Genomic DNA, 115,343 nt, shown 5'->3' with positions numbered 1-115,343 from the left:
GAACTTCGCCGACCTGCTCGGCACCGTTCCCGGCATCCAGGTCGAGGCGACCGGGGGCGAGGTCCAGAACATCACCCGCGTCCGCGGCATTCCCACCGACCGCGGCTATCTGATCTTCCAGCAGGACGGCCTGCCGCTCTACCACGAGATCGACGGCGTATTCTTCAATTCGGGTGAAGGCATGAACCGCTTCGATCTGATGACCGAGCGGGTCGAGATCGTCCGCGGCGGCCCCGCGCCGATCTTTGCGAGCAGCGCCGCTGCGATCGCCAACAACATCACCGTGACCGGCGGCCCCGAGGCGCGCGGCCGCGCGCAGCTGACGCTCGGCGATACCGGACTATATCGGCTCGATCTGATGCAGTCGGGTCCGATCGACGACCGGACGACGTTCGCGGTGGGCGGCTTTCTACGCCAGCATGACGGCTATCGCGACAGCGGCTTTCCCAGCGACAAAGGCGGGCAGATCCGCGGCAACCTGAAGCACGATTTCGGCAACGGCTTCGTCAAGGTCTCGGCGATGTACGTCAACGACCACAACCTGTTTTACCTGCCGATCCCGGTCGCCGATCCGCGCAATCCGTCGGTCTCGCTCGACCCCTATATCGACTATCATACGGGCACGCTGAACTCGCCGGCGCTACGCGACGTCAACATCCGCTATCGCGACGGCACGGGCGCGGTGCAGACCCTGAACCGCGATCTCGCCGATGGCCGCCACATGCGCTTCTTCAATGGCGCGGTGGACTGGCAGGCCGATTTCGACGGATGGCTGGTCTCCGGCAAATTGGGCCTCACCAAGGGCAAGAGCAGCTTCGACGCATTCTATTCGACCACCAATCCCGCCGACGCCACCACCTTCGCAGCGGGCTATCTCAACGCCGCGCGCACTGCGTTCGGTGCCGGCGTCTCGCGGCTCGGCTATGCGATTGCCGGCAGCAACGGCGCCACCGCCTATGATCCCGCGGCCGCTTCGGGGCTGATCATGTCCGGCCAGTATCGCGCGGTCGATGCCGATTTCTACTCGAGCCAGGCCGATTTCAGCGTCACCCGGAAATTCTCGACCGGCTTCGGGTCGCACGACGTCCGCGTCGGGGTCTATGGCTCGGCCTATGGCGTCAGCAGCCGGCAGATCTATCAGGACATGCTGATCGAGGTGCAGAGCAAGCCGCGGACGATCGATCTCGTCGCTTACTCGGCCACCGGCGCGGTGCTCGGCTCGGTCACCCAGAACGGCGTGCTGCGCTACACCACCACGCTCAACCAGGGCGACGGCGACGCCAAGATGATCGCATTCTACGCCAATGACACCTGGGACATCACCCGGGGCCTGCGGCTCGACGCCGGCGTGCGCAAGGAATGGTATGACTATGACGGCTATGCCCTGCTCTCGACCGAAGCCAATCTCGGCGACGCGACCACGCTGGCCGACAACACCACGCGCGCCTTCACCGGCGCGTTCGTGTCGCGCACGCTCAAGCCGTCGACGACCAACTGGACGGTCGGCCTCAATTACGACGTGACCGACAGTCTCGGCGCCTATGGCCGCATCTCGAACCTCGAAGTGCCGCCGCAGCTCGGCGTGGTGACCAGCACTGCGCCGACGATCATCAAGACCAGGGCGCGGCAATATGAAGCAGGCGTCAAAGCCAGCTTCGGGCGCAATTATCTCTACGTCACCGGCTTCTACACCAAGTTCGATCCGTTCAACGCCTCGTTCGTCGCGTTCAACCCGGTGACCGGGCGCAACGACCAGTCGGTGCCGTTCGTCGGCGAGGCCGTGGTCAAGGGCGTCGAAATCGACGGCAAGATCGCGCCGGTGCGCTGGTTCGATCTGACCGGCTCGGTCACCGTCGCCGATCCGCAATATCGCAATCTCGAAAACAGCTCGGGCGCCGATCCCAGCGCAGTCAACGGCAACCAGATCATCCGCGAGCCCAAATTCTTCGGCAACGTCCGCCCGGCGGTCCACTTCCCCGTCGGCGAAGGCGAGCTCGAGATCGCCGGCCGCTACGAATGGGTCGGTCGCCGCTATGTCGACCTGTTCAACCTCACCTCGCTGCCGGCCTATCAGACGTTCGGCGCGAGCGCGTCGATCACCTGGGGCCCGTGGCGCGCCCAGATCGTCGGCGACAATCTGACCAATGCCAGGGGCCTTACCGAAGGCAATCCGCGCACCGATCAGCTCGCTGGCCAGGGGGCGAGCGACGCGATCTATGGCCGCCCGCTGTTCGGCCGCAACTTCCGCCTCATCCTGAGCCGGAGCTGGTAAGTTGCGCCGCGCCGTCGCCCTCGCCGCCGCGCTGGTCCTGACGCCCGCGTCGGCATGGGCGCAGGATCCCCGGGGCTATGCCGCGCCCTTCGCCGACACGCTGGAGACGCGGGTGTTCCCGTTCTTCGCGATGCTGCGCGCGGCGGACGGCTGGCCACCGGCGCTGCGCGGCGACGCGGTGCTCGGCAAGCTCGCGGCGGATCGCGCCGCACGGGTGCCGGCGGAGGGATGTGCCCCGTCGCCGCAATGTCTTGCCGACGCGTGGACATGGACCGACGCCGACATCGCCGTGGTGGAGGCCCGGCTGCGCGCGCTCGCGGGCGATCATCGCCGCGGCACCGCGCTGGTCGGCGGCCAGATGCGGCCATCGGGGCGCTTCGCGCGCCACCAGAAGCTTGCCGACGTCGATCTCCTCGCCACGGCGTGGCGCGAGGCGGCGGCAGCGACCAACCGGGTGATCGCGGTCTATGCCAAGGGCGCCGCGCCGCTCTATCCGAAGATCGACGCGATGATCTTCGACACCGCGCGGCCGGAATTCGCCGAGGTGCTGGGCGCGCATGGAGTCGCCACCGCGGCGCTGGTGCACAAGGACGATCTCTTCTTCGATCCGGCGCTGCGCTACGCGATCGGGCTGCTCCAGATGAACGGGCGCACCGAGGCCGGCAGCTTCCGGCCGCTGCTGGGCGGCGAGAATGCCGCGGCGGTGCGCGCGGTCGCGGCGACGGACTGGCAGGCGCAACCTTACACCGCGCTGCTGGTGTTCGGACACGGACCCGAGGACGGGCAATCGCGCACCGGAGTGATGGGGCATATCCGGATGCGGATCGCCGCCGACATGTTCGCCCGCGGGCTCGCGCCGTTCCTCATCGTCTCCGGCGGCAACGTTCATCCCAATCGCACGCCGCTCAACGAAGCAATCGAGATGAAGCGGCTGCTCGTCGCCGAGCACGGCGTTCCGGCCGACCGGATCCTGATCGAGCCGCATGCCCGCCACACCACGACCAATCTGCGCAACTGCGCCCGCCTGCTTCTCGCCGCCGGCTTCCCCGCCGATCGGCCGGCGCTGATCGTCTCCGATCACCGCACGATCGCGTATATCGGCGGCGACGAACTCGCCCGACGCAATCTGCGCGAGATGGGCATTCAGCCCGGGCGTCTCGCGCCGGGGCCGGATCGCTTCAGCCTGCTTTTCGCCCCGGCGCCGGTCGCGTTCCATGTCGAGGCGGCCGACCCTCTCGATCCCTGACGCGGATCGACGGCTTGCCGGAGGCCCGCGGCGCTAGGCGGCACCCGCGGATGCTTCGGCCTGCCCCGGCTGGCCATATTCGGCGAGCGCCTGCGGATAGCCGAGCAGAAAGCCCTGCACTTCGTCGCACCCTTCGCGCCGCAGCACGCCGAGCTGGCGTTCGGTCTCGATGCCCTCGGCGAGCACCGGGATCGCGAGGCTCTTGCCCAAAGCGAGCACCGCGCGAACGATCGCCACTGCTTGCGGGCTGTTCTCGAGCTCGGAGACGAACAGTCGATCGAGCTTGATCTTGTCGAATGGAAACGCGCGCAACGTCTCGAGCGAGGAATAGCCGGTGCCGAAATCGTCGAGCGCGACCCCGATCCCCATCGCCTTGATCTGGCGGAGGACGTGCAGCGCCCGGTCGCGATCGGCGATGATCGCGGTTTCGGTCAGTTCGATCTCCAGCCGGCGCGGCGGCAATCCGGTGTCGAGCAGCACCTGATGAAACAGACGCGGCAGATCGGCATGGGCGAGCTGGACCGGCGAGACGTTGATCGCGACCTTGGCCTCGTGACGCCAGCCGATCGCATCCGAGCAGGCACGCCGCAACACCCATTCGCCGAGCGGCAGGATCAGGCCGTTCTCCTCCGCGATCGGAATGAACAGGCTCGGCGCGATCGGTCCGCGCACCGGATGCGTCCAGCGCAGCAGCGCCTCATACCCGGTCACTTCATGAGTCGCGACCGAGGTCTGCACCTGATAATGAAGCTGGAGCTCGCCCTGATCGAGCGCGACCCGCAGATCGTTCGCCAGCTCCCTCCGGTCGCGGATCGCTTCGTCGAGCGGCGCGTCATAATAACAGGGCGCGGGCGAGCGCTGGCTCTTGGCGCGATACATCGCCAGATCGGCGTTGTTCATCAGCGTCTGGGCATCGCCCGCATCGCCCGGATAGACCGCGACGCCGAAGCTGGCGCCGACACGCGTATCATATTGCCCAAGCGCCAGCGGGGCTTCGAGCGCGGTCTTCAGCCGGTCGGTGAAGGCGGTCAGCTGGCTGCGGTGCTCGAAGCGGATGAGCGCGACGAACTCGTCGCCCCCGAAACGGGCCACCATCTCGTGCCGCCCGAGCTGGTTTGCCATGCGCTGGGCGACCAGAAGCAGCACCTCGTCGCCGGCCTGATGGCCATGAACGTCGTTGATCTCCTTGAAGTGGTTGAGATCGATCGCCACCACGCCGAGCTGGCTCGAGCAGGTGCGCGCCAGTTCGAGCTGGCGCCTGAGCTCCGACTGGAAATTGATGCGATTGGGAAGTCCGGTGAGCCCGTCGTTCATCGCCATATGGTGCAGCCGGTCCATCGCATCCGAACGGGTCCAGCGATCGATCAGCGCGGCGAACACGCCGGCGGCGATCACCACCAGTCCGACCAGTGCCGTGGCGAGCGCGAGCGCCTGCATCTGTTGCGGCTCGAGCGGTGCGGCGCTGAGGCGGAGCGGCGTGATGCGCAGCGCCGTCATCGCCACGAAATGCAAGGTCGCGATCGCCGTGACCAGCAACCCCGTACCCATTGCGACGCGGTAACGCCCGAGCCTAGGCGAGGCGAAAACGCCGAGCGCGGCGCCTGCGAAGACGACCGAGCACAGCACCGATGCCGCGACATAGGGGATCCGCCATTCGACCAGCCCATCGACCCGATATGCTGCCATGCCGGTGAAGTGCATGCCCGAGATCGCGAGCCCGACGACGCCACCACCGACGACCGAGTAGAGGCGATTTCTGCTCCCGGCGGCGATCCCGAACCCGATTCCCGTGCCGATGATCGCGGTGATCAGCGAGACGATGGTGAGCACCGGGTCGAGCCGGACCGGAACGCCCGCGCGATATGCCAGCATCGCGACGAAATGGGTGCACCAGATCGTCGCGCCGGCGCCTACTGCGGTCAGGAACAACCAGGCGACCCGCTGGGCCCCGTGCGTGACCTGCGCGCGACCGAACATCTGCATGATCGCGAAGGCCCCCGTGCAACAGACGAAGACTGCGAGCAGGACCAACCAGGGGTCGTGGTCCCTGCCGATACACATGGCTACATCGATCATAGGGCGCGACCCGGCAGGCTGCGGGCCGACATGTCGACGCCGCTTGAAGACCCTTCCTGCGCAATGCCGGTTAAAACGAAGTGAAGCTTCGAGAAGCCGATCGGGGGTCCGAGGTGGGCGAAAGCCGCAATCAGTTGATGGTCATGTGCTCCCATCCGTCGGCGCGCGTCGACGGCGGCCGCACCTGAGCGGCGATCCGCACCGCCACTGCGTCGCCGGTCTTGAACCGGCTGGCGCTGCGGTTGAGGCCGTCGGCCTCGGTGGCGAGGTTGCGGGCGGCTGCGGAGGTCTGCTCGACCATCGCGGCGTTCTGCTGGGTCGACCGATCGATGTCGTTCACGGCAGTGGCGATCTCGACGATCGTCGTCGCCTGAACGCGATTCTCCTCCGCCATGCCCGATACCAGCGACAGAACCTGCTCGACACTGCCGGAGATGCCGGCAAGCGCGCCATCGACATCCTCGACCGCGCCGACGGCGGTGCCGATATCCTCGCGGGTTGCCGTCAATTGCTCGCGGGCGCGCTTGGCTTCCTCTTCCGAGCGCATCGCCAGCGCCGAGACCAGATCGGCGACCACCGCGAAGCCACGCCCGGCCTCGCCGGCGCGACCCGCCTCGACCGCCGCGTTCATCGCGAGCACGCGGGTCTGGAAGGCGATCTTGTCGAGACCTTCGATCACGCTGTCGATGCCCTTGGCGCCGTTCGACACGCGCGTCATCGCCGCGACCGCCTGATCCGCGGTGCCGCGGCCGGCGACGACGATCGACACCGCCTGCTCGGTCTGCTCGACGGTACGGCCGGCCGCGACGGCAGTCTGGCGCAGCCTTCCTTCCATCTGCGACAGCGACGCGGACGCCTCTTCGAGGCTGGCGGCATTGCCCTCGGTCCGGCGCGCGAGATCGTCGGCGGCGCCGGCGATTTCATCGGAGCCGGTGCGGATGCCGTGGCTTGCCTCGGTCACCGCGGCCATCAGTTCGCGGAGGCGGTCGAGCGCGCTGTTATAGTTGCGCTTGAGCTCCTCGTAATTGGGCGGAAATGCCTGGTGGATCTGCGCGGTCAGATCGCCGTCGGACATCGCCTCGAGATGACGCGACAGCGTGACGACCACCGCCTGTTGCGCGGCATCGTCCGCCGCCTTGACGCGATCGGCCTCGCTTTTGGCGATCGCCGCGTCGCGGAACGTCCCGAGCGCACGCGCCATGTCGCCGAGTTCGTCGTGGCGGACGAGGCCGGGAATGGCGGCGGCGGTGTCCCCCGTCTGCAGCCCGCCCATCCGTGCGGTGAGCGCATTCAGCGGCTGGGTGATCGAGCGGGCGAGGAACCAGCCGAGGCAGCCCATGCCGATGATGCCGAGGAAGGCCAGGCCGACCAGCAAGGAGGCTTCGCGCCAGATCGCCGCCCAGGTGTCGGTCTGATAGGCGCCGGTGCCGATCACCCAGCCCCATGGCGCGAACTTCCGGACGAACGATATCTTGGGCTGCGGCGCGTCGGAGCCGGGCTTGGGCCAGCGATACTCGACGAAATCGCCGGCCGCGGTCCTCTCGGCGGCCTTGACGAACTCGACGAAGGGAAAGCGGCCGTCAGGATCGGTGGTCTGGCGCAGGTCCTTGCCGTCCATCTCGGGCTTGACCGGGTGCATGATCATCCGCGGCTGGAGATCGTTGACCCAGAAATATTCCTCGCCGTTGTAGCGCATCTTCTTGAGAGCGGAGAGCGCCGAGGCCTGTGCCTGGTCGCGCGTGAGCCGGCCGGCAGTCTCCTCGGCATGGTAATGCTCGACGACGCCATAGGCGGCTTCCAAGGTGGCGCGCGTCTGCGCCGCCACGTCGTGCAGCATCACGTTGCCCATGCGGACCAGCGCCATGACGAGCCCGATGGCCATCGCGCACAGTGCCACCAATGTGAGCAGGTTGAGCCGCCCGCCGATCTTCAAACGCATCTGATTACCCTTCGATTTCAGGGTATTATAGGATGCAGGACGCATGCAGTGGGCGATCCTGGCCGCGTGGACGGGCCCGGCTCGCAAAATAGGATTTCCCGTGCGATGCTCGTCGCGAGCTCTTTGAAATCGTCGATCGGGCGTGGGCGTTTCTAGAAATAATATTACATTTTCACGTAGTATAATTGCCTAATCGCCGTGAACACCGTGAATCCAGGTGCACCGAATCCTATTTCGCGCGTTGTGCGCGTCTCGCCTCCAAATCTCCACGGCGATGTTGCACCGGCGTCCAGCCGGTGCGGAGGCTTCCGTGCCGCTTCCGGGAGCGTGAAGCTCTAGCTCTCGGCCACGGCCCGTCCCGCCGCGCGCCCGCTGAACAGGCAGCCGCCCAGAAAAGTCCCTTCGAGCGAGCGGTAGCCGTGCATGCCGCCGCCGCCGAACCCGGCTGCCTCGCCCACGGCGAACAGCCCCGCGACCGGCTCGCCGTCCATGCCGAGCACGCGCGCGGCGAGGTCGGTCTCGAGCCCGCCCAGCGTCTTGCGGGTCAGGATGTTGAGCCGCACCGCGATCAGCGGTCCGTTGGCGGGATCGAGGATCGGGCGCGGCGGCGCGGTGCGCAGCAGCCGCTCGCCAAGGCCCAGCCGGGCATTGCGGATTCCCATCAGCTGGAAATCCTTCGAGAAGCGATTGCCCAGCTCGCGATCGCGCATGACGATCGCATCCTCGATCTTGCGCGGGTCGAGCGGCGCCCCCGCGCCGACCCGGTTCATGCCGGCGACCAGAGCGGCGACGTCGTTCGCCACGACGAAGTCCTCGCCATGCGCCTTGAATGCCTCGACCGGCTCGGGCGCGCGGCTCCGGCTGGTCACCCGGCGCAGCGTCCGGCGCAGGCTCCGGCTGGTCAGATCGGGGTTCTGCTCGGAGCCGGAGAGCGCGAACTCCTTGCGGATGATCGCCTGGTTGAGCACGAACCAGCTGTACGGATTGCCGCCTTCGAGCAGGTAGCGCAGCGTGCCCAGCGTGTCGTAGCCGGGCAGGAAAGGCGGCGGCAGCCGGTCGCCGCGCGCGTCGAACCACATCGACGAGGGCCCGGGCAGAATGCGAATGCCGTGATCCTTCCAGATCGGATTCCAGTTCCGCAACCCCTCGACATAATGCCACATCCGATCGGAATGGATCAGCCGCGCGCCCGCTGCCTCCGCGATGCCGATCATCCGCCCGTCGACATGCGCGGGGACGCCGCGCACCATGAAGGCAGGCGGCGTCCCCATCCGCGCCGGCCAGTTGCGCCGGACGAGGTCGAGGTCGCCGCCGATCCCGCCCGAAGCGACGATCACCGAACGCGCGGTCAGCCGGAAATCGCCGACTGTGTCGCGCGCGCTGGCGCCGCCGCGCTCGACATCATCGGGGACGAGCCGGGTGCCCGATACGCCGGTGACGCGGCCGGCCTCGGTTTCGAGCGCATCGACCCGATGCCGCCACAGGAAGCGCAATTTGCCGTCGCGCTCCGCCGCACGCGCCAGTTCGGCAAAGGGTTTGACCACGCCCGGCCCCGCCCCCCAGGCGATATGAAAGCGCGGCACCGAATTGCCGTGCCCCTCGGCGCGCCCGTCGCCGCGCTCGGCCCAGCCGACCACCGGTACGAACGACATACCGAGCGCGCGCAGCCAGGCCCGCTTCTCGGTCGCCGCGAAACGCACATAGGCCTCCGCCCAGCGCCGCGGCCATTTGTCCTCGCGGCGGTCGAACCCGGCAGTGCCCAGCCAGTCCTGCCAGGCGAGGTCATGGCTGTCGCGGATGCCCAGCCGGCGCTGCTCGGGCGAGTCGACGAGAAACAGTCCGCCCAGCGACCAAAAGGCCTGCCCGCCCAGGCTCTGCTCGGGCTCCTGCTCGACCATGATCACCGAAGCGCCGCGCGCCACCGCTTCGCTCGCCGCGACCAGCCCCGCGAGACCCGCTCCGACCACGATCACATCGGCGTCGCGCGGTGCCATCAGCGCAACTCCCGCCGCAGGATCTTGCCGACATTGGTCTTGGGCAGCGGCGTGTCGCGGATTTCGACGATCGACGGCACCTTGTAGCCGGTCAGCCGCGACCGGCAGTGCGCGCGCACCGCCTCGGCTGAGATTCCCGCTCCGCGCGGGTGCACTACCGCCTTGATCCGCTCGCCCTTCACCGGGTCGGCGATGCCGATCACCGCCACTTCGGCCACGTCGGGATGGGTCGCGATCGCTGCCTCGATTTCGGCGGGATAGACGTTGAAGCCCGAAACGAGAATCATGTCCTTGATCCGGTCGATCAATCGCACCTCGCCATCCTCCCCCATCATCCCGACATCGCCGGTTGCGAACCAGCCATCGTCGGACAATGCCTGCGCGGTCTCCTCGGGATGCCCCCAATAGCCCAGCATCACCTGCGGCCCGCGCACGCACAATTCGCCGGGTTCGTTCAGCTCCGCCCAGCTTCCGTCGGCACGACGCATCCGCACTTCGGTCGACGGCAGCGGCAGCCCGACGGCGCCATTATATCCCATCACCCCGGGCGTCGCGAAATCGACCGGGCGGATGCACACCACCGGCGCGCATTCGGTCAGCCCATAGCCTTCGACCAGCGGCTTGCCGGTGAGCCCTTCCCAACGCGTCGCGACTTCGGCATGCGTCGCCATGCCCCCGGCAATGGTGAGCCGCAGCGCAGAGAAATCGCGCATGCGGAAATCGGGATCGTCGAGCAAGCTGGCGAACAGCGTGTTGACCCCCGCCATCCCGGTGAACCGCTCCTTCTTGAGAATCCAGCTCACGCGTCTGGTATCGCGCGGATTGGCGATCAGCACGTTGCGTCCGCCCACGCCCATGAACATCAGCAGGTTCGCGGTGAGCGAGAAGATGTGGTAGAGCGGCAACAGGGTGACGTTGGTCAGCACCTCGCGCTCGTCGATCTGGGTGAGCACCCAGGCGCGACCCTGCAAGGTGTTGGCGACGACGTTGCGATGGGTGAGCATCGCGCCCTTGGCGACCCCCGACGTTCCGCCGGTATATTGCAGGAATGCAAGGTCGCCCTGCGCGATATCCGGCTTGCGGAATGCCAACCGCCGGGCCCGCCGCATCATTCCCGGCCAGCGGTGCAGGCCGCGTCTCGGATAGGGCGCGGGCTTCTGCCCGGCGAAGCGCAGCATCAGCCCGATCGCCGGGCCCTTGAGCGGGCCGAGCATGTCGCCCATCGAGGTGACGACGACCTCGCGGACCGCAGTCTGCTCGCGGATCGAGGCGAAGGTCGCGGCGAACATGTCCATCACCACCAGCACTACCGCGCCGCTGTCGCGTAGCTGGTGCGCCAGTTCGGGCGCGGTGTAGAGCGGGTTGACGTTGACCACCACCGCGCCGGCGAACAGCGTCCCGAACAAGGCCGCGGGATATTGCAGGCAGTTCGGCATCATCAGCGCGACGCGGTCGCCCTTTTCCACCCCGACGCTCTGCAGCCATGCCGCAAACGCTTTCGCGTCGGCGAGCATCGCGCCATAGGTCCGCTCGCTCCCCAAGCTGACGAACCCGACGCGCTCGGCATAGCGCGCCGCGTCGCGCTCGAAGAGGTCGGCCATGGTTCCCGCCGCATCGAGCTCGGCATCGATGTCCGTGGGGACGCCCGGACGGTAGGATCGCGTCCAGAAGCGTTCGGCCCGGAGCCGATCCGCGTCCCCCTGCGGGATCGGCGCCGCGGTCATTTCTCGACCACCGCCACCACGCCCTGCCCGCCCGCCGCGCAGATCGAGATCAGCCCGCGCCCGCCGCCGCGCCGATCGATCATCTGCGCGAGATTGGCGAGTATGCGCCCGCCGGTCGCCGCGAACGGATGGCCCGCCGCAAGCGAGCTGCCGTTGACGTTGAGCTTGCTTCGGTCGATCGGCCCCGGTGGCGTATCGCGCCCCAGCCGGTCGCGCGCGAATTCGGCGTCCTCCCACGCCTTGAGCGTGCAAAGCACTTGCGCGGCGAATGCCTCGTGCAGCTCGTAATAGTCGAAATCCTGAAGCGCGATGCCGAGCTTGTCGAGCATCCGCGGCACTGCATAAGCCGGCGCCATCAACAGGCCCTCTGCGCCATTGACGAAATCGACCGCCGCGGTTTCGCCGGCGCGCAGCCAGGCGAGGATCGGCAGGCCACGCGCCCTGGCCCATTCCTCGCTGGCGAGCAGCACCACCGCGGCGCCGTCGGTCAGCGGCGTCGAATTGCCGGCGGTCAGGGTGCCGTGCTCGCGATCGAACACCGGCTTCAGCCTGGCGAGCTTCTCGATGCTGCTGTCCGGGCGCAGATTATTGTCGCGCGCCAGCCCGCGCCACGGCACGATCAGATCGTCGAAGTCGCCGCGGTCGTAGGCGGCGGCCATATTATGGTGACTCCGCGCCGCGAGTTCGTCCTGATCGGCCCGGGAAATACCCCAGCGCTTCGCCATCACTTCGCAATGCTCGCCCATCGACAGACCGGTGCGCGGCTCGGCATTGCGCGGCAGTTCGGGTTTGAACAGCATTCCCGGCCGAATCCTCGCGAGCGCCTTGAGCCGCCCGCCCGTCGTCTTCGCCCGATTGGCGGCGAGCAGCGCCTGGCGGAAACCCTCGTTCACCGCGATCGGCGGATCGGAAGTGGTGTCGGCGCCGCCCGCGATGCCGACCTCGATCTGCCCGAGCGCGATCTTGTTGGCGACGAGGATCGCGGCCTCGAGCCCGGTGCCGCATGCCTGTTGAAGATCATAGGCCGGGGTCTCCGGCGAGAGGCTGGTCGACAGCACCGCTTCGCGCGTCAGGTTGATGTCGCGCGCGTGCTTGAGCACCGCTCCCGCCGCCACTTCGCCCAGCCGCGCGCCCGCCAGACCGAACCGGTCGACCAGCGCCTGCAGCGCGGCAGTGAGCATCTCCTGGTTCGACGCATCGACATAAGCCGTGTTCGAGCGTGCGAACGGGATCCGGCTGCCGCCGACGATCGCGACCCGGCGCGGTTCACTGATGCTGAGCATTTGGTCCCTTTTCGAAGACGAGATCGCGGCCGAGCCGGCCGACGAGATGAAGCCGCTCTCCCGCGCCGTCGCGCACTGCGAAAACAGTGCCGTCGGCCACGGGATCGGCGAAATGCGTTACGCGGCCGGGCAGCAGGATCGGCGCACGGAACGCCACCTCGATCGCCAGTCGTTCGACCGGCCCTGCGGGCAGCACCCGCGCCAGCGCACGCGCCTTGGTCCACATCCCGTGCGCGATCGGCCGCTCGAACCCGAACAGCCGTGCCCCGAGCCAGGACATATGGATCGGGTTGCGGTCGCCCGAAAGGCGAGCATAGCGCGCTGCCACTGCACGCTCGATCCGCTCTGCGCCAGTTCGGGTGGTCGCAGCTTCGCTATCTGACAGCGCGGCCACCGGCGCACCGAACGCCGAGCGTGCGCCACGCCGCAAATACATGCTCTCGCTGTGCCATATCCGCGTGCCGCCCGACTGCGCCTCGGCGGAGATCGCGAATGCCTGGCCCCGCGGATGCGACCGGAACCCGCCGAACTCGGCCGCGACGGTGAGCCGGTCGCCGATCGCCAGCGCGCGATGCTGAACGATGCGATTGGCGATATGGACCGTTCCTGCCAACGGCCAAGGGAAATCGCGCCGCATCATCAGCCGAAGATGAAGCGGAAAGGCGAGCAGATGTGGATAGATCGGCGGCACGCCCTGCGCTTCGTCGAAGCCGCACAGGTCGCGATACTCGGCCAGCGGCGCCGCCTCGATCCGCAGGTCCGGACGCACCAGCCGCACATTCGGCAGCACCGGGTGCGTCGGTGCCGATTTCGCCAGGGTCGTCAGCCCCGCCAGCAGCACCGCCGCCGAAGAGGACGGCCGCTCGACGATCAGCGTTTCGGCCAGCACCGCGTCAGGCTCCCAACAGGCTCTGGCCGCAGACGCGGACGATCTCGCCCGAGATGCCCGCGCTGCCGGGCTCGGCGAGCCACGCGATCGTCTCGGCGACGTCCTCGGGCTGGCCGCCCTGTCCCATCGAATTCATCCGCCGTCCCGCCTCGCGGATCGTGAACGGCACCGCGGCGGTCATCCGGGTTTCGATGAAGCCGGGCGCGACGGCGTTGGCGGTGATCCCGGCAGGCGCCACTTCGCGCGCCAGCCGCTGGATCCAGCCGATCACCCCGGCCTTGGACAAGGCATAGTTGGTCTGGCCGACATTGCCGGCGATCCCGCTCAGCGAGGATACCGCGACGATCCGGCCGCCGCCTCGGATCTGCCCGGCCTGGAGCAAGGCGGCAGTGACGCGCATCGGCGCGGCGAGGTTGACCTCCATCACCGAATTCCAGCGATCCGCATCCATCCGCGCGATCGTCTTGTCGCGCGTGATCCCGGCATTGTGGACGATCACGTCATACCCGCCTTTTGCGCGGGCATCCTCGACGATTCGCCCCGGCGCGTCCGGCGCGGTGATGTCGAGCGCGAGCGCGCTGCCGCCGAGCCGCCCCGCCTGCTCGGCGAGCGCGTCCTGCGCCGCAGGCATGTCGAGTCCTGTGACATGCGCACCCGATCGCGCGAAGCTCGCGGCGATCGCCGCACCGATGCCACGCGAGGCGCCGGTGACGAGCACAATCCTCTGCAGATTGGCCGAACCCACGGCGGCCACGCCAACGCGGATTGCTTGTCCCGACACATAAGCCGAGCGTCCCGACAGCAGGAAGCCGAGCGTGCTGCCCAGCGCCGGTTCGCCCTCGACGGGCACATAGACCAGTTGCGCCGCGATCGCCTTGCGCGCTTCCTTGGCGAGCGAACGCACGAAACCTTCGAGCCCGCGCCAGATTGCGGCGGCTTCCTCGCCGGGCGCCTGGTCAGGATCCTGCGCGAGCAGCACGATACGGCCGTTCGGCCGCACCGAACGTAGGCTCTCGTGGAAGATGCGATAGAGTTCGCCGGTCGCTGCCACGGTCGCGCAGCCGGTAGCGTCGACGATCAGCGCGTCGACCGGCCCGTCCGCGCGCCGGGGAACGCCGAGCCGTTCGAGTTCGCGCTCCAACAGACCGCCCAGCCGTCCGCCGCCCGGATCGGCGACCAGCGCCGATCCCGCCACGCGCAGCGGATTACGATCGATCGGCACCGGCTGGGGCAGCCCGAGCGTGCCGGTCAGCCAATGCCCGATCCCCGAATTGGCGAAGTCGAGATAACGGTCGCTCATTCCGCCGCCTCCGCAAGCGCGCCGGGCTTGCCGGCGTCGCGCAGGCCCAGCCCTTCGGCGAGTCCAAGATCGGGCGCGAAATCATCGACCTGGATCGCGATATCGGCATGTTCCGCGAAGCCGGCGATCGCCGCGCGCTCGCTCGCATCGATCAGCCCTTTCGCCTCGGCCTCGGCCGCCCATGCGCCGAGCGCGCGGAAATTCTGCGGCAGCCGCGCGATCTTGCCCGCACGGATCGCAGGACGCAGCCGCGTCTCGATTGCGGCGACCGCAGGATAGAGATCGAAGGCGACATGCGTCGCGGCGATCGAATCGACTTCCATCCGCGGCGTCCACGATCCCGCGAGCAAACGATCCCGCGCCGGCCCGTGCGACTGGACGAGCTGCGCCACGGCAGCGGCAGCGCGATCGTCGGGCGCCGCGAACTGCCCGCCGAAGGGCCGCACCAGCAACCGCAGCGCGAGCGCCGCGGCGCGGCTCGGATGGTTGGCGATCACTTCGCGCAAGGCAGTGTCGGCCCGCGCCAGCGCGTCGCGCGCGGCCCAATGGACGAAGGGCAGGTCCGCCGCCGGGCGCCCCTCGTCCTCGAAGCGCTTGAGCACTGCCGACAGGACGAACAATTGCGACAGGATGTCGCCAAGCCGCCCGGTGACCGTCTCGCGCCGCTTGAGCGTGCCGCCGAGGGTCGCCATCGAAAGATCGCTCGCCAGCGCCAGCGCCGTCGAGAGCCGGGTCGCGCGGCGATAGTAGCACGCCAGCGCGGGCGCCGCGCCGGCCGGAATCGGGATCAGCGCCCCTGCCGGCGTCGCGAACGCCAGCGCCCGCGCCGCATTACGCAGCAGGAAAGCAAAGTAGCCGAACAATGCCCGGTCGAACCGCGCGAGCCCTGCTTCCTCTTCCGCCGCGCGCAGCAAGGTGAGGATATACGGATGACAGCGGATCGCACCCTGCCCGAAGATGATCAGCGTGCGCGTCATGATGTTGGCGCCCTCGACGGTGATCGCGATCGGGATCTGCTGATAGGCGCGCGCGAGGAAATTGCCCGGCCCCATGCAGATGCCCTTGCCGCCGATCAGATCCATCCCGTCATTGACGATCAATCGGGCGCGCTCGGTGACATGATATTTGGCGATCGCCGAGATCACCGAAGGCTTCTCGCCCTGATCGAGCCCGCTCGCCGCGAGCCGCCGCGTCGCGTCGATCGCGTAAAGGTGCCCCGCCATCCGGGCGAGCGGCTCCTGCACGCCCTCGAACATGCCGATCGGCACATTGAACTGGCGCCGGATCGCGGCATAGGCGCTCACCCCGCCTACCGCGAGCTTGGCCATGCCGACATTGGACGAGGGCAAGGAGATCGCCCGCCCCGCCGCAAGGCACTCCATCAGCATCCGCCAGCCATTGCCGACCTGCTCGCGTCCGCCGATCACCATTTCCATCGGCACGAAGACGTCGTCGCCCGAGGTCGGGCCGTTCTGGAAGACGGCATTGAGCGGCCAATGGCGCCGGCCGATCCGGACGCCCGGATGATCGCGCGGGATCAGCGCGCAGGTGATCCCGAGATCCGTTTCGCCACCCAGCAGCCCGTCGGGATCGCGCACCCGGAAGGCAAGCCCCAGCACCGTCGCGATCGGCGCCAAAGTGATGTAACGCTTGTTCCAGCTGGTCCGGAAGCCCAGCGTCTCGCGCCCCTGCCAGGTGCCGCGGCAGACGATCCCGGTATCGGTGATCGAGGCCGCATCGGAACCTGCATAGGGGCTGGTGAGCGCGAAGCAGGGAATCTCCTCGCCGCGCGCGAGCCGGGGCAGATAATGGTCCTTTTGGGCGTCGGTGCCGTAATGGAGGAGCAGCTCGGCGGGCCCGAGCGAATTGGGCACCATCACCGACACCGCCGCCGCCGAGCAGCGCGTCGACAATTTCTGGATCACCTGGCTGTGCGCATAGGCCGAGAAGCCGAGACCGCCATAAGCCTTGGGAATGATCATCCCCAGAAAGCCGTGTTCGCGGGCATAGGCCCAGGCCGCAGGCGGCAGATCCTGCCATACCGCGGTGCTGTCCCAATCGTTCGACAGATCGCAGAGCTTTTCGGTCTCCACGTCGAGAAAGCGCTGTTCCTCTCCGGTGAGCGACGGCGCCGGCGTCGCGAGCAGCCGGCGCCAATCGGGCTTGCCCGCGAAAAGTTCGGCGTCCCACCACACCGTGCCGGCATCGATCGCCGCCTGTTCGGTCGGGCTCATCCGCGGCATGATCTTGCGGAACACGCCGCGCATCGGCGCCGTCAGCACCATGCGGCGCACCGGGCGCAGCGCGACTATCGACAACGGCATCAGCACGACCGCCAGCGTCGCCGCGGCCTGCCAGCCGATCACGCCCAAAGCATAGCCGGCGCCGATCCACGCCGCGAACAGCAGGACGTGCAACCAGGCATGCGCCTGAAACAGGACGAGCAGGAAGCCCGCAACGATCAATGCGCCAATCCAGAACGCCATGGCCAGTCTCCAGCCGCCGGTGATATTGACATTAATGTCAATATTGCTTGGCCGGCGTCAAGTTACAAAATGGCCGCGACGCCGGGAGTATCCCCGGTGCGCGGCGCCTCGGATGTGTTGCGCCGGCCGGCCACCGTCTCGGGGAGGCTGCGCGTGAGCGGGTGAGGAAAAAGAAGGCCGAGCGGCTACCTTGCCTGTACGAAGGTCGGCGTCGGGTCGAAGGACGCTACCGGCAGGTTCGGCGCATTGCCGCTCGGCGAGGTCGGTGGAGTTCGCAAATCAGAATGCGGAGCCGGCCGGCATGCCGGCCGACTCCGGCTACGCGTCAGGGAATCGTGAAGGTCACCTTCGGCGAGAGCTGGACCCGGCCGGTGACGCGGCAAGGGTTTCCGCCAGAGGTCGACGGGATCGAGGCATTGGCGAAGGTGATGATCCCCGTTGACTGGTTGTACGCGCCGGTCAGCGTGCCGGCGCAGCTTCCGGTGATCGCCGTGACGACGACGCCGTTCAGCGTGATCGAGGTCAGCGAGGTCGATGTGACGGTATAGGGCGTGCCCGAAAACGTCACTGAAGGGCACAGGCCGCCGGTGAGGTTGATCGTGCTCACCGAAGCCGCGCCACCCGAAACCGAACCGGTGCCGTTGAGGCCGCAGTTGAGGGTGATTCCCTTGCTGACGGTGATGGTGCCGATACTGGCCAGAGTGATGGGGCCGTTCGGCGAGAAGGTCTGCGCCGAAGCCTGGGGCACCAGGAACGCCGCGGACGCGGCAAGCGCGCCTGCCGCCAGGATTTTCTTGATCATTATTCCTCTCCTCGTTCTTTTAGGCATTGGAATGCCCGTTTCGGAGGCGGCACACCCTGCCTCCCCCGATTAAGAGGACGCGCGCGGTTCAAGACCGGGGGGATAGCGAACACAGTAAAGATCAAGTCAGGACAAATGCGGATCGCGGTTGGCAAAAGTCCGCGCCGGTAAAGCCGGATTTGCCGGCGACGCGGCAAGGATTGCCGTCGCGCGTTGACGGAGGCGCGGCCCGGCGGAAGGTGAGGCCCGCGTCAATTGGTCAATAATCTCCGGTCAGGCTGTTGCAGGCGAGCGTGAACCGTGCCGAAAGCGATCGGGGCGATGCGGGTCGAAATGAAGCGACTGCTCCGCGAAAAGGTCTGCGCCGAGGCATGGGCACCAGAATGCGGTAGATGCAGCGACCGCACTGTCGCAACGATCCTCTCGGCCCTCATCTCATTCTTCATTTTAGGCATTGGCATGCCCGTCTGGAGGCGGCACATCCTTATCCCCGCTTCCAGCGGCGCGTGAAAGTCGCGTCCGGGGAGACATTCGAGAATACAGATCAAGGTTCAGGCAAATGCGAATGAGTTGCGGGAAAGAAGAGTCCCGGACGGGCACAAGTCCTCACATTGCCCGATTTGTCGCAGCAACTTGTTCGACCAAGGCCGGGGCATGACCGTCTCGCACACCAAGAGGCGCAAGCGCAGCGCGACCGAAGCCCGTGACGAAGCGCTCACCGCCGCCCGCATCCTTCTCATCGAACAGGGCCCGGCAGCAGTCACACTCGCCAATGTCGGCCGCGCGATCGCGATGTCGCACACCAACGTCATTCACCATTTCGGCTCGGCGGCGGGGCTTCAGACCGCGTTGATGGAGGCGATGATCCGCGACCTCGCCGACGCGCTCGGCGATGCCGTCAGCGCGCTCTATGTCGATGCCGAGGCGCCGACGCGCCTTGTCGACCGGGTGTTCGACGCCTTCGGCAAGGGCGGTGCCGGCCAGCTCGCCGCGTGGCTCGTGCTCGCGCGCGAACTCGACTATTTCGACTCGCTCGAGCAGGCAGTCGCCGATCTCGTCGCCGCGGTCCGGGCCCGGGTGCCGGACAGCCCCGACAGCGAGGCGCGGATCCGCAACATCGTCCTGCTGATCGCGGTCTGCGCATTCGGCGACGCACTGATCGGACCACATTTGCGCCGGATGCTCGATCAGCAGGCAGGCGCCACGCGCGAACTGGTCGCCCAGATCCTGCCGCTGCTGATCGCGCCGTCCCGCGCCTAGTTCAGCGTGCGCGGCGCCAGGTCTGGGTCTTGCAGAGAAAGCTCGCGATGCAGCCCTGCACCTTGAGCGTGTCCGGGTTGACCAGGGTCAGCGTCCCCGATCCGGCGCCGTTGCCGGTCTCGGGATCATATAGCGGCCCGCCCTTCCACTTGCCCGGCCCGCCGGAAAACCCGCTCAGCACGCGCGCACCCAACACCTTGCGGCCACGTTGTGCCCGGTCGGGGTTGCGCACGTCGCGCTGGTCCGGGTTGACGCGCAGCCGGGCCCCGTCGACCACCCGGCCGCACAGCGCCTGTCCGCAGCGGTGAATCTCGACCACGCCGCCCTCGCGCTCGGTATGCCAGCGGCCGATCAGCGCCTTGTCGCCCGCCTGCCCTGCCGGGGCTGCCGCCGCGGTCAGCGCGACCATCAACCCCGCCGCTGCAGCCGCCACCCCCGCTCCTCGCGCGCCCCTGTGGGACTTCACCATGATCGACTCCTTACTGACACCGATGTTCATACAATCCGCATATGGACATCGATGTCAATATCGCCGCCCCTCAGAAGCGCTTCGCCAGCCGGAAACCGAAGATCCGCGGCTCGAGCGTGAACACGTTGGTCGTCAGCCCGGTATCGTCCGAATTGGTGAAGGCGTCGGTGATCGGCGTGCCGTTGAAGACGTTCTTCACATAGAATTGCGCGGTCATGTCCCACTTCGCATTCTCGAGCGTGAACGCCAGATTGGCATTGTCCCACCCGCGCAACCGATCATAAGCGGTGTTGTAGACGCGTGCGTAGCTCGGCCCCTGACGATAATAATCGCCGCGCAGCGTCAGCTTCCATTCGTCGAGGAACAGGCTGTATTGCGCGCCGACGTTGAGCGTCAGGCGGGGCGAATTCGGCAATTCGTTGCCGCCCAGATCGGCATAGAAGCCGCGCCCGCCATTGGGCGCGCCGCTGCGCGGATCCGTGCTTCCGAACGGCTGGATCGGAGCGCGCGTGGGGTCGTAGGGCAGCAACGGATCATAGAGGAAGCCGTACAAAGCATAAAAAGGGTTCTGCCCCTCGGGCAGATTGGGGTCGAAATCGCCCAGCCGGCTCGACGCGCTGCACAAGGCAGCCAGCGCATAGGTTCCGAGGCCGCCATCGGGGGCCTGCGAAAGCGGAGAGCTCAGGATAGCTTCGACCGCCACGCGCGGCGCCACGCAATTCGACGGCACCTGCACCCAGGGGCGCACCACCACCCAGTCGGGATTGCCCTGGGTGCGATCCATCACGTCGATCGACTGCTCGCCGTCGGCGATGCGGGTGCGTAGATAACCGAGATTGGCGTCGAGCCGAAAGTTGCGAGACGGTTGCCACCATGCCTCCGCCTCGATCCCCATCGACGTCGAGTCGAGATTCTCATTGAGCGAGATGCGGTCGACGATCTGTGACACCTGATAGTTGGTATAATCGTAATAAAAACCGGTCAGGTTGAGGCCGGCCCTGCCATTGGCGAATATGTTCTTGGTCCCGATTTCGAACGCGTTGACATATTCGGGCGCGAAGGTCTGTGCGAGCGGCTGATAGCGAACGATCTCCGGATCGAAATCCACCCGCGGCGGGTTGGAGCCGCCGCCTTTATAGCCGTGCGAGAAAGATCCGTAGATCAGCGTCTCCTCGGTGAAGCCGAGGTCCGGCTTCCAGTCGATTACCGCGCGACCGCTGAAGCGCTGCCACTTCTGGACGATGTCAGGCTGTGGCGGATAGCCGATCGCCACCTTGCCGCCGGTCGATCCAGTCAGCACTGTCCCGATACCCAGCAGCAACTGGCTCGGATACGGCGTGCTGGTTTTGGTATCGTTGGTGTAGCGCAACCCACCGGTGACCTTCAATCGGTCGGTAAGCTTATAATATAGTTCCCCAAACAAAGCCCAGCTCTCGGTCTGCACTTCGTTCTTGCTACGGAAATAATTGTGGCCGTCGCCGTTTATTTTATCGAGCGGGTTGGGATCTACATAGATACAGTCGGCGGCCGCGTCGCCGGGACCGGTCGGCTGGCAGGCGCGTGTACGGATATAGTATAAGGAATTGTCGAAGTCATATTGGTCGTTTACGTCCAGATTATAGAAATATTGCGCACTCAGCGTGAACAGGTTGCTGAATACGTAATAGTCGTCCTTCGATTTGAAATTAAGATAGTTCCCGCCGAGGTTGATGTTGAGCGGGCCGTCCCATGCGGACTGAAGTCGCAGCTCCTGAGTCCATTGCTCGTTGCTCGATTTGCTGAGATCGACCGAGAGGAACCGATCCGACGCGCCGAGCTGTGGATCGGTGAAGATCCCGCCCGGCGTCAGGCCCGGAGCCACCACAGCAAAGCCGAGCCCGCCGCCGGTCAATCCGGCCTGGGTCGAATCGCCGAAGATCGGATTGGAAGCGAACCGGCTGTAATCCTGCGACGAATAATAGCGGTCCCGCGCGAAAGCGGTCTGCGAGATCAGCGTGAGGCCGCCACCCAATCCCACGTCGAGATTGAGCTGGTAGAAGTCGTTTTTGGCACGAAAGACCGGATCGTAGCTGGTCGAGATTTCGCGCAGGTTACGCGACTGGGTGACGCCCTCGAAGGGATCGGTCAGTTGCGGCACCGCGAAGACGGGCGTGAAATCCGCGGCATCGCCGAGGCCGATATTGCTGGCGAGAAAGACATGCGGAAAGCTCTCGGCATTGGGGACGCCGAACGCCTCGTCCGAGAACAGGGTCCGCGACTGGCAGCCCTGGCTGAATCGTGCCCGCAAGGCGTCGGGCACCGGGGTGCTGCCGATCTGGGTGGGGCCGGGATCGCGCGTGCAGAGCTGCTTGCCGCTGCGCGAGCGATTGTCGTCCTCTTCGAAATGCTGCCAGATGACGCTCGCGCGGAAACCGTCCGAGGGCTCCCACAATGCCGAGACGCGGCCGGTCCACAGATCGCGCCCATTCACCTTCGTGTCGTTGAAACTGTTATATTCGAAGCCTTCGCGCTTGGTCCACGCGGCGGCAGCGCGCACCGCGAGCGTCGCGCTGAGCGGCAGATTGACCATCCCGCTCACCCGGCGCGTTTCGAAATTGCCGACCTCGGCCTCGATCTCGGCGCTGAACTTGTTCGATGGCAGCGCCGGCAGCACGTTGACCACGCCGCCGGTTGCGTTGCGGCCATAGAGCGTGCCCTGCGGGCCGCGCAGCACCTCGACGCGCTGGAGATCGAGGAATTCCTGCTCGAACAGCCGGTTGCGGATCAGCGGCGTGTTGTTGAAGCTCACCGCCACCGCCGGATCGGTGCTCGCCGAGACCGCCTTGGTCCCCACCCCGCGGATCGAGAAATTATAGCCCGAGAAATTGCTCTTGGAGAAAGTGACGTTGGGGATCGCGCGGAGCAGTTCGCCGCCCGTCTCGATCTTGAGATTGTCGAGCGCGGCGCCCGAAAATGCCGAGACCGCGATCGGCACGTCCTGGATCGATTCCTCGATCTTCTGCGCCGTGACGACGATCTCGCTCTCGTTGTCCACCGTCTGCGGCGCCGGCTGCTCCTGCCCCGCGCCGACCGTCGTGGCGCGCGCGGCGACGACGACGTACAGGTTCCCGCGCTGGCGATAGGTCAGTCCCGATCCGCGCAGCAGCGTTCCCAACGCGACCTCGACGTCGCTGGTCGCGGCATAGCGCGCAGCCATCTTGCCCTGGGTCAACGTCGAATCCGCGAGGATCGACACGCCGCTTTGTATCGCCAGGTCGCGCAGCGCCGTGGCGAGCGGCTGCGCTTCGATCTTGAAACTCGTTTCCCGTGGTGCCGCCTGCGCTGCTGCCACGCTCGCGACCAATCCCAGATTGGCCACTCCGACAAGCAGAATATGACGCAATTTCGGCGCGATGGCACCCATGAATGTCCCCTCCCTGGTCGAGGCTCTGGCCTCTGTTGTTCGCCACGGCACGCCGCAGTCTAGAACTACGACGCGCCCACAACGAGAGTGGGGGGATCGGTAAAAAAATATCTACATCGATGTCAGCAAGAAGTCTTGTTCGGCATTCGCACCTGCAACAGCCGGCATCACGCCGCACTGCACAACTTGATCCGTTCATCGGATCCGAGACCAAATCTCCCGCTATTGACAAGAATCGGGCGATCATTCCTGTTCCGGCCGGGCGGAGGGGCGTGTGCTTAGGCTTGAAGGCGTGTCCAAATACTATGCAGCGCCGGATCGTGCCATTGCTGTGCTCGAGGACGTCACGCTGTCGGTCGATGGCGGCGAGTTCTGCGCGCTGGTCGGGCCGTCGGGTTCGGGCAAGAGCACGTTGCTCAACCTGATCGGCCTGCTCGACCAGCCGAGCGGCGGGACATTGTCGATCGACGGAGAAATGGTCAGCGGCTGCTCGGCGCATGAAAGCGCGCGGCTTCGCAATCGGCTGATCGGCTTCGTCTTCCAATCGTTCCACCTGCTGCCCCGCCTCACCGCCTGGCAGAATGTCGCGCTTCCGCTGCAATATCGCGGCGTGCCGCGCGACCGGCAGCGCGACGCGGCGGAGGCGATGCTCGCCCGGGTCGGCCTCGCCGATCGCACCGGGCATCTCCCCGGCCAGTTATCCGGCGGACAGAGCCAGCGGGTCGCCATCGCCCGCGCGCTGGTCGGCGCGCCACGGCTTCTGCTGGCCGACGAACCCACCGGCAGCCTCGACAGCAATACCGCGCAGGACGTGATGGCGCTGCTCGCCGCGCTCAATGCCGAGCTCGGGGTGACGATCGTGATGGTCACGCATGATCGCGACCTCGCCGCGGCATGCCCCCGTCAGATCGCGTTGCGCGACGGGCGCGTGCTCGGCAGCGGAGCCGGAACGTGCTGATCGCCCTGCCCGGCGTCCATGCACGGCTTGGCGACACGCTGGCCGAAGCATGGAGCAATTTGCGCTCGCAGGGGCGCCGTTCCGCACTGGCGCTGCTCGGCATCATGATCGGCACCGCCTCGATCATCGCGATGCTCAACGGGGGCCATATGGCCCAGCGTGAATCGCTGAAGCTGTTCGCCAAGCTGGGTGTCGACATGCTGCAGGTCGGGGCGGCGCCCACCGGCGATCGCCCGGCGCTCCTCTCGAAAGCGGCGATCGATGCGCTTCCCCGCACCGACCCCGACGTGGTGGAGGCGGTCCCGCTCGCCGGCGGCCGTGCACCCGCACGGACCGGCGGCAAGACCGTCGACCTCGCCATACTCGCGGCGCCCCCCGCGCTCGCGACACTCGCCAATTTGCGCCTCGCTGCCGGGCGACATCCTGCTGCCGTCGAGGATTGCGCGCTCTCGGCGGTGCTCGGCGACGCCGCCGCACGCGCGCTGTCCGGACCCGCCGCCGCAGTCGGCCCGGGCAGCAAGGTGCTGATCGGCGGCTATGGCTACACGGTCGTCGGCGTGCTCGCCCCGCTCACCCCGGAGACGCTCGATCCGGTCGACTATAATATGGCGGTGCTGGTGCCGCTCGGCTGCGCGGCACGGATCATCCCGCATGGCGGCCCGACCGGGCTGCTCGTCCGGCTGCGTCCCGGCGCCGACACCCAGGCCGCAAGCGAACGGATCACTGCGCGCCTCACCACGCCCGATGCCAAGCTCACCGTGCTCGACGCCCGGTCGATCCTGCGGACGATGCAGGAGCAGAAGGCAGTGCATTCGCGCATGCTGATCGGAATCGGCGCGGTCTCGCTGCTGGTCGGCGGGATCGGCGTGATGAACGTCATGCTGATGAGCGTGATGGAGCGCCAGCGCGAGATCGGCCTGCGCGCCGCCACCGGTGCGACGCCTACCGACATCCGCCTGCTCTTCCTCGTCGAAGCGGTGCTGCTGACGATCGCCGGCGGCACGATCGGCTCGGCGCTCGGCGCCGCGATCGCCTATGCCATCGCCCGCAGTTCGGGCTGGGACTTCGACCTGGCCCCCTGGACGCTTGCGCTGGGGCCCGCCGCCGCGGGCGGCATGGGACTGGTCTTCGGTCTCTATCCCGCGATCACTGCCTCCCGGCTCAACCCGATCGAAGCGCTGCGTGCGGATTAGCCGGGCACTCTTCGCAGGGGCGCTCGCGTGCGCGCCGCAAACCGCCCTCGCCCAGGCACGCGCGGTATCGCCGATCGCCGCCGTGCCCTCGCCTTCGGGCGTCCGCCCTTCCGCGATCGACCGACCGGTCCCGATCAGCCTCGTCGACGCCGTCGCGCTCGGCGTGCGCGACAATCGCGACATCCGCGCCGCCTTTCTCGATCGCGCCGTGCAGCGCTTTCGCCTGCATGCCGCCGAGCAACGCTTCGCCCCACGGCTCGACATTGTCGCCGACCTCTATCGCCAGGATGTCGGCGGGGTCGTCACCAGTCAGGCGAGTCTCGGGGGAACCGGCAGCCTGTTGCTCCCCAGCGGCGCGCAGATCGGCTTCGTCTGGGATCGCCGCCAGCGGCTCGACCGCCGCGGCGACAGCGACGTCGCCACGCTTGCCGTCACGCAGCCGCTGCTGCGCGGCGGCGGCTTTGCAGTAAACCGCGCGCCGCTCCGGATCGCCCGGCTCCAGGATTCGATCGAGCGGCTCGCGATCCGCAACACGCTGGCCGAGGGGATCAGCCGGGTCGTCTTCGCCTATCGGGCGCTTCAACAGGCGCAGGAGCAGGTACGCCTCGCCGAGATTGCGCTGGCGCGCACCGCCGAGCTGATCGCCACCAATCGCGCATTGATCGATGCCGGCCGGATGGCGGCTGCGGACATCGTCCAGAGCGAAGCCGATCAGGCCAATCAGCAAGTCGCTTTGCTCCAGGTGCGCCAACAGCGCAATTCCGCACAATTCGCCTTGCTCCAGCAGCTCGCGCTCGATCCCGCGACCAACATCGTCGCCGCCGATCCGGTCGCAGCCGAACAGGTGCCGGTGGACACCGGGCGTGCGATCGAGATCGCCCGTACCAGCCGGATGGACCTGCTCGCCCAGCAACGCGCCGTCGAACAGGCACAGGAAGGGTTGCGGATCGCCCGCAACCAGCGACTATGGGACCTCTCGCTGGTCGCCACCGCGACGCGCACCGCGGGGCGCGATCCGTTTCTCGGTGCATTACCCTCGCTCACCGACAACCGCGTCGGCGTGCAGCTGGCGATCCCGCTCGGCGATCCTGCACCGAGGCTCGCAGTGGTCGAGGCGGACACCAGCCTGCGCACCGCCGAGCTGCGCCTCGAGGCGCTCGACCAGGCGGTGGAAACGCAGGTCCGCGATTCCGCGCAGCGAGTGGAGGCGGCATGGTTGCAGGTCGAAGCCGCTCGCCGCTTCAAGGCGCTGTCCGCGCGCGCGGTGGAAATCGCCCGCGACAAGCTCGCCGCCGGCCGCTCGAGCAATTTCGAAGTGCTGTCGCTTCAGGACGCGCTGCGCACCGCCGAGATTCAGGAGCTCGCTGCGATGATCGCCTATCTGGACGCGCTGACCACGTTCGACCTCCAGATCGGCGCCACTCTGGAAAGCTGGAAAATCGAATGGAGCGGCGAATGATCCCGGCCGTGCGCAGCCGACGGGCGTTCGCGTTCGGGCTGATCCTGTTGCTGGTCGCCGCGCTCGGCTGGTGGTGGACCGGCGCGGGCGCCGACGAGCCGGCAGTCCCCGCGGAACGCAGCCTGATCGTCCAGCGCCAGCCCTTCGTCGCCACGCTCGCTTTTGCCGGCAAGGTTGCGCCGGGCGAGGCGGTGAGCATCACCGCGCCCTTCGATGGCGCGGTGCGAGCGATCGATTTCACTTATGGCGCGCGCGTCGCCGCGGGCGACACATTGCTCGTCCTCGACACGCAGGAAATAGCGGCGACGCGCAACCAGGCCGAGGCCGCCTGGCTCAAGGCCCACCAGCCCGCCGACGACATCGCCAACTGGTCGCGCGGGCCCGAAGTCGCCGCCGCCCGCCGCCGCGTCCGGCTCGCGGCGCTCGAGCTCGCCCGGCTCGAGCGCGAGGCAAATGAGAGCCGGCGGCTGCTCGACAAGGGGCTCATCCCGCGCAACGAGCATGAGGGAGTCGAGCAGCAGCTGATGGCGCAGCGGATGACCGCCGCCGCCGCGAATGACGAACTCGCCGACACGATGGCGCAAGGGAGCCCCGCCGCCGCGCGCATCGCCGGACTCGAACTCGACAATGCCCGCGCCGCGTTGCGCCGCTCCGAAACCGAGATCGGTCAGGCGGTGGTCCGCGCTCCCGCTTCGGGCGTGCTGGTCGCGCCGCCGGCATCGGGTGCGAAACTGGTCGAGGGCCCGCTGCACCCCGGAACCCGCGTCACCCGCGGACAGCTGATCGGCACCGTGGCGCGCGACGGCGGACTGTCCGCCACTTTCGAAGTCGACGAGTCCGACGTGAACACGCTCGCCGTCGGTCAGCCGGTGATCGTCACCGGCGCGGGGTTTGCCGGCCTCGCGCTCAACGGCAAGGTCGCGGCCATCGCCGCCCCGACCGAGGCCGCCACCGGTCCGACCCGTTTCCTCGCCAGTGCCCGGCTCGATCCCCTGCCCGCCGATCAGGCCATGCGCGTTCGCATCGGCATGAGCGCTGCCGTCGCGGTGATCACCTATCAGGCGCCGGCCGCGATCGTCGTCCCGCCCGAGGCGCTGATCGGCAGCGCCCCGCTCGCCCGGGTCAAGCTTCGCGCCGGCGGCCGCACCATCGAGCGCCAGGTCACGATCGGCCGGGTCACGCCGGCTGGCGTCGAAATTCGCTCGGGCCTCCGCCCCGGCGAAACCGTGGTCTGGACCGACCCGACGACACCTCCGCAGCAGGGAGCCAATTGACATGGCGCATCTGCAATCCCCCCGAGCGCCGCGCCAGCGCGTCTTTGACACACAGACGGGGTTCGTCTGGGACAGGCTGGGGTGGGAAGAATCATGTGGTCGCGCACCACATCAATGCGGGCGGAAAGGGCGATGAGCGGTGCTTCCCGCGCGCAGCCCGAACTGGACGGCTGGGTCCGCCAGCACGGGCCCGCGCTTCGCAGCTATTTCGCCCGCCGCGTCAGCGAGGCCGAAGCCGACGATCTCGTCCAGGAGGTATTTTTGCGGCTGCACGCAATGCGCCGCGATACGCCGGTCGAGAATGTCGACCGCTTCATCTTCACCGTCGCGCGCAACATCCTGATCTCGCGCTATCGCTATCACAAGGCACGTCTGGCGGGCGCGCACGAGCCGCTCACCGAGGCATCCGATCCGGTTGATTCGCTGTCGCCCGAGCGTATCATGATCGGGGTCGACGAATATGAGCGCACCGTCGAGGCGATCCTCGCGCTGCCGCCCCGGGCACGTGCCGCGTTCCAGTTCCATCGGTTCGAGAAAATGACCTATCAGCAGATCGCGATCCGCATGGGCATCTCGCACGAATCGGTGAAGGAATTGATCCATCGCGCGCTGGTGCGGCTCGCCGAACGTCTGGATGTCGGGGCATGATCCGGCTGCTCCGCTCCCGTCTGGACGCCCGCCGCATGCGCGCCGCCGGCCGCCTGCTCGATCGCCATGCGCATCCGGAGGATTTGCCCGACCAGGCCGAGACCGCGCTCGACGAAGAAGCGATGCTCGAAATGGAGCGGCTCTGGGCGCTCACCGGCGCGGTTGCCGACGATCCTCGCATTCGCGCGGCAGTCGAGGATGATCTCGTGCGGTTCCAGCCGGTCTCGGCGATGCGCCGTTTCGCGCCGATTGCCGCCGCACTGGTCCTCGGCGTGACCGGCATCGCCTCGCTCACCTGGTTCGGCAACGACGGCGGGCAGCGGATCGCCGCCGCCCCGGCGCCCAGCGTCTCCACTGCGGTTGGCCAGCGCAAGCGCATGACGCTGTCCGACGCATCCAGCGTGTCGCTCGACACCGATAGCGAGATCGCCGTCCGCATGGACGAAAAGGCGCGCAACGTGATGCTCCGTCGCGGCCGCGCCTATTTCAAGGTGACCAAGGACGCGCACCGCCCCTTCATCGTTTCTGCCGGCGACAAGCGCATACGCGCCGTCGGCACTGCGTTCGAGGTCCGGATCGACAAGGGCGAGGTGATCGTCACCGTCGTCGAAGGCACGGTCGAGGTCACCGAGCGCAATCCGAAGCGCGCGATCGCGAACGCCGCGCGGATCGGCGCGGGGACCCAGCTCGTCACGCTGCCCCACAATGACTGGTCGATCCGTCAGATCGACGCCGGGCAATCGACCACCTGGCTCACCGGCCGGCTGTCCTTCGTCGACGAGCCGCTCGCCAAGGCAGTCGACGAGATGAACCGCTATTCGAGCCAGAAGCTGGCCTTCCGCGACGGCCACGCCCCCGACGAGCGCATCCTCGGCGTCTTCCGCGCCGGCGACACGTTGGGGCTCGCCCAGGCGATCGAGCTCAACGGCTTCGCCCATATCGTCGAGGTCACCCCCGAACGCATCCTCGTCGAGGCCGAATAGCTCAACGCAGCGGCAGATGCGGCTGAAGCGCCATCAGGAAGGCGCGACCGTCGCCATGCGTCCGCAACCGCGCGCGGGCCGCATGGGTCTCGGCCGCGGTCAGCGGACGGCCCGCGGCAATCCCTGAGGCACCGAGCAGCACGCTCTGCTGGACGCTGTTGAGCGGTTCGCTGTCGTCGGGCTCGGGGATCACCGCCAGACTGGCCGGCGGCGTCGGCAGCGTCGGCCAGCTTTGCGCCTCGGTCTCGCTCAGCACGAAAGCGAGGTTGGGCGCGGCGGCGATCCGCGGACTGGGCAGGTTCGCGGCGAACGCGCCGGACAGCCCCTGCCAGTCGCGCAACGTCGCGAGCACGCTGGTATGATCGAGCGGCACCGCGGTATTGCTGCGGAACACCGTTCCCGGGGTCACCCATGACGATACGATGATCGCCGGCACGCGCACCCCGAACCGGTCGAAGGTGAAGTTCTCGCTCGACGAGACCGCTCCCGGCGCGGGCGGCTGCGCTCCCGAGGGCGGCTCGACATGGTCGTACGTCCCGCCATGTTCGTCGAACAGGACGATGAACAGGATATTGTCGCGATACGGGCTCTGCTGGATCGCAGTGTAGATCGTCGCGAGGAATTGCTCGCCGGGGCGCACGTCGTGCGGCGGATGATAGCTCTCGTCGTTTCCGATCACGCCGAAATTGGGCTCGACGAAGCTGAACGCCGGCAATTTCTGGTTGGCCGGTGCACCCGTCGGCTGCGCGCACGCCGCCTGGAATTCGCTGATCCCGCTGAAATTGGTCTTGTTGCCGAGATATTGTCCCAGGAACATCGTCTTGGTCAGCGATTGCAGCGTGCCGTCGTTATAGACCATCCATGACAGATTGTTCGCGCCGAACACGTCGAACACGGTGGTGATGTCCCACGGCAGATAATTGTTGTTGATGTTGCCGTCCGAAGAACCGGTCTGCACGAAGCCGCGATTGGGCCAGGTCTGGCTGGGCACCGAGCAGAACCATGCATCGGACACCGCGAACGAGGTCGCCAGCGTGCTGATGATCGGCAACTGGGCGACGCTGTAGCATTGCATGATCTGCTCGGCCGGCGTGCCCGTCTGCTGGGTGACATAGTCGGTCAGGAAGCCGCCCATATCGTTCGAGATCTGGGTGGTGACGTGGTCGAATTCCTCGCCCGGATCGGGGCTGGGCACGAACCATTCGCTGATCGTCGTACTGCCTTCGGCCCAGTCGGTGGTGCCGTTGCTGACATAGACCGGCTGGCCGTTGTTGACGCTCGGGTCGGTATTCGAAAGCGAACTGTTCAGCCCGTCATAGGTCGGCGACGAGCCCGCCGGCAGCACCTGCGCGGGCGTGGTGCCCGAGGGATAGATCCAGCCGAGCAGATTATCCAGCGAGCGGTTCTCCATCATCAGCACGACGACATGATCGATCTGCGGCAGGATCGTGTCCTGCAGCTGCGAGACCGCGAACACCACGTCGTTATAGCTGCCGTCCGAGACATAGCTGGCAGTGACGTTGTAGGTCAGCCCGTCGCTGGCGACGAACTTGAGCTGCGTGTCGTTCGCCTGCCACCCGGTGCCGTTGCCGTTCGCAACGATCTGTGCGGTGATGTCGCTGCTCGCGAAGGTGCCGACGAGCTGGATCTGCAGCAGCACCGGCGAGCCGCCGATCGTGACCGTCGAGGTGACCGTCCACGTATCGTGATCGGTGATGCCCTCGTTGCGATCGATCCAGTAGAGTTCGGTCTGGCCGCCGCCTGTGGGAAGACTGGTGCTGCCGCTCGGCGCGGACCAATAGTCACTGCTCAGCCCCGGCGAGATCTGGGTCGAGGCCGAGAGGCCGTCCGACAGATCGTTGGCGACATACACGTTGGTGGGCATGGCGAAATCCTCCCTTGGCGCGCGCGATCAGATCGAGATCAGCGAATAGGTGACGTCGTCGTACGAGCCGTTGAGGAAGAAGGTGCCGTTGATCTGGTAATTGGCTCCGTCGCCGCCACTGAACTCGACCGATGTATTGTCTTCGCTCCAGCCGCTGTCGTGCGTCCCCGCGACGATGCGGATCTTGATGTCGCTGCTCACCGCCGTGCCGGTCAGCGATTCCAGCAGCTGGATCTGGACGCCGTCGAAAGTGAAGCTGGTGGTGAATACCCAGGTGTCGCCGTCGGTGATCCCGATGTCGCGGTCCATCCACAGGATCGCGGTTTTCTGATTACCCGGCGCGGTATCGGTATCGATCCCCCAATAGCTGTCGCTCAGCGCTGGCGTGACCGACGTATTCACCGACAACGATGTGTCGGTTCCGTTCTGGATATTGACATTGGTCGGCATGAAACCCTCTCCTGGCAAGATGGCGAACACCCAGATCGATAACTACCGATAGCGGCCAGTCGCGGCCGAAACATAGCTGCACGAAACAACCCCCGCCCGTCGACCGACGGAGCCTTCACAAGGAGCCAATACACTAAATTTCAGGTACGAACCTAAGACGGTCGATATCCAATAGATATAATCTAACTTCAACCGCGCCGATTCGCAACTGCAATTATAACTCATTCCTGATCATCGAATATTATTAGCGTATATTCCAAATTAACTCGTTGCGCATTATTATTTGTTTAAGCCGCAAGTGTTCGGCCTAGCCCGGTTATTTCGAAGAGATTCGACATCTCGACAGACTTGAGAGTGTGCAATTGCGGACGCGCGCCGGGCGGGCACGTTAGAAAACCCGACGCGATCGCAAGCGACCGCACCGGGCGTGAGTGAGGATTAACCGACGCCGGGCCGCCGCTGTCAGCCGCGCCCGGGATCAGCGCTGGAATCTGGACTTAATTATCGTCATCCCGGAAGCCGGTTTTCTTCAAATCTTTGATTTGATAGAAAATCGAGCTGTCCGGGATCCACCGTGCGGCAAGCATCCAGCGGCGCGGTCGATCCCGGACTGCAAGGCTTTCCAGCGTAAAACCTGCGGTTTCCCGGAAGCCTGACATCCGGGACGACCAGATAGGGCTATCGGGTACAGACTCTAGATCGCGCCGGCCTTGATCTGCTTGACGGCATGGTCCGCGGCGCGCGCGGTGAGCGCCATGAAGGTCAGCGACGGATTGACGCACGAGATCGATGCCATCTGGGCGCCGTCGGTGACGTACAGATTGGCGGCATCATGCGCCTGGCTCCATTTGTTGAGCACCGACTGGCGCGGATCCATGGCCATGCGCGCGCCGCCCATTTCGTGGATGGCATCGCCGGGCACGTGCTCGCTGCGCTCGCTGGTGACGTTGAGCAGGCCGGCCTTGCGCAGCATCGCCTCGCCTTCTTTCCGCGCGTCGTCCATCATGCGGATCTCGTTCTCGCGGAACGTGACGTCGAAGCGCATCAGCGGGATGCCGAACCGGTCGACCTTGTCGGCGTGCAGGCTGACGCGATTGTCCTCATAGGGCAGGCATTCGCCGAACGCGCCCATGCCGAACTTCCAGCCGCCATATTGCCGCATGCCCTGCTTCATCGATGCGCCGAAGCCCTGCGGCTTGGCCGGATCGCGCCGCGCGCTGCCCTGATAGCCATAGCCGCGGCGGAAGCCGATCCCTTCCTCGCCACCGACGTTGCGGAAGCGCGGAATGTAGACCCCGCCCGGCCGCCGGCCATATTCGATATATTCGGTCATCCCCGGAATCTCGCCCGAGATGCCGACGCGGAAGATGTGATCCATCACGTAACGGCCGAGCGTGCCGCTATTGTCGAAATGGCTCTTGCCGGTGCCTGGGATCCGCGAGTTCATCAGGATCTGGGTCGACGCCATCGCCGAGGCGCAGAGGAACACCAGCCGCGCGGGGATCACTTCGGCCTGCTTGGTCTTGGTGTCGACCACCCGGACCCCGGTGACCTTCTTGGTCTTGGGGTCATATTCGAGGTTCGACACCACCGCGTCCGAGCGCAGAGTCAGCCGGCCGGTGGCACGCGCCGCCGGCAGGGTGACTGCCTGGGTCGAGAAATAGGCGCCGAACGAGCAGCCGCGTCCGCACTGGTTGCGGAACTGGCATTTGCTGCGACCCTGCGCTTCCTTGTCCTCGGTCATGTTGGACAGGCGGGTGTTGATCAGCTTGCGCCCCGGCGACGTCGCCTCGAGCCGCTCCTTGACCCATTTCTCGGCGATGTTCATCTGCATCGGCGGCTGGAACGCGCTGTCCGGCAGTTGGGGCAGATTCTCGCGTGAGCCCGACACGCCGATATATTTCTCGACATAGTCGTACCACGGCGCGAGATCCTCGTAGCGGATCGGCCAGTCGATCCCGACATTCTCGCGCTTGTTGGCCTCGAAATCCTCCGGCGACCAGCGGAAGCTCCAGCGCCCCCAGATCAGCGACTTGCCGCCGACCGCGCCGGGACGGATCCAGTAGAACTTTTCGCCCTCGTCGTACGCATACGGGTTGAGCCGGTCGTTATTGTAGAATTTCTGGTTCGACGGCGAGACATAGCCGTGCTTGGCGATGAAATAATCGCTCTCGACCAATGCCTTGGGCATCATGTCGCGCGCGGGAATCTCATATGCCGGCTTGCCGTCATAATCGTAATTCTCGCCATGCTCGACCATCACCCCGCGGTCGAGCATCAGGACCTTGAGGCCCTTCTCGGTCAATTCCTTCGCCGCCCATCCGCCGCTCACTCCGGAGCCGATGACGATCGCATCGAATTTTTCAGCCATCACTAAATCCTCGAAAACGGGTTACGCGCGCAGACGGCTGAGCGTCGCGAAGCTGGTCTGGATGTCGGGCAGATAGGGCGCCGGAGATTGATCGTTCTCGACATAGAAATGCTGCACGCCCGCAGTCTGGTTGAGCGTGAAGATGTCCGCGAAATCGACCACGCCCTTGCCGACGCTGGTCATCTTGCCCTCGGCGGTGCGATCCTTGACGTGATAGGCGTAGATCCGACCCGGCAGCCGCCTGATCAGCGCCTTGGGATCCTCGCCCGCGGCGATCGCCCAGAACAGGTCGAGCTCGAGCTTGACCAGCGCCGGATCGGCATCGGCGATCAGCGTGTCGTACAGGCTGGTGCCGCCCGGCTTCACGGTGAACTCGAAATCGTGATTGTGATAGGCGAAGCCGATGCCCTGCTTCCTGAGCCGCTCGGCATAGCGATTGAAATTGGCCACCGCGGCCTTCCAGCCCTCGGCGGTGCGGTGCGCGTCGACCATGTACGGCACGACGAGCGTGTCGGCGCCCAGCGCCTTGGTCATCTTCACCGTGCCGTCGAAATCGGCGAGGAGCGCCTCGTAGCCGACGTGGATCGAGGGCGATTTCAGCCCCAGCCGGTCCATCGTCTTGCGGAGCGCGGCATGATCCATCTTGTCATAGCCGCCGCCGCCATATTCGACTTCGCGATAGCCGATCGCCGCCACTTTCTCGAGCGTGCCCATCGGATCGGGCGCGAACAGCTCGCGCACGGTATAGAGCTGGATGCCGATCGGTTTCGCCTTGAAGGCGCGCGCCATCGCCGGGCCCGCCGCGAGCGTCGTCGCCAGCGCCGCGCCGCCCGCCATCCATTGCCGTCTGCTGATCATCATGACGAGAACACCTTGTTGACTTGGGAATAGGGATAGGCGCCGTCATACCGGCCGGGCACCGGCAGATATTCGCGCTCCTGGGTGATGCCGACCTCCGACGTGAAATAGCCGGTGATCACGAGCTGGCGGAACTTCTCGAAAAAGTCTTTGCCGCCGGGCAATTTGTCTTCCATCGCCAGCGTCAGCAGCGCGTCCTGCTGCGCCGGCGTCGCCTTGTCGCCGGCAACCTTGTACTCGGCCTGGCTGCGCGCCTCGATCGCGTCGAGCCCGGCGAGAATCGGCTTGCGATCGTCGGGCGAGGCCCAGTCGGCGAGCAATTTCTCGATGAAGGCGGGCACGCCGGCGGTGATCGCGCCCGGCGTGTCGGTGGTCGGCATCACCCGCTCGCTGAGCGCGGTCATCAACGCGCGCTGCGGCGCCGTGAACACCGGCGCGCTCGGCGGCCCGCTGCTGATCGGGGTCACCTGCGCCGCCGCCGCACGCGCGATCGGCGCGAACAGCGAGGCGCCGAACATTGCGGCCATTCCGGCCAAAGCGTCTCTGCGATCGATGATCATTTTACACTGCCCTCGAAGTCGTAGCTCGCCGCCGTGTCAGGCAGCGGGCGCACCCAGATGTTACGGAATGAAACCGGTGAATTATGGTCCTGGAGCTGGATCGGCGCGGCATCGCCATGCGCCTGGTAGGTGCCCAGCTTGCGCCAGATCGTCCCGCCCAGCCATGGCTGACGGTTCTGCACCAGCACGCCATTCAGGAACGCGGTGATATAGGCCGGGCGCGACAACTTGCCGTCGGGGCCGAAATGCGGGCGCTCGAACACCACGTCATAGCTCTGCCACTCGCCGGGCTTGCGCGAGGCGTTCACCTGCGGCGGCTTCCAGCCATAGATCGCTCCGACGGTGCCGTCGGCATAGGTCGGGTTCTGATAGCCGTCGAGGATCTGGATCTCGTAGCGCTGCATGAACCAGATGCCGCTATTGCCGCGATCCTGCGAGGTCCTGGTCGGCGGGCTGGGCGAGCGGAATTCGAGGTGGAGCTGGACGTCGCCGAAGCTCGCCTTGCTGACCAACGCATTCTCGCCGCCACCTCCGGCGCGCGGCACCGAGGTGGCCGCGCCGTTCTCGACCTTCCAAGGTGTGGTCTGGGTCTGCCATGCATCGAGCGACTTGCCGTCGAACAGCACCACTGCATCTGAAGGCGCCCCGCCCGGTACCGCGGCCGGCGTCACCACCGTCGGATAGGGCCGGTCGGCATCATGGACCTTCCACTTGCCGTCGGGCAGGGTCGGCGTGTCGGTGAAGCCGGGCCTCTCCTGCGCCGTTGCGGGGCCTCCCGCGGTGAGGACCGCTGCGATGGCGGCGGCCCAGGCGATACGCTTCACTGCTTCCTCCGTCATGCCGCGTCGATTGCGCGATAGGCGGCGATCAGCCGCTCCTCGCCCGCGCGCCCGTCGGTCGAATTGCCGTGCTCCATCCCGATCACCCCGGCGAACTTCTTCGCGCGCAGCCAGCGGACGACGTTCCGATAGTTGATCTCGCCGGTTCCCGGCTCCTTGCGCCCGGGATTGTCGCCGAACTGGATATAGCCGATCTCATCCCAGCAGGTTGTGAGCGTATTAATCAGATTCCCAGCCTGAATCTGCTCATGATACAGATCTGCGAGCACCTTCACCGCGGCACTATTGACACCTTTGGCGACGGCGAAACCCTGCGGGATGGTCTGCAGGAACACGCCGGGATGATTCACGATCGTGTTGAGCGGCTCCATCACCATCACCAGGCCGTGCGGCGCGACGATATCGGCGGCGCGGCGCATCGTGTCGATGATCCGCCCGGTCTGGATCTCGACCGGCAGCTTGCGGTCCAGAAACCCGGTGACCACCGTCATCCATTTGGCATTGAGGCGCTTGGCGACCTCGATCGACGCGCGGATGTCGGCAAGGAACGCCTCGCGCTCGGCATCGTCATTGCCGCCCAGCAGCGGGCGGAACTCGGCCCATTTGGGCATGCTGGCGACGAACACGCCCATCGTCATGTTCCGCTGCTGAAGCAAGCGCGCCATCGCCGTCTGCTCGGCGACGGTGCGGCCGGCCGCCTCATTGTCTTCCCACGCGGTGAAGCCCTGATCCGCGGCATAGGCGATCTGCTCGAGCCGGTTGCCGCGGCTCGCGAAGCTGCCCTCGTGCGGCGCGAAGCCGAGCGAGAAGCGCGCCGCGTTCTGCGTCGCCGCCGCGCGACCCATCGCCGCAGCGCCGGCCGTCACGGCGCTCGCAGCCAATACCGATCGCCGGCTCAGCCTCATGCAGCCTCACCCGCGAGCGCCGCACGCGACTTGCCGCGCTCGCGCAGCCAGATGAAGCCGAACACCGCGAGCAGCACCACCGGCAGGATCGCCAGTCGCTGGAACGACACCGACGCCGCGGCATCCTCGACCGCCAGCTTCGCGGCCCCGGCCAGTTGCGCAAACGCTTCCGGGCCGCCGGCGAATTCGATCTTGGCCTTGTCGAACATCCCGCCGAGCAAAGGCAGCACGAAGAAGCTGGCGAGCGCGCCCGCCGAGCCGACCAGTCCCATCGCCCAGGATCCGCCGCGCGGATAGCGTTCGGCGACCGAAGCGAGCATCGTCGGCCACATCACGCAGACGCCGAGGCCCCACACCGTCGCCGCGAGGATCGCGGTTACCGGCGACTGCGCCTGGCTCAGCATGAACAGCCCGACCGCAGCCAGCAGGCTCGATACCCAGAGCAGGCCGGGATTGGAGATCTTGTTGGCCAGCCGCCCTGCGAAATGGCGGAACACGAACATCAGCGCGTTGACGTATACCAGCAGCAAGATGCCGCGCATGCCCACCCGGTTGGAGAGCGCGACGTCGATCCACTGGCCCGGCGCCAGCTCGGATGCGGCAGTGAGGAACATCGCGCCGAACCAGATGAAGAAGCTCGGCCGGCGGAACACCTCGCTCACCATCGCGCCGAAGCTGACGCCGCTCTCGCTGCGCAGCGGCGGCGGGAAGGTCGTTGTCGCGGCGATCGCCACGGTCGCGACTGCGGGGAGAATCACCAGCGCCATGATGCCCTGCCAGGGCAAGGTCGCCGACAGGAAGAAACCGATCAGCCCGCCGACGATGATCCCGCCCGGAAACCAGGCGTGAAGCACGTTGAGCCGATGGGTGGTGTCCTCGGGGTAGAGCTGCGCGGTCAGCGGGTTGATCGCCGCTTCGGTCAATCCCCAGCCGATCCCGCTGAGCAGCATGCCCAGCCAGACGATCGTGTAGACGGTCATGCCGGTGGCGAGATTGCCCGCAGTGACGATCAGCAACGGGCCGAAGATGAAGCACAAGCCGGCACCGAGCAGGCAGCGCTTCATGCCGATCTGATCGAGCAATGCGCTTGCGACGAACAAGGTGATCGCGAAGCTGAGGAATGCTGCGCCCAGCGCCGCGGCGAGCAGCTCACCCGCCTGCAACGGCGCGATCGGATCGATCCATTCGGCCTTGAGCCCGCTTGCGATCGCGCCGCGGATCGCGAGGCTCGACGCAGCGGTGAACAGCGCGAGCACGCCCAGCCAGAACAGCCGTCCCTTGTTCAGTGTCGTCGTCATCGGCGCTCCCCTCCCCGTTTATTATCAGCTCAGTCCCAGCAGCGCCCGATTGAGTCCCGGATCGCTGCCCCCGGCGAAATCGTCGAATGCCTTGTCCGCCCTGCGGATCATGTGCGCCTCGATGAACGGCGCGCCTTCGCGGGCGCCGTCTTCGGGATGCTTGAGGCAGCATTCCCATTCCAGCACCGCCCAGCCGGAATAGCCATATTGCGTAAGCTTCGAGAAGATCCCGCCGAAATCGACCTGCCCGTCGCCCAGCGAGCGGAAGCGGCCGGGGCGATCGACCCAGTCCTGGAACCCGCCATAGACTCCGGAACGCCCGGTAGGATTGAGCTCGGCATCCTTGACGTGGAACATCCGGATCCGCTCGTGATAGATGTCGATGAATGCCAGATAATCGAGCGACTGCAGCACATAGTGGCTCGGGTCGTAGAGGATGTTGGCGCGCGGATGATTGTCGACGCCGGCAAGGAACCGCTCGAAGGTCACCCCGTCGTGCAGATCCTCGCCCGGATGGATCTCGTAAGCGACGTCGACGCCCTGCGCGTCGAACGCGTCGAGGATCGGGCGCCAGCGCTTCGCCAGTTCGCCGAACGCCTCTTCGACCAGACCGGCGGGCCGCTGCGGCCACGGATAGAGATAGGGCCAAGCGAGCGCGCCAGAGAAGGTCGCGTGCGCGTTCAGCCCGAGCCGCCGGCTCGCTTTGGCGGCGAGATGAAGTTGCTCGACCGCCCATTTCTGGCGCTCGGCCGGCTTGCCCTTGAGCGCGTCGGGCGCGAAGGCATCGAACGCGACGTCATAGGCCGGATGCACTGCGACCAACTGGCCCTGAAGATGCGTCGACAGCTCGGTGATCTCGACCCCGGCCTCGCGGCACGTCCCGGCGAGCTCGTCGCAATAATCCTGGCTCTCGGCCGCCTTGGCGAGATCGATGCAGCGGCTGTCCCAGGTGGGAATCTGGACGCCGACATAGCCTGCATCGGCCATCCAGCGCGCCGCCGAGGGCAGCGTGTCGAACGGCGCGGCGTCGCTCATGAACTGCGCGAGGAAAACCGCCGGACCCTTCATGCCGCCCCTCCCCATGATGCGAAGTTCATTTCGACGTTTCGGCTTTCAGATACGCGATCAGCGCGGCGCGCTTGACCGGATCGGTCACCTTGATCACCATGCGAGTGCCCGGCACCTTCTGGGTCGGCGCCGCGAGATATTGGTCGAGAGTCTGTGCGTTCCAGACGAGTTTCGATGCCTTGAGCGCCGGACTGTAGCTGAATCCGGGGGCCGACCCCGCCTTGCGGCCGAACAGACCGTGGAGATTGGGCCCGATGCCGTTCTTGCCGCCGGCCGGAAGCGTGTGACAGGCGCGGCATGCCGCGAATGCCGCCGCGCCTTGATCGACTACGGGTGGCGCGCCAATGGCCGGCAACGCTGTCAATGTATACGCGCACAATATTGCCCCGGCGGGCACAAGCGCGATCAGAGATTTCATTATCCTCTCCGGTCTGGCAACGATCGGTGCCGCCATCTAAGCGGTTGCCGATGCCGCGCGCAACCATTTATCAGACATAAATCGACAGACGGAGACGCCGATGCAGACGAGCACGCAGCCCAAAATACGCTACGGCATGGTGGGTGGCGGCGAAGGCGCGTTCATCGGCGCGGTTCACCGCATGGCCGCCGCGCTCGATGGCGGCTATCAACTGGTCTGCGGCGCGTTCAGCAGCGATGCCGAGCGCAACCGCCGCAGCGCCGCCGGGCTGGGCCTCGATTCCGCGCGCGCTTACCCAACTCTCGACGCGTTGCTCGCGGCCGAAGCGACACTCCCCGAGGACCAGCGCATGCAGGTGCTCGCAATCGTCACGCCGAATCATCTCCACGCGCCTGCGGCGATCGCCGCGCTCGATGCCGGCTTTCACGTCATGTCCGAAAAGCCGATGGCGCTCGACCTCGCCGAATCGCTTGCCATCGAGGCGGCGATTGCGCGCAGCGGCAAGCTCTACGGCCTCACCTTCACCTATAGCGGCTACCCCTTGGTCGAAGAGGCACGGGTGCGCGTCGCGCGCGGCGATCTCGGCGCGATCCGTCTCGTGCAGGTCGAATATTCGCAGGGCTGGCTCAGCCAACCCATCGACCGGGACGGACAGAAACAGGCCGAATGGCGCACCGATCCAGCCCGCGCAGGACTTGGCGGCTGCCTCGGCGACATCGGCACTCATGCCTTCCAGCTCGTCGAGCATGTCTCGGGGCTGACGGTGGAGGAACTCAGCGCCGAGCTGACCACGCACGTGCCGGGCCGCCGCCTCGACGACGATGTCGCTGCATTGCTGCGGCTGGAGGGCGGTGCGCGCGGCGTGCTCAAGGCGAGCCAGATCGCCGCGGGGGACGAGAACGGTCTCCGCCTGCGCATCCATGGCGAAAAAGGCGGGCTCGACTGGTCGCAGATGGAGCCCAACACGCTGACCCTGCGCTGGCTCGACCGGCCCGCCGAGATCGTCCGCGCTGGCGGGCCCGGCCTCGATCCCCTGACGACCGCGCGGCTGCGCACCCCGGCCGGCCATCCCGAAGGCTATATCGAGGCGTTCGCCAATCTGTACCGCAGCTTCGGCCGTGCGGTGCGGGCAGGCGCAACCGCCCCGCCGCCACGCGGCACCGCCGACTGGTTCCCCGGCATTACCGACGGACTACGGACGATGACCTTCGTCGAGGCGATGATCGCGAACAGCGCGGGCGACGCGAAATGGACTTCGCTCGCCGGCATACTCGCCGCGCGCCGCGCATAGCATCTATCGAAGCAGCGCCGCGATTTGCTCTTCGGCAATCGCGCGCGCCGTTTCGGAATCGAGAACCGCCGGCGACAGGCAGAGCTCGAGCCATAATCCGTCGACCAGTGCGGTGACTGCGATCGCCGCGGATCGCCGCGCCGCCGGCGCCAGCCCGCACGCCGCCAGCAATTGCTCCAGCTCCGCCCGGTAGCGTGCATATTGCTCGTCGTGGAGCGCGGCGATTTGCGGCCGGGCAATCACCAGCCCCCAGAAAGCCGTCCACGTCGCGAGCAGTGCGCGATCGGCGATCGGCGGTGTGAAGCTCGCTCCGACATAGGCGCTGAGCCGCGCACGCGGATCATCGCCCGCCGCGGCGACGGCGGCATCGAGCGCCGCCGAAACCCGTTCGCCGACATGGCCATAGGTCGCCGCGACCAGCGCATCGACGCCGCCGAAATGATGCGCGACCAACCCCGGCGAGACGCCCGCCTCCCCTGCGATCGCGCGTACCGAGGCGCCGCTCGCCCCGTCGCGTGCCAGCACGCGTGCCGTCGCCTCGATCAGCGACAGCCGGCGAGCGTCGGGTTCGGCGCGGGTAAAGGCAGGCTTGCTCATGCCCGAGGCTTATTATACGATCGTTCAACAAGCAATTGCGGAGCCGGCCATGGCGACCCTCGCCTCCCCACCGTCATCGTCCGATCCGGGTCTCGATCCCGATGCCGACTGGTCGCTGCCCGGCTGGATCTACACCGATCCCGAGTTTCTCGAGGTTGAAACCGCCCGCATCCTGCGCCCGTCATGGCAGATCCTGTGCCATCAGAGCGATCTCGCCGGGCCGGGCGACTGGCGGACGATCAGCTATCTCGGCGAGAATGTCGTCGCGCTGCGCGGGCGCGATGGCGAAATCCGCGCCTTCCACAATGTCTGTCGCCACCGTGCGATGCGGATCGTCGAGGGCGATGCCGGCTGCGCGAAGAAATTGGTCTGCCCCTATCACGCCTGGACCTATGAACTCGACGGCCGCCTCTCGGGCGTGCCGATGCGGCGCGACTACCCGGCGCTCGACATGGAGGCGAGCGGGCTGGTCCCGGTCGAGGTGTCGATCTGGCGCGGCTTCGTGTTCGTCCGGCTGGAAGATGACGGCGGTCCCTCTCCCGCCGAGATGCTGGCGCCCTATGACGCCGAAATCGCGCCCTATCGCTTCGAGGACATGCGCCGGATCGGCGACGTCCGCAGCCGCGATCGCGCAGTCAACTGGAAGAATGTCGGCGACAATTACTCCGACAACCTCCACATCCCGGTCGCGCATGACGGGCTGACCCGATTGTTCGGCAAATCCTATGCGATCGAGGCATCGGGCTGGGTCGACAAGATGTCGGGCTACCTGGTCGATCGCCCCTCGGCCAATCCGTGGGAGGCATTCTACCAGCGCCATCTGCCGCGCGTCGATCACTTGCCCAAGGCGAATCAGCGACTTTGGCTCTATTACAAGCTCTGGCCGAACATGGCGTTCGACATCTACGCCGATCAGATCGACTTCATGCAATGGCTGCCGACCTCGCCCACCACCTGCGTCCTGCGCGAGATGGCGTTCGCGCTGCCCGACGACCGCCGCGAGATGAAGCTCGTCCGGTACGCCAACTGGCGGATTAACCGCGTGGTCAATGCCGAGGACACCTGGCTGATCGAGCGTGTCCAGCAGGGCATGGCCTCGTCGAGCTATACCGCCGGGCCGATCGGCGCGAGCGAGGTCTGCCTGCGCAGCTTCGCGGCCAAGGTCCGCGCGATCATCCCCGAGGCAAGGCAGCACCGCGCGCCGGCCCCGGGTTGGTCGCGCCGTCCGCACAGCGTTTGATTTCCGGGGGACAGCGATGAAGAAATACGACGCGATCGTCATCGGCGGCGGGCATAATGGTCTGGTCTGCGCTTTCTATCTCGCGCGCGCGGGGCTGAAGGTCCGCTTGCTCGAACGGCGCCATGTCGTCGGCGGCGCTGCGGTGACCGAGGAATTCCATCCCGGCTTCCGCAATTCGACCGCGAGCTACACGGTCAGCCTGCTCCGCCCGAAGGTGATCGCCGACATGAAGCTGCACCAGCGCGGCTGGCGGATCCTCGAGCGGACGATCAGCAATTTCTTCCCGCACGAAGACGGCTATCTCAAGCTCGGCGGCGGCACCGCGCGGACCCAGGCCGAGTTCGCCCGCTTCAGCCAAAAGGACGCCGAGACCTTCCCCAAATATGAGGAAGCGCTCGAACGCGTCGCCGAAGTGCTGCGGGACATGGCGCTCAAGACCCCGCCCAATGCCGGCGGCGGCATCCGCGCGCTGCTCGCGGCGGCGCTGCAGGGCAAGCGGCTTGCAGGCATGCATATCGAGGCGCAGCGCGACGTGATGGATCTGTTCGTCAAATCGGCGCGCGATTTCCTCAATAGCTGGTACGAGAATCCGTACATCCAGGCCGCCTTCGGCTTCGACGCGGTGGTCGGCAATTATGCCAGCGTCGATACGCCGGGCAGCGCCTATGTGTTGCTCCACCACGTCTTCGGCGAAATCAACGGCAAGAAGGGGATGTGGGGCCACAGCGTCGGCGGGATGGGCGCGATCACCCGGTATATGGCCGAGGCCTGCGTCGAGGCGGGCGTCGAGATCAGCCTCGAGGCACCGGTCGCCCGCGTGCTGGTCGACGGCAACAAGGTCGCCGGCGTGCGGCTCGAATCGGGCGAGGAGATCGCCGCCGGGATCGTTGCAGCCAATGTCGGCCCCGCTCTGCTCTACCGCCAGCTGGTCGACCGCGCCGACATGACGCCCGAATTCGCCCGGCGCATGGATAATTTCAAGGCCGGATCGGGCACCTTCCGGATGAACCTAGCGCTTTCGGAGCTGCCCGATTTCACCGTGCTTCCCGGCAAGCAAAAGGCCGAGCATCACACCGCCGGGATCATCATCTCGCCGACGCTCGATTATATGGACGACGCGTTCACGAGCGCGAAGGCCAAGGGCTGGTCCGACGAACCGATCGTCGAAATGAAGCTCCCCACCTCGGTCGACGACAGCCTCGCCCCGCCGGGGATGCACATCGCCAGCCTGTTCTGCCAGCAATTCGCGCCGGTGCTGCCCGACGGCCGCAGCTGGGACGATGAACGCGAGGCCGCGGCGGACCACATCGTCGATACGGTTACGAAGCACGCTCCGAACTTCAAGGCCTCGATCATCGCGCGCCAGATCCACAGCCCGCTCGATCTGGAGCGCAAGTTCGGGCTGATCGGCGGCGACATCATGCACGGCCATATGTCGCTCGACCAGCTCTGGGCGGCGCGCCCGGTGCTCGGTCACGGCGATTATCGCGCGCCGATCGCCGGGCTCTATATGTGCGGCGCGGGCACCCACCCGGGCGGCGGTGTCACCGGCGCGCCGGGGCACAATGCCGCGCACGAGATTCTGCGCGATCGTTCGCTGATCAGGCGGCTGTTGCCGGTGTGATGCGCCCACGCCGGACCCACAGGAACACCGGCAGCCCGAGCGCAAGCAGTCCCAGCCCCCAAAGGTTCGCGCGCAGGCCGAGACCATAGATCATCCACAGCACGAACCCGGCGGCAAGCGCTGCGGCGAACGACGCCGCGCGGTCGTCGCGCAGCAGCTTGAGCGCCGCCAGCGCGCTGACGAAATAAGCGAGCATCCCCGCGGCAAGGCTGATCGTCGCGATTTCGGCGAACAAGGCGCCGGTCGAGCCGGTATAGTTGAGCGCCATCACCAGCGTCACCAGCACGCCCGAGACGAGATGCGCGCGCGCCGGAGTGCCGTGGCGGTTCTCCTTGCCGAACCATGCCGGGAACACGCCGCCGCGCGCCATCGCCCAAGGCATTTCGCCCTGCAGCAGGATGAAGCCGTTGAGCGTGCCCAGCGCGCTGATCGCCGCGAAGATCGCGACGATGATCAGCGCTCCATTGCCCCATGACCGGCCGAGAAACGCGGCAAGCGGCGAAGGTGAAGCGGCGATCACATCGGCGGGCATCATCAGCGCGATCGCGCCCGCGACGAGCACATAGACCGCGCCGGCCAGCGCCGTGCCGAGCAAGGTCACCAGCGGCACGACGCGCGCCGCATCCTTGACCTTGTCCGCCGGGACGGTCGCCGATTCGACGCCGAGAAAGCCCCAGAAGGTCAACGCCACCGCCCCTGCCACCGCGCTGGGGCCGAGCGGCACCGGCGGGTTGACCGCGATCGCCGCCCCGCCGTCGCGAAGCAGCAGCCACAAGGCCACGAGCACGATCGCCGCGAGCGGGGCGAGCTTGAGCAAGGCGGTGACCAGCTGGATGCGCCCCGCCAGTGCGACCCCGCGGATATTGACCGCGACCAGCCCCCAGATCAGTGCGAGCGCGGTCATGAAAGCCGGCGCGCCGCTCGCCAGCGCAGGAAACGGCACGCTCAGCGCGCTCACCACGGCGATCGCCACCGCGCCATTGCCCGCCCAGATGAGGATCCAGTAGCTCCACGCCACGGCGAACCCCACCGCAGGGCCGAATGCCGCATCGGCAAAGGCATAGGGCCCGCCCGCGCAGGGCAGCTTCGCCGCGAGCCGGGCGAAAACGAAGGCGAGCGCCATCGCGCCGAGGATCGTCACGCCCCAGCCGATCATCGCATTGGCGCCGAGCGGCGCGAGCGTCGCGGGCAACAGATAGATGCCCGACCCGATCAGATTGCCCACCACCAGCGCCAGCGCCGGCCAGAAGCCGAGCACGCGTCGCGGCGAGGATGCGGGGTCGCTCACGCCCCTGTTGTCACCGCAGCGGGCCTTCGCGTCCAGCGCAAAACGGGCGCTTGATCGCACGACGGCCGCGTGGTCACATCGCGCGATGCTCGCGACGCGCTTTCCGCCCGACCTGATGACCGCCGCGCTCGCGCTGCACGACAATCGGCTGCCCGAGGCCGAACGCGCGCTCAAAGACTATCTCAAGCGCGATCCGTTCGACGCCCGCGCGATCCGCATGCTCGCCGAACTCGCCGGGCGGATCGGGCGATTGAAGGATTCCGAGGCCCTGTTGCGCCGCGCCGTCGAGATCGCGCCCGCCTTCACCGCGGCGCGGGCCAATCTCGCGCTCGTCCTCTACCGCCAGAACCGCGCAATCGAGGCGCTCGAAGAGCTCGACCGGCTGATCGCGGCCGAGCCCGACCATCCCGGCCACGCCAATCTCAAGGCCGCGACGCTCGGCCGGCTCGGCGCGTTCGAGGAGGCGATCGCCTTGTACGAGCGCGTGCTCGCCGACGCCCCCGCACAGCCCAAATTGTGGATGAGCTATGGCCATATGCTCAAGACCGTCGGCCGCCAGGCTGACGGCGTGGCAGCCTATCGCAAGGCGCTCGAACTCTCGTCGACCTTGGGCGAAGCGTGGTGGAGCCTCGCCAACCTCAAGACCGTGCGCTTCGACGATTCCGACATCGCCGCGATGCAGGCCGCACAGGCCGATCCCGCGATCGGCGACGAGGATCGTTTCCACCTCGATTTCGCATTGGGCAAAGCATTCGAGGACAGGCGCGAGCCCGACCGCGCCTTCGCCCATTATGCCGCCGGCAATGCGCTGCGCCGCACCCAATTGGTCTATGATGCCGACGAGACCGAGCGCTTCGTCGACGACTGCCGCACGCTCGCCACGCCCGATTTCTTCGCCGAGCGCGCCGGCTGGGGCAGCGATGCGCGCGATCCGATCTTCATCCTCGGCATGCCGCGCGCGGGCTCGACGCTGATCGAGCAGATCCTCGCCAGCCACAGCGCGATCGAAGGCACCACCGAGCTTCCCGACCTCCCTGCCCTCGCCCGGAAAATCCCGAATTACCCGCACGGCCTCGCCGAGCTGACTTCCGAACGCGCCCGCGAGCTCGGCGAGGAATATCTCCGCCGTACCGCGGTTCAGCGACGGACCGACCGGCCGCGCTTCGTCGACAAGCTCCCCAACAACTGGGCGCATGTCGTGCTGATCCGGCTGATCCTGCCGGGCGCCACCATCATCGACGCGCGCCGCGAGCCGCGCGCCTGCTGCTTCTCCAACTTCAAGCAGCATTTCGCGCGCGGACAGGCATTCAGCTACGCGCTCGACGACATGGGGCGTTACTATCGCGACTATGTGCGCCTGATGGCGCATCTCGATCGGATTCAGCCCGGCCGCGTCCACCGGGTGGTCCACGAGGCACTGGTCGCGGATACCGAACTCGAGGTGCGCCGGCTGCTCGACGCCTGCGGAGTCGGCTTCGAGCCCGCCTGTCTAACCTTTCACGAAACCGAGCGCGCGGTGCGCACCGCCAGCTCCGAACAGGTCCGCCAGCCGATCTTCACTGGCGGCGATCGCGCCTGGCGTCCGTTCGCGAAGCATCTCGATCCGCTCGTCGCGGCCTTGGGCGAGGTCGTCGAGCGCTATCCCGACGTGCCGGCGAACTTGTAACGTTGCAGAAACATCACGGTCCGCGAAGATCGCGCGTCCCTCCCCGGCGCAGCGATTGACGACCCATGCGCCGCAGCACAGTCTCCCCGTTACATAGATGTTACGCTGGGGGCCGCGATGATCGTCTCAATGCGCCGTGCCATGATTTCCGGGCTGCTCGCTTCGACCGCCCTCGCTTTCCCGGCCATGGCCCAGACCGAGGATCCGCAAACCCCCACCAGCGATCTGCCCTCGGATCGCGACGAGATCGTCGTCACTGCGCAGAAGCGCGACGAGAATATCCAGTCGGTACCGATCAGCATCCAGGCAATCGGCACCCGCAAGCTCGACCAGCTCAACATCTCGAACTTCACCGAATATACCCAATTGCTGCCGTCGGTGTCCTTCCAGACCTCGCAACCGGGCGTCACCACCGTCTATATGCGCGGCGTCGCATCGGGCGGCGACGGCAACCATTCGGGCTCGCTCCCCTCGGTGGGCTCCTATCTCGACGAGCAGCCGGTGACGACGATCGGCGGCACGCTCGACGTCCATATCTACGACATCGCCCGGATCGAGAGCCTCGCCGGGCCGCAAGGCACGCTATACGGCGCATCGAGCCAGGCGGGCACGATCCGCATCATCACCAACAAGCCCTCGACCACGGCGTTCGAGGGGCGCGTCGATGCCGAGGTCAACACCGTCGCGCATGGCGGGCAGGGCGGCAAGATCGAGGGGATGATCAACACCCCCTTCTCCGATTGGGCGGCGCTGCGCGTCGTCGGCTTCTATCAGCGCGATGCCGGCTTTATCGACAATGTCCCCGGCACGCGCAGCTTCCTGCCGACCCCCGGCGGGATCACCGTCGACAATGACGAATTCGTCGAAAAGGACTATAACGACACCGAGACCTGGGGCGGCCGGGCCGCGCTCAAGGTCGATCTCGACGACGTGTGGACGGTCACGCCGACCGTCCTGTACCAGGAAATGCGCAGCCACGGCACCTATGGCTTCGATCCGCAGGTCGGCGACCTCGAGCTGCAGCATTTCTATCCCGAGTATCGCCGAGACCGCTTCATCCAGGGCGCGCTGACGATCGAGGGCAGGATCGGCAATTGGGACGTGACCTATGCCGGCGCCTATCTCGACCGCAGGACCGCCTCATCCAGTGATTACACCGATTATTCCGAGGCGTACGACAATCTCTACGCGTCAGTCGGCGGGCTCGCGGGCTATTTCTATTATCTCGACAATGCCGGCAATACGATCGATCCGCGCCAGGTCGTGGTCGCCTCGGACCATTTCAAGAAGACCAGTCAGGAGCTGCGCGTCGCCTCGCCGTCCACGGAGCGGTTCCGTGTCGTCGCCGGCATGTTCTATCAGCGCCAGTCGAACCTGATCCACCAGGACTATCAGATCCCCAATCTCGGCGCGGACGTTTCGGTCAATGGCTCGCCGGGCACCCTGTGGCTGACCCAGCAGCATCGCGTCGACAAGGACTATGCGATGTTCGGAGAGGCGAGCTTCGACATCTCGCCCAAGCTGACCTTCACCGCCGGCGCGCGCGCGTACATCTACGACAATTCGCTGATCGGCTTTTTCGGCTTCGGCCGGAATCCGGGAGTCGATCCTGCCGATGGGCGCCCGTACACTGCATCGCCATTCAACGCCGCGGGCAGCTCGCGCACCGGTGTCGCCAGCTGCTTCCTCGCCGACGGCAGGACGTTGCGCGACGCCTATCTCGACGGCAGTCCCACCAACACCCTGCTCCCTGCGGTCGTCGCGGGCGGCCCGTGCACCAATCTGGCGACCTATGTCGGCGGCGAGCTGCGCCCCAAGAAGACCAGCGATCAGGGAGTCACCTATCGCTTCAACCTGACGTGGAAGCCCAGCGACGGGCTGTTGTTCTACGCTTTGGCGTCGAGCGGTTTCCGGCCGGGGGGGATCAATCGCCGCGGCGACGTCGCATCCTATGCCACCGACGTTCTCTACAATTACGAGCTCGGCTGGAAAACCACGCTCGCCGACGGCGCGGTCCGCTTCAACGGCGCGCTCTATCAGCAGAGCTGGAAGGACTTCCAATTCTCGTTCCTCGGCGAGAACAGCTTCACCGTCATCCAGAACGGTCCCGACGCGCGCATCCGCGGCGTCGAGATGGACGTCAACGCCTCGCTCGGCGGGCTCAACCTGACGGTCGCGGGGTCGTACACCGATGCCAAGACCCGCGAGGATTTGTGCGCGACTCAGATCTGCATCGGTGACGGCAGCGACGTGCTCGCGCCCGAAGGCACGCGGCTGCCGATCACGCCGCGATTCAAGATCAGCAGCACTGCGCGCTATTCGGTGCCGATCGGATCGGGCCGCGGCTACGTCCAGGGATTGATCGCGCACCAGAGCTCGGCATCGTCGGACATCCGGGTGGCCAAGGCGGCGGCACTCGGCCGGATCGAATCCTATACCACCGGCAACCTCGCCTTCGGCTTCGAGCTGTCGCGGATGAATTTCGAATTGTTCGCCCAGAATATCTGGGACGAGCGCGGCCAGATCGCGCGCTTCCAGCAATGCGGCGCGTGCGACCAGCGGCATTATGTCGTGCCGATCACACCGCGTGTGATCGGGATCCGGGCCGGAACGAAGTTCTGAACCAGGGGGCCGGGGGCGGCGTTCGCGTCGTCCTCACCCCTTCACATAATCGCGCGACTGGACGATCATGATGCGTCCGCCGACGACCAGCCATTCCACATCCTGCGGCCGGTTGCCGAAGCGTTTCTGGATGGCGAGGCCGATCCGGCCGAGCTGCCGGACCAGATCGTCCGAGAGGACTGCGCGTTTCGGGTCGATCTTCACTTCCTCCACGCCTCCGTCGGGCGCGAAGTGGAGCATCACATCGTCCTGCGAACGGGTGAGGATCTGGATCGAATCGAGCTCGGGCCGGTAGAGCAATTGCTCGGCGATCTTCCTGCCCTCGACCACGCGGATGCCGATGCCGCGCTTGGCGGCGATGAAGATGCGCTGCTCGGCCGAATGCTCGTCGAACGGATCGATCGTCGTCATCACCCCGGCCGCGTCGGCGTCGACACCGACTTGCATCAGCACCGCCGCGCGCACCGCGCGGTGGTCGATTCCGGCCCGCTCGCGCGCGGCGAAGGCGCGCTCGTTCCACAGCGAACCCCACACCGTCTTGAGCGCCGCCTCGAGCGCAGCTGGCGCGGCGACGTTGGGTACGGTGTCGTAGAGTCCGGCGCCGTTGAATCCCGGCAGGTCCTCGGCATTGGTCGAGGATCGCACGAACACGCCCTTGTCACCGAGCAGGCTGTGCCGTCGGGCAAGGATCGCGGCGAGATCGGCGCCGGGCATGCTGCCGGCCGCGAAGCGCGCGCGCAATGCCGCCAGCGCCGCGCGGCGCCACGCGGGATCGTGACGCTTCGGATCGTTCAGCAGCGCCTCCACATCGGCGGCGAGGCCATTGGCGGCGACGAAGCGCTCGTAGAATGCGAAGGGCACGCTGAAGCCCGGCGGGACCGCAAACCCGAGATCGGGGCGCTTCCGCGCGAGCGAAGCCGCTTCGGCGAGATTGGCCGCCTTGGCGCCGGTGCGCGGCGCCCACTCCGCGTCCTGCTCGGTCAGCGCCGGAAGCCCGGAATAAGCGAGGTCGGAACGCGGCGCCCGGACCCGGCGTGTCGCACGGGTGCGTTCGGCCGCCCGTATTTCCGCTTCGGAAGCGAGCCGAACCGTGACCGCCCGGCCGCTCGTGTCGAGCACGACCTGCCGCCCGTTGAATTCGCCCCATAAGCGATCGGCCTCGGCACGATAGGCATTGGGGATTTGCCAGGTCTTGGCGAGCAGGCTGACATGATTGATCGGCGTGGTGAAGGTCGAGGAGACGATGCCCGCGACCGGCGGCATACGGATCGGCATCGCCTTGAGCAAGGCGATGTCGCCGGGAAGCAGGTCCGCCTCAGCGCCATCCTCGACCACGACGAGGCGCCCGACCGCGCGACCGCCGTTCAGGACGAGCTGCTCGCGCGCACCATAAGCTTCTTCGATGCCGATGACGGGCAGCCCGACGCGTTTGGCTGCCGCTGCCTGCTGATCGGAATTGGGCTTGAAGGTGAGCGGCGCGTGGAAGCTGGCCTCGAGCTGCGCCATCATCGCCGACAGCAACTCCGGCTCGATCACGTCCCCTTCCCAAAGCTCGACGCCATAGCGGCCCAGCCGTGGATAGCGCGCGACCGCGCCGAGCACGAAACGGCGGTCCGGCCGCGAATAATTGGCCGCGTTGAAGCTGTCCGCATCGGCGAGCGTGAGATAGCGCGCCTGCAGAAAGTCGAAGTGATAGAGATAGCGGCGCGTGTCGATCCAATAGACGCGCGGCGACGCGCCGCCGCGATCGATCGCGAACATCACGCGTGGGAGTTCGAAGAAGCGCCCGCCGCCTTCGGTTCGTGCCATCTTGTCGAACGCCGCATCGCTCGCGATCCGGTCGCCATCCGTGGACGCGCGATGCCCGACACTCGCCCTTTCGGGATAGGGCCCCGCGACGGAGGCCAACAATATCCCCGTGAGCGCGGCGATGGCCGGCAGCTTGCCCATCTCGCGGCTACTTCGCCCCGAGGCGTAGCTGATCCAGATCGAGCGTCGCGACCGGGATCACTTCGAGCTGCGGATATTGCTGGCGCAGCTTGCCGACGAACTGCTTTGCGTCCCCGACGACCACGATCGTGGCACCGTCCCCGGCGATCGTCCGGCGCGCCGCGGCAGCAGCGGCTTCGGGCGTGACGGCGCCGATGCGATCGCGCAGCTTCGCCGCATCGCCCGGCGCGACTCCCTGCAGCACCAGCCCGGCCAGCGCATTGGCGAAACCCGCGCTGGTTTCCGACTGGCGCGACACGCCACCCTGGACGAACGCGATCCGCTGCGCGACGGCCTCGGCATCGAGCGGCTCCCCGGCGAGCCGCTCGAGCTCCGCGACGAAGATCGCAGCGACCTCGGGCGCGCTTTCGTTCTTGGTCTGCGCCGTGGCGCTCATCATCCCCTCATCGGCGCGGGGAGAGAGCGCGCTATAGGCGCCATAGGACAATGCGCGCTTGACGCGGACTTCCTGGAACAGCCGCCCGTTCGATCCGGCGCCGAGCACTGCGTTGGCGATCATCAGATCGGGATAGGCCGCGTCGCGCCTTGCCGGGATGCGCAGTCCCGCCGCGACCGCCGCCTGCCCGGCGCCCGGCATGTCGACCACGATCACCCGCGGCTTGCCCGCGCCGCCCGCCAGATCGTTCGGGGCGGCCGGCGCCGGCCCGATGGGGTGCCAGCTGGCGAAAAGGCGATCGCCGATCCGTCGCGCCTCGGCCGAGGTGATCCCGCCGGTCACGATCAGCACGGCGTTGTCCGGCCGCCACCAAAGGTCGCGCTGCGCCACCAATGCGTCGCGGCCGATCGCGCCCAGCGAGCGTGGCGTGCCGACGCCGCCATAGGGTGCAGCGCCATAGAGGGCGCGCTGCATCACCATGTTGGCCAGCGATCCCGGATTTTTCATCGCGACCTGGAGCCGGTCGATCGTGCGGCGGCGCTCCTGCTCGAACTCGTCGGCAGGAAAGGACGCGTTGCGCGCCACATCGGCGAGGACGGCGCCCGCCGCATCCAGCGCGGCGACCGGCGCCGTGACGCGCAGCACCGTGCCGTCAGGCGCGGCATCGGCATCGATCGTCGCGCCAAGCGCCTCCAGCTCGGCGGCGATCTGCCTGCCCGAACGAGTCGTGGTGCCTTTGGTCGCGACAAGCGCCGCCATTTCCGCAACCCCCGCTTTGCCCTGCGGATCGGTGGCGGTGCCGCCCCTGAACACCAGGGTCAGCGTCGCGATCGGGACGTTCCCCGTTCGCGCCGAGACCAGCCGCATGCCATTGGCCAGCCGCGCTTCCTCGATCACCGGATTGGTCACCGGCACCGCCGCCGAAGGCGCCGGCGGCTGCTCGCGCTCGGCTTCGGGCGCCAGCGTCAGCGGCGTGCGCGCCGCCGGCGGCACCGTCGCCCAATGCGGCATCGGCGCCGGATTCCGCCAATTATCGGTTTCCCCCGCAGGGCGCTTGCTCTCGTCGAGATAGCGGAAGTCGACACGCGCCTCGGGGGCGAGGTATCGCCGCGCGACGCGCTGCACATCCGCGGCAGTCACGCGGTTGATCGCGGCGAGACGCTTGTCGGCCGCCTTGGGATCGCCGGTGCGCACCAAAGCCTCGCCGAGCGCGAAGGCGCGGCCCGACGCCGTCTCGCGATCGGCCAATGCCTCGGCCATCAGCTCGTTCCGCGCCTCGGCCAGTTCCGCGGCGCTCACCGGCGCGTCGCGCAGCCGTGCGATTTCGGCCGCCAGCGCCGCTTCGGCCTGCTCCACCGTCGCACCGGTGGCGAGGGTAACCGTCGGTGCGAGGAAGCCATTGTCCTCGACGTCGTTGAAATTGGTGCTGGCGGAGCTGGCGATCGGCCGGTCGAAGACCAATGCGCGTTTCAGCCGCGAATTGTCGCCATTGGCGAGGATCGCGTCGAGCACCGCCAACGGCGCGACGTCCCGGTGCGCCGAACCCGGAATGCGCCAGCTGCTCGCGATCAGCGGCAGGGGTACGTTGGGCGCATAGACCGTCACCGTACGCGGCGTGGTGCGCGGCTTTTCGCGCGAATCGATCGCCAGCGGCAGCATGGATTTGCGCCGCGGAACTGCCCCGAAATAGCGGTCCACCAGCAAATCGAGCCGCGCGGGATCGAAATTGCCGGCGACGATCAAGGTCGCGGTGTCGGGCCCGTAATAGGCTTCGTGAAAGGCGAGCGCATCCTCCAGCGTCGCGGCGTCGAGCTGCTCCAGGCTGCCGATCCCCGAGCGCCGCGCCGGCACATTATCATGGCTGTTGTCGTCGAGCGCCAGCCGCAGCCGGCCGTAAGCGGGCGCGAGCACGCGCTGGCGGAACTCCTCCTTCACGACGCTGCGCTCGGTGTTGAACACCTCCGCATCGATCACCGGCCGCGCCATGCGCTCGGCATGGCTCCACAACATCGTCTCGAGATATTGGGCGGGGACGGTCTCGTAATAATTGGTGCGATCGAACCAGGTCGATGCGTTGCGCACCCCGCCGACATTCTCGGTCAGCCGATTGATCATGTTGTAGGGCATGTTGCGCGTCTTGCGCGACAATATGTGTTCGAACAGGTGCGCGAAGCCCGAGCGGCCGTCGGGATCGTGCTTGGATCCGACATCGTACCAGACCTGGACGCTCACGCTGGGCGTCGTGGTGTCGCGAATGGCGATCACCCGCAGCCCGTTGGGCAAGGTGCGCTGGGTAAAGGCGATGGGCGGAACGACGATGCTGCGCGTCGATGCCGCAGTCTGGGCCTGTGCGATGCCGGGAACGGCGACAGTAGCGAACAGGAAGGCCGCAAACACGCGGCGGGCCGTTGTAGCGCGCAACACAATATCCTTTGAAACCAGCTGCGCCGAGGTAAGCCGATCCGCGACGCGGCCGCAATGCACGATGATGCGCTGGCCGGATTGTCGCGCGATATCCGTTCGACGTTTCAGGGCATCGCTGGCTATAGTGGCACGCCGTTACCGAGGGGCGGACGGGCGGAGGGCTATTTGGAAGGCGAAGCGGATCTCCGCGCAACGCTGGAGGTGATTCTCTCCTGCGAGGCCGAAGTCGCAGCCGCGCTCTTCGCGCAAGGGCGGGTTCGCGGGTTCGGACGGCGCGGCTATGTCGTACGCCAGGGCGATCTGCTCAGTACGATGTGGCTCGTGCTCGAAGGCCGGATCAAGATCGAGTCCAGTTCCTCCAGCGGCCGATCGAGCCAGCTCGCTTTGTGCGGGCCCGGCGACTGGATCGGCCAATATGCGCGGCCGGCGACCTATCTGGCGGATATCGTCGCGCTGGAGCCCTCGATACTGCTCGCTTTTGGGTCGGGCGATCTTCCCCGGCTCGCCGCGGCGCATCCCGGGCTCGGTGCCACGCTGGCCTCGTCCTTCGCACGTCAGCTCGAGAACATCACTGCCAGACTCGACGCACGCTCGACGCTCACCGCGAGAGGGCGGATCTATTCCGAATTGCTGCGCTGTGCCGGCGACACGCTTTCGATCGCGCCGCCTCCGATCGTCGCCGAACTGGCGCATGTCGCGCAGACCACGCGCGAAACCGCCTCCCGCGCGATCGCCGAGCTCGAGCGGCGCGGCATCGTCGCGCGCACCGCCGAAGTGCTGCGGATCAATTCGCCGCGTCTGCTGGCGGAGCTGGTGATCTAGGCCGCGCCGTTCCACAGGCTGAAGAACTCCACCGATCCGGCCAGCCCCGAGCTGGCCCCGGCAAGAGCGAGCCGGAAGGGCGCCCCCTTCGCCTCGAGCGCGAGCGACGCCGATCGGGTCGCGATCGGATAGCCGCGCGCCGGGATAGCCAGCAGGGCGTCGAGAGCCGCGACATCGGCCGATCCGTCCGGACAGGCGGGAATATAATCGAGTACGACATGGATATCCGCGTCCGCGCCGGCGACGAGCGCCACGGCCGTCTCCGCCGCGGCATCGAGCCTGTCCAGCATCGTGAACACCCCCCAGGGCGTGATCTGAACGGCGCTGCCGGTGAGTGCGCCGAGCCGCTCCGCGGCGGCATGTCGGCAACCGAGCAGCGCCACCGGGCGGTTCGGCGGCCCCAAAGGCAATCCGCCCGACCCGACCACACCGCCACGCACGTCCAGCCGGCGCAGGCCCGCGCGCGCGGAAGCGTCGGAATCGGCCTCGCTTCCAGCGAGGCGCAGCATGACTGCGTCGACACCGAACTGCCGCGCGCTGCGAACCGCGCATCCCAGCGCCATCTCCTCGGCGAGCGTCGTCGCGCCCATGCTAAGTCCCCCGGAGAGATCGAGAATGTCCACTCTCGCCGCCGCGGCCAGCAACGCCTCGAACCGCGCGCGCCAGGCGTAGCCCGCGGGCATCACCGAAGCCTCCACGAACAATTCCGGCGCGGCGGGCAGCACCACGTGAAGCTCCGCGCCGCGGCGAACGAACAATTCGGCGACGACGATATCGAAGCCGGCGGCCAGCGCACCGACGGCGATACCCGCCCCGGTGGTGGCGATCGCCGCCTCGATCGCTGCCTCCAGCTGCGTGTCGCCGGCCGCGACGCCAATCGGCCCGGCGAAGTGGACCGGCGACGGCGGACGCCACGCATCGAGCCATTCGGCCGCCCTGCCCTGCTCTGCCAGGATCATGCGAAACTGACGGATCGTGACCGCATGATCTTCCCATGCGCGTGGCGTACCCGTAACCGCATCGCGCAACGCCGCCTCCGCCGCGTCCTTGCGATCGAGCAGCAGCAGCGCCTCCGCGCGGGTGGCGCCGAGCCAATAGGGCGTGTCGGGCTCGTGCAGGCCGCTGTCGAGAAGCTCGAGCGTCTCGACAGCAAGGCGTGCCGCACGATCCCGCCGGCCGCCAAGCAGCGACAGAGTCGCGGCATTAATCAGCGGATAGGTCGCGGGCGAAAGCCGCGCCGCCGCCTCGTAAGCCTTGGCCGCCTCTGCCAGCAGCGCGCTCCGCGTCGCGCCGGCGGCCGCGCCGGCGGCATCCTTGAGCAGGCGGCCCTTGAGCGTCAGCGCGGACGGGTCATCGGTCCGCCGATCGAGCCCCGCGGCGGCGAAGGCCGCGCGCGCCGGTGCAACGGCTCCGGCACGCGCCAGCGCGAGAACGTCGGCAATCGAGTCGGTCAAACCGAACACCTTCCCCTGGGACCAGATACGCCCCGTATCAGCATGAACATAACCGTCTCGAGCCGCAGAGTCTCGCGGCCGCGCTCTATCAGGTGCAAGCGGAACATCGTCCGCGTCTCCGGGATCACGGTATCGGCGGCCCCAGATTCTCGCCGGTCGGATCGATGATGACCGTCAGGCCGTCGGTCGAACCGGCATATCGCACGCGCATGACCAGATCGAAGCAATATTCCTCCCTGTCATCCTGTCCGAAGGGATCGCCATTAGCTTTTCGCATACAATTGATCATGACCAGCGCCTCGCGCTCGGTGACGCGCCCTCCGCTGGTCATTGCGATCTTGAACTTCGAAGGCTTGGTGAACGCGAAATCGTGTTTGGCGTATTGCTTGCCGTTCTTTTCGGCGTGGAAAGGCACGATCGGCATGCCGGATGGGTCTTCCAGATACGGCCAGTGCACATCGTCCATGTAGAAGACGATATAAGAATAACGCCGGGGAAACTGGAAGCCGGAGAGTCCGTAGCCCAGATGCTCGTATCTGCCGTCGCGGTCCGGCTCATCGATGCGGCCATAGCCCGCCATATCCCGGGCGTACCAGCCGAGCGAGCCGGGAATGTCGGGATTAGTCTCAGGACTGATCGGCTGACCTGCCGTGCCGCGGTGGAAGAAGCGTTCCGCGACAAACGCCCCGTTAGTATTGATGCGCATGTAAAAGAACGCAATATGCAATACATCCTTCGCGGCGGCGAAATCCGTAAAACTCTCGGGGTGCACTACCGGCGGCTCGATGGTCAATCTTGCGATCGCCTGCTCATCAGTTTCTATAGTCATTATTTGCCTCCATTAGCCATCGCACTTTCGATACGCAGGAGAACCGTACGCCACTGCTGATTGTCCGGCTCGATCGTCATGAGCCTGGTCATCGCCCGGTGCGCCGCCGTTAGTTGCGGCCGCGCTTCCGCTGGTCGGCGGAGCATCACGAGATTCCAGCCGACTCCGAGTTGCGCCTTGGCGACGCGGAAGCGGGCGGCGTTGCTGGCGGGATCGAGCGCGGCAATCTTTTCGCGGCTCGCCAGCTCGCGCCGGCGCTCCTCGAGCGATCGGGCATAATCGCCGGCAAGGTAATGGCTGTCGGCGAGCCAGGCGCGCGCATTGGCGATCTCGCCGATTATCTCCGGATCGTCGGGGCGCTTCGCCGCCGCCTTGCCGAACCAGTCGAGCGCAGCCACGATCCGGCTCCGGCCGAAATCGGGCCCGGCCTTGCGGAGCGACTGGAGCTGGCCGAGATTCATCTGGCCATATCCCGCTTCCATCAGATATTTGGGATTTTCCGGCGCGACTGCGACCAGCCGCCGGGCCAGCGCATCATATTCGCGGTAACTGGCCAGCGCCTGCCGCCATGCCTTGCGACGTTCCCAGACCCGCCCGACCCAATATTCGCTCTGCGCATGTGCGAAGATCGCGGCGGGCTGCTGTGGCCCGCGCGTGAGAGTCGCAGCAGTGGTGCGATGCGCTTCGTCGAACTTCGCGAGCGCCGCATCGAGCCGGTCGCGCTTCTCGTCGTCCTCGCCCATCGCCAGCAGCACGCGCGCACGCCGCTCGAGGCTGGCATCGGGCAGGCGCTGCAGATCGCCCTGCGCCGAATAATATTCGAGCGCACGGCTATTGACCGCGTCCATGACGCGGAAGCGGCCATCGCCTATCAGCTCCTTTCTCAGATCGGTGAGCATGAACTCGATCAACCTTTCCGCGTCCGCTCGCTGGCGCTCGGTCTCGGCCTGGGCCCGGAGAGCGACGACCAGCAGCGCACTCATGGCTAGCGCAAGCAGCACGGCGCCGAGCGTGACGGCGGTCACGCGACGCAATTGCCGCTGCGCGTCGCGCTGGACGAGCGCATCGAGCGGCAAGCCGGCGAGCCCTGCGACGATCTTGAGGAATGCCAGCCGCGGACCGTCGCCCTCGCGCCGGAAATCGGCGGCGAGGGGTTCGGAATCGCCGGCGCGCAACGCTGCCGGCAATGCTTCGCCCGGTTCGCCGCGCACGTGCGCGACGAGGATCGGCGAAGCGGGGTGCAACGCGCGAAACAGGGCGATCTCGCGATCGACCCAGCGCGAGCGCACCGCGTCGGGGGAAGCGACCACCACCAACGCCGACGAAGCCGCGATCGCGTCGCGCACCGCCTGCGACAGATCGACCGCCGCGGACAGATCGGCGCGGTCGCGGAAGATCGGACCGATCCGACCCGTCGGCTGCCCGGGCAAAGGCGAAACCTGATCCGCCAGCCGGCGCGGCAACCGATAGGCCTCGAGCCGCCGCTGGAGCCGCGCGGCAAAGGCGCGATCGGCGTGACAATAGCTGACAAATGCCCGAAACGGCTTGATCGAAGTCATCGAAAGTCCCCCCGGTCCTGGCCCCCGGCAAGACGATGCTCTGAAATCCCGGCTCCTTAAATATTAAATTTGGCAGGGGCGCCGGTCGACCGGGTTCGCTCCCGAACCCCGCCGCTTCGCGCTATTCCGCCAAGGCCTTGCGTCCGCGATCGACATGCATGCGGTGGGTGCCGGCGAGCTGGACGGTGCGGGTCTTGATCGTCTGCAGGAACGTCCATTCGCCGGTGACCCGGCGCGGGGTGATGTCGATCACCATATAGCCACGCCGGCTGGTATCCGCCCATTTGAGCTCGGGATTGGCGGCGACGAAGCCTTGGGCGACCAGCTTCGGATCGGCCGCCATATTACCCTCCATCCCGCTTGAGGTGACGGCGTGACCGGCGAACTCGACACCGGCGGGACGGCCGTCCTCGACCAGCGAATATGCCCAGGCATTATGGCTGTCGCCCGAGAGCATCACCAGATTGGCATCGGCCTGCTGCGCCGCCGCAAGGAGCCGCGCGCGTGCCGCGGGATAGCCGTCCCAGCGATCCATCCACATCGGCAGGCCGAGCCGCGCGGCGCGGGCGTTGTCGCGGAAGCTGGCGACGGTCTTCGCGCTGGCATCGGGACGGAGCCAGTCGACGGCGTTCTGCGGCATCACCGTCCGTCCGAGGATCGTCGCCATGCCGAGCAATTGCCACGCCCCCGAGCGCGCATCGGCCTTCATCGCATGCGCCAGCCAACTCTCCTGCGCCGAGCCGAGCATCGTCGCCGAAGGGTCCTGCCAGATGCCGTCGCGGAACGCCTTGAGCGCGGCATCTGGATCCGCGGCACGGAAGGCGGTGCCGATATCCGCCGGTCGAGTGCGTCCCAACAAGCGGGATTCGGTGCGGTAGAGCGTCGCGAGCGTACCGATCGGATAGGCTTTCCACGGCTCGTCCGAGACCGGCATCCATTCGCGATAGACCTGCATCGCGGCGGCGCGGCGCAGATTCCACTCGCCTTCCTTGGCCGGCTGATGGTTCTGCGCGCCGCCTTCCCAGCTGTCGTTGCTCGATTCGTGATCGTCCCAGAACGCGACCATCGGCGCCATCTGGTGCAACCGCTGGAGATCGGCATCCGCACGGTAGCAGGCATAACGCATGCGATAATCGGCGATGGCGAGGATCTCGCTACCCGGCGCCAGCACGCGCCCGGCGAGCACCCGCACGTCGGTCGCGGCCGGCGTGCCATATTCGTAGATATAGTCGCCGACATGCATCCAAAGATCGAGATCCTCGCGCGCAGCGGCATGGGCATAGGCGTTGAACCAGCCATAAGGCAGGTTCGAGCAGGAGAAGACGCCGAGCCCGAAACGCGCAACATTGCCTGCCGGCAAGGTTTTGGTGCGTCCGACCGGGGACTTGCTGCCGTCGGGGGCGACGAAGCGATACCAATAGACCGTTCCCGGCCTGAGCCCGTCGAGCGTGATCTTCACGGTCCAGTCGCGCCACGGACCGGTCTGCACGCTTCCGCCCGACACGATCCTGGCGAAACCCGGATCGAGCGCGATTTCCGCATCGAGCCGCACCGCGCCGTCGCCGGCCGCGGGCACGTAGCGCGTCCACAGCAGCATCGAATCCGGCCCCGGCTCGCCGCTGGCGACGTTGTGCGTGAATCCCTGCGCGCCGAGCAGCTGCGCGGCGAGCCCGCGTCCCGCCGGAAGCGCGAGCCCGGCCAGCCCGAACCCTCCGGCGATCAGGCTGCGACGATCGATATGCAGAACCATGTTGGGGTTTCCCGTCGCGTTCGAGTTCAGAAGCTGCCCTTGATCCCGACGTTCCACATCGAGCCGTAGATGCTGTATTGCTGCACCCGGCCGGGGACGTTCGAATAGATCACGTCGGGCGCATTGAAGAGGTTGCGGCCCGCGATCATCACTTCGAAATTGCGGTCTATCTTGTAGCTGGCGCTCAGGTTCCACAGCTCGCGCGGCGCGTGATAAAGGATGCCGTTGTTCGCCGTGGTGGGCGTGTTGCTCAGCGCGCTGGTGCGATATTTGTCCTGCCAATTGCCGGTGAGCTGCAGGTCGAACCCGGCATAGCTGTAGCGGAAGCCCCAATTGGCCGCCTTTTTGGGCATGTTCACCCGCTCGCCATCGGGATCGATCACGGTCAGCGAGGCCCGCATGCCGAAGCCCTTGAGCGCGCCCGGCAGGAAGCTGAACTGCTGGTCGTATTCGAGGACCACGCCCTCGTTGGTGCTGATCCCCGGGGCGTTCTGGGCGCTGCGGAAGATGTAGCCGGGATAGTCGCCCGAACTATAGCCGACATCTTCGGGATCGACGGTGATCCCGGTGACCTGCATGTCCTTGATGTCGAGCCGGTAATAGGAGACCCCGAGCACGCCCGAAGGCTCGAGGAAATATTGCAGCCCGGCGTAATATTTGGTCGAATGCTCGGGCTTGAGCAGGGTGTTGGGCACGCTGACGATCTGGGTGTCATCGTTGACCGAGACGACCCCGCCGAGATTGCCGTAATCGGGCCGCAGGATCGATTGGCTATAGGCGAACTGGCCGACGAGATTGTCGGTGAAATCATATTTGATCCCGCCGCTCAGGAACCAGTCGTCATATTCGCCCCGTCGGGTCGAATAGGTACCCCCGTTATACTGGTAGAGCAGGCCCTCGACCGTGCCGACCGATAGCCCGGCGGCAGTGACGTCCTTGACCGGGCGGATATTGGCGACCCGTGCCCCGGTTTTGGTCTTTTCGTAGCGCAGGCCGAGATCGAAGCGCGCCCGGCCGGTGCGGGCCTGAAGCTCGAAATAGCCGGCGAACACATCCTCCGTGACGCGCTTGTTGTTGTCGAGATCGCGCTTGAGGTTGCCGACGGTGTCGGCGACGAAATATTCCGGGTGCGCCGCGAAGATGTCGTAGACCGCGTAGTTGCTGTCCGCCCGCCAGTTCTGGTCGTTCATGTTGCCGGCATCGAAGCCGTGAATCTGGAATCGATAATTCTGCGTCCACGGGATCACCGCTTCGGGCGCCTTCTGGGTGATGTCGCCGGTGGGGCCGACATATTGAAACTGGTTGAACGAACCTTCGTTGGTGCGCCAGTCGTTGCGACGCAGTCCTGCGCCGGTAAGCGCAATGAACGGCACGCCGGCCAGGTCGAACTTCTTCTTCACGTCGAGATTGCCGCCATACATTTCGTTGACGGCGTTGGATTCGGACGTGCGGATGTTGTTGCCGATATCGTCGTCGCGGTTGAAGCTGGTCGGGTCGCTCCATGGGCGGCCGGCGGTCTGGGTCAGCGTCCATGCGTTGGAATCGGTCGACGGGCGGTCGAGCGTGAAGCCTATCCGGGTCAGATAGCTGTCGGTGCGCTGGAAGAAGCCCTTCGAATTGTCGCGGAAATTGAATTCCGAGCTCGAATAGCTGCCGCGCAGCACCGCCTCGAGGCTGTCGTCCTTATATTCGAGCTTGGGCGCGATCAGCCACGCGGGCGTGCCGGCATAACGGTGCGAATACTGAGTGTGCAGCCGGGTGTTGGTCCCGTTCGGATTGACCACGATATGCGTTCCGGTCGAATCCGCAGTGGCGCGGGTCGTCGTCGTCGTGCCGAAGATCAGGTACGTGTACTGGTTGAAATATTCGACGTCGTAGAACGAATAATTGCTGCGCAGCGACAGCGTGATCTTGTCGCTGGCCTTATAGTCGAGGCTCAGATTGGCCGCCCGGCGGCTGGTGAATTTCGGGCCCGGCCGCCACATCACCTGATAGGGAATGACGCGTCCGCCCGGCAAATACGACCAGTCGGTCTGGATGCGGTCCTGCTGGACGTAATTGGCATTGTAGCTGGCGTTGAACGCCACGCCGAGCGTGCCGTCCAGAAACACGTCGGCATAGCCGATCTGCGCCGAGGGATAGATGCGGGCATGTTTCTTGTCGTCGGGGAAATAGGCCGATGACAGGCCCGAATCCGACGTGCCGACCCCGCCGAGCTGGAAGCGTAGCAGCCGACCCTTGCGCTGAAACGCGTATTTGCTGCGCAGATTGATGCTGCCGCCGGGGGAATCGGCATCCATGCTCGCGGTCAGCGTGTTGTTGAGCTCGATCGAATCGATGCCGGTGATCGACATCTGCTCGAACGAATTCTGGCGGCCGTTATTGTTGTTCGACGTCGCGGTCGCCATCCGGGCGCCGTCGGTGGTGAAGGTCGAATATTTCGGGTCGAGCCCGCCGATGCGCACCGCGGTGGCGTCGACCTCGGTATAATCGAGCGAAATGCCCGGCATGTTCTTCATGAACTCGCCGACATCGCCCATGGTGAGCGCGCCGAAATTGTCGGCTGCGACGACGTTCTTGGCGTTGGGCGCGGCGCGGCGCTCCATGATCGCGCTGGCCTGGCCCGAGCGCACCGCGGTGACCACCAGCTCGTTCTCGTCGGCCAGATCGGCGGTGTCGGAAAATGCCTGGAGCTGGACGTCGAGCATCGCGACTTGCCCGGCCACCACGTTGGCGACCAGCCGGGTCTCCTGCAGGCCGGTGTAGCGCACCACCACCGTCGCTTCGCCCGCCGGCACGCCGGTCAGCCGAAAATCGCCGTCATCCTCGGACAAGGCGTCGATCGCCGTGCCCTCAATGCGAATCTCGGCGTTGCGGACATATTCGCCGGTCGCGGTGTTGAACACGCGGCCGCGGACGCTGCCGGTGCCCTGCGTCTGCCCTGCCCCGGTCGAGGCGCCGGCGGACGAGCGCAGGGTGATGATCTGGCCGTCGTCGGAGTCGATCCGCAGCGGCGTCCCGGCGATAAGGCGGCGAAGCGCGGCGCGAACCTCCATCCGACCCTTGACCGCAGGCGTCGAAATGCCCTGCAGGTCGCGCGCAGGCGCGACGATCTGAACCTGCGCCTGCCGCGCGAGTTCGGGAATGGCGCGTACCGCCGGCTGCGCCGGCACATCGAAAATGCGCTCCTGCGCGGCAACCGGCGCCGCGATGACGAGCGCGACCATGGCTGCGCCGCAGCGAAGGACAGGACGAGATTGCATTTGGCGGACCCCCAATGTGTCGCGCTGTTCGCGACGTTCGCGGTTGAGAGCCGCCTGCGAATTGGTTCCGCTATCGGTTGAGAAAAAAATCTACCGCGGCGCAGCGCGCGTCAGCACGATGGTATCGCCCTGCTGCTCGAACTCCGCATCGAATACGCGCGCGACGGCGCGGCTGAACCCGACAGGATCGCTGGCGGCGAACAATCCGGTCACCGGCTCACGCGCCAGCGCGGGATCGCCGATCTGGATGCGGATGTCGCTGTAGCGCGCAAACGCATCCGCCGCCTGCTTCAGCGTTTCGCCCTCGAACGCCAGCTTGCCCTCGCGCCACGAAAGCTCGCGGGCTACCACCTCGGGCGCGATCGGTTGCGGGCGCTCCGCAGCGCGATCGGACAGCAGCAGGCGCATATTGGCAGTGATCGGATAGGCGCCGTCCAGATCGATCCGTCCACGGTCGACCAGCACGTCGACTGGGCTGGCGGCCAGCTTGCGGATGCGGAATCCCGCCTGCGCGGTGCGCATGCGGCGGCCGTTCACTTCGACGATGAAGGGACGCTTCCCATCCCGCGCGACCGAAAAATAGGCTTCGCCTTCGAGCAAGGTGACGAAACGCGCCTCCGCATTGCTGCGGATCCGGATACTGCTCCGGGTGTTCAGCAGCACGGTCGAGCCATCCTCGAGCGGCACCAGACGGATCTCGCCCCGCGCAGTGCGGATCACCGCGCCGGCTGCGGGAATCGCGATGCCCAAGGCCGCCAGCGCGGCGGCGGTCAGCGCCCCGCCTGTCCAGATCAACGCCTTGCGGCGGGAAGCGCCCCTCGGCAGCGGAGGCTTCGGCCCCTCGAACGCCGCCGGATCGAAGTTCGGCCCCAGTGCCTGCGCGGACTCGCTCCGCATCGAAAGCGCCTGCGCGCGCAGCAGCGCGCCTTTGCTGCGCGGATCCCCGTTCAGCCAGGCGTGATATGCGTGTTGCTGCTCCGGTGTCAGCGGCCCACGATCCAGTCGCGCCGTCCAGTCGGACGCCGCCTGATCAATGTCGCGACTGGTTTCTCGCTCGGCCATCTATCGAGGCAATCTCCGAATCCAAATGCCTAGAGGTTTGAGACGGCGTCTTTCCGCCACGGCCAAACCAATCAATCAAGAATCGGATGCCTCGTGAAATATGCGTTTCGACCGTATTCTCCGATATCCCCATCTGCGCTGCGATTTCGCGTTGTGGCAAGCCTTCGACCCGGCGAAGGATGAAGGCCTCGCGGGTCTTGAGCGGCATTGCCGCGATCGCGTGGGCAAGCTGACGCAATTCGTCGCGGTCGATCGCGACCTGCTCGGGAGACGCTGCGTCATCGGGCGGATCGAACCGCTCGAGGTCGTCGACTGCATGGATCGGGACGATGCGCGTGCGGCGAACATGGCGGGTGATCACCGAACGCGCGACCTGGAACAGATAGGCGCGCGGATAATGGATGGTGTCGACGCTCGTCAGCTCGGCGAAGATCGAATACGCCTCCTGGATGATGTCGTCGGCATCGAGGCCCGGGAGCGCGCGTCGCGACAGCCAGCCGCGCAATGCGGGCTCGTGCGGCAGGATGTTGCGCAGCAACCAGCGCGCTCTTTCCCTGTCGCTGCCGTCGATCCCTGATCCGTTCACCGGACATTGCCCCGTTTCGATTCGAGGCGTTGCCTAGGGTCCGAATGTGACAGGCAGGCTTCGGAAATGCTGCGGTTCAGCGCGGGCGCAGCCTCTCCTCCTGCGCCTCTTCCGTCACCGGAACGAAAGGTCTCCGCGCGTCGCCGGTCCAGCGCATCAGCGTGAGCTGGGCGCTTTGCCGGCCCTTGCCGCCCGAATTCACTGCGAAATAGAACAGCCCTTCACTCACCGGCTGCGATCCGACATCGGCTTTCTGGTTCCATCCGCGGATGCCCGTCGCCGGATCCTGTAGCCCGTCGTCGGCGAGGCCCAGCACCATGCCCTTTTCCCAGCCGCGGCCGCCGCGACCGGGCACACCGATCAGGTCGCGTCGCACCGGCCGCTCGCGCGCATCGACGGCGAACAGCAGATAGTTGGGAAAGGCCGGCTTCTTGCCTGGATACACGCCCAGCCACCAGCGCTGCAGCGTCGCGTCGTACGACAGGTTCTGCACGCCGTAATGGGTGTTGCCGGTGCGGACGAAATATTTGCCATGCGCCTTCGCGGGGCCCGAACGATGGGGTGCCGCTTCGGTGAGCGGACGAGCATAGCGCGCCCAATCGCGGATATCGTACTGGAGCAGCACCTGGTGGTCGTTGTCGGCGCGCGCGACATTGCCGTAGATCCCATAGGCGACGGTCAGATAGCGTCGCCCGTCGGTCCGCCCGAACGCCGGGCCGAAGGCGACGCCGTCGATGCCCGAGCAGGCGTATCGGTGATCGGGCGAGGCGGCGACGTCGCCCCGATATTTGCCGTCGTCGCCGTCGAACCGGCCGTCGCCGTTCACGTCGGCGGAATAGTCGTCGACGACTTCGGGCAGATAGACGGTGCGGAAGATCTCGCTCCCGCTCGCGACGCCGACGCGATCGAGCCGCGCCACGTCGATCACTGCGACGTAGAACGCCTTGTCTTCCTTATATTCGAGCGAGCCGTAGACCTTGCCGTCGGCTGGATTGAAGTCGAGATCGCCGAGATGCCCGGTCCAGCCGACAAGGGTGCCGATCAGCTTGCCGCTGAAATCATATTTCGCGAGCAGGTTGGTGAACGAATAATAGATGTAGCCGCCCTTGCGGTCGACGGCCACGCCCTGGACATGCCCCGAACGCCAGGTGCCGCCATTTTGGACAAGCGGAAGATCGCTGCGCGGCGGCGGCGAGGCCTGGCCCGCGACGAGGGCAAGGGCGAGCAACGAGAGCATCTTCATCCGGGCGGACTGGCGCGCGATGATTGCATCTCGAAGACAATGGGGTCTCAGCTGTCCGAGCGGCGCGCGTCCTTCGCTTCTGCCGGGCAACGGATAATCGGTGCGTGCTCGGTCCTGCCGGCCACACTGACGCGCTGGACCTTGCAGCCGCGTGCCAGCGCAGCGGAAACGTCGTAGGAACGATACTGGATCTCGGCCGGCGCGGGCTGGGCGGAGATCACTACGGCGAGCAACGTCACGAACATGGCAAATCCTTTCGCATGTGCCCGCTCGCTACGCCGCGCGCGTTGCTGCCCGCTGCCGTTTCCGTAACGAAATGTTGCTGGGGCATTTTTTGTGCGCTGCGGCGCGTCCGCCGCGTTGACCGTTCTGCGGAGGGTTCCTAGGTCCGTCCGCGATGTTACAGTATACGGCGATGACGACCACCTCCGCCCCGATCATTGTCCTGGTGGAAGACGATCCGCCGTTGCGGACGCTGACTGCCCGGGCGCTTCAGGAAAACGGCTTCGTCGTGCGGCCCGCCGCGACCGGCGCGGAAATGTGGCTCGCGCTGGAGCATGGCGAGCCGGACCTTATCATCCTCGACATCATGCTCCCCGGCACCAACGGCATCGATCTGTGCCGGATGATCCGCGAGAAGAGCCAGGTGCCGATCATCTTCATCTCGGCGCGCGGCAGCGAGACCGATCGGGTGGTCGGGCTCGAGCTCGGCGCCGACGATTATCTGACCAAGCCGTTCGGCACGCGCGAGCTGATCGCCCGGATCCGCGCGGTGCTCCGCCGCGAGGGCGGCAAGCAGGAAGGCAAGCAGCGCAGCCTCGGGCTGCTGCGTTTCGACGGCTGGACGCTCAATCTGCCGCGCCGCGAACTGCTCTCCCCCAGCGGCGCCGTGGTCGACCTCACCGGCGCGGAATTTGATCTGCTGGTCAGCCTGTGCGAGCATACCGGCCGGGTGATCGCGCGCGAGCGGCTGATCGAGCTCTCGCGCACCCGCCTCGGCGACAGTTCGGACCGCAGTGTCGACGTGCTCGTCAGCCGACTGCGGCGCAAGCTCTCCTCGACCGGAAACAAGGCACCGATCGTCACGGTGCGCGGCGTCGGCTATATGTTCAATGCGCCCGTGACGCGCGAGTGATGCGAATGGTGCGGGCCCCGCTCGGCCTGATCGGGCAGATCTTCGCGATCCTGCTGCTGGCGATCCTGATCGAGTTCGGTGCGAGCACCTTCTTCTACGAGCGGGCGAGCCAGCTCTCTGTGCGCGACGACGAGGCGCGTCGCCTCGCCGAGCATCTGGTCATCGCCCGCAAGCTGCTCGCCGAGCATCCCCCGGCCGAGCGCCCTGCGCTGGCCACCGACCTCACCACTTCCCGATACAAGATCGTGTGGAACCACGATCTGCCTCCGGCGATGCGCGTGACCCCTTCGCTCGACCGGATCCATCGCCAGGTGATCACCTGGGAGCCGAGCCTCAATTCGGCCAATATGAGCCTGCGGCTGGTGGGATCGCCGCGCAACGCGGTGATCGTCGGGAGCACCACGTTGCCCGACGGCAGCTGGATGAAGTTCGCGACGCGCGAGCCGGTCCACGACCTCAGCTTCTCGCCCGAGCGCATCTTGCTGGCGCTGGCGCCGGCGGTGGCGATCATCCTGATCGGCGGCGTTCTGGTCCGCCAGACCCTGTTGCCGTTGCGGCGTCTCGCGCTCGCGACCGAGCGGGTCGGCGCGGGCACGACGCAGGAAGTCGCCGAAGGCGGGCCGCGCGAGGTGCGGCGGGTGATCCACGCGTTCAACCGGATGCAGGCGCGCATCCATCGCCTGCTCGTCGATCGGACCCAGGCGCTGGCCGCGGTCGGCCACGACCTGCGCACCCCGCTGGCGCGGTTGCGGCTGCGCGCCGATGCGATTCACGACGCGGATCTGCGCGAGGAAATCGAGACCGACATCGTCGAGATGCAGACGATGATCGATTCGCTGCTCACCTATCTCGCCGGCGAGACCAATGGCGAGGCCCGGCAAGCGGTGGATCTCGCCGTGATCTGCACCACCATCGCCGATGGCGCGCGCGACCAGGGGCATCATGTCGACTATGCCGGCCCCGATCATCTCGAGCGCCAGCTTTATCCGGTCGCAATGAAACGCGCGTTGACCAATCTCGTCGAGAACGGGCTCCATTATGGCGAGAATGTCCGCATCACGCTCGAAGCGCGGCCCGACTGCGCGGTCATCCGGGTGGAAGACGATGGACCCGGCATCCCCGAGGAAAGCATCGCTCAGGCGCTCCAGCCCTTCGTCCGGCTCGACACCGCCCGGGCGCGCGACACGGTCGGCTTCGGACTGGGACTGTCGATCGTCAGCCGCGCGGTCGAAGCCGAGGGCGGAACGCTCACGCTGTCCAACCGCGTCGAAGGCGGATTGCGCGCGGAAATTCGCCTCCCCGCGGTCTGAGCACGTCTCCGCGCTGCAGCAATAATTCCTTACAGAAGCGCTGCGCCGCAGCAAAGTCGCGTCCGTAAGTCTCCACTGCCCGCTTCCCCCCGCGGGCCAGTCACGGAGCAAGACACGGTGAATGAGCTGATCGGACGGGTCTATGGCTTCGCGAAACAAGTGTTTCCGGACCAGAGCGACCTCTATTCCAAACTCGCGACGCACGGGCAGAATCCCAAGGCACTGATGATCTCCTGCGCCGATTCGCGCGTCGTGCCCGAACACATCATGCAGGCGGCGCCGGGCGATCTGTTCGTCTGCCGCAACGCGGGCAACATCGTACCGCCTTATGCGATGCAGAATGGCGGCGTCACCTCGACCGTCGAATATGCCGTGATGGTGCTCGGCATCCGCGACATCATCGTCTGCGGCCATTCGGACTGCGGCGCGATGAAGGCGGTCGCCAATCCCGCCGGCCTCGAGAAGATGCCCAACGTCGCCGCGTGGCTCAAGCATAGCTGCGCCGCCGAGCAAGTGGTCAATGAAGGCTATCCCGAGATGGAAAGCGCCGATCGCGTCCGCGCGATCAGTCTCGAGAACGTCGTCGCCCAGCTCAACCATCTGCGCACCCATCCCTCGGTCGCCGCCGGCATCGCCCGCGGCGAGATCGCGCTGCACGGCTGGTTCTTCGACATCGGCGCCGGCCAGGTGCTCGCGCTCGACGGCCGCACCGGCCGTTTCCTGCCGTTGACCGAAGGCGAAGAGCTGCCCGTGGCACTGCCCGCGACCCAGCGCCTCGCCGGCGAAGTCCTGCTGGAGGCAGCGGAATGAGCAGCGCCACTGCCGCCGCCGGCGGCACCGGTACGGCCGATGCCGGCCGGACGAACGGCTGGATCATGCGTGACATCACTGCGTCGGTCGTCGTGTTCCTCGTCGCGATGCCCCTGTGCATGGGCATCGCGATCGCCTCCGGGGTCCCGCCCGAGAAAGGCCTGATCACCGGCATCATCGGCGGCCTCGTCGTCGGCGCGCTGGCGGGATCGCCGCTTCAGGTCAGCGGCCCCGCCGCGGGCCTCGCGGTGATCGTCTTCGAACTGGTTCGCGATCAGGGCCTGTCGGCGCTCGGCCCGATCCTGATGCTCGCCGGCCTGATTCAGGTCGTCGCAGGGATCTTCCGCCTCGGCGGCTGGTTCCGCGCGATCTCGCCCGCGGTCGTGCACGGCATGCTCGCCGGCATCGGCGTGCTGATCGTGATCGGCCAGTATCACGTGCTGTTCGACGCCAAACCGCTGTCAAGCGGGATCGAGAATCTGATGGCGATGCCGGGCCGCCTGCTCGGCCTGTCGCCCGATCTTCGCGCCGCCGAGCTCGCCTTGATCCTCGGCCTCACCACCATCGCGGTGATGCTGGGCTGGGAGAAACTGCGCCCCGCCTCGCTCAAGCTGGTGCCCGGTGCCCTGCTTGGCGTGGTCGCGGCCACGGCGGTCGCGTGGTTGCTCGGCCTCGACGTCACCCGCGTCGCGGTCCCCGAGAACATCGCAGCCGCGGTCACGCTGCCCCAGAATGGCTTCCTCAGCCAGTTCCTCAATCCCTCGGTGCTTACCGCGGCATTGGCGATCGCTTTCATCGCAAGCGCCGAGACCCTGCTCTCGGCGGCGGCGGTGGACCGCATGCACGACGGGGCCCGCACCGATTACAACAAGGAACTGCGCGCACAGGGCGTCGGCAATCTGCTCTGCGGCGCGGCGGGTGCGCTGCCGATGACCGGCGTGATCGTGCGCAGCTCGGCCAATGTCCAGGCCGGCGCCACCTCGCGCCTGTCGACGATCCTTCACGGCGTGTGGATCCTCGGCTTCGTCGCATTGCTACCGTGGCTGCTGCGCGAGATCCCTATGGCGGCGCTCGGCGCAGTACTCGTCGTCACCGGCGCGCGGCTGGTCAATTTCAGCCATGCGAAGCATCTGTTCAAGGACTACGGCGTCCTCCCGGTGCTGATCTGGGCGGTTACGCTTACCTTGGTGGTGGCGGAGGATTTGCTCACCGGCGTGCTGGTCGGCATCGCGCTGTCGCTGCTCGAACTGCTGCCCCACGTCCGCCGGCTCAAGCTCAAGGTCAACGAGCAGGACGACGACGCGGGCCGCACCATCTCCCTTGTCGGCGCGGCGACCTTCGTGACCTTGCCCAAGCTGTCGGCGAAGCTCGACGCCGTCCCCGGCGGCGCGCCGGTCCGGCTCGACCTGACCCGCTGCTCGGCGGTCGACCATACCTGCGCCGAATTGCTCCGCGACTGGTGCTCGCGCCGACGCGCGAGCGGCTCGGAAGTGGCGCTCGACGGCGCCAGCGGACGACTGGCGGCATTGGCCGCCTGATCCAGGCGGGAGTGCGCCACACGCGCACTCCCGCTTGAATTACAACGGGATTGGAGCCATGGCGGCGACCCGGCCAGACGCGCCGGCAGCCCTGGACCCCGTCATTCGTCAGATCGCCGCCCTTCCCTATCGCACCGAAGACCCGGCAGCCGATGCCGCGGTCCGCATCCTTTTGGTCACCTCGCGCGGCACAGGCCGCTGGGTGATCCCCAAGGGCAATGCGATGTCCGGGACCGCGCCGCACGTGGCCGCCGCGCAGGAAGCCGAGGAAGAGGCCGGCGTGCTCGGCCCGGTATGTCCCACCCCCCTCGGCTCCTATCGCTACCGTAAACGTCGCGGCAGCGGGGCATCGCTGATGATGGATGTAGACGTCTTTCCGCTCGCGGTGACTCGCGAGCTTCCCCGCTGGAAGGAACAGCAGGAGCGCGAGCGCCGCTGGTTCACGCTGGCCGAGGCGGCCGATGCCGTCGAGGAGCCCGACCTGCGCGATCTCATCCGTTCGTTCGGCGCGTCCGAGTTCAAAGCTGCAACCCAGCGGATCGGCGTGTTGGGCGCCGTCGCTGAAAAATCGAGGTTAGGTCCGATGTTCGCCTGGTTTCAGCGGCTGCTGCCCCGCACTGGCAATTTCTTCGAGCTGTTCGAGGCGCATTCCACGACGGTCGTGGCCGGAGCCGACGCGCTCGCGCGTCTCCTCCAGGGCGGGCCGGCGGGCACCGAGCATATCCGCGAAGTGATCGAACGCGAGCACGACGCCGACAACATCACCCGCGAAGTGCTCCAGACCGTCCGGAAAACCTTCCTGACGCCCTTCGATCGCGGCGCGATCACCAGCCTGATCAACGCACTCGACGATTCGATCGACGAGATGCAGGCAACGGTCAACGCGATCGCGCTGTACGAGGTCGACAGCTTCCAGTCCGAGATGAAGGACATGGCGGGGATCATCGTCGATGCCGCGCGGATCACCGCCGAGGCGATGCCGTTGCTCCGCAACGTGGCGCAGAATGCCGGCCGCCTGCACGAGCTGACCGAGCGGCTCGTCCGCATGGAAGGCCATGCCGACGACATCCATGCCGCCGGCCTCAAGCGCTCGCTCAAGGAGCATGGCGCGAGCGACACGCTGAAATTCGTCGTCGAGCGCGAGCTCTACAAGCATCTCGAGCGGATCGTCGACGCGTTCGAGGATGTCGCGAACGAGATCGACGGCATCGTCATCGATCACGCCTGAACGCCCGGGACATGCACGAACTTGCTCTGCCCCTGCTGATCGGCCTGATCGCCGTCGCGCTGGCGTTCGATTTCCTCAATGGTCTGCACGACGCCGCCAATTCGATCGCCACCGTAGTCGCCACCCGGCTGCTGTCGCCGGTGCAGGCCGTGGTGTTCGCCGCGGTGTTCAACTTCGCCGCCTATTTCCTCACCATCGCGGTGCCCTCGCTTCACGCCGTCGCCGAGACGATCGGCAAAGGGCTGGTCGACAAGGACGTCGTCACCCCAGCGGTGATCTTCGGCGCACTCGGCGGGGCGATGTTCTGGAACGTGCTGACCTGGATGAAGGGCATTCCCTCGTCGAGCAGCCACGCTTTGGTCGGCGGATTGATCGGCGCCGGCGTCGCGCATGCCGGACTGACCGGCATCCACTGGGGCGGGCTCAACAAGACCCTGCTCGCGATCGTGCTGTCGCCGACGCTCGGCATGCTGCTCGCGATGCTGGTGATGCTGGTCAGCTCCTGGCTGCTGATGCGCGCCACTGCGCGCGGCGCCGAGCGCAGTTTCCGGGTCCTGCACCTGATCTCTTCCGCAGCCTATTCGCTCAGCCACGGCCTCAACGACGCGCAGAAGACGATGGGCATCATCACCGTGCTGCTCTATTCGACCGGCCACCTGACCGGCGAGTTCCACGTGCCGCATTGGGTGGCGATCAGTTGCTATGTCGCGATCGCATTGGGCACGATGACCGGCGGCTGGAAGATCATCGAGACGATGGGCTCGCGGATCACCAAGCTGTCGCAGCATCAGGGGTTCAGCGCGTCGCTGGCGGGATCGATGGTGCTGTTCACTGCGTCCGCGCTCGGCATCCCGGTCTCAACCACCCACACCATCACCGGCGCAATCATCGGCGCCGGAACCGCGCGCCGCGCTTCGGCGGTGCGCTGGGGCGTCGCGCAGAATGTAGTGATGGCGTGGGTGATCACGATCCCCGCCTCGGCGCTGGTCGGCGCCGCTTTTTACGGACTGACGCGATTGTTCTGACGCGCGACGGCGTTCTTTCTAATTGTCACCCCGGACCTGTTCCGGGGTCCACCAGGCAGCTGGGTAATGCCATCGAAAGTCTTGGCAGGCGCGTTCGGCATAGTGGACCCCGGAACAGGTCCGGATGACGAGAAGAGCGCGGCAGCGGCTCAGACCTCTGGGGGCCGGTCCCCCTACCCCTTCCGCCCCGCCCTGCACTGGCTCGGCGTCTCGCCGAAACGCGCGCGGAACAGCCGGCTGAGATGCGCCGCATCACTGAAACCGAGCCGCTCGGCGATCGCGCCGATACGCTCCTCATTCTCCGCGTCGAGCAGCGCGATGCGCGCGGCGTTGAGCCGGCAGTTGCGGATATAGGTCTGCACCCCGCCCTCCTTGTCGAACAGCCGGTGGAGCGTGCTGCGCGACACTTTGAGCCGTCGGCAGAGGCTGGCCACGCTGAGCGAGGGCGATTCCAGGTTGGCGTGAATCTCTTCGCGCGCACGCGCCGCCATGCCGAGCGCGAGTTCGGGTGTGCGCCGCTTGCTTCCCGCCGAAGCATGGACCGCGACCACCAGCAGATCGAGCAAGGTCCGCGCGAGCCGCGGCGCGTCCTCGGGGGCGATCAGGTGGAACGCTTCGCTGAGCTTGTGCAGATGGGTGTGGAACAACGCCGCCTCGTCACGACCGATGACGAGGCCGTGGAGTTCGGCCACCGGCCCCAGCTCCGCTTCGGCGAGCGGCCGCGGAATCGCCAGCTGGATCGATCGGGCGATCGACATGGTCATGGTGATCGGCTGGGCGATGTCGAACAACAGGATCTCGCCGGTGCGCGTCTCGAACTCGCGCGTCCCCGCGACGCCGTGCATCTCGCCCTCGAGGAGCAGTCCCACGCCGAGAATGTCGATCCCGTCGCTGGCGATCCGCTTGGGCGTTCGCTCGAGCAGCCTCGCGGTCCCGGTCGAATAGGACACGGCGATCCCGTCGAGATAGACATTCTGGGCCGAGGTCGAGAACGGCCCGATCGGCGTCGACTCGAACAACGCGGCGACGCTGGGCCAGCCGCGATCGGACCATGCTTCATGACGCTCGGCGGGTGCGATGCCCGAGGTCGAGTAACGGACGGGCTCGATGCCCCGCCTGTCCCCCATATTATGCTCCGAATCTTTTAAGAATGCAGCAGGACGCATGCGATTCCGGTTAGTTAGCCGGCGGTTCTACATTAAATTGTGATTCAGGAAAGCGGTCTGGGACACCCGTTCCATGTTTTTGGAGCAGCGAACCGAACTTGCCTGACCATGCAGCTTTTCGTATCGTACGTGAAAAGATATTTCACGAATGAAAAGGCGAGGATATGGGGCTCACCCGCAGGCAGGCACTGGGCAGTTTTGCGGGCGCTGCGGCGGCCGGTATCGCACCACCGCTCGGTGCTCAAGTGGCGCCGAACTGGTCGAGCGTCGTCGAGGCCTTCCGCGTTCCCGACTGGTTCCGCGACGCCAAGTTCGGGATCTGGGCGCATTGGAGCGCGCAATGCGTCCCCGAATTCGGCGACTGGTATGGCCGAAAGATGTATGTCGAGGGCGACCCGTTCTACGACCATCATATCAAGCATTACGGCCACCCAGCCGATCGCGGATTCCTTGAGATCGAGAATGCGTGGAAGGCGGAGAATTGGGACCCCGAAGGCCTGATCGCGCGCTACAAGGCGGCGGGCGCGCGCTATTTCATGGCGCTCGCCAACCATCACGACAATCTCGACGCGTTCGACAGCAAATATCATGCATGGAACACGCTGCGCGTCGGCCCGAAGCGCGACATCGTCGGCACCTGGGAGAAGGTCGCGCGCAGGCACGGCATGCGTTTCGCGGTCAGCAATCACAGCGCGCACGCCTGGCATTGGTGGCAGACCGCTTACGGCTATGACGCCGAGGGCCCGCGCGCCGGCGAGCGGTACGACGCGTTCAGGCTGACCAGGGCCGATGGCGTTGGCAAATGGTGGGAGGGGCTCGACCCGCAGGAACTCTATACCGGCCCGGCGATGGTCCCGCCCGACGGTATCCAGAGCGCGCAGGCGATGCGCGACTGGCACGAAGTGCACAGCCGCCGCTGGATGGAGTTCGCCCCGCCCGAAAATCCGCACCATGTCGCCAAATGGCTGCTTCGCCAGCAGGATCTGGTCGAGAGATACCGGCCCGACATGGTCTATTTCGACGATTACGCCCTTCCCTTCGGCACTGTCGGGCTCGAGGCGCTCGCGCATTTTTATCGCCAGAGCATCGCGCGCGACGGCAAGGTAGAAGTCGTCGCCACCGCCAAGCAATTGACGGCCTATCAGCGCACGGCTTTGGTCGATGATGTCGAACGCGGCTTCAGCGATCGGCTGCGTGAGGAGCCGTGGCAGACCTGCACCTGCATCGGCGATTGGCATTACAATCGCGCCCGCTACGACCAGAAGAGCTACATGCCCGCGGTCAAGGTGATCCAGCGGCTGTGCGACGTGGTCTCGAAGAACGGCAATCTGTTGCTGTCGATCCCGATGCGCGGCGACGGCACGATCGACGGCGAGGAAGACAAGATCCTCGCCGGCATCACCCGCTGGATGCGGCGCAACGGCGACGCTGCGATCTTCGGCTCACGGCCGTGGCGTATCTATGGCGAGGGCCCGACCAAGGTCGGCGGCGGCATGTTCAACGAAGGCAAGGTCGAATTCACTTCCGGGGATGTGCGCTTCACCACCCGCAAGGGCGCGCTCTACGCCGCCTTGCTCGCCTGGCCCGAAGCGCCGGTGACGATCGTCGCGCTCGGCAAGACCGCCTTGCCCGATGCGGCGATCGAGCGCGTGCGCCTGGTCGGCGGCGGGCGGGTGAAATTCGAACGCAGCGACGCGGGGCTGACGGTGAGACTACCGCGCGGCGGCCCCGAGGATTTCGTCCCCATCCTCCGCATCGACGGCCGCGGGCTGGTCTAGATCACCACCTCAGTGCTCCTGCGAAAGCAGGAGCCCAGAGTCGCAAGCGATGCCCTTCATAGTCCTGGGTTCCTGCTTTCGCAGCAGCACAAGACCCTATTCGAACTCCAAAATCGCCACGTCCACCGCCAGACTCTCGCCCGGCGCGAAGTTCGCCGCCTTCACCACACCTGCCCGCTCGGCGCGCAGGATATTCTCCATCTTCATCGCCTCGACCACCGCGAGCGGCTGTCCCGCCTCGACCCTGTCGCCCGGCGCGACATGGAGCCGGGTGAGCAGCCCCGGCATCGGCGCGAGCAAGAACTTCGACAGATCGGGCGGCACCTTCTCGATCATGTGGTGGCGATATTGCGCGACATGCGGCGGCAGCACTTCGATCCGGTGTGCCGCGCCATGCGCGGTCAGCCGCCACGCCGCGCCCTTGCGCTCGACTCCGACGGTCAGCGGCGCGTCGTCGATGCGCACCGCGAACAGCGGCTCGCCGGGACGCCAATGCCCGATCAGTTCCATCGGCTCGCCGGCGCCGCGGACCAATTGCACGCCGCTCTGGTTCTCGACCGTCATTTCGAACCGCTCGCCGTCCACGGTGACGACGCGTTCGCCCTTCGGCGCAACCGGGCCGTTGAGCTGGCCGCTAATCTCTCCGGCGCGGCGCGTCCGCTCGAGATCGATCACCGCCGCCGCCGCCGCCAGCCTGCGCCGCAGCTCGGGCGAGGCTGGCGCGCCTTCGAACCCTTCGGGATATTCCTCGGCGATGAACCCGGTGGTCAGCGCGCCTTCGCGGAAGCGCGGATGCTGCATGATCGCCGAGAGGAAGTCGATATTGTGTCCGATCCCGTCGATCCGGAAGCGATCGAGCGCCGCGACCTGCCGGTCCGCCGCCGCCTCGCGGGTCGGCGCCCAGGTCACCAGTTTGGCGATCATCGGATCGTAGAACATCGAGATCTCGCTGCCCTCGGTCACGCCGTCGTCGACCCGCGTGACGCCGTCCTCGTCGCGCATCTCGACCGGCGGGCGATAGCGCACCAGCCGCCCGGTGCTCGGCAGGAAGCCGCGATACGGATCTTCGGCATAGACCCGGTTCTCGATCGCCCAGCCGCTCAGCCTGACGTCGTCCTGCGTGAAAGCGAGCTTTTCGCCCGCCGCCACCCGGATCATCTGCTCGACCAGATCGAGCCCAGTAATCTCCTCGGTCACCGGATGCTCGACCTGCAGCCGGGTATTCATCTCGAGGAAGTAGAAGCCCGCGCCGGTCGGGTCCGCGCCCGAGACGATCAGCTCGACCGTGCCCGCGCTGTAATAGCCCACCGCCCGCGCCAGCGCGACCGCCTGCTCGCCCATCGCCCTGCGCATCTCGGGGCTGACGAACGGCGACGGCGCCTCTTCGACCACTTTCTGGTGCCGCCGCTGGATCGAGCATTCGCGCTCACCCAGATAAACGATGTTGCCGCGCTGGTCGCCGAGTATCTGGATCTCGATATGGCGCGGCTGTTCGATGAACTTCTCGATGAACACGCGGTCGTCGCCGAAGCTCGCCAGCCCCTCGCGCCGCGTCGCCTCGAAGCCTTCGCGGACGTCCTGCTCGTTATAGGCCAGCCGCATCCCCTTGCCGCCGCCGCCGGCCGAGGCCTTCATCATCACCGGATAGCCGATCTCGCCGGCGATCCGCACCGCCTGTTCGGTATCCGCGATCTCGCCGACGAAACCGGGGACGACGTTCACCCCCGCCGCCCTGGCGAGCTTCTTCGATTCGATCTTGTCGCCCATCGCCGCGATCGCGTTCGGCGGCGGCCCGACGAACGCGATCCCCGCCTCGGCGCACGCCCGGGCGAAGCTCTCGCGCTCGGAGAGGAAACCATAGCCCGGATGGATGCAATCCGCCCCGGTCTCCTTCGCCGCGAGCAGGATCAGTTCGGCCTTGAGATAGGAGTCCGCGGCCGGCGCCGGCCCCAGCCGCACGCTTTCATCGGCCATCAGCACGTGCGGCGCCCGCGCGTCGGCGTCCGAATAGACCGCGACCGTCGCGATCCCCATCCTCTTCGCCGTGCGCATCACCCGGCAGGCGATCTCGCCGCGATTGGCGACCAGGATCTTCTTGAACATCAGCGCACCATCTTCCAGCGATCCTCGGTCCACAACACGTCGTACGCACCGTCTTCGCGGCGCTTGAGAAAATACACTCCGCGGTCGCGCGGGACCGCCGAGAGGAACCTGCACTCGTCATCGTCGGGCAGCGAATGCCACACTACGGGGTAGACGCGCCTACGTTCGCCCTTGAGCACGCGCCGCGGCATCACCGTGTCGCGCGACACGGCCAATTTGCCGACTACGACCACATCGGCATCGGCCTGATAGAGCCGCGGCGGATATATCGAGCAAGCCTGCGCAGGCGCGGCGAAGCCCAACGCCGCAGCGGCAAAGGCGGCAAGTCGGCCGCGCATCAATGCGTCTCCGCCAGCGCCGCGAGTTGCTTCGCCCGCGCCTCGGTAAGCTCGGCCCGGCAGGAGGCGACCAGCATCGGCTCGGCGCTGCCGCCGCGCATCCGATAGCCGTCGCTGTCGCAATGCGCGTCGCGATAGGCGAGCCACGCCCGCTGCGCCTTGAGCAACTGATCGGCATAGCCCGGCCGGCCGTCATTTTCCGGCGATCGATCATAGTCGCGCATCAGCGCCAAGGTCGTCTTCCACTGCTTGTTCATCGCAGTATCGGCAGCTTCGAAGCGGCGAACCTCACACCGGGTCATGTCCGATTGCGCGATCGGATTGTCGCAATTCAGGCCTTGCACGCCGACGAGGAGCAAGAGAGCCGTCGCGATCACTCCGCCGCCACCTGCATCACCGTGTCGCCCTGCAGCGGGGTCAGCCCTAATTTTGCGAACAGCGCGGCATCCGCATCGTCGCCGGCATTGCCGGTGGTGAGCAATTTGTCGCCGGTGAAGATTGAATTGGCGCCGGCCATGAAGCAGAGCGCCTGGGTCGAATCGCTCATGCTCTCGCGCCCCGCCGACAGCCGCACCATCGATTCCGGCATGGTGATCCGCGCCACCGCGACCGTGCGCACGAACTCGATCTCGTCGATCTTGGCCAGCGGCGTATCCGCGAGCATGTCGCCGAGCACGGTGCCCCTCACCGGCACCAAAGCATTGACCGGCACGCTCTCGGGATGCCGCGGCAGCGTCGCGAGCGCATGGATGAACCCCACCCGGTCGCCGCGCGTCTCGCCCATCCCGACGATCCCGCCGCAGCACACGTTGATCCCCGCCGTGCGGACATGCTCGAGCGTGTCGAGCCGATCCTCGAAGCTACGGGTGGTGATCACCTCGCCATAACGTTCGGGCGAAGTATCGATATTGTGGTTGTAATAATCGAGCCCGGCATCGGCGAGCATGTCGGCCTGCGCGGGCGTGAGCATGCCCAGCGTCATGCAGGTCTCCATCCCCATCTGGCGCACTCCCTTCACCATCTCGACGATGGCGGGCATGTCGCGGTCCTTGGGGTTGCGCCATGCCGCGCCCATGCAGAAGCGCGAGCTGCCATTGTCCTTGGCCTGCGCAGCGGCCTGGAGCACCGCGCGCACGTCCATCAATTTGGTCGCCTTGAGCCCGGTCTCGGCATGCACCGACTGGTTGCAATAGCCGCAATCCTCGGGGCAGCCGCCGGTCTTGATCGACAGCAGGGTCGACATCTGGACCTGATCGGGCGCGTGATGCTTACGGTGGACGGTCTGCGCGCGGAACACGAGTTCGCCGAACGGCAGGTCGAACAATGCGGCGATCTCGTCGCGGGTCCAGTCGGTACGGATCATTTGAGTATCGCCGATGCAAAGGTTTGAATGAACGAGCCGAGGCCGATCGCGAGGAAGAAGGTCGCCGAGATCAAGCCATAACGCACCTGCCGGGCGAGCTTCGCATAGACAATAGTCTTCACCTCGATCGTGACGAGCGCACCCGCCATCAGCAGGCTGATCACTCCTGCAACGCCGATCGCGGCCAATACTATGATCACCCGACGCGGATCGAACGTGGCGCCGGTGCCGTCCATGAAGGCGAACACGCCGCCGATCGAGACCAGCGAGATCCCGGTCAAATGCTTGAAATAATCATAAGCGCGGCCGAACGGCAGCTCGTCCTTCCGCTCGGATATGGTTTCGTCTTCGGTCATTCGGCTGCTTCCTCGATCGGCGGCAGATTGTGGCCGAGCAGCTTGAGCACTTCCGTGGCCGCGCTGACAAGGTTGGTGCCGGGGCCGAAGATCGCCTGCACACCGTGCGCGCGGAGGAATTCGTAATCCTGCGGCGGGATCACGCCGCCGGCGACGACCTTGATGTCGGGCCGCCCCGCTTCCTTGAGCGCAGTCACCAGCTCGGGGATCAGCGTCTTGTGTCCGGCGGCAAGGCTCGACGCGCCGACCACGTCGACCTGCCTCTCCAGCGCCAGCGCGCAGGTCTCGGCCGGGGTCTGGAACAGCGGTCCGGAGACCACGTCGAAGCCGAGATCGGCAAAGGCGCTGGCGACGACGTTGGCGCCGCGATCATGCCCGTCCTGCCCCATCTTGGCGACCAGCACCCGCGGCTTGCGGCCAACGCGGCGCTCGAACGCGGCGACGCCTTCGCCGGCGCGCAGCCAGCCCTTGTCCGCGGCATGCGCGGGGCCATAGACGCCCTTGATCGGAGTCACCCCCACGGCGTGGCGCCCGAACGCCACTTCCATCGCCGCCGACATCTCGCCCAGCGTACACCTCGCCCGCGCCGCCTCGACGCACAGCGCGAGCAAATTCTCGCTCCCCGCGGCCCCGCGGCGCAGATTGCCCAGCGCTTGCTCGGCCTTTGCCGCATCGCGATCGGCGCGGGTCTGCGCGATCCGCTTGATCTGGTCGGCGCGCACCCGCGTATTGTCGATCTCGAGAATGTCGATCGGCGCATCGTTGGGGTTGGGATATTTGTTCACCCCGACGACGACGTCCTCGCCGCGATCGACCCGTGCCTGCCGCGCCGCGGCGGCGCGCTCGATATGCTCCTTGGGCATGCCACTCTCGACCGCGTGGGTCATCCCGCCGAGCGCCTCGACTTCCTCGATCAGCGCCCAAGCCTTGTCGGCGAGTTCCTGCGTCAGTGCCTCGACATAATAGCTGCCGCCCAAGGGATCGACGACATGCGTCATCCCGGTCTCTTCCTGCAGGATCAGCTGGGTGTTCCGCGCAATCCGGGCGGAGAAGTCGGTCGGGAGTGCCACCGCTTCATCGAGGCTGTTGGTGTGGAGCGACTGAGTGCCGCCGAAGGTCGCCGCCATCGCCTCGATCGTGGTGCGGATGACGTTGTTGTACGGGTCCTGCTCGGTCAGCGACACGCCCGAGGTCTGGCAATGCGTGCGCAAGGTCTGCGAGCGCGGGCTGCCGCCGAACCCTTCGATGATCCGGCTCCACAGCATCCGCGCCGCGCGCAACTTCGCCACTTCCATGAAGAAGTTCATGCCGATGCCGAAGAAGAAGGACAGCCGCCCGGCGAACGCGTCGATGCTCAAGCCCCGCGCGATCGCGGCGCGGACATAGGCCATGCCGTCGGCAAGCGTGAAGGCGAGCTCCTGCACCGCCGTCGCCCCCGCCTCGTGCATGTGATAGCCCGAGATCGAGATCGAATTGAACCGCGGCATATGCTGCGCGGTATAGGCGATGATGTCCGCGACGATCCGCATCGAGGGTTCGGGCGGATAGATATAGGTGTTGCGGACCATGAACTCCTTGAGGATGTCGTTCTGGATGGTCCCGGTGAGCTGGTCCTGCCGCACCCCCTGCTCTTCGGCCGCGACGATGTAGAAAGCGAGGCACGGCAGCACCGCGCCGTTCATCGTCATGCTCACCGACATCTGATCGAGCGGGATGCCGTCGAACAGGATCTGCATGTCGGCGAGCGTATCGATCGCCACCCCGGCCTTGCCGACATCGCCGGTGACGCGCGGATGATCGCTGTCATAGCCGCGGTGCGTGGCGAGATCGAAGGCGATCGACAGTCCTTTCTGTCCCGCGGCGAGGTTGCGACGGTAGAAGGCGTTCGATTCCTCGGCGGTCGAGAAGCCGGCATATTGGCGGATCGTCCATGGCCGCCCGGCATACATCGTCGCCTTCACCCCGCGGGTGAACGGCGCAAAGCCCGGCAGCCCGGGATCGGGCGCGTCGGCGGCGGTGTAGAGCGGTTTGACCGCAATCCCCTCGGGCGTGTGCCAGGTGAGATCGGCGTCCTTCACTTCCTTCGCGGCAAGCTTCGCCCATGCATCGAGATCGCTCACTTCCGTGCTCCTGCGAAAGCAGGAGCCCAGGGCCCCGAGCGATGCCCTTCGTGACTCTGGGCTCCTGCTTTCGCAGGAGCACGACGAACGCTCGTGCTCACTTGCCCTTGAACTCCGGCTTGCGCTTCTGGAGGAACGCCGCGACACCCTCCTGGAAATCCTGCGAACGCGCCGCGACCGACTGATGCTCCGCCTCGAGCGCCAGCGTCTCCTCCAGCGTGCCGCTCAGCGCCACCTTGATCTGCTTGCGGATCAGCCCGAGCGCGACCGTCGGCATCGCCGCGAGCCGCCGCGCATAGCTCATCGCGGTATCGAACACGACGCCATCGTCTACGACATGAGTGAGCAACCCGGCTTCCTGCGCGTCGTGCGCCGAAAGCCGCTCGCCGAGCAATGCCATCTCGAGCACCTTGGCGCGCCCCGCCGCCTTGGCGATCAGCCAGGTCGCGCCGGCATCGGGGACCAGTCCGATATTGGCGAAGGCGAGCAGCAGATACGATGCGCGCGCCGCAATCACGATGTCCGCACCCAAGGCCAGCGATGCGCCCGCGCCCGCCGCGGGGCCGTTCATCGCCGTGACGATCGGGATCGGCAGATCGGCCATGGTCTGCTGGACCGGATTGTAATGGTTGCGCAGCCGGTCGCCGGGATCGCCGCCCGAGCCTTCCTTGAGCGAGGCGCCGGCGCAGAATGCCCGCCCCTCGCCGGTCAGCAGCACCGCACGCGCGCCGTCCTCCACCGCCCGCCCAAGCGTCGCCGCGAGCAGATCGAGCATGTCGAGGGTGAGCGCGTTCAACTCGTCGGGCCGGTTGAGCCGGACCACCGCGACATCGCCGTCGAGCGCGTATAGGATCTCGCTCATTGCATAGCCCCGACGTGCTCCTGCACATGCTGTTCAATGCCCATCGCGCGGCGTCTCCATGATCTCGGTCAGCACTCCGCCCATGTCCTTCGGGTGGACGAAGAAGATCGGCGTGCCGTGCGCACCGATCCGCGGTTCGCCGAGCACCCTGGCGCCCTTGCTCTCGAACCACGCTTTGGCTTCGCGGATGTCGGGCACCTCATAGCACAGATGGTGCTGTCCCCCCGCCGGGTTCTTCGCGAGAAAGCCGTGGATCGGCGAGTCTTCCCCCAGCGGCTCGATCAGTTCGATCTGGCTGTTGGGGGTATCGACGAAGCTCACTCTCACCCCCTGCGCGGGCAAGTCGAACGGTTCGCGGATCACTGCCGCGCCCATCACGTCGCGATAGAAAGCGATCGAGTCCGCGATCGACGGCGTCGCGACACCGACATGGTTGAGGCGGCCGAGTTTCACTGCTTGCTGGGCGCCGGCGTGACCGACGGCATCGCATAAGGCAGTCCACACGTCGCGTAGACCTTGCGGAAGATCGCGTCGCTGCCCGGACCGGCAAAGTCGCGCTCGATCATCGTCTCGCCCTCGGCGAAGCCGAGCCGAACCTTCTTCGCCTTGGCGATCTCGTCGGCGATCAGATACACTTCGGGAGGCTCGCCATTATAGGCGCCCTTCCCCGGGAACAGCCACGAGGTCATGTCGGCCATACCCTCGTCGAGGGTCAGCGTGACGATACGCGAATCGCCCGCCGGCACCGGGGTCTTCGGCATGAACTGCACCGAGACGATCGGGACGTTCACCGTGTCGCAGCGCAGCAGCAGCCGCGAGCCGTCGGCCGAGCGCACCGTCGCGGTCGCGCTTTTCGGCTGGGCCGGATCGCTGCTCTCGCGGAACACCCACACCCCGGGTGCCGGGGCGACGGCGGGCGCGGGCGTTGCGGTCTGGGCGCCGAGGGCAAGCGCGAGGAGGAAGCTGATCATCTTGGTCCTTGCATGCTTTCGGCGGCCGGTGCGGCGCCGTTCACAGCGGAATGTTGTCGTGCTTCTTCCACGGGTTCTCAAGCTGCTTGTTGCGCAGTTTCCGCAGCCCCAGCGCCACTCGCCGCCGGGTCGAATGCGGCAGGATCACTTCGTCGATGAAACCCTTGCTCGCCGCCACGAACGGATTGGCGAAGCGCGCCTCATATTCGGCCGTGCGCTCGGCGATCTCCTCGGGCGTCTTGCCCCGGAAGATGATCTCGACCGCGCCCTTCGCCCCCATCACCGCGATCTCGGCGGTCGGCCAGGCATAGTTCAAGTCGCCGCGCAGATGCTTCGACGCCATCACGTCATAGGCGCCGCCATAGGCTTTCCGGGTGATCACGGTGATCTTGGGCACCGTCGCCTCGGCATAAGCGAACAGCAATTTCGCGCCGTGCTTGATGATCCCCGAATGCTCCTGCCCGACCCCGGGCAGGAACCCCGGCACGTCGACGAAAGTCACGATCGGGATGTCGAATGCGTCGCAGAAGCGTACGAACCGCGCCGCCTTCTTGCTCGAATTGATGTCGAGCACCCCCGCCAGCACCATCGGCTGGTTGGCGACCACCCCCACCGTGCGCCCCTCGATCCGCCCGAAGCCGATCAGCACATTGCCGGCATGGCTCGGCTGGAGCTCGAAGAATTCGCCCTCGTCGAGCACCTTCCGCAGGCATTCGTGCATGTCGTAGGGCTGGTTGGCGCTCGGCGGGATCAGGCTGTCGAGGCTGGGCTCGATCCGGTCCCACGGATCGTCGCACGGCCGCTCGGGAACGTCCTCGCGGTTCGATGCGGGCAGGAAGTCCACGAAGTCGCGGGCCGCGAGCAGCGCCTCGATGTCGTTGTCGAAGGCCACGTCCGCGACCCCCGACTTCGTGGTATGCGTCACCGCTCCACCCAGTTCCTCCTGCGTGACGATCTCGTTGGTGACGGTCTTCACTACATCCGGGCCGGTGACGAACATGTACGATGAATCCTTCACCATGAAGATGAAGTCGGTCATCGCGGGAGAATAGACGGCCCCGCCTGCGCAGGGGCCCATGATCAGGCTCAATTGCGGCACTACGCCGCTGGCGAGCACGTTGCGCTGGAACACTTCGGCATAGCCGCCGAGGCTGGCGACGCCTTCCTGAATCCGCGCGCCACCGCTGTCGTTCAATCCGATCACCGGCGCGCCGACCTTCATCGCCATGTCCATGATCTTGCAGATCTTCTGCGCGTGACGCTCCGAGAGCGAGCCGCCGAACACGGTGAAGTCCTGGCTGAACACGAACACCAGCCGGCCGTTGATCGTGCCGCTGCCGGTGACCACGCCGTCGCCGGGGACGATCTGGGTCTCCATGCCGAAATCGACGCAATTATGCTCGACATACATGTCGAGCTCCTCGAACGAATCCTCGTCGAGCAGCACCTCGACCCGCTCGCGCGCAGTGAGCTTGCCCTTGGCGTGCTGCGCGTCGATGCGCTTCTGCCCGCCGCCCAGCCGGGCCGCGGCGCGGCGGCGCTCCAGTTCCTCGATCGTCGACGACATTGGGTTCTCCCGGCGGTGGCGCCTTCTGCACAGGGCGGAAGCAAGGAGGCAATTGCAATGTTGCAAAGTTGCGGCGTAGAGGTTTGCAGAATATGGTCGACGGATGAGAGAAGCGATCCAGATCAATCCTCCCTCGCGCAGCGGGGGAGGTGGCGCCGAAGGCGACGGAGGGGGCGTCTCCGCAAGCGAGTGGCCCGTGGACAGCCCCCCTCCGTCATGCTTCGCATGCCACCTCCCCCGCTTCGCGAGGGAGGATTTATGACTCAACCCCGCCGCCGCCTGTTCGAAGGCTTTCGCCTGCGCGATCTCCGCCGCCGCCTTGCCCTCAGCCAGGCTGCGATGGCCGCGCGGCTCGGCATCTCGGTGCCCTATCTCTCGCAGATCGAGAATAACGGCCGCCCGATCACCGACGTCGTCCTCCTCGCGCTCGCCCGCGAATTCCCGATGGAGGCGGCCGATATCGGCGCCGAGGCCGAGACCTCGAATCTGCTCCGCACGATCGACGCCGCCACCGACACCAGCATCGCCGCCCACCCGTTGAGCGAGACCGATGTCCGCCGCGGGCTCGAGCAGCAGCCACTCCTCGCCCGCCGTCTCGTCGCGGTGCACGAGGCGTGGCGCCGCAGCCAGGAGCAGCTCCGTGTCCTCGACGACCGCTTCGACACCGGATCGAGCGACGCCGCCCCGCTCCCATGGGAAGAAGTGCGCGACTGGTTCCAGGCCGAGGGCAATTATATCGACGCGATCGATCGCTCGGCCGAGGCGCTCGCCGACGCGCTCGACGAGGGCCCGATCACCCAGGCGCTGGAGGACCGGCTGCGCCGCTGGCACGGCGTCCGGGTGATCGGCGAGGATAGCGACGGCAGCCAGCTCAGCCGCTTCGACGAGGGCGCGCGCACGCTCGCGCTCAATTCCGGCCTGCCGCCCGAGAGCCGCGCCTTCCTGCTCGCCCACCGCCTCGTCCGCTACGAATTCGCCAACGAGATGCGCCACGTCGTCGCGCAGGCCGGGCTCGCCAGCCAGGCGTCGCGCGAACTGCTCAGCGTCGGCCTCGCCAATTACGCCGCCGGCGCCTTGCTGATGCCGTACAACGCCTTCCGGTCGCGCGCCCGCGAGGTCCGCCACGATATCGACCGGCTCCGCCAGCGCTTCGGAGTGAGCTTCGAACAGGCGTGCCATCGCCTGTCGACGCTCCAGCGCCCCGGTGCCGCCGGCCTGCCCTTTTTCTTCTGCCGGGTCGACATGGCCGGCAACATCACCAAGCGCCACTCGGCCACCCGGCTCCAATTCGCCGCATTGGGCGGCGCTTGCCCTTTGTGGATCGTCCACGAAGCCGTCGCGATCCCCGACCGCATCCTCGTCCAGCTCGCCGAGATGCCCGACGGCACACGCTACGTCTCGATGGCCAAGGGGCTGGTCAAGCCGTCGGGCAGCTATGCCCGCCCGCCGCGGCGCTATGCGGTGGCGCTGGGATGCGAGGAGGCCCACGCCGCCGACTTCGTCTATGCCGACGCGCTCCGCCCCGGCGGCGCGGCGACCCCGATCGGCGCCAGCTGCCGCATCTGCCCGCGCGCCGATTGCGACCAGCGCGCCTTCCCGCCCGCGGGCTCGGTCATCGAGATCGACGCGGATCGGCGCAGCGTCGTGCCCTATGCTTTTTCATAAATCCTCCCCGAGCGAGCTCGGGGAGGATTTGATCAAATCACATCATTCCCATCCCCACCGCCCGATTGTACGAATCGACCATCGACTGCGCATCATTGCCCGAATGCGATTGCTTGAGCTGGCGATATTGCCCGATCATCGTTCCGAGCATGTCGCCGACCAGTCCGTAAACGCCAAGCCGGCTCTTCTCGATCGGCTCGGTCGCCTTTGCCTTGGCCGCTGCAAGTGCCTTTTGCTGCTCGGCGAGCAGTTTCTCGAGCGATCCGGCCAGCGCATCGCCTTTCGCGAACACCGCCGGGTCCTTGAGATCCTCAGGCTTATCGAACAAGGCGACAAGGTCCTCGGCCTGCCGCATCGCCTGCTTGTTGTTGTAGCCGACCGTGTCGCCGTCCGCCTTGAGCTGGGCGAGCTCGGCGTCGGTCCCGGCGCGGCGCTGCTGGACCAAAGCCGTGTTGAAATCGTCCATCGCCTTGAGCGCCGCGTCGAACTCGGCGGTCATCTGCGCGTCTTCGGCCTTGCCCCGTTTGAGCGCGTCCTGACGATAGGCCTTGGTGTTGTAATAGCTGTACAGCGGCCCGAGCCGCGCCATCAGCTTCTCCAGCGCGGTGTCGAGCGTCCCGGCAGCCGCGTCGAGCGGGCCGAGCGCCCCCGGCAGCGCGCGCGCCGCCTTCAATTTGCCGTGCGCGGTCTCGATCCAGCCCTGGCTGATCGAGATGTCGTCGGCGGGCGAACGGCTCGCCACGCGTTCTTCCTTATATTCCGTCGCGGTCCTCGGCAGCCCGAACGTATCGATCAGCGCATTGTACGCCTCGGTATAGGCGCTCAATTTTGCCGCGGTGGCGGGGGTCGCCGCCACTTCCGCCGATCCGTTTCCAGCGCCGCCCGCGCCCGCGCCGCCGCACGCGCCGAGCATCAACAGTCCCGCCAGCGCCGCCCCTTGGCGCAGTTTCACCCTTCGCATGTCGGCAGATCCCCTAATCGTTGCGCCCCCGTAACGCACCGAGCGGGATTTGGATCCGGGAGTTGCCGCCGAGGCACGCGGCATGGCATACCCGATCAACGAAAAAAGCCTTGGGAGAGCTATCATGGCCACCGCGCTCGCGCAGACGCCCGGCATCAGCGAAGCCGAGTGGGAGGCGCGCCAGCAGCTCGCCGCCTGCTACCGGGTGTTCGACATGCTCGGCTGGTCCGAGATGATCTACAACCACATCACCGTGAAGCTGCCCGGCGAGGAAGGTGCGTTCCTGATCAACCCGTTCGGGCTCCATTTCAGCGAAGTGAAGGCGTCGAACCTCGTCAAGATCGACATCGACGGCAACAAGCTCGACGGCTCTCCCTGGCCGGTCAATCGCGCCGGCTTCGTCCAGCACGCCCTGTTCCACCGCCATCTCCCCGATGCGCATTGCATCATGCACACCCATACCACCGCCGGCATGGCGGTGAGCAGCGTCGAGGGCGGGCTGCGCCCGGTCAATTTCTACGCGTGCAATTTCGCCGGGCAGATCGCCTATCACGATTTCGAAGGCGTGACGGTGCGCGACGAGGAAGGCGAACGGCTGCTCGCCAATCTCGGCGACAAGCGGGTGATGCTGCTGCGCAACCACGGCATCCTCGTAATGGGGCGCACCCTGCCCGAGGCGTTCGTCAGGCATTGGGCGCTCCAGCGCGCCTGCGAGATCCAGCTCGCGACGATGTCGATGGGCGCGCCGTTGCTGGTGTCGGACGAAGTCGTCGCGGTCCACCAGCGCGACCTCCACATGGCGCAGGTCCCCGGCGGCCCCGGCGCCGCCGACTTCGCCGCGATGGTCCGGCTGGTCGATCGCACGGACCGCAGCTGGCGAGAGTAAATCCCTCTCCCATCGGGAGAGGGAGGGAGCGCCGAAGGCGCGGAAGGGTGAGGGCGATCAGCTCGATTGTCGCTCGCCCTCACCCTTCCCACTCGCTACGCGAGCGGACCCCTTCCCTCTCCCACCGGGAGAGGGAGTCTACCCGAACCGGAACCCGCTCACCGCCCAACCCATGACATGGTCGCGATACTCCGCCACCGCCGGCTCGTCGCCGCCCGCGCCGAGCGCGACCATCAGCGGCAGCAGATGCTCCTCGCGCGGATGGGCAAAATGCGCATGCGGAAGCCTGTCCCACCCGGCTACCCGCTCTGCCCGCCGCGCCGGATCGGAATCGGTGACTGCATCGACCAGAGCCGCGTCCCATTCGTCCGCCACCGGCGTCACCTGCGGCCCGCGGACGCGCAGATTGTGAAAGCTCATGCCGCTGCCGACGATCAGCACGCCTTGGTCGCGCAACGGCGCCAGCGCCCGCCCCATCGCGATATGCGCCGCCGGATCCAGATCCTTGCGTAGCGAGAGCTGGACCAGCGGGATGTCGGCGCCGGGCACCGCGACCATCATCGGAATGAACACGCCATGGTCCCAGCCGCGCGCATGCTCCTCGCCTACGGGGAAGCCCGCACCCTCGAGCAATGTCTTCGCCCGCATCGCCACGTCGGGCGCGCCCGGTGCGTCCCAGCGTAGCCGATAGGTGTGCGCGGGAAAGCCGTGATAGTCGAACAGCAACGGTTGTCCGTCGCCGCTATGGACGGTGACCTGATCCTCCTCCCAATGTCCCGAGACGAGCAGGATCGCCCGCGGCCGCTCCGGAAGCGACGCGATCAGCCCGGCCAGATAGGCCTGCATCGGCTGCCACATCGGGTCGGGCGGGCCGCCGGCCGGATCCATGAAAAAGCATGGGCCGCCGCCATGCGGAAGGAACAGGGTCGGCATTCTAACGGTCATCGGGCTGTCCTATCGGGAATTGTTCTACTAATGTTCCGTCGCAATGCGCAGGGTTTCACCGCAGCGAAGGGCGCGGATACTTGAAATAATGTTTCAAAGTGCAGCAACTCTATTCCACGATTGCCGTGCAAACCGTGAAACTTGGCCCTGCGAATCCAACATCGGCGCCACGCGCGCTTGCCGCAATGCCGCTTTGGGAAACACGTCGTTTCCCGGCGCTCCGCGCGCGCTTGCAGGTGGGGTCGCGGGAGGGCATGGTCGAGCCATGGCTAGCACCGACAGCGCCTCCCCGACCCCTTCTCGCCAGCCGGAGGGGCAAGAGTGACTCGCTTCACCGTCAACAATCAGCCGGTCGAATACAAGATGGACCCGCGCACGCCGTTGCTCTGGGCGCTACGCGACGCTTCCAACCTCACCGGCACCAAATATGGCTGCGGCACGGGCGATTGCGGCGCTTGCGCGGTGGATGTCGACGGGGGATTGCGGCTCGCCTGTCAGGAGACGCTCGGCGCGCTCGAGGGGACCTTCGTCACCACGATCGAGGGGCTTTCCAAGGATCGCAGCCATCCGGTGCAGCAGGCGCTGCTCGCGACCAACGTCGTCCAGTGCGGCTATTGCATCCCCGGCGTGGTGATGGCCGCGTCGATCCTGCTGCGCAACAACCGCAATCCTTCCGAAGACGACATCAAAAGCGCGATCCCCAACATCTGCCGCTGCGGCATCTATCCGCGGCTGATCGGCGCGATCACCGAAGCTGCGCGCGCGGCGCGCGGCGACGCGGCGCTGCCGGCCGAGCCCGAACCGCAAGTCGAGCCGCCGGGACCGGAATGAAATGTCCCAATTCTTTCAGTTACCTTTCGCCGCAATTCAGCAACCGCTCATCCGGCGAAGTCTAGTGCCAGTGCATCAAGTAGCCCGGCCCCTTGCCGGTCTCGACGGAGACAAGTTGAGATGAAGAAGACCTTGCTCGCGGCGATCATCGCCGCAACGGCTCTGGTCCCGCCGGCGGCACTCGCGCAGGAACGCGGGCGCTGGGGCGGTGGCGGCCGTTCGGGCGGCGGCCAATCGTCGGAGGTTCGCCAGAGCCGCGGCGAATGGCGTCAGCAGCAGAGCCAGCAGGCGCCGCAGCGTCAGCAGGCCCAGCCGCAGCGCCAATGGAATGGCGGCGGCGAACGCCAGCGCGGCGGCTGGAGTCGCCCGCAGCAACAAGCGCCGCAGGCCGCTCCGCAGCGATCGTTTCCGCAGCAACAGCAGCAGCGCTGGGGCGGCAATCGCGGCGATCGCAGCCAGTGGAACAACAATGCCGAAAATCGCAGCCGCTGGAACGGCAGCCGCAGCCAGTGGAATGGCGGCGACCGTCGCCCCGACGCGGGCCAGCAGCAGCAGGTCGACCGGCAGCGCCAGCAGGACCGCGGCGACCGCAATCGCTGGAACGACGGCAACCGCGACCGCGGCCAGTTTGATCGCGGCAATCGCGACTGGAACGACCGCAACCGCAGCCGCGACTGGAACGGCGATCGCGACCGCAACCGCTACGACAGCAACCGCAACTGGGGCGGCGACCGCGGGCGCTGGGACAATGACCGCAATCGCGGTCGCTGGAACAATAATTGGCGCAACGATCGGCGCTACGACTGGCGCGGCTATCGCAACGGCAATCGCAGCCTCTATCGCCTGCCGCGTTACTACGCGCCGAGCGGCTGGGGCTATGGCTATCGCCGTTTCGGGATCGGCTTCATGCTCGATTCGATGCTCTATTCGTCGAACTACTGGATCAACGACCCGTTTTATTATCGCCTGCCCGAAGTCGACGGCCCCTATCGCTGGGTGCGCTATTACAACGATGCGCTGCTCGTCGACATCTATAGCGGCGAAGTGGTCGACACGATCTACGACATCTTCTGGTAAGGAAGCCCGCATCCTTATCGGAAATCCTGGAGCCCGGCAGCGATGCCGGGCTCCTTGTCGTTGATACGGCTTGCAAATCGCTTCGCCGCAAGCGATTCCGCGGGGCGTGAGCAAGAGCAAGAACGACGGCAGGGTCTCGGGCGGCCCCTCCCCGATCCGCACCCGCATCGGACGCGAGGTCTCGGCGCGGCTCGAGGCCAACCCCCATGTCCGCCGCGCGAAGACCGATGCGGCGCAGATGTACACCTATCCCGATTTCCTCAGCCCCGCCGAATGCGACACGCTGATCGAACTGATCGATTCCAATTCGCGCCCGTCGACCTTGCTCGCGGTCAGCGAGGACCCCGATTACCGCACCAGCCACAGCTCGGACCTCCATCGCTGGTCCGAAGAGATATTGACCGTCGACCGGCGCATCGCCGACCTGCTCGGCATCCCCGAGGAGAATGCCGAGACGCTGCAGGGCCAACGTTATGCCGTGAACCAGCAATTCCGCGCGCATTGCGACTATTTCCACGAGTCGAGCGACTATTGGCCCAAGATGAAGGAGACCGGCGGCCAGCGCACCTGGACCGCGATGGCCTATCTCAACGACGTTCCCGAAGGCGGCGCGACCTGGTTTCCCCGCGCGGGCATCCGTTTCAAGCCGAAGCGCGGGCTGCTCGTCGTCTGGAACAACATGACCCCCGACGGCACCCCCAATTACGACACGCTCCACGAGGGCATGCGCGTGCTCGAGGGGACCAAATACATCGTCACCAAATGGTTTCGCGAAGGGGCCTGGATCAAGGATTATATCCAGACCTATGTCGCCGGCGGCATCGAGAACGCGCCGGGCACGGACTGAGCCCCGGGCGCGCAGCACGCGTCGGGAGAGTTCGGACCGTCGGAATCCGCAACCGCGACGCCAGGCCGTCGAACGGTTGGCGCTCTAAGCGCATGTTTGCCCCGGCTCGCCCCGGTGGCGCGATGATCGAGCACGACGACGCGATCCCGCCGCTGCACGGACGTGCTGATCGGGCAAAGCGATCATAGCTTCACGCCCGCGGACTTTTCTGGGGCGTAAAGTTCCGGCGTCGGCGGACGAGTCAACCAGAGGCTATCGCTGGCGGCGGCGATTGGCCTATCGAGCGGAACGCGCCTCGACCGATATCTCAAGGACAATCAACGTGACCGACCTCGATTCCCCCGATCGCCTGACCGAGGCGCGCGCGGCGCTCGCCGAAGCGATGGCTCTGCACGAACAGGGGAATCTCGAAGGCGCCGAAGCCGGCTATCGTACCGTGCTGGCGCAGGGGTATCGCGCAGCGGAAGTGCTGCCTCTGCTCGCGGGTCTGCTCGGGCGCCTCTCGCGCGCCGAAGAGGCGCTTGCCGCCTGGGACCAGCTTCTCGCGATCGAGCCCGATCATGCCGTGGCGCTGCATGAGAAGGGACTGACGCTGCACTGGCTCGGCCGCACCGCCGAGGCGATCGCCACGCTCGAGCGCGCCTGCACGCTCGACCCCGACAATCCGGTCGCGATCGGCAATCTGGCCGTGGTGCTGGCAGATGCGGGGCGAAACCTCGAAGCGATCCGGCAATTCCGCCGCGCGCTCGCGCTGCAGCCCGACAATCTGCACCTGCGCCATCAGGTTCGACGGCTCGGCTCGGGATCGGTGCCTTTCTGGCACATCCCGATGATGAACGACGTGCCGCGCAACGATGCGTTCGAGGCCGCCATCAAGGCCGCGATCCATGTCGCCGGCCCCGAGGCGCGCGTGCTCGACATCGGCGCAGGCAGCGGCCTGTTGTCGCTGATGGCCGCGCGTGCCGGGGCACGAAAAGTGGTGGCATGCGAGATGGAGCCGATGATCGCCGAGATGGCGCAGCAGATCGTCGCCCGGAACGGCTATGCCGATCGCATCACGGTCCATGCCAAGCCTTCGATTGATCTCGCCATCGGCGCGGAACTCGACGCGCCGGCCGATATCCTGGTATCGGAAATCCTCTCGAGCGATCTGCTGACGGAGAAAGTGCTCGACACGTTCGAGGACGCCCATCGTCGCCTGCTCGCACCCGAAGCCATGGTGATCCCGCGCGCGGCAAGCGCGATGGGGTGCCTGGTGGCGAGCGAGAACCTCGCCGACTACGCCTTTGTCGGCGAGGTTTCGGGGTTCGATCTTTCCGCCTTCACCGCCTTCGCCCCGCAACGCCTGCCGATCCACGGCACGATGACCGGATGGGAGCGCCTGTCGGACGATCTGGAACTGGTGCGCCTCGACCTGACCCAGAAGAAGCATGACGCCACGCTCGCCCGGCTGCGTATCCCGGTCACTGCGAGCGGCCGCGCCATCGGCATCGTCCAGTGGATGCACATCGACCTGTGGCAAGGTGTGACGTTCGACAATCACCCCGATCGCTACACCGACGGCGGCTGGCTCCAGGTCCTGCACAGCTTTCCCGAGCCGATCCATGTGACGGCGGGTGAGACGCTCGATATCGCGGTCGGTCATGATCGGATCACGCTGATCCTGTTGCCGCTCGCCGGGAAAAGCTCTTGACCCGCGCCGCCTTCATTTCGCCGTGCGCGGTTCAGCAAGCCCGGCGCCCATCTTCGTTCAGATGAGCCGCTCCAAGGTCAGCGAATGCGACTGTCGGCGTCAAGGCATACCAGGACGAACCGCAAAGCCGCCCGAAAGGGTGGAACCAGATCTGATCACATCGTACGAAAGGGCGCATTTCCGCCGTTTCCGCTCAACGATGGTGACCCCTACGGGAATCGAACCCGTGCTTCAGCCGTGAAAGGGCCGCGTCCTAACCGCTAGACGAAGGGGCCATGCCGGAGCGTGGAAGCGCCGGTTAGGCAAGGATGCCGCCCGGGTCAAGCCGGTTTAGTCGGCCCAGGCGGCATCTTCGATATGAAGCTCGGCGGCGCGGCGCGAACCCCAGTCGTCGATCTTCGCGCGCCCGGCCAGCCAGAGCTGGCGATGGCGGGGTGCGGAGAGCAAAGCAGCGCCGAGTTCGGTCTCGGCGTGGCGGAAGGCGACGGCCTTGAAACCGCGTCCGTCCTCGCCCGCCACGACGAGGCGAACATGCCCGCCGCTGCCGACCACATCGGCCTTGATCACCCGTAGCGGTCCCGCCGCCACCCGCGGCGCCGGCCAGCCCATGCCATAGGGGCCGCCGGCGTCCATCGCCGTCACCAGCTCGGGATTGACTCCGCCGGGCGCGAGCACCGCGTCGAGCAGCAGCGCACGCTCGCCCATCGCCGCGGTGACGCGCCCGGCGAGCCGTTCTTCGAGAAAATCGGCGAAGGCATCGAGCTCGGCTTCGGCGATCGTCACGCCGCACGCCATCGCGTGCCCCCCGCCGGCGTGCAGCAGCCCGGCATCCTTGGCGGCGAGCACGGCGGCACCCAGATCGACTCCGGGGATCGACCGGCCCGAACCCTTGCCGATTCCGGCCTCGTCGAGCGCGATGACGATCGCCGGCCGGCCCAATTTCTCCTTGAGCCGCCCCGCGACGATGCCGATCACGCCCGCGTGCCAGCCGCGGCTGGCGATCACCACCACCGCGCGATTGCCTTTGGCGAGGCAGAGCTGCTCGGCGGCGAACTGGACCTCGCCTTCGATCGCGCGGCGCTCCTCGTTGAGCAAGTCGAGCTCCGCCGCGATCGCGCGCGCTTCCTCGGGATCGCGCGTGGTGAGCAAGCGGACGCCGAGGTCGGAGCGCCCTACCCGCCCGCCCGCATTGATCCGCGGCCCCAGCGCGAAGCCGAGATCGGTGCAGGTCGGCGCACGCGTGAGACGCGATGCCTCGATCAAGGCATTCATGCCGATGTTGCGGCGCTGCCCCATCACCTTGAGGCCTTGCGCGACGAAAGCGCGATTGAGGCCCTTCAACGCCGCGACATCGGCGACGGTGCCGAGCGCGACCAGATCGAGCAGGTCGATCAACCGGGGCTCGGCGCGGCCCTCGAACCAGCCGCGGGCGCGCAGCGTCCGGATCAGCGCGGCACCGAGCAGGAATGCGACCCCGACCGCGGCGAGATGGCCGTGCGCGGCGCCCTCGGTCTCGTCGAGCCGGTTGGGATTGATCACCGAATGCGCCACCGGCAGCTCGGCCGCACATTTGTGATGGTCGCAGACGATCACGTCGACGCCGGAATCCTTGGCCATCTGAAGCGCCTCGAACGCCTGCGCGCCGCAATCGACCGTGACGATCAGGCTCGCGCCCGCCTGGTGAAGCCGGACCAGAGCCTCGCCCGACGGGCCATAACCCTCCATCAGCCGGTCCGGGATATACGCGCGCGCTTCGAGCCCGAGATCGCGCAGCAGCAGGATCAACAATGCTGCCGACGTGGCGCCGTCGACGTCATAGTCGCCGAAGATCGCCACCTGCTCGCGCGCCTCGACGGCGTCGGCGATCCGTTCGGCCGCCTTGTCCATGTCGCGGAAGATCGACGGATCCGGCATGAAGGCACGGATGCTCGGCGCGCGGTGATCGTCGAGCCCTTCGCGCGGGCAACCGCGGGTGAGCAGCAACTGGGTGACGATGTCGTCGGGGGCGAAGTCGGGATCGCGCGCGTCGGCCGCGAGCCCGCGCCAGTGCCATGGCTGGCCGAGGATCGAGCGTTGGATATTGAGCACGGCGGACATGGCCGGTGTTTGGCCGGGGCACGCGAGGATGTCGATAGCGGGACTCAGGACATTCGCCCCGACTGCCTAGAAGCTCTGGTCGAATCCCAGCCGGATGCTGCGCGGCCGCAACGGCGTGGTCTGATCGCGGTCGCGGATGAGGAAGGGCGAACCGAGCGCGAAGCGATTGCCGCGGGCGTCGAGCAGATTGGTGATCGCCACGCTGATCCCGCGCCGCGCCGCGCCCACCCGCATCTCTATCCCGGTGTCGAGATAGTCGCCTTGCAGCCGGCCGAGGATCGGCCCGATCCCGAGCGTCGACTTGCCGACATAGCGTGCATAGCCGTTGGCGGTGAGTTCGAGATCGCCGCCGAGCGACTTCGTCCACGCCACGCCGATCCTGCCGCTGGCATCGGCGACGTTCGGCAGACGTTCGATCTGCGCGGTCAGCGATTCTTCGACCGGCAGAGTCACGAAGGCGCGTTCGGTGACCTTGCTGCTGTTGAGATAGAGCGCCGCGTCCAGTTCCAGCCCGGCAAGCGGGCGCCAGCGCGACACCATGCCGACCGACAGGACGCGGCCGTCACCGGCGTTGGCGGTGGTCGGGAAGCCGAAGCCGTCGATCAGATCGGCCTGAATATCGCTCCAGCGCGTCGCGGAGGCGCTCACGGCGAGGTCGAGTTCGGGGCTGCGATAGCGCGCGCCCGCCTCGACCGTGGTGACCCGATCGCCGGCGAAGCGCTGGATGAACTCGCGGCGCACGGCGATGCCGCCGGGGCGGAAACCCTGCTGGTAGCGCCCGAACAGCGTCAATCGATCGGTGGCGCGATACGCTGCGGCGACCGACGGCAGAAAGCGCGTCTCGAAGCGTGACGCACGCGCGCCGGGATCCATGCGGAAGGCGACAAGCTCGGCGACATCCTCCGAGCTCCCGGACAGCCGCGCACGCGTCAGCCTGCCGCCGAGCGTCAGGGTGAAGCGATCGAGCGGCTCGACGGTCGCTTCGCCGTACAGCGTCGATTCCTCGACCTGGTTGTTGACCCCGGTGAGCGGCGTGCCGAACGGAGTCGCTTCCATCCGCCGGTTTGTCTGCGCGCGATTGTGCAACAGGCTCGCGGCGAGCAGCCAGCCGGTACCGTTGACGCCGCGGCGAGCGAGGCGCACCTCCCCGGTGACCATCGAGATGCGGTTGGCCTGCGAATAGGCGGCGGTGTCGGCGCTCTTTGCCGGCTGCACCGCGGGATCGGTGATGTCGGCCAGCTCCGGCCCCTCGAACCGCTCGAACACATATTGCCGGGCATAGCCGAGCGAAGAGGTCAGTTCGAGCGATCCCCAATTCTTGCGCGCGACCAGATCGACCAGCCAATAATCGTTGCGGAATGGCTGGGCGATTCCGCTCGCGCGGTCCAGTTCGCCGATATTGCGCTCGGCATATTGGCTGTCGTCGCCGTCGATGCGCTGGCCCACCGCGTTGAGATCGATCGTCCAGCCGTCGCCGGGATCGACGCGGAGCGCCGCACGTCCGCCGAAAGTGCGCACCCGGTTGACGTCGTCGAGCCCGCGCTCGGCATCGTCGATATAGCCGCCCTCGACCGATCCGAAGGCGAGCGCGCGGAAGCCGATCACGTCCTCCTTGATCGGAAGGTTGAGAATCGCGCCGCCATCGACGCCCGGCTTGCCGTGCTGGACCGCCAGCACTCCGCCCCAGGCCGAACCCTCGAAGAGGGCGAGATCGGGCGAGCGTGGCACGACGCGCACCACGCCGCCCAGCGATCCGGCACCGTAGAGCGTGCCTTGCGGTCCCTCGAGCACTTCGACGCTGCGCACGTCGTAGAGCCGCAAATTGGGGTCCGGCGCGCTATAGGTGATGCGACTGTTGCCCCAATATTGGCCGACGGTCGACTGGGTCGGTCCGACGAAGCTCGAATCGGCGATGCCGCGGATGAAGAGTTTGTTGCGCCCCGGGCCGAGATGCGTCGAGGCGACGCTGGCGATCCGCGCCTCGATCGCTTCGGTGCCGCGCGCACTCTCGGCCGCGCTCAGCGCTTCGCCTTCGACGATCTGCACTCCGCCCGGATAGGAGCCGAGCGGAATGTCGCGCTTGGTTGCGGTGACGACGATCTCGTCGGGCGGCGACGGCGGGGGCTCGACCGCTGACCGGCGAGGCGGCGGCGGCCGCCGGCGTGCGGCGGCGGACGGCGCGGCGGCCCGCTCGACGATGAAGGTCGCCGGGGCGACGCGCCGGGCGCGGATCGCACTGCCCAGCAGCATCCGTTCGAGCGCCTGCGAGGCAGTGAAACGCCCCCGCACCGGGCGCACCTGAGCGTTCGCCAGACCGGATTCGCGAAAGCCGATGCTCGCGCCCGTCTGGCGGCTGAGCAGCTTTATGGCCGTGTCGAGGCGCGATGCGTTGATGGCGATGTCGGCCGCTCGCTCCTGCGCAAGCGCAGGAGACGCGACCATCAAGGAAACCAGGGCGAGCGGGCTAGCGCGGCGGACCATGGGCCGGGGACATCGTCCATCCTTCCCCATCCACGACGAACGTGACGCCGAGCAGCGGCCCCGCCCGCGCCAGAACCTCTTCCGGAGTGCCCCGCAAGACGAGCGTCCCCGTGAAGCGAATCCGGCCCGAGCCTCCGGCGCTCCGCACCGGCCGGCCGATGCTGCGGGTCAGGTCGCGCGCCACCTGATCCGGCGCGGGATTGTCGTAATACAACTCCCCCGTCGCCCAGCTGCCGATCGCCTGCGGGCTCGCCTTGGCGAGCAACGGCTTCGCGCCTTTGCCCGGCCGCCTGAGCGTATCGCCCGGCGCGAGCCGCACCTCGTCGGGACCCGGCTGGTAGATTACCGCGCCTTCCGCAACCGCCACTTCGAGGGCGTCGCCGTCCTGCACGACGTTGAACACGGTGCCCGCATCGACGAGCCGGGCCCCGCCCGACAGGACCACGAAAGGATCGCTCGCGTCGTGCCGCACGTCGAACCGCGCCTCGCCCTGCTCGAGCACCACCTGTCGCGGCGTATCGGGATCGATCGTCACCCGGGTCGCGCCGTTGAGCGCCAGCCGCGATCCGTCGGCCAGATCGATCGTGCGATGCTCGCCGGGCGCCGTCGCGATCTGCTGTGCCGGAGAATCCCGATCGAGCACCGCCCAGCCCCCTACGACGGCAATCGCAGCCGCAGCCGCAACCGCGCTGCCGGCAGGCCACCAGCTGCGCACCGACGGCGCTTCGGGCGCGACGACGGGTGCCGCCGAAAGCAGCGCTTCTGCCCAAGCCTCGTCGTCCAGCACCGCGTCATAGGCCGCGAGATGCGCCGGATCGCGCTCGAGCCATTCGATGAAGCCGTCCCACTCGCCGAACGCCGGCTGCTGGACGCGGATCGCCCAGTGCCGGGCGGCTTCCTGAATGTCCGAATCCTGTGCGCTCATCGCCATAACATCCCTATGACGGAGCCCGGACGATCATTCCGCATCGAATTTCGCCCTGAGTTGTCCGAGGGCGCGATATGCCTTTTGCAGATCCTTCTCGACCGAGCTGAGGCTCACCCCCAATTCGCGCGCGATCGCGGCCTGGCCGAGCCCGTCGAGCCGGCACTTGCGGAATACCAGCTCGACCCGCGGCCCCAATCCGGCGAGCGTCGACTGGACCTCGCGCAGCCGTTCGCGCGCGATCAGCCCGCGCTCGCCGGTCGGCTGCTCTTCGCCCGGGAGGGTCTCGTGCCAATCCTGATGGCGGCGGTCGCGGCTCACGGTCGAACGACGACGATCGCGGACGAGATTCTCGGCCGCGCGGAACAGATAGGAAAGCGGATCGGCGATCGGCTGGGAAGGCGCAGTCGCCACACGCTGCCACAGATCGTGCAGCGCATCCTCGGCGTCGTCGCTCATCCCGCGCGCCGCGAGGAAGCGGAGCAGCCGGCTGCGTTCGTTCAGGATGACGCGCTGAAGCCCGCTGATGTCCTCGTCCCGATTCATTGCGCGCGGCAAGGCACGCCCCGGAGCATTTGCCAACCCCTTCCTGCGATATTCGGGACGCGAAAACCGACCTGCTGCTGCAAAGGAGATTCCATGGCGGTTCAGAAGTCGCGTCCCTGCAATTGATCGGCACGCGCCCGGGCGAAGGCGGAGATATGGGGGGCGTCGGGCGCGATCCAACCCCTCGCCGGCGCCGGCGCATCGCCCTCCAGATAGGGCAGCGGATCGACTGCGCGGCCATCGATGCGCACTTCGAAATGGAGATGATTGCCGGTCGAGCGCCCGGTCGATCCCATCAGCGCGACGGCTTGCCCGAGCTCCACGCGATCTCCGCGGCGCACGAGAACCCTCGACAGATGCGCGTAGCGCGTTGCGAGCGCGCCATCATGATCGATCTCGACCATTTCGCCATAGCTTCCCGCCGCGCCGGCGAAGCGCACCACGCCGGGTGCCGAGGCCAGTACCGGCGTGCCGAGGCGGCCCGGCATGTCCACGCCATAATGCATCCTGGAAACCCTGCGGAACGGGTCCGCGCGCCGCCCGAAGCGCGACGAGAGCTTCGGAAGCGTCGCACCGATTTCAGGTGAATCGCGATGTTCTTCCGCGATCTGCGATTCAGGCGCGGGCGCCGCATCGACGGCGCGCGCGCGAAAGACGGGGCTGTTGCCGCCGGGAAGTTCGGTGATGCCCGGCGCCACTGGTCCCGGGTCCGGGGAGGACAAGAGCGCGAGAACCAGATGGAGGGGTAACAGGCCGGGCATCATTGTTCTGACGGAGCCGATCGGGTCGATCCGTAAGCCCGGATCGAAAAAAATTCCGCCGCGCGAAATATTGCGGGAACCCGTTCCAGGCTCCGTCTCACTCCCCGTCAGTACATGCTTTTTCAGCCAGGGAGGCCGAGATGAACCCCACCGAACGCCGCATGCTCGACATGCTCAAAAAGGGTCGCGATCGCTTCGGCGTCGTCGCGGTCAAGGCGGAATTCGAGGCTGAGGGCACCCGGCCCGACGAATTCCTGCGCCTGCTCGAGATCGCGCATCGCGCCGATCTCAAGGTCGCGCTCAAGATCGGCGGCTGCGAGGCGGTATCCGATCTGCTCGCGTCCAGGCTCTACGGCGTCGATCATATCATCGCACCGATGGTCGAGACGCCCTATGCGCTGACCAAGTTCGCCGAAGCCCGGGACAAGACCTATGGCGGCAATGCCGAGGGCGCGCAGTTCCTGTTCAATCTCGAGACCGAAGCGACGTTGCGCAATCTCGATGCGATGCTGCCGATCGCCAAGGCGAAGCTCGACGGCATCGTCTTCGGCCGGGTCGATTTCACGCTTTCGCGCGGGCTGCCGCGCACGGCGATCAACGACCGGCAAATCACCGACGCGGTGCTCAAGGTGGCCGAAGCCTGCGCCGCGAACGACCTCACGCTCGTCGTCGGCGGTTCGGTCGCGGTCGAAGCCGGTCCGGCGCTTCGCGAGATCCGCGGCGTGCGGCTGGATCGCTTCGAGACCCGCAAGGTGATCTTCGATGGCGCCGCGGCGGAATCCTCGCTGTTCGATGCGGGCATCGCCAATGCCGTCGCGTTCGAGCTGGCGTGGCTCGAGAACAAGCGCGATCACTATCGCGCGATCGCCGACGAGGATCTGTCGCGTATCCGGATGATCCAGGAACGCAGCGGCGGCGCCGCGATCGGTCGTCTGGCGAGCGTGGCCGCCTGATCACTCATGTCGTTGCACGAGGAGGTTTCGGCGCTGCTGCGCACCGTCGCCGCGCAGGTAGTGATCCCGCGGTTCCGCGCGCTCGCCGGGCATGAAGTGACGATCAAGTCCGCGGGTGAGATCGTAACGGTCGCCGATCGCGAGGCCGAGTTCCGGCTGCACGACGGGCTCGCGGCGCTCGGCCTCGGTGCGCGGATCGTCGGTGAGGAAGCGGCAGAGCGCGATCCGGCTCTGCTCGACGATGTCGGCGATGGCCTTGTCTGGCTGATCGACCCGCTCGACGGTACTGGCAATTTCGCCGCCGGACGCGCGCCGTTCGGGATGATGATCGCACTGGTCGAAGATGGCAGCCCGGTCGCGGGGTGGATGTTCGATCCGCTGAGCGGGCGCCTCTGCCACGCCGCGCGCGGGCTGGGCGCGACCTGCGACGGCGCGGTTGTCCGGGCCCGCCCGACCGGCGCGGCGCGGACGCGTGCGGCACTGGGGACGCAATTCCTGGACCCCGGGCTGCGCGAACGCGTGCACGCGCATGCCGATCGGCACCTCGCCGTCGTCCCGATCCCGCGCTGCGCCGCCGAAAGCTATCCGCGACTCGTATTCGGCAGCGACGACGTCGCATTGTTCCAGCGCATCCTGCCCTGGGATCATGCTGCGGGCGCGCTTTTCCTCACCGAGGCCGGCGGCCGCATCACCCATTGGGACGGCGCGCCCTATCGCGTCGGCGGGAGCGGCGCCGGCGTCCTCGCCGCCGCGAGCCCGGGCCTGTGGGAACAGACCGCCGAAGTCCTGCTCGGCCCTGCCGCCGGCCTCATCGAACTGGATTGCCTCGTCTCATGATTGCCCGATCCCTGCTTCTCGCCGGCTGCGTTCTCGCGGTCGCGCCGGTCCCTGCCGCGGCGCAACTCGCGCCGCCCGTCGCCGGCGGGCAGCAGCAACAGCAGGCCGATCCGCTCGCCCGCCGGGCCGGAGCGGCGCAGGCGGCGATCCCGCCCGCCGAAGTCTCACCTTACCAACCGACGGTGATCGAGACCCCTGCCCTCGATCCGCGCGTTTCGGCCGAGCAGCGCCAGCCCGCAATGCCCGCCAGGCCCACGCCGCCGAGCGAATTCGAGAGCTACGTCTCCGCAGCCGCCGGCACCCAGCTGCGGCGGTTCGGCGCCGATCTGCTGGTCCCCGGCGCACGCGATTTCACCGCCGGACCGAGCGCTACGGTTCCACCCGATTACCGCCTCAATCCCGGCGACGAATTGCTGCTCGGCCTGACCGGCTCGGTCCAGGCGGCCAATGTCCGCCTGGTCATCGATAGCGAGGGCCGGATCTTCGTGCCCCGGATCGGTGCGATCACGGTTGCCGGCGTGCGCTATGGCGATCTGCACGACGTGATCGCGCGTCGCGTGAACCGGCAATATCGCGGCTTCCAGCTCGAAGTGTCGGTGGCCCGGCTGCACGGCGTTACGGTCTACGTCACCGGGTTCGCCGCCTCACCCGGATCCTATACCGTCGGCAGCCTGTCGACTCTGGTCAACGCGGTTCTGGCCTCGGGCGGTCCGGCGGCCGGCGGCAGCTTCCGTTCGATCCAGCTCCGCCGCGGCGGCCGTACCGTCTCGGATTTCGATCTCTACGATCTGCTGCTCAGGGGCGATCGCAGCGGCGATGCCGTGCTTCAGAACGGCGACGTCCTCTACATCGCCCCCGCCGGCGAGCAGGTCGCAGTGATCGGCAGCGTCAATCGCGAGGCCATCTTCGAACTCGCTCCCGGCGAGACGATCAACGACGCGATCCTCTACGCCGGCGGCGTCAACACCGTGGCGGATTCGAGCCGACTGATGGTGTTCGATTCGCTCGGCCGCGAGCAGAATGGCTGGGAAGAGCTGACCGCAGCGGAAGCGACGACGCGCGAGGCCCGCCGCGGGGACATCGTCCGCGTGCTCTCCAATGTCGGGATCGCCCGGCCGCTCGAGCAGCAAGCGGTGCTCGTCACGATCAGCGGCGAAGTGTCGAAGCCCGGCCGTTATTACTTCAAGCCGGGCACCCGCCTCGCCGACGTGGTGGCGCAGGCTGGCGGACTGACCTCGCAGGCCTTTCCCTATGCCAGCGTCATCACCCGCGAGAGCGTCAAGGCGCAGCAGCAGCAGAGCTTCGAGCGCGCCGTCGAGGATGTCGAACTGCTGTTGACCTCGCAGCCGGTCACCTCGGCGAACCGCGCCCAGCTTGTCCAGCCGGCCAATCTCACGCTGGTCCGCTCGATCGTAGAGCAGTTGCGCGAGCGCAAACCCAATGGACGCCTCGTCTTCGACCTGCCGGTGACCGCCGATGCCCTGCCCGGCGCGCTGATCCTCGAGAATAACGACACGATCTATGTGCCTCCGCGGCCGGTGACGGTCGGCGTGTTCGGCGCAGTGCCGACGCCGGCGTCTTTCGCCTGGCGCGACGACGCCACGATCGGCGATTTCCTAACCTCGGCGGGCGGCGTGCAGAAGCTCGGCGACAAGAGCGAGGTCTTCGTCGTGCGCGCCAACGGCACCGTGCTCGCCGACGGCAAGCGCGTGCTGCGCGCCCGCGCTCTTCCGGGCGACCTCATCTACGTCCCGATCGACGCCAATCGCGGCGAGTTCTGGGCGCGGCTGCGCGACATCACCGGCACGTTGTTCGGCGGACTGGTCGGCGCCGCCACGATCAAGAGCCTCGCCGAATGAGCCTGATCTCGGACCCCCGACGCCGCCGGATCGGCTATGCGGCACTTGCCATCCTCCTCGCTTTGCTGTGCGTTTTCCCGCAGCCTTATGTCGCGCGCGCCAAAATGGTGCCGCAGGACAATAACAGCATCGGGCTCGGCTCGATGATGAACGCGCTGGGCGGGCAGCTTCAGGGCTTCGCCGCCTTGTTCGGCGGCGCCAAGCAGCCGATCGACATGTACCTCGCGATCGCCCGCGGCACCGAAGTCACCGATGCAGTGATCGCAAAGCTCAAGCTGGTGGGTCCGGGCGGCTATGCCAGCCAGAATCGCGCCCGCACCGCCTTGGCAAAGAAGGCCGACATCCACTCGCTCACCGGCGGGATCGTCGAAGTCGAGGTGCGCAGTCACGACAGCGCGCAGGCCGAGGCGATGACGCGCGCCTATGTCCAGGCGATCAGCGACCGGATCATCGCGCTGGGTCGCGACCGCGTCCGCCGCAAGCGCGACGTCGTCCAGCAGCGCTTCAAGGAAGCAGCCGACCGCGTGGTCAAGAGCGAGGCTGCGCTCAACGACTTCCGGCGCCGCAACCGGCTCGCCGAGCCCGAAGCCCAACTCGGCTCGGCGCTGGCGGTGCGCGCCGGGCTCGAGGCGCAGCTCCAGGCCAAATTGGTCGAACTGCAGACCCTCCAGCGCTTCCAGGGCGAGGAAAATCCCCAGCTTCAGGCTGTCCAGTCCGAAGTCGCGTCGCTGCGCACCCAGATCGCCCAGACGACCAGCCCCGGCTCGGGAGCAGCCGGCCCCAACGTCGCCGGTCTTTCCGAAGTCTCGGGCGAATATCTCGACCGCTATCGCGACTATCGCTTCGCGCAGGCGCTGTACGAAGTCTATGCCCGCTCGTCCGAAGAGGTCGCAGTGGAGACGCTCGCTGCCGAGACTGCGTCGGACGTCCAGCTGATCGAGGCACCGCGGCTCGATGCCGACCGCAAGTACAACATTCCCGCGGTGGCTCTGCTCGCGTTGCTGATCGCGCTCGCCTTGTTCACCGAGATCTATGCCCCCGCGACCGGCATCGATCTGCGCTTCGGCCGCAAGGATGCGGCGCAGTGACTCCGGAATTGTCGATCGTCATTCCCTGCTTCAACGAGGAGGAGAATGTCCGCGCGATCTGCGCTGCGGTGACCGCCGAGGCGGCGCAGCACGCGCGCTCGCACGAGATATTGCTGATCGACAATAACTCGACCGACGCCACGCGCGAGCATATGCGCGCCTTGTGCGCCGAGGATCCGCGCATCCGGGCGATCTTCAACAATCGCAATTACGGCCAGATGCGCTCGCCGACCTATGGCATCTACCAGGCCGAGGGGGCGGCGGTGATCGGCATGTGCGCCGACTTCCAGGATCCGCCGGCGATGATCGGCGATTTCGTCCGTCAGTGGCGCGCCGGCGCGCAGATCGTGCTCGGCCAGCGACGTTCGGAACGGACTTCGCCATTGCTCGGCGCGATACGCCGGCTCGGCTATGCGTTCCTGCGCAAGTTCGGCGACTATCCGGTGATTCCCGGCGCGACCGGCTTCGGGCTGTTCGACCGCGAGGTCGTCGACACGTTGGCAGCGTGGAACGAGCCCGAGCCCTTCTTTCGCGGGATGCTGGTCGAAAGCGGCTTCCGGCTCGCGGTGGTCCCCGTCGATCGGCCCGAACGCGCCGCGGGGACGAGCAAGAACGATTTCGCCGCGCTCGCCTCGTTCGCGCTGTCCGGGCTGGCCGGATCGGCCAAGTCGCTGCTGCGGCTGCCGATCGTTCTGGCGCTCTTCGCCGCGGGAATCGCATTGCCGCTGCTCGTCGCCGCGACCGTCGCGGCACTGACGGGCGGCCCCGGCCTCGCGTTGCTCGGCTTCGCGGTGGGCTTCGGGATGTTCGCGATGGTGCTGCTGTTCCTCGGGCTGATCGGCGAGCAGGTTCGCATGCTGGCAGAGCGCAGCCGCAACGTGCCGCTGGTGATCGAGGCCGAGCGGATCAACTTCCCTGCCGAGCGCAAGCGCCCCGCCGCGCGGACCCTGATCCGGCGGCCATGAGCGGCCGCCTGCGCCTCCTGCCCGAACTGCTGCTCGCGCTCGCGGTCGTGGTGAGCGTGGTGTCGACGGCCATGGCATTTCGCGCGACGGGCTATCTGCCGCAGCCGTTCGTGTTCGATACCAACGACACGTTCATGGACTGGTTCAACACCGCATTCTGGGCGAACCGTCCGGGCGCCTACGATGTCTGGCGGAGCATCTATCCGCCGCTGTCCTTCGTGTTCCTCGACATTTTCAGCCTGCCCGGCTGCTATCTCCAGTCGCCCTTCCACGCCCGCGATTGCGACTGGCTCGGCACCGCGACGATTTACGGCTTCTACCTGCTCGACGTGGTGCTCGTCTGGCTGAGCTTCCGCCGGGCCGATCCGCGCACCGCGCCGATGCGCGCGATCGCCTTCGGGCTCGGCCTGCCTTTGCTGTTCACCCTCGAGCGCGGCAATCTCATCCTCGTCGCCTTCGCATGCTTCGTGATCGCCCACGGCCCGCTGGCGACCCGCGGACCGTGGCGCTGGCTGGCGGCGGCGGCGACGATCAACTTCAAGCCCTATCTGCTGCTGCCGGTGCTCGCCCATGCGGTGAAGCGCGACTGGCGGGCGCTCGAGCTGACGGCGATCGTGACGGTCATCGTCTATCTCGTCACCCTTGCGATCGTCGGGGCGGGCACCCCGATCGAGCTCGTCGCCAACACCGCCAACTGGGTGGTGTTCCAGAGCGGGCAGGTGTGGAATGAGATCCATTATTCAACCAGTTATGCGCCGTTCCTGCTAATCCGCAATTCGCAGATCCCGGTGCTCCAGTTCGTGCCTTCGCGGACCGTCGAGACGATCGAGTTCCTCGTGCCGATCGTGATCCGGGCGAGCCAGGCGATCGCATTGATCGCGCTGGCCGGGGCGTGGCTCCAGCCCAAGGCGCTGCCGCTCCACCGCGTCTCGATCCTGCTGCTCGCCGCTTACCTGGCGACCCAGTCGCCGGGCGGTTACACCCAGACCTTCCTGCTCTTCCTCGTCCTGCTCGAACCGTGGAAGGGCATCGGCCCGATCGTCGCGATCGCCTGCGCCTATCTGCTGTGCCTCGTCACCGACTGGCCGCTGTCGACCGTGCTCGAACTGTCGACCAACTCGTGGCTGAGCGGCCAGCCGGTGACGCCGAGCTTCGGGCTGGCGATCGGGCATTTCGTCCGCCCCGGGCTGGTCGCGCTGATCCTGTGGGCGCTCGCGCTCGACAGCATCGTCCGGGTGGTCCGCGCACACCGCAGCCACCGCCCTTCGCTCGGACTGGCAGCGGCATGATCTTCGAACAGGACCTGGCGGCGATCGACAAGACGCTCGCGCCGCTCTGGCCGCGGCTCTCGGGCGCACGGATCTTCATGACCGGAGGCACCGGATTCATCGGCCGCTGGATGCTCGAGGCGCTGGCGCGTTCGGGGATCGACGCCGACGTCACCCTGCTCAGCCGCGACCCCGCAGGCTTTGCCGCGCGCCTGCCCCGTCTCGCCGGACGCTTCCGGCTGGTGGCGGGCGACGCGACCAGCTTCACCGCGCCCCATGCCGATTATACCCATGTCATCCACGCCGCCACCGACGCGAGCGCGGCGCTCAACGCCAACGACCCGCGGCGGATGTTCGAAACGATCGTCCACGGCACCCGCCGCGCGCTCGATCTCGCTTTGGACTGCAACGCCGTCCGCTTCTTCTTCCTGAGCTCGGGCGCGGTCTACGGCGCCCAGCCGCCGCACGTGACGCATGTCGCCGAAGACTGGCGCGGCGGCCCCGATCAATGCGATCCGCTCTCTGCTTATGGCGAAGGCAAGCGCGCCGCCGAGACGCTCTGCGCGATCTACGCGAAGCAGTTCGGCCTCGACGTCGTCAATGCGCGCATCTTCGCCTTGCTCGGGCCGCTGCTCTCGCTCGACACGCATTTCGCCGCGGGCAATTTCATCCGCGACGCGATGCAGGGCCGGACGATCCGCGTCACCGGATCGGGCGAGGCGGTGCGCTCCTATCTCTATGCCGCCGATCTGACCGTGTGGCTGTGGACGCTGCTGATCGCCGGCGAAGCGGGCACCGTCGTCAACATGGGCTCGGAAGAGGCGGTGTCGATCGCCGATCTCGCCCGCCGTACCGCCAGCTTGCTCGGCGGACCGGGCGTCGAGATCCTCGGCCGGCCCGATCCGGGCTGGAACCCCGGCCGCTACGTGCCCTCGAACGCGCGTGCGCGCGCCGAACTCGGCGTCGCCGCGACGGTCGGCCTCGACGACGCGATCCGCCGCACCGCGCTCTCCAACGGATGGAAACCATGACTAAAGTGAAGCTCGCCGAGTGGGTGGCGAATACCCTCGCAGCACATGGCATCGACCATGTCTTCATGCTCACCGGCGGCGGCGCGATGCACCTCAACCACGCGCTCGGCACCCACCCGAAGCTCGCCACGACCTTCACCCATCACGAGCAGGCATTGTCGATGGCGGCCGAGGCCTATTACCGGCTGACCAACCGGCTCGCGGTGGTCAACGTCACGTCGGGCCCGGGCGGAACCAATGCGATCACCGGAGTCTACGGCGCCTATGTCGACTCGATCGGCATGCTGGTGATCTCGGGCCAGGTAAAGACCGAGACCACGGTTCGCGCCACCGGGCTGCCGTTGCGCCAGTTCGGCGATCAGGAGCTCGACATCGAGGAGCTGGTCCGCCCGATCACCAAGTACGTCACCATGGTCACCGACCCGCTCAGCATCCGCTACCATCTCGAAAAGGCGCTGTATCTCGCCACTTCGGGCCGGCCGGGACCGGTGTGGCTCGACATCCCGCTCGATGTGCAGGCCGCGAAGATCGACCCCGATCAACTCGCCGGCTTCGATCCCGCCGAGCTCGACGAGCCGTGGAAGGCGACCGATCTCGACGCGGCGGCGATCGCCATTCTCGACAAGCTCCGGACGGCCGAACGTCCGGTTGTCTTCGCCGGAAGCGGGGTGCGGCTGAGCGGCGCGCATGCGGATTTCCTGCGGCTGATCGACAAGCTCGGCATTCCGGTCGTCACCGGCTGGAACGCGCATGACGTGCTGTGGAACGCGCATCCGCTCTATGCCGGACGGCCGGGCACGGTGGGCGACCGCGGCGGCAACATGGTCACCCAGAGCGCCGATCTGCTGCTGATCCTCGGCAGCCGGCTCAACATCCGCCAGGTCAGCTACAACTGGAAGACCTTCGCGCGCGAGGCCTACAAGATCTGGGTCGACATCGACCCGCTCGAATTGCGCAAGCCGACCGTCTCGCCCGACATGCCGGTAATCGCGGACCTCGCCGACCTGATCCCCGCGTTGCTCGAAGCACCCTATGCGGGGCCGACGCCCGAACATCAGGAATGGCTCGAATGGTCGCGCGAGCGCATCCGCCGCTTTCCCGCGATGCTCCCCGAATATCGCGACCATGGCCCGACCATCCACCCTTATGCCGCGATGCATGCCTTGTTCGCGCAGCTCGGCGAGGACGATGTCGTGGTCACCGGCAACGGCAGCGCCTGCGTGGTCAGCTTCCAGGTCGCCGAGATCCGGCGCGGCCAGCGGCTGTGGACCAATTCGGGCTGCGCGACGATGGGCTATGACCTGCCCGCCGCGATCGGCGTCTGCGCCGCGACCGGCGGCAAGCAGCGCGTCATCGCGATCGCCGGCGACGGCAGCATCATGATGAACCTGCAGGAGATGCAGACCATCGCGGGGTACGGCCTGCCGGTGAAGGTCTTCCTGATCAACAACAACGGCTATGTCTCGATCTTCCAGACCCACCGCAACTTCTTCAACGGCGTCGAGGTCGGCGGCGGGCCGAAGAGCAACGTCACCTTCCCCGATTTCTCGAAGGTCGCGGCGGCGTTCGGCTTCGCCTATGTCCGCGCGGAATCGCACAATCAGCTCCCTGGCGCGATCGAGGCGGCGCTCGCCGCCGACGGGCCGGTGGTCTGCGAGATCATGGTCGACGAGCATGTCGCCTTCGCTCCCAAGCTGAGCGCGAAGCCGCACCCCGACGGCCGGATCACCTCGCCGCCGCTGGAAGACCTGTCGCCGTTCCTGCCGCGCGAAACACTGCGCGAGAATATGCGCATCGCGTTGCTGGAGGAGGAATGATGCGCGGCGAACGGCCGTTGCGCTTCATGCTCGCCGGCGCGGCCAACACCGCGTTCGGGCTGGCGATCTACCCGCTCCTGCTGTGGAGCGTTCCGACGTTCCACACGCATTATCTGATCGCGCTCGGCGTCGCGCAGGCGATCAGCCTTTGCTTCGCCTTCGCGACCTACAAGATCGGCGTGTTCCGCACCCGCGGCAATGTCGCGCGCGAATTCGGCACCTTCTCGAGCTTCTACCTGTTCAACTATGCCGCGAACTGGGCCGCGCTGCCGTTGCTCGTCGAACTCGGCGGGATCCCGCCGATCGTCGCGCAACTCGGCTTCACTGCGGTGCTGATCGTCGGAAGCTGGTTCTGGCACAGCCGGGTCACCTTCCGATCCGCCGGGCGGCTCCTATGAGCGACTTTCTCCACCGCGCCTGCCCGGCGTGCGGTAGCGTCGAACGCGCGGAAGAAGCCCACAGCCCGGTCCGCGCCGAAGCGATGACGCTGGAGGCATTGCGGCCCTATTGGTCGGGGCTGTTCAGCGAGAAGCGCTTCTTCACCTATCATCGCTGCGCCGGCTGCAGCCTGCTCTACAATCCCGTCTTCTTCGACGGAGCGCGTCTCGGCGAGCTTTATTCGAGCATGGCGCCCAATATGGAGGCCGTTTCCAACGACGCCATCGCGGCGACCCAGCGCGGCTATTTCGACGCAGTCGCGGCGGACGGCGCGCGCGATGGCGGCTATCTCGAGATCGGTCCCGATACCGGCCATATCGTCCGCGAGGCTGCCCAGCGCGGCGGCTTCGCCCATTTCTGGCTGTTCGAGCCCAATCGCGCGATCCACGACGCGCTGCGCGCTTCGGCAGGGGACCGGCCGGCGACCTTGCTCACCGACATGGAGGACCTGTCGCCGGTGCCCGAGGGGTCGATCGGGCTCGCGGTAATGGTGCATGTGCTCGATCATCTGCTCGATCCGTTGGCGATGCTGGCGCAGATCCGGACCAAATTGCGCCCCGGCGGCACGCTGCTGATCGTCACGCACAACGAGAAGTCGCTGCTGCGCAGCCTGATGGGAGTGCGCTGGCCGCCCTTCTGCCTCCAGCATCCCGAGCTCTACAATCCGGCGACGATCGCGGCGTTGCTCGACCGCGCCGGCTATGCCGACGTGGAGGTGACGCGCAGCCGCAACTATTTCCCGCTCCCCTTTCTCGCGCGCCAGGCGGCGTGGACCGTCGGGATCAAGCTCGATCGCGTGCCGCTGCCGGAAGTGTCGCTGGGATTGCGGCTGGGCAATATGCTGACGCTGGCGAAGGCGGGATAATCCAGCTCTCGTCATCCCCGCGAAAGCGGGGACCCATCTCCTGCGGGGTCGACAAGAGCCCCGGTGCGAGAGCGGAAGATCCGGGAGATGGGCCCCCGCTTTCGCGGGGGTGAAGGTTATTCAGGCAACCTGAGGGACGAAACGGATCCCGATATGGGGATCGCTTGCCGCCACCGAATAGTCCGCGATCTGGGCGAGCGTCACTGCGCGGGCATCCTCGCCGCGGCCGACCGCCTTGTGCCAGTCGACGATCCAGTCGAGCGCGGTTTCAAGGTCGAGCGCCGGCTGCCAGCCCAGCGCCGCGCGCGCCTTCGAGCAATCGAGCCGAAGCAGCCCCGCCTCGTGGACCCGCGAACCATGATCGGCCTCTGGCGGCGGCGTCCCGCCCCATGCAGCGCGCATCCGCTCGACGATCCACGATACCGGACGCGTGTCGTCGTCCGCCGGTCCGAAGTTCCACGCATCGGCGAATTGGCGCTCGCCGGCGAGCAGCCGCCCGGCGATCTGGAGATAGCCGCCCAGCGCCTCGAGCACATGCTGCCACGGACGCACCGAGTCCGGCGAACGGATCAGCGGCGACGCGCCGGCTTCGAAGGCGCGGACCAGATCGGGGATCAGCCGGTCGCTCGCCCAGTCGCCACCGCCGATGACATTGCCGGCGCGGACCGTGGCCAGCCCCGGTCCCTGCGCGAAGAACGAGCTACGCCAGGCGGCCGCGACCAGCTCGGCGCAGCCCTTGCTGCTGCTGTACGGATCGTGCCCACCCATCGGATCGCTCTCGCGATACGGCCACACCCATTCGCGATTCTCGTAGCATTTGT

General features: G+C 66.8%; 91 protein-coding genes and 1 tRNA gene (2 of these 92 cut by a window edge). 38 read left to right on the top strand and 54 right to left on the bottom strand.

Going from position 1 to position 115,343, the window contains the following annotated elements:
- Both Q9Q95_RS18115 and Q9Q95_RS18110 read left to right on the top strand, forming a co-directional pair.
- On the top strand, positions 1-2,272 hold the 3' portion of the coding sequence (locus Q9Q95_RS18115; RefSeq protein ID WP_306098556.1) for a TonB-dependent receptor. Its footprint begins 242 nt before the window's first position; only the last 2,272 of its 2,514 coding nucleotides appear in the window; its start codon lies off the left edge, out of view; the stop codon is at positions 2,270-2,272.
- A 1-nt stretch (position 2,273) separates the two neighbouring features.
- Positions 2,274-3,518, top strand: a complete 1,245-nt coding sequence (locus tag Q9Q95_RS18110) for a YdcF family protein (RefSeq protein ID WP_306098555.1) — start codon at positions 2,274-2,276, stop codon at positions 3,516-3,518.
- A gap of 33 nt (positions 3,519-3,551) precedes the next feature.
- Here the strand turns inward: Q9Q95_RS18110 and Q9Q95_RS18105 are convergent, their stop codons facing one another.
- The 9 genes from Q9Q95_RS18105 to Q9Q95_RS18065 form a co-directional block, all read right to left on the bottom strand.
- Complete coding sequence (locus Q9Q95_RS18105; protein WP_306098554.1) at positions 3,552-5,501, bottom strand: bifunctional diguanylate cyclase/phosphodiesterase; 1,950 nt, start codon at positions 5,499-5,501, stop codon at positions 3,552-3,554.
- Between the two features lie 223 nt (positions 5,502-5,724).
- Positions 5,725-7,533, bottom strand: a complete 1,809-nt coding sequence (locus Q9Q95_RS18100) for a cache domain-containing protein (protein WP_306098553.1) — start codon at positions 7,531-7,533, stop codon at positions 5,725-5,727.
- A 335-nt stretch (positions 7,534-7,868) separates the two neighbouring features.
- A complete protein-coding gene (locus Q9Q95_RS18095) occupies positions 7,869-9,527 on the bottom strand; it encodes an FAD-binding dehydrogenase (protein WP_306098552.1) in 1,659 nt (552 codons plus the stop codon).
- The gene (locus Q9Q95_RS18090) at positions 9,527-11,251 is read right to left on the bottom strand and encodes an AMP-binding protein (RefSeq protein ID WP_306098551.1); all 1,725 of its coding nucleotides are present in this window, start codon (positions 11,249-11,251) and stop codon (positions 9,527-9,529) included. The genes Q9Q95_RS18095 and Q9Q95_RS18090 overlap by 1 nt, the downstream gene beginning before the upstream one ends.
- Entirely contained in the window at positions 11,248-12,534 is a 1,287-nt protein-coding gene (locus Q9Q95_RS18085; protein ID WP_306098550.1) for an acetyl-CoA C-acetyltransferase, read from the bottom strand. The genes Q9Q95_RS18090 and Q9Q95_RS18085 overlap by 4 nt, the downstream gene beginning before the upstream one ends.
- Entirely contained in the window at positions 12,518-13,423 is a 906-nt protein-coding gene (locus Q9Q95_RS18080) for a MaoC/PaaZ C-terminal domain-containing protein (protein ID WP_306098549.1), read from the bottom strand. The genes Q9Q95_RS18085 and Q9Q95_RS18080 overlap by 17 nt, the downstream gene beginning before the upstream one ends.
- A gap of 4 nt (positions 13,424-13,427) precedes the next feature.
- The gene (locus Q9Q95_RS18075; protein WP_306098548.1) at positions 13,428-14,723 is read right to left on the bottom strand and encodes a 3-oxoacyl-ACP reductase; all 1,296 of its coding nucleotides are present in this window, start codon (positions 14,721-14,723) and stop codon (positions 13,428-13,430) included.
- Entirely contained in the window at positions 14,720-17,209 is a 2,490-nt protein-coding gene (locus Q9Q95_RS18070) for an acyl-CoA dehydrogenase (protein WP_306098547.1), read from the bottom strand. The genes Q9Q95_RS18075 and Q9Q95_RS18070 overlap by 4 nt, the downstream gene beginning before the upstream one ends.
- 325 nt (positions 17,210-17,534) lie before the next feature.
- Complete coding sequence (locus tag Q9Q95_RS18065; protein ID WP_306098546.1) at positions 17,535-18,011, bottom strand: hypothetical protein; 477 nt, start codon at positions 18,009-18,011, stop codon at positions 17,535-17,537.
- 654 nt (positions 18,012-18,665) lie between these two features.
- Between Q9Q95_RS18065 and Q9Q95_RS18060 the strand changes: the two genes are divergently transcribed.
- Entirely contained in the window at positions 18,666-19,271 is a 606-nt protein-coding gene (locus Q9Q95_RS18060) for a TetR/AcrR family transcriptional regulator (RefSeq protein ID WP_306098545.1), read from the top strand.
- A 1-nt stretch (position 19,272) separates the two neighbouring features.
- Here Q9Q95_RS18060 and Q9Q95_RS18055 read toward each other — a convergent pair whose 3' ends face one another.
- The gene (locus Q9Q95_RS18055; RefSeq protein WP_306098544.1) at positions 19,273-19,740 is read right to left on the bottom strand and encodes a DUF2147 domain-containing protein; all 468 of its coding nucleotides are present in this window, start codon (positions 19,738-19,740) and stop codon (positions 19,273-19,275) included.
- A 70-nt stretch (positions 19,741-19,810) separates the two neighbouring features.
- On the bottom strand, positions 19,811-23,143 hold the full coding sequence (locus tag Q9Q95_RS18050) for a TonB-dependent receptor (RefSeq protein WP_306098543.1): 3,333 nt from the start codon (positions 23,141-23,143) through the stop codon (positions 19,811-19,813).
- A 292-nt stretch (positions 23,144-23,435) separates the two neighbouring features.
- Between Q9Q95_RS18050 and Q9Q95_RS18045 the strand changes: the two genes are divergently transcribed.
- The 6 genes from Q9Q95_RS18045 (at position 23,436) to Q9Q95_RS18020 (ending at position 29,658) form a co-directional block, all read left to right on the top strand.
- Positions 23,436-24,101 carry an ABC transporter ATP-binding protein gene (locus tag Q9Q95_RS18045; protein WP_306098542.1) on the top strand — a complete coding sequence of 222 codons (666 nt, stop codon included), beginning with the start codon at positions 23,436-23,438 and terminating at the stop codon, positions 24,099-24,101.
- Entirely contained in the window at positions 24,095-25,294 is a 1,200-nt protein-coding gene (locus tag Q9Q95_RS18040; protein ID WP_306098541.1) for an ABC transporter permease, read from the top strand. Before Q9Q95_RS18045 ends, Q9Q95_RS18040 begins: the two co-directional genes overlap by 7 nt.
- A complete protein-coding gene (locus Q9Q95_RS18035; RefSeq protein WP_306098540.1) occupies positions 25,284-26,753 on the top strand; it encodes a TolC family protein in 1,470 nt (489 codons plus the stop codon). The genes Q9Q95_RS18040 and Q9Q95_RS18035 overlap by 11 nt, the downstream gene beginning before the upstream one ends.
- A complete protein-coding gene (locus Q9Q95_RS18030) occupies positions 26,750-28,027 on the top strand; it encodes an efflux RND transporter periplasmic adaptor subunit (protein ID WP_306098539.1) in 1,278 nt (425 codons plus the stop codon). Before Q9Q95_RS18035 ends, Q9Q95_RS18030 begins: the two co-directional genes overlap by 4 nt.
- Positions 28,028-28,159: 132 nt before the next feature.
- Positions 28,160-28,675: an RNA polymerase sigma factor gene (locus Q9Q95_RS18025; RefSeq protein WP_306098537.1), complete on the top strand. Its 516-nt coding sequence runs from the start codon at positions 28,160-28,162 to the stop codon at positions 28,673-28,675.
- Positions 28,672-29,658, top strand: coding sequence for a FecR family protein (locus tag Q9Q95_RS18020; RefSeq protein WP_306098536.1), 987 nt, complete (start codon positions 28,672-28,674; stop codon positions 29,656-29,658). Before Q9Q95_RS18025 ends, Q9Q95_RS18020 begins: the two co-directional genes overlap by 4 nt.
- A gap of 1 nt (position 29,659) precedes the next feature.
- Here Q9Q95_RS18020 and Q9Q95_RS18015 read toward each other — a convergent pair whose 3' ends face one another.
- The 10 genes from Q9Q95_RS18015 to Q9Q95_RS17970 all read right to left on the bottom strand — a co-directional run bounded on the left by Q9Q95_RS18015 (position 29,660) and on the right by Q9Q95_RS17970 (position 40,310).
- The gene (locus Q9Q95_RS18015) at positions 29,660-31,543 is read right to left on the bottom strand and encodes an alkaline phosphatase family protein (protein ID WP_306098535.1); all 1,884 of its coding nucleotides are present in this window, start codon (positions 31,541-31,543) and stop codon (positions 29,660-29,662) included.
- A 27-nt stretch (positions 31,544-31,570) separates the two neighbouring features.
- Positions 31,571-31,993 carry a hypothetical protein gene (locus Q9Q95_RS18010; RefSeq protein ID WP_306098534.1) on the bottom strand — a complete coding sequence of 141 codons (423 nt, stop codon included), beginning with the start codon at positions 31,991-31,993 and terminating at the stop codon, positions 31,571-31,573.
- 694 nt (positions 31,994-32,687) lie between these two features.
- Positions 32,688-34,364: a GMC family oxidoreductase gene (locus Q9Q95_RS18005; RefSeq protein ID WP_306098533.1), complete on the bottom strand. Its 1,677-nt coding sequence runs from the start codon at positions 34,362-34,364 to the stop codon at positions 32,688-32,690.
- Between the two features lie 21 nt (positions 34,365-34,385).
- On the bottom strand, positions 34,386-35,225 hold the full coding sequence (locus tag Q9Q95_RS18000) for a sugar phosphate isomerase/epimerase (RefSeq protein ID WP_306098532.1): 840 nt from the start codon (positions 35,223-35,225) through the stop codon (positions 34,386-34,388).
- The gene (locus tag Q9Q95_RS17995) at positions 35,222-35,779 is read right to left on the bottom strand and encodes a gluconate 2-dehydrogenase subunit 3 family protein (RefSeq protein ID WP_371876805.1); all 558 of its coding nucleotides are present in this window, start codon (positions 35,777-35,779) and stop codon (positions 35,222-35,224) included. The genes Q9Q95_RS18000 and Q9Q95_RS17995 overlap by 4 nt, the downstream gene beginning before the upstream one ends.
- On the bottom strand, positions 35,779-36,606 hold the full coding sequence (locus Q9Q95_RS17990) for a DUF1080 domain-containing protein (protein WP_306098530.1): 828 nt from the start codon (positions 36,604-36,606) through the stop codon (positions 35,779-35,781). The genes Q9Q95_RS17995 and Q9Q95_RS17990 overlap by 1 nt, the downstream gene beginning before the upstream one ends.
- An 11-nt stretch (positions 36,607-36,617) precedes the next feature.
- Positions 36,618-37,526, bottom strand: a complete 909-nt coding sequence (locus Q9Q95_RS17985) for a hydroxypyruvate isomerase family protein (protein WP_306098529.1) — start codon at positions 37,524-37,526, stop codon at positions 36,618-36,620.
- A complete protein-coding gene (locus tag Q9Q95_RS17980; protein ID WP_306098528.1) occupies positions 37,523-38,824 on the bottom strand; it encodes a sugar MFS transporter in 1,302 nt (433 codons plus the stop codon). The genes Q9Q95_RS17985 and Q9Q95_RS17980 overlap by 4 nt, the downstream gene beginning before the upstream one ends.
- Positions 38,825-38,848: 24 nt before the next feature.
- Positions 38,849-39,892, bottom strand: coding sequence for a sugar phosphate isomerase/epimerase (locus tag Q9Q95_RS17975; protein ID WP_306098527.1), 1,044 nt, complete (start codon positions 39,890-39,892; stop codon positions 38,849-38,851).
- Positions 39,893-39,917: 25 nt separating this feature from the next.
- A complete protein-coding gene (locus tag Q9Q95_RS17970; protein ID WP_306098526.1) occupies positions 39,918-40,310 on the bottom strand; it encodes a cytochrome c family protein in 393 nt (130 codons plus the stop codon).
- Positions 40,311-40,410: 100 nt separating this feature from the next.
- Here Q9Q95_RS17970 and Q9Q95_RS17965 point away from each other — a divergent pair, with 100 nt between their 5' ends.
- Positions 40,411-41,601, top strand: a complete 1,191-nt coding sequence (locus tag Q9Q95_RS17965; protein ID WP_306098525.1) for a Gfo/Idh/MocA family protein — start codon at positions 40,411-40,413, stop codon at positions 41,599-41,601.
- A gap of 3 nt (positions 41,602-41,604) precedes the next feature.
- On the opposite strand, the gene Q9Q95_RS17960 is transcribed toward Q9Q95_RS17965, so the two are convergent.
- Positions 41,605-42,198: a TetR family transcriptional regulator C-terminal domain-containing protein gene (locus tag Q9Q95_RS17960; RefSeq protein WP_306098524.1), complete on the bottom strand. Its 594-nt coding sequence runs from the start codon at positions 42,196-42,198 to the stop codon at positions 41,605-41,607.
- A 49-nt stretch (positions 42,199-42,247) separates the two neighbouring features.
- Here Q9Q95_RS17960 and Q9Q95_RS17955 point away from each other — a divergent pair, with 49 nt between their 5' ends.
- Together Q9Q95_RS17955 and Q9Q95_RS17950 are read left to right on the top strand one after the other, a co-directional pair.
- Positions 42,248-43,438, top strand: a complete 1,191-nt coding sequence (locus Q9Q95_RS17955; RefSeq protein WP_306098523.1) for an aromatic ring-hydroxylating dioxygenase subunit alpha — start codon at positions 42,248-42,250, stop codon at positions 43,436-43,438.
- 16 nt (positions 43,439-43,454) lie between these two features.
- On the top strand, positions 43,455-45,062 hold the full coding sequence (locus Q9Q95_RS17950) for an NAD(P)/FAD-dependent oxidoreductase (protein ID WP_306098522.1): 1,608 nt from the start codon (positions 43,455-43,457) through the stop codon (positions 45,060-45,062).
- Here Q9Q95_RS17950 and Q9Q95_RS17945 read toward each other — a convergent pair.
- Positions 45,040-46,350: an amino acid permease gene (locus tag Q9Q95_RS17945; RefSeq protein WP_306098521.1), complete on the bottom strand. Its 1,311-nt coding sequence runs from the start codon at positions 46,348-46,350 to the stop codon at positions 45,040-45,042. The genes Q9Q95_RS17950 and Q9Q95_RS17945 overlap by 23 nt on opposite strands.
- Before the next feature lie 85 nt (positions 46,351-46,435).
- On the opposite strand from Q9Q95_RS17945, the gene Q9Q95_RS17940 reads away from it, so the two are divergent.
- A complete protein-coding gene (locus Q9Q95_RS17940) occupies positions 46,436-48,016 on the top strand; it encodes a sulfotransferase (RefSeq protein WP_306098520.1) in 1,581 nt (526 codons plus the stop codon).
- Between the two features lie 141 nt (positions 48,017-48,157).
- Positions 48,158-50,638: a TonB-dependent receptor gene (locus tag Q9Q95_RS17935; RefSeq protein WP_371876804.1), complete on the top strand. Its 2,481-nt coding sequence runs from the start codon at positions 48,158-48,160 to the stop codon at positions 50,636-50,638.
- Positions 50,639-50,671: 33 nt separating this feature from the next.
- Here the strand turns inward: Q9Q95_RS17935 and Q9Q95_RS17930 are convergent, their stop codons facing one another.
- On the bottom strand, positions 50,672-52,588 hold the full coding sequence (locus Q9Q95_RS17930) for a PEP/pyruvate-binding domain-containing protein (protein WP_306098518.1): 1,917 nt from the start codon (positions 52,586-52,588) through the stop codon (positions 50,672-50,674).
- A 7-nt stretch (positions 52,589-52,595) separates the two neighbouring features.
- Positions 52,596-55,445 (bottom strand): pitrilysin family protein, encoded by a 2,850-nt coding sequence (locus tag Q9Q95_RS17925; RefSeq protein WP_306098517.1) that lies wholly within the window; start codon positions 55,443-55,445, stop codon positions 52,596-52,598.
- 168 nt (positions 55,446-55,613) lie between these two features.
- Between Q9Q95_RS17925 and Q9Q95_RS17920 the strand changes: the two genes are divergently transcribed.
- Positions 55,614-56,270, top strand: coding sequence for a Crp/Fnr family transcriptional regulator (locus tag Q9Q95_RS17920; RefSeq protein WP_306098516.1), 657 nt, complete (start codon positions 55,614-55,616; stop codon positions 56,268-56,270).
- Here the strand turns inward: Q9Q95_RS17920 and Q9Q95_RS17915 are convergent.
- The 9 genes from Q9Q95_RS17915 to Q9Q95_RS17875 form a co-directional block, all read right to left on the bottom strand.
- Positions 56,267-57,724 (bottom strand): tetratricopeptide repeat-containing protein, encoded by a 1,458-nt coding sequence (locus Q9Q95_RS17915; protein ID WP_306098515.1) that lies wholly within the window; start codon positions 57,722-57,724, stop codon positions 56,267-56,269. The genes Q9Q95_RS17920 and Q9Q95_RS17915 overlap by 4 nt on opposite strands.
- A 124-nt stretch (positions 57,725-57,848) precedes the next feature.
- Positions 57,849-58,553: a hypothetical protein gene (locus Q9Q95_RS17910; protein ID WP_306098514.1), complete on the bottom strand. Its 705-nt coding sequence runs from the start codon at positions 58,551-58,553 to the stop codon at positions 57,849-57,851.
- Positions 58,553-60,112 carry a TIR domain-containing protein gene (locus Q9Q95_RS17905; protein ID WP_306098513.1) on the bottom strand — a complete coding sequence of 520 codons (1,560 nt, stop codon included), beginning with the start codon at positions 60,110-60,112 and terminating at the stop codon, positions 58,553-58,555. Before Q9Q95_RS17905 ends, Q9Q95_RS17910 begins: the two co-directional genes overlap by 1 nt.
- A gap of 121 nt (positions 60,113-60,233) precedes the next feature.
- Positions 60,234-61,862 (bottom strand): alkaline phosphatase, encoded by a 1,629-nt coding sequence (locus Q9Q95_RS17900; protein ID WP_306098512.1) that lies wholly within the window; start codon positions 61,860-61,862, stop codon positions 60,234-60,236.
- Between the two features lie 26 nt (positions 61,863-61,888).
- The gene (locus Q9Q95_RS17895; RefSeq protein WP_306098511.1) at positions 61,889-65,089 is read right to left on the bottom strand and encodes a TonB-dependent receptor domain-containing protein; all 3,201 of its coding nucleotides are present in this window, start codon (positions 65,087-65,089) and stop codon (positions 61,889-61,891) included.
- A 126-nt stretch (positions 65,090-65,215) separates the two neighbouring features.
- Positions 65,216-66,187: a FecR domain-containing protein gene (locus tag Q9Q95_RS17890; protein WP_306098510.1), complete on the bottom strand. Its 972-nt coding sequence runs from the start codon at positions 66,185-66,187 to the stop codon at positions 65,216-65,218.
- Positions 66,156-66,725, bottom strand: a complete 570-nt coding sequence (locus Q9Q95_RS17885) for an RNA polymerase sigma factor (protein ID WP_306098509.1) — start codon at positions 66,723-66,725, stop codon at positions 66,156-66,158. The genes Q9Q95_RS17890 and Q9Q95_RS17885 overlap by 32 nt, the downstream gene beginning before the upstream one ends.
- Positions 66,726-66,849: 124 nt before the next feature.
- Positions 66,850-68,016: a hypothetical protein gene (locus Q9Q95_RS17880; protein ID WP_306098508.1), complete on the bottom strand. Its 1,167-nt coding sequence runs from the start codon at positions 68,014-68,016 to the stop codon at positions 66,850-66,852.
- Positions 68,017-68,063: 47 nt separating this feature from the next.
- The gene (locus tag Q9Q95_RS17875; RefSeq protein WP_306098507.1) at positions 68,064-68,261 is read right to left on the bottom strand and encodes a hypothetical protein; all 198 of its coding nucleotides are present in this window, start codon (positions 68,259-68,261) and stop codon (positions 68,064-68,066) included.
- A 170-nt stretch (positions 68,262-68,431) separates the two neighbouring features.
- Between Q9Q95_RS17875 and Q9Q95_RS17870 the strand changes: the two genes are divergently transcribed.
- The 6 genes from Q9Q95_RS17870 to Q9Q95_RS17845 all read left to right on the top strand — a co-directional run bounded on the left by Q9Q95_RS17870 (position 68,432) and on the right by Q9Q95_RS17845 (position 75,062).
- Entirely contained in the window at positions 68,432-69,151 is a 720-nt protein-coding gene (locus tag Q9Q95_RS17870) for a response regulator transcription factor (protein WP_306098506.1), read from the top strand.
- A gap of 5 nt (positions 69,152-69,156) precedes the next feature.
- Positions 69,157-70,461, top strand: coding sequence for an ATP-binding protein (locus Q9Q95_RS17865; RefSeq protein ID WP_306098505.1), 1,305 nt, complete (start codon positions 69,157-69,159; stop codon positions 70,459-70,461).
- Between the two features lie 117 nt (positions 70,462-70,578).
- Complete coding sequence (locus Q9Q95_RS17860; protein ID WP_306098504.1) at positions 70,579-71,271, top strand: carbonic anhydrase; 693 nt, start codon at positions 70,579-70,581, stop codon at positions 71,269-71,271.
- Between the two features lie 65 nt (positions 71,272-71,336).
- Complete coding sequence (locus Q9Q95_RS17855; RefSeq protein ID WP_306098571.1) at positions 71,337-72,809, top strand: SulP family inorganic anion transporter; 1,473 nt, start codon at positions 71,337-71,339, stop codon at positions 72,807-72,809.
- Positions 72,810-72,867: 58 nt separating this feature from the next.
- Positions 72,868-74,037: a DUF47 family protein gene (locus Q9Q95_RS17850; RefSeq protein ID WP_306098503.1), complete on the top strand. Its 1,170-nt coding sequence runs from the start codon at positions 72,868-72,870 to the stop codon at positions 74,035-74,037.
- An 11-nt stretch (positions 74,038-74,048) separates the two neighbouring features.
- Positions 74,049-75,062: an inorganic phosphate transporter gene (locus Q9Q95_RS17845; protein WP_306098502.1), complete on the top strand. Its 1,014-nt coding sequence runs from the start codon at positions 74,049-74,051 to the stop codon at positions 75,060-75,062.
- A 173-nt stretch (positions 75,063-75,235) separates the two neighbouring features.
- On the opposite strand, the gene Q9Q95_RS17840 is transcribed toward Q9Q95_RS17845, so the two are convergent.
- Complete coding sequence (locus tag Q9Q95_RS17840) at positions 75,236-76,189, bottom strand: helix-turn-helix domain-containing protein (RefSeq protein WP_306098501.1); 954 nt, start codon at positions 76,187-76,189, stop codon at positions 75,236-75,238.
- A gap of 203 nt (positions 76,190-76,392) precedes the next feature.
- Between Q9Q95_RS17840 and Q9Q95_RS17835 the strand changes: the two genes are divergently transcribed.
- Entirely contained in the window at positions 76,393-78,006 is a 1,614-nt protein-coding gene (locus Q9Q95_RS17835; RefSeq protein WP_306098500.1) for an alpha-L-fucosidase, read from the top strand.
- Between the two features lie 96 nt (positions 78,007-78,102).
- Here the strand turns inward: Q9Q95_RS17835 and Q9Q95_RS17830 are convergent, their stop codons facing one another.
- The 10 genes from Q9Q95_RS17830 to Q9Q95_RS17785 all read right to left on the bottom strand — a co-directional run bounded on the left by Q9Q95_RS17830 (position 78,103) and on the right by Q9Q95_RS17785 (position 87,686).
- Positions 78,103-80,109: an acetyl/propionyl/methylcrotonyl-CoA carboxylase subunit alpha gene (locus Q9Q95_RS17830; protein ID WP_306098499.1), complete on the bottom strand. Its 2,007-nt coding sequence runs from the start codon at positions 80,107-80,109 to the stop codon at positions 78,103-78,105.
- Entirely contained in the window at positions 80,109-80,447 is a 339-nt protein-coding gene (locus tag Q9Q95_RS17825; RefSeq protein ID WP_306098498.1) for a hypothetical protein, read from the bottom strand. The genes Q9Q95_RS17830 and Q9Q95_RS17825 overlap by 1 nt, the downstream gene beginning before the upstream one ends.
- The gene (locus Q9Q95_RS17820; protein ID WP_306098497.1) at positions 80,447-80,824 is read right to left on the bottom strand and encodes a lysozyme inhibitor LprI family protein; all 378 of its coding nucleotides are present in this window, start codon (positions 80,822-80,824) and stop codon (positions 80,447-80,449) included. Before Q9Q95_RS17820 ends, Q9Q95_RS17825 begins: the two co-directional genes overlap by 1 nt.
- A complete protein-coding gene (gene bioB, locus Q9Q95_RS17815; protein WP_306098496.1) occupies positions 80,821-81,810 on the bottom strand; it encodes a biotin synthase BioB in 990 nt (329 codons plus the stop codon). Before bioB ends, Q9Q95_RS17820 begins: the two co-directional genes overlap by 4 nt.
- Positions 81,807-82,166: a hypothetical protein gene (locus tag Q9Q95_RS17810; RefSeq protein ID WP_306098495.1), complete on the bottom strand. Its 360-nt coding sequence runs from the start codon at positions 82,164-82,166 to the stop codon at positions 81,807-81,809. The genes bioB and Q9Q95_RS17810 overlap by 4 nt, the downstream gene beginning before the upstream one ends.
- The gene (gene scpA, locus Q9Q95_RS17805; RefSeq protein WP_306098494.1) at positions 82,163-84,286 is read right to left on the bottom strand and encodes a methylmalonyl-CoA mutase; all 2,124 of its coding nucleotides are present in this window, start codon (positions 84,284-84,286) and stop codon (positions 82,163-82,165) included. The genes Q9Q95_RS17810 and scpA overlap by 4 nt, the downstream gene beginning before the upstream one ends.
- A 97-nt stretch (positions 84,287-84,383) precedes the next feature.
- The gene (locus tag Q9Q95_RS17800; protein ID WP_306098493.1) at positions 84,384-85,148 is read right to left on the bottom strand and encodes an enoyl-CoA hydratase-related protein; all 765 of its coding nucleotides are present in this window, start codon (positions 85,146-85,148) and stop codon (positions 84,384-84,386) included.
- A 33-nt stretch (positions 85,149-85,181) separates the two neighbouring features.
- Complete coding sequence (gene mce / locus Q9Q95_RS17795) at positions 85,182-85,601, bottom strand: methylmalonyl-CoA epimerase (RefSeq protein WP_306098492.1); 420 nt, start codon at positions 85,599-85,601, stop codon at positions 85,182-85,184.
- On the bottom strand, positions 85,598-86,119 hold the full coding sequence (locus Q9Q95_RS17790) for a hypothetical protein (protein WP_306098491.1): 522 nt from the start codon (positions 86,117-86,119) through the stop codon (positions 85,598-85,600). Before Q9Q95_RS17790 ends, mce begins: the two co-directional genes overlap by 4 nt.
- Before the next feature lie 40 nt (positions 86,120-86,159).
- Entirely contained in the window at positions 86,160-87,686 is a 1,527-nt protein-coding gene (locus tag Q9Q95_RS17785) for an acyl-CoA carboxylase subunit beta (RefSeq protein ID WP_306098490.1), read from the bottom strand.
- A gap of 258 nt (positions 87,687-87,944) precedes the next feature.
- On the opposite strand from Q9Q95_RS17785, the gene Q9Q95_RS17780 reads away from it, so the two are divergent.
- Positions 87,945-89,351, top strand: coding sequence for a short-chain fatty acyl-CoA regulator family protein (locus Q9Q95_RS17780; protein WP_306098489.1), 1,407 nt, complete (start codon positions 87,945-87,947; stop codon positions 89,349-89,351).
- A 37-nt stretch (positions 89,352-89,388) separates the two neighbouring features.
- On the opposite strand, the gene Q9Q95_RS17775 is transcribed toward Q9Q95_RS17780, so the two are convergent.
- Entirely contained in the window at positions 89,389-90,312 is a 924-nt protein-coding gene (locus tag Q9Q95_RS17775; protein ID WP_306098488.1) for a DUF3829 domain-containing protein, read from the bottom strand.
- Between the two features lie 124 nt (positions 90,313-90,436).
- Here Q9Q95_RS17775 and Q9Q95_RS17770 point away from each other — a divergent pair, with 124 nt between their 5' ends.
- Positions 90,437-91,198, top strand: coding sequence for a class II aldolase/adducin family protein (locus Q9Q95_RS17770; protein WP_306098487.1), 762 nt, complete (start codon positions 90,437-90,439; stop codon positions 91,196-91,198).
- Positions 91,199-91,336: 138 nt separating this feature from the next.
- Here Q9Q95_RS17770 and Q9Q95_RS17765 read toward each other — a convergent pair whose 3' ends face one another.
- The gene (locus Q9Q95_RS17765) at positions 91,337-92,143 is read right to left on the bottom strand and encodes a class III extradiol ring-cleavage dioxygenase (protein WP_306098486.1); all 807 of its coding nucleotides are present in this window, start codon (positions 92,141-92,143) and stop codon (positions 91,337-91,339) included.
- 321 nt (positions 92,144-92,464) lie between these two features.
- On the opposite strand from Q9Q95_RS17765, the gene Q9Q95_RS17760 reads away from it, so the two are divergent.
- The 4 genes from Q9Q95_RS17760 (at position 92,465) to Q9Q95_RS17745 (ending at position 96,591) form a co-directional block, all read left to right on the top strand.
- Entirely contained in the window at positions 92,465-92,974 is a 510-nt protein-coding gene (locus Q9Q95_RS17760) for a (2Fe-2S)-binding protein (RefSeq protein ID WP_306098485.1), read from the top strand.
- Between the two features lie 120 nt (positions 92,975-93,094).
- Positions 93,095-94,051 carry an RcnB family protein gene (locus Q9Q95_RS17755; RefSeq protein WP_306098484.1) on the top strand — a complete coding sequence of 319 codons (957 nt, stop codon included), beginning with the start codon at positions 93,095-93,097 and terminating at the stop codon, positions 94,049-94,051.
- 106 nt (positions 94,052-94,157) lie between these two features.
- Complete coding sequence (locus Q9Q95_RS17750; RefSeq protein WP_306098483.1) at positions 94,158-94,898, top strand: 2OG-Fe(II) oxygenase; 741 nt, start codon at positions 94,158-94,160, stop codon at positions 94,896-94,898.
- A 322-nt stretch (positions 94,899-95,220) separates the two neighbouring features.
- On the top strand, positions 95,221-96,591 hold the full coding sequence (locus tag Q9Q95_RS17745) for a protein arginine N-methyltransferase (protein ID WP_306098482.1): 1,371 nt from the start codon (positions 95,221-95,223) through the stop codon (positions 96,589-96,591).
- 200 nt (positions 96,592-96,791) lie between these two features.
- On the opposite strand, the gene Q9Q95_RS17740 is transcribed toward Q9Q95_RS17745, so the two are convergent.
- From Q9Q95_RS17740 to Q9Q95_RS17715, 6 genes are all read right to left on the bottom strand, one after another.
- A tRNA-Glu gene (locus Q9Q95_RS17740) sits at positions 96,792-96,866 on the bottom strand.
- 55 nt (positions 96,867-96,921) lie between these two features.
- On the bottom strand, positions 96,922-98,688 hold the full coding sequence (recJ, locus tag Q9Q95_RS17735; protein WP_306098481.1) for a single-stranded-DNA-specific exonuclease RecJ: 1,767 nt from the start codon (positions 98,686-98,688) through the stop codon (positions 96,922-96,924).
- Between the two features lie 66 nt (positions 98,689-98,754).
- Positions 98,755-101,169, bottom strand: coding sequence for a TonB-dependent receptor (locus Q9Q95_RS17730; protein WP_306098480.1), 2,415 nt, complete (start codon positions 101,167-101,169; stop codon positions 98,755-98,757).
- A complete protein-coding gene (locus Q9Q95_RS17725; protein WP_306098479.1) occupies positions 101,153-102,094 on the bottom strand; it encodes a FecR family protein in 942 nt (313 codons plus the stop codon). The genes Q9Q95_RS17730 and Q9Q95_RS17725 overlap by 17 nt, the downstream gene beginning before the upstream one ends.
- A 33-nt stretch (positions 102,095-102,127) precedes the next feature.
- A complete protein-coding gene (locus Q9Q95_RS17720) occupies positions 102,128-102,640 on the bottom strand; it encodes an RNA polymerase sigma factor (protein WP_306098478.1) in 513 nt (170 codons plus the stop codon).
- A gap of 101 nt (positions 102,641-102,741) precedes the next feature.
- Positions 102,742-103,338, bottom strand: a complete 597-nt coding sequence (locus Q9Q95_RS17715) for a M23 family metallopeptidase (RefSeq protein WP_306098477.1) — start codon at positions 103,336-103,338, stop codon at positions 102,742-102,744.
- Between the two features lie 203 nt (positions 103,339-103,541).
- On the opposite strand from Q9Q95_RS17715, the gene Q9Q95_RS17710 reads away from it, so the two are divergent.
- From Q9Q95_RS17710 to Q9Q95_RS17665, 10 genes are read left to right on the top strand one after another with little or no spacing between them, the layout of a single operon-like run.
- Positions 103,542-104,354, top strand: a complete 813-nt coding sequence (locus Q9Q95_RS17710; RefSeq protein ID WP_306098476.1) for an aldolase/citrate lyase family protein — start codon at positions 103,542-103,544, stop codon at positions 104,352-104,354.
- Between the two features lie 6 nt (positions 104,355-104,360).
- Positions 104,361-105,191, top strand: coding sequence for an inositol monophosphatase family protein (locus tag Q9Q95_RS17705; protein ID WP_306098475.1), 831 nt, complete (start codon positions 104,361-104,363; stop codon positions 105,189-105,191).
- Positions 105,188-107,050, top strand: coding sequence for an SLBB domain-containing protein (locus tag Q9Q95_RS17700; RefSeq protein ID WP_306098474.1), 1,863 nt, complete (start codon positions 105,188-105,190; stop codon positions 107,048-107,050). Before Q9Q95_RS17705 ends, Q9Q95_RS17700 begins: the two co-directional genes overlap by 4 nt.
- Complete coding sequence (locus Q9Q95_RS17695; protein WP_306098473.1) at positions 107,047-108,138, top strand: capsule biosynthesis protein; 1,092 nt, start codon at positions 107,047-107,049, stop codon at positions 108,136-108,138. Before Q9Q95_RS17700 ends, Q9Q95_RS17695 begins: the two co-directional genes overlap by 4 nt.
- Positions 108,135-109,103 (top strand): glycosyltransferase, encoded by a 969-nt coding sequence (locus tag Q9Q95_RS17690; RefSeq protein WP_306098472.1) that lies wholly within the window; start codon positions 108,135-108,137, stop codon positions 109,101-109,103. Before Q9Q95_RS17695 ends, Q9Q95_RS17690 begins: the two co-directional genes overlap by 4 nt.
- Entirely contained in the window at positions 109,100-110,392 is a 1,293-nt protein-coding gene (locus Q9Q95_RS17685; protein ID WP_306098471.1) for a hypothetical protein, read from the top strand. Before Q9Q95_RS17690 ends, Q9Q95_RS17685 begins: the two co-directional genes overlap by 4 nt.
- A complete protein-coding gene (locus Q9Q95_RS17680; RefSeq protein ID WP_306098470.1) occupies positions 110,389-111,402 on the top strand; it encodes an NAD(P)-dependent oxidoreductase in 1,014 nt (337 codons plus the stop codon). The genes Q9Q95_RS17685 and Q9Q95_RS17680 overlap by 4 nt, the downstream gene beginning before the upstream one ends.
- Positions 111,399-113,219: a thiamine pyrophosphate-binding protein gene (locus Q9Q95_RS17675; RefSeq protein WP_306098469.1), complete on the top strand. Its 1,821-nt coding sequence runs from the start codon at positions 111,399-111,401 to the stop codon at positions 113,217-113,219. Before Q9Q95_RS17680 ends, Q9Q95_RS17675 begins: the two co-directional genes overlap by 4 nt.
- Entirely contained in the window at positions 113,216-113,617 is a 402-nt protein-coding gene (locus Q9Q95_RS17670) for a GtrA family protein (RefSeq protein ID WP_306098468.1), read from the top strand. The genes Q9Q95_RS17675 and Q9Q95_RS17670 overlap by 4 nt, the downstream gene beginning before the upstream one ends.
- Positions 113,614-114,522 (top strand): class I SAM-dependent methyltransferase, encoded by a 909-nt coding sequence (locus Q9Q95_RS17665; RefSeq protein WP_306098467.1) that lies wholly within the window; start codon positions 113,614-113,616, stop codon positions 114,520-114,522. The genes Q9Q95_RS17670 and Q9Q95_RS17665 overlap by 4 nt, the downstream gene beginning before the upstream one ends.
- Positions 114,523-114,642: 120 nt before the next feature.
- On the opposite strand, the gene rfbG is transcribed toward Q9Q95_RS17665, so the two are convergent.
- Positions 114,643-115,343, bottom strand: the 3' portion of a protein-coding gene (rfbG, locus tag Q9Q95_RS17660) for a CDP-glucose 4,6-dehydratase (protein WP_306098466.1). Its footprint extends 388 nt past the window's final position; the window shows 701 of its 1,089 coding nt (coding positions 389-1,089); the start codon falls outside the window, past its right edge — the gene reads right to left on this strand; its stop codon occupies positions 114,643-114,645.

The organism is Sphingomonas sp. DG1-23 (assembly GCF_030730875.1).
In the GTDB taxonomy this organism is placed as follows: Bacteria; Pseudomonadota; Alphaproteobacteria; order Sphingomonadales; family Sphingomonadaceae; genus Sphingomonas.
Note: the sequence above shows the minus strand (reverse complement) of the source record. Positions and strands in the feature narration are given on the sequence as shown.

Excerpts from the sequence above, each read along its gene's own strand:
- Q9Q95_RS18105 (WP_306098554.1), bottom strand. The coding sequence starts at position 5,501 with ATGCAGATGTTCGGTCGCGCGCAGGTCACGCACGGGGCCCAGCGGGTC.
- Q9Q95_RS18100 (WP_306098553.1), bottom strand. The coding sequence starts at position 7,533 with ATGCGTTTGAAGATCGGCGGGCGGCTCAACCTGCTCACATTGGTGGCA.
- Q9Q95_RS18095 (WP_306098552.1), bottom strand. The coding sequence starts at position 9,527 with ATGGCACCGCGCGACGCCGATGTGATCGTGGTCGGAGCGGGTCTCGCG.
- Q9Q95_RS18090 (WP_306098551.1), bottom strand. The coding sequence starts at position 11,251 with ATGACCGCGGCGCCGATCCCGCAGGGGGACGCGGATCGGCTCCGGGCC.
- Q9Q95_RS18085 (WP_306098550.1), bottom strand. The coding sequence starts at position 12,534 with ATGCTCAGCATCAGTGAACCGCGCCGGGTCGCGATCGTCGGCGGCAGC.
- Q9Q95_RS18075 (WP_306098548.1), bottom strand. The coding sequence starts at position 14,723 with ATGAGCGACCGTTATCTCGACTTCGCCAATTCGGGGATCGGGCATTGG.
- Q9Q95_RS18070 (WP_306098547.1), bottom strand. The coding sequence starts at position 17,209 with ATGGCGTTCTGGATTGGCGCATTGATCGTTGCGGGCTTCCTGCTCGTC.
- Q9Q95_RS18065 (WP_306098546.1), bottom strand. The coding sequence starts at position 18,011 with ATGATCAAGAAAATCCTGGCGGCAGGCGCGCTTGCCGCGTCCGCGGCG.
- Q9Q95_RS18060 (WP_306098545.1), top strand. The coding sequence starts at position 18,666 with ATGACCGTCTCGCACACCAAGAGGCGCAAGCGCAGCGCGACCGAAGCC.
- Q9Q95_RS18055 (WP_306098544.1), bottom strand. The coding sequence starts at position 19,740 with ATGGTGAAGTCCCACAGGGGCGCGCGAGGAGCGGGGGTGGCGGCTGCA.
- Q9Q95_RS18050 (WP_306098543.1), bottom strand. The coding sequence starts at position 23,143 with ATGGGTGCCATCGCGCCGAAATTGCGTCATATTCTGCTTGTCGGAGTG.
- Q9Q95_RS18030 (WP_306098539.1), top strand. The coding sequence starts at position 26,750 with ATGATCCCGGCCGTGCGCAGCCGACGGGCGTTCGCGTTCGGGCTGATC.
- Q9Q95_RS18025 (WP_306098537.1), top strand. The coding sequence starts at position 28,160 with ATGAGCGGTGCTTCCCGCGCGCAGCCCGAACTGGACGGCTGGGTCCGC.
- Q9Q95_RS18020 (WP_306098536.1), top strand. The coding sequence starts at position 28,672 with ATGATCCGGCTGCTCCGCTCCCGTCTGGACGCCCGCCGCATGCGCGCC.
- Q9Q95_RS18015 (WP_306098535.1), bottom strand. The coding sequence starts at position 31,543 with ATGCCCACCAACGTGTATGTCGCCAACGATCTGTCGGACGGCCTCTCG.
- Q9Q95_RS18010 (WP_306098534.1), bottom strand. The coding sequence starts at position 31,993 with ATGCCGACCAATGTCAATATCCAGAACGGAACCGACACATCGTTGTCG.
- Q9Q95_RS18005 (WP_306098533.1), bottom strand. The coding sequence starts at position 34,364 with ATGGCTGAAAAATTCGATGCGATCGTCATCGGCTCCGGAGTGAGCGGC.
- Q9Q95_RS18000 (WP_306098532.1), bottom strand. The coding sequence starts at position 35,225 with ATGATGATCAGCAGACGGCAATGGATGGCGGGCGGCGCGGCGCTGGCG.
- Q9Q95_RS17985 (WP_306098529.1), bottom strand. The coding sequence starts at position 37,526 with ATGAGGCTGAGCCGGCGATCGGTATTGGCTGCGAGCGCCGTGACGGCC.
- Q9Q95_RS17980 (WP_306098528.1), bottom strand. The coding sequence starts at position 38,824 with ATGACGACGACACTGAACAAGGGACGGCTGTTCTGGCTGGGCGTGCTC.
- Q9Q95_RS17975 (WP_306098527.1), bottom strand. The coding sequence starts at position 39,892 with ATGAAGGGTCCGGCGGTTTTCCTCGCGCAGTTCATGAGCGACGCCGCG.
- Q9Q95_RS17970 (WP_306098526.1), bottom strand. The coding sequence starts at position 40,310 with ATGAAATCTCTGATCGCGCTTGTGCCCGCCGGGGCAATATTGTGCGCG.
- Q9Q95_RS17965 (WP_306098525.1), top strand. The coding sequence starts at position 40,411 with ATGCAGACGAGCACGCAGCCCAAAATACGCTACGGCATGGTGGGTGGC.
- Q9Q95_RS17960 (WP_306098524.1), bottom strand. The coding sequence starts at position 42,198 with ATGAGCAAGCCTGCCTTTACCCGCGCCGAACCCGACGCTCGCCGGCTG.
- Q9Q95_RS17955 (WP_306098523.1), top strand. The coding sequence starts at position 42,248 with ATGGCGACCCTCGCCTCCCCACCGTCATCGTCCGATCCGGGTCTCGAT.
- Q9Q95_RS17950 (WP_306098522.1), top strand. The coding sequence starts at position 43,455 with ATGAAGAAATACGACGCGATCGTCATCGGCGGCGGGCATAATGGTCTG.
- Q9Q95_RS17940 (WP_306098520.1), top strand. The coding sequence starts at position 46,436 with ATGCTCGCGACGCGCTTTCCGCCCGACCTGATGACCGCCGCGCTCGCG.
- Q9Q95_RS17935 (WP_371876804.1), top strand. The coding sequence starts at position 48,158 with ATGATTTCCGGGCTGCTCGCTTCGACCGCCCTCGCTTTCCCGGCCATG.
- Q9Q95_RS17930 (WP_306098518.1), bottom strand. The coding sequence starts at position 52,588 with ATGGGCAAGCTGCCGGCCATCGCCGCGCTCACGGGGATATTGTTGGCC.
- Q9Q95_RS17910 (WP_306098514.1), bottom strand. The coding sequence starts at position 58,553 with ATGACTATAGAAACTGATGAGCAGGCGATCGCAAGATTGACCATCGAG.
- Q9Q95_RS17905 (WP_306098513.1), bottom strand. The coding sequence starts at position 60,112 with ATGACTTCGATCAAGCCGTTTCGGGCATTTGTCAGCTATTGTCACGCC.
- Q9Q95_RS17900 (WP_306098512.1), bottom strand. The coding sequence starts at position 61,862 with ATGGTTCTGCATATCGATCGTCGCAGCCTGATCGCCGGAGGGTTCGGG.
- Q9Q95_RS17895 (WP_306098511.1), bottom strand. The coding sequence starts at position 65,089 with ATGGTCGCGCTCGTCATCGCGGCGCCGGTTGCCGCGCAGGAGCGCATT.
- Q9Q95_RS17890 (WP_306098510.1), bottom strand. The coding sequence starts at position 66,187 with ATGGCCGAGCGAGAAACCAGTCGCGACATTGATCAGGCGGCGTCCGAC.
- Q9Q95_RS17880 (WP_306098508.1), bottom strand. The coding sequence starts at position 68,016 with ATGAAGATGCTCTCGTTGCTCGCCCTTGCCCTCGTCGCGGGCCAGGCC.
- Q9Q95_RS17875 (WP_306098507.1), bottom strand. The coding sequence starts at position 68,261 with ATGTTCGTGACGTTGCTCGCCGTAGTGATCTCCGCCCAGCCCGCGCCG.
- Q9Q95_RS17870 (WP_306098506.1), top strand. The coding sequence starts at position 68,432 with ATGACGACCACCTCCGCCCCGATCATTGTCCTGGTGGAAGACGATCCG.
- Q9Q95_RS17865 (WP_306098505.1), top strand. The coding sequence starts at position 69,157 with ATGGTGCGGGCCCCGCTCGGCCTGATCGGGCAGATCTTCGCGATCCTG.
- Q9Q95_RS17855 (WP_306098571.1), top strand. The coding sequence starts at position 71,337 with ATGCGTGACATCACTGCGTCGGTCGTCGTGTTCCTCGTCGCGATGCCC.
- Q9Q95_RS17850 (WP_306098503.1), top strand. The coding sequence starts at position 72,868 with ATGGCGGCGACCCGGCCAGACGCGCCGGCAGCCCTGGACCCCGTCATT.
- Q9Q95_RS17845 (WP_306098502.1), top strand. The coding sequence starts at position 74,049 with ATGCACGAACTTGCTCTGCCCCTGCTGATCGGCCTGATCGCCGTCGCG.
- Q9Q95_RS17840 (WP_306098501.1), bottom strand. The coding sequence starts at position 76,189 with ATGGGGGACAGGCGGGGCATCGAGCCCGTCCGTTACTCGACCTCGGGC.
- Q9Q95_RS17835 (WP_306098500.1), top strand. The coding sequence starts at position 76,393 with ATGGGGCTCACCCGCAGGCAGGCACTGGGCAGTTTTGCGGGCGCTGCG.
- Q9Q95_RS17830 (WP_306098499.1), bottom strand. The coding sequence starts at position 80,109 with ATGTTCAAGAAGATCCTGGTCGCCAATCGCGGCGAGATCGCCTGCCGG.
- Q9Q95_RS17825 (WP_306098498.1), bottom strand. The coding sequence starts at position 80,447 with ATGCGCGGCCGACTTGCCGCCTTTGCCGCTGCGGCGTTGGGCTTCGCC.
- bioB (WP_306098496.1), bottom strand. The coding sequence starts at position 81,810 with ATGATCCGTACCGACTGGACCCGCGACGAGATCGCCGCATTGTTCGAC.
- Q9Q95_RS17810 (WP_306098495.1), bottom strand. The coding sequence starts at position 82,166 with ATGACCGAAGACGAAACCATATCCGAGCGGAAGGACGAGCTGCCGTTC.
- Q9Q95_RS17800 (WP_306098493.1), bottom strand. The coding sequence starts at position 85,148 with ATGAGCGAGATCCTATACGCGCTCGACGGCGATGTCGCGGTGGTCCGG.
- Q9Q95_RS17790 (WP_306098491.1), bottom strand. The coding sequence starts at position 86,119 with ATGATCAGCTTCCTCCTCGCGCTTGCCCTCGGCGCCCAGACCGCAACG.
- Q9Q95_RS17785 (WP_306098490.1), bottom strand. The coding sequence starts at position 87,686 with ATGTCGTCGACGATCGAGGAACTGGAGCGCCGCCGCGCCGCGGCCCGG.
- Q9Q95_RS17780 (WP_306098489.1), top strand. The coding sequence starts at position 87,945 with ATGACTCAACCCCGCCGCCGCCTGTTCGAAGGCTTTCGCCTGCGCGAT.
- Q9Q95_RS17775 (WP_306098488.1), bottom strand. The coding sequence starts at position 90,312 with ATGCGAAGGGTGAAACTGCGCCAAGGGGCGGCGCTGGCGGGACTGTTG.
- Q9Q95_RS17770 (WP_306098487.1), top strand. The coding sequence starts at position 90,437 with ATGGCCACCGCGCTCGCGCAGACGCCCGGCATCAGCGAAGCCGAGTGG.
- Q9Q95_RS17765 (WP_306098486.1), bottom strand. The coding sequence starts at position 92,143 with ATGACCGTTAGAATGCCGACCCTGTTCCTTCCGCATGGCGGCGGCCCA.
- Q9Q95_RS17755 (WP_306098484.1), top strand. The coding sequence starts at position 93,095 with ATGAAGAAGACCTTGCTCGCGGCGATCATCGCCGCAACGGCTCTGGTC.
- recJ (WP_306098481.1), bottom strand. The coding sequence starts at position 98,688 with ATGTCCGCCGTGCTCAATATCCAACGCTCGATCCTCGGCCAGCCATGG.
- Q9Q95_RS17730 (WP_306098480.1), bottom strand. The coding sequence starts at position 101,169 with ATGGTCCGCCGCGCTAGCCCGCTCGCCCTGGTTTCCTTGATGGTCGCG.
- Q9Q95_RS17725 (WP_306098479.1), bottom strand. The coding sequence starts at position 102,094 with ATGAGCGCACAGGATTCGGACATTCAGGAAGCCGCCCGGCACTGGGCG.
- Q9Q95_RS17720 (WP_306098478.1), bottom strand. The coding sequence starts at position 102,640 with ATGAATCGGGACGAGGACATCAGCGGGCTTCAGCGCGTCATCCTGAAC.
- Q9Q95_RS17710 (WP_306098476.1), top strand. The coding sequence starts at position 103,542 with ATGAACCCCACCGAACGCCGCATGCTCGACATGCTCAAAAAGGGTCGC.
- Q9Q95_RS17705 (WP_306098475.1), top strand. The coding sequence starts at position 104,361 with ATGTCGTTGCACGAGGAGGTTTCGGCGCTGCTGCGCACCGTCGCCGCG.
- Q9Q95_RS17700 (WP_306098474.1), top strand. The coding sequence starts at position 105,188 with ATGATTGCCCGATCCCTGCTTCTCGCCGGCTGCGTTCTCGCGGTCGCG.
- Q9Q95_RS17695 (WP_306098473.1), top strand. The coding sequence starts at position 107,047 with ATGAGCCTGATCTCGGACCCCCGACGCCGCCGGATCGGCTATGCGGCA.
- Q9Q95_RS17685 (WP_306098471.1), top strand. The coding sequence starts at position 109,100 with ATGAGCGGCCGCCTGCGCCTCCTGCCCGAACTGCTGCTCGCGCTCGCG.
- Q9Q95_RS17680 (WP_306098470.1), top strand. The coding sequence starts at position 110,389 with ATGATCTTCGAACAGGACCTGGCGGCGATCGACAAGACGCTCGCGCCG.
- Q9Q95_RS17675 (WP_306098469.1), top strand. The coding sequence starts at position 111,399 with ATGACTAAAGTGAAGCTCGCCGAGTGGGTGGCGAATACCCTCGCAGCA.
- Q9Q95_RS17670 (WP_306098468.1), top strand. The coding sequence starts at position 113,216 with ATGATGCGCGGCGAACGGCCGTTGCGCTTCATGCTCGCCGGCGCGGCC.
- Q9Q95_RS17665 (WP_306098467.1), top strand. The coding sequence starts at position 113,614 with ATGAGCGACTTTCTCCACCGCGCCTGCCCGGCGTGCGGTAGCGTCGAA.